This is a genomic window from Streptomyces sp. Root1304 (assembly GCF_001426405.1).
In the GTDB taxonomy this organism is placed as follows: Bacteria; Actinomycetota; Actinomycetes; order Streptomycetales; family Streptomycetaceae; genus Streptomyces.
Window position 1 is genome coordinate 1 of sequence record NZ_LMEP01000012.1, and the last position, 115343, is coordinate 115343.

Annotated in this window: 96 protein-coding genes, 1 tRNA gene, 1 rRNA gene, 1 other RNA gene and 1 pseudogene; 56 read left to right on the top strand and 44 right to left on the bottom strand. The window is 72.3% G+C overall.

The annotated features are described in order from the left end of the window. Positions 1–97: ribosomal RNA gene (gene rrf / locus ASD33_RS12965) — 5S ribosomal RNA — on the top strand; the annotation flags it as partial. 101 nt (positions 98–198) lie between these two features. Here rrf and ASD33_RS12970 read toward each other — a convergent pair. From ASD33_RS12970 to ASD33_RS13050, 18 genes are all read right to left on the bottom strand, one after another. Further along, a complete protein-coding gene (locus ASD33_RS12970) occupies positions 199–1509 on the bottom strand; it encodes a DUF58 domain-containing protein (protein WP_056558092.1) in 1311 nt (436 codons plus the stop codon). Between the two features lie 12 nt (positions 1510–1521). Further along, positions 1522–2505, bottom strand: a complete 984-nt coding sequence (locus tag ASD33_RS12975; RefSeq protein WP_056558094.1) for a MoxR family ATPase — start codon at positions 2503–2505, stop codon at positions 1522–1524. Continuing rightward, positions 2502–3695 carry a DUF4350 domain-containing protein gene (locus ASD33_RS12980; RefSeq protein WP_056558096.1) on the bottom strand — a complete coding sequence of 398 codons (1194 nt, stop codon included), beginning with the start codon at positions 3693–3695 and terminating at the stop codon, positions 2502–2504. Before ASD33_RS12980 ends, ASD33_RS12975 begins: the two co-directional genes overlap by 4 nt. Further along, the gene (locus ASD33_RS12985) at positions 3692–4384 is read right to left on the bottom strand and encodes a DUF4129 domain-containing protein (protein ID WP_056558098.1); all 693 of its coding nucleotides are present in this window, start codon (positions 4382–4384) and stop codon (positions 3692–3694) included. Before ASD33_RS12985 ends, ASD33_RS12980 begins: the two co-directional genes overlap by 4 nt. Positions 4385–4388: 4 nt before the next feature. Then, complete coding sequence (locus tag ASD33_RS12990) at positions 4389–5603, bottom strand: hypothetical protein (RefSeq protein ID WP_056558100.1); 1215 nt, start codon at positions 5601–5603, stop codon at positions 4389–4391. 402 nt (positions 5604–6005) lie between these two features. Next, complete coding sequence (locus ASD33_RS12995) at positions 6006–7139, bottom strand: tyrosine-type recombinase/integrase (protein ID WP_242426973.1); 1134 nt, start codon at positions 7137–7139, stop codon at positions 6006–6008. Between the two features lie 68 nt (positions 7140–7207). Beyond that, on the bottom strand, positions 7208–7396 hold the full coding sequence (locus tag ASD33_RS13000) for a helix-turn-helix domain-containing protein (protein ID WP_056558104.1): 189 nt from the start codon (positions 7394–7396) through the stop codon (positions 7208–7210). Continuing rightward, complete coding sequence (gene repSA / locus ASD33_RS13005; RefSeq protein ID WP_056558106.1) at positions 7393–8793, bottom strand: replication initiator protein RepSA; 1401 nt, start codon at positions 8791–8793, stop codon at positions 7393–7395. Before repSA ends, ASD33_RS13000 begins: the two co-directional genes overlap by 4 nt. Continuing rightward, positions 8790–9530 carry a DNA cytosine methyltransferase gene (locus ASD33_RS13010; protein WP_056561311.1) on the bottom strand — a complete coding sequence of 247 codons (741 nt, stop codon included), beginning with the start codon at positions 9528–9530 and terminating at the stop codon, positions 8790–8792. Before ASD33_RS13010 ends, repSA begins: the two co-directional genes overlap by 4 nt. A gap of 5 nt (positions 9531–9535) precedes the next feature. Further along, complete coding sequence (locus ASD33_RS13015) at positions 9536–9715, bottom strand: hypothetical protein (RefSeq protein WP_056558108.1); 180 nt, start codon at positions 9713–9715, stop codon at positions 9536–9538. Between the two features lie 91 nt (positions 9716–9806). After that, entirely contained in the window at positions 9807–10355 is a 549-nt protein-coding gene (locus ASD33_RS13020) for a GGDEF domain-containing protein (protein WP_056558110.1), read from the bottom strand. 4 nt (positions 10356–10359) lie between these two features. Then, a complete protein-coding gene (locus ASD33_RS13025; RefSeq protein WP_056558111.1) occupies positions 10360–10680 on the bottom strand; it encodes a hypothetical protein in 321 nt (106 codons plus the stop codon). Positions 10681–10693: 13 nt separating this feature from the next. Continuing rightward, entirely contained in the window at positions 10694–10849 is a 156-nt protein-coding gene (locus ASD33_RS34955; RefSeq protein ID WP_107103710.1) for a hypothetical protein, read from the bottom strand. A gap of 20 nt (positions 10850–10869) precedes the next feature. Then, positions 10870–11058, bottom strand: a complete 189-nt coding sequence (locus ASD33_RS13030; protein WP_056558114.1) for a mobile element transfer protein — start codon at positions 11056–11058, stop codon at positions 10870–10872. Positions 11059–11077: 19 nt separating this feature from the next. Then, positions 11078–11764, bottom strand: coding sequence for a DUF2637 domain-containing protein (locus ASD33_RS13035; RefSeq protein ID WP_056558115.1), 687 nt, complete (start codon positions 11762–11764; stop codon positions 11078–11080). A gap of 20 nt (positions 11765–11784) precedes the next feature. After that, entirely contained in the window at positions 11785–11976 is a 192-nt protein-coding gene (locus ASD33_RS13040) for a hypothetical protein (RefSeq protein WP_056558117.1), read from the bottom strand. An 80-nt stretch (positions 11977–12056) separates the two neighbouring features. Continuing rightward, positions 12057–13409 (bottom strand): FtsK/SpoIIIE domain-containing protein, encoded by a 1353-nt coding sequence (locus ASD33_RS13045; RefSeq protein ID WP_056558119.1) that lies wholly within the window; start codon positions 13407–13409, stop codon positions 12057–12059. 2 nt (positions 13410–13411) lie between these two features. After that, positions 13412–13744, bottom strand: a complete 333-nt coding sequence (locus tag ASD33_RS13050; RefSeq protein ID WP_056558122.1) for a hypothetical protein — start codon at positions 13742–13744, stop codon at positions 13412–13414. 153 nt (positions 13745–13897) lie between these two features. Here ASD33_RS13050 and ASD33_RS13055 point away from each other — a divergent pair, with 153 nt between their 5' ends. From ASD33_RS13055 to ASD33_RS13095, 9 genes are all read left to right on the top strand, one after another. After that, entirely contained in the window at positions 13898–14764 is an 867-nt protein-coding gene (locus ASD33_RS13055) for a winged helix-turn-helix domain-containing protein (protein ID WP_056558124.1), read from the top strand. Further along, positions 14751–15443 (top strand): HAD family hydrolase, encoded by a 693-nt coding sequence (locus tag ASD33_RS13060; RefSeq protein WP_056558126.1) that lies wholly within the window; start codon positions 14751–14753, stop codon positions 15441–15443. Before ASD33_RS13055 ends, ASD33_RS13060 begins: the two co-directional genes overlap by 14 nt. A 673-nt stretch (positions 15444–16116) precedes the next feature. Continuing rightward, the gene (locus ASD33_RS35455; protein WP_056558128.1) at positions 16117–16857 is read left to right on the top strand and encodes an AbiV family abortive infection protein; all 741 of its coding nucleotides are present in this window, start codon (positions 16117–16119) and stop codon (positions 16855–16857) included. Between the two features lie 199 nt (positions 16858–17056). Then, positions 17057–17734 (top strand): two-component system response regulator MtrA, encoded by a 678-nt coding sequence (gene mtrA / locus ASD33_RS13070; RefSeq protein WP_010356958.1) that lies wholly within the window; start codon positions 17057–17059, stop codon positions 17732–17734. Between the two features lies 1 nt (position 17735). After that, positions 17736–19805: an MtrAB system histidine kinase MtrB gene (gene mtrB / locus ASD33_RS13075; RefSeq protein WP_079044745.1), complete on the top strand. Its 2070-nt coding sequence runs from the start codon at positions 17736–17738 to the stop codon at positions 19803–19805. Between the two features lie 91 nt (positions 19806–19896). After that, positions 19897–21657 (top strand): LpqB family beta-propeller domain-containing protein, encoded by a 1761-nt coding sequence (locus ASD33_RS13080; protein ID WP_107103737.1) that lies wholly within the window; start codon positions 19897–19899, stop codon positions 21655–21657. A gap of 210 nt (positions 21658–21867) precedes the next feature. Then, the gene (locus tag ASD33_RS13085; RefSeq protein WP_056558131.1) at positions 21868–22677 is read left to right on the top strand and encodes a ComF family protein; all 810 of its coding nucleotides are present in this window, start codon (positions 21868–21870) and stop codon (positions 22675–22677) included. Between the two features lie 293 nt (positions 22678–22970). After that, positions 22971–23651, top strand: coding sequence for a ribosome-associated translation inhibitor RaiA (gene raiA, locus ASD33_RS13090; RefSeq protein ID WP_056558133.1), 681 nt, complete (start codon positions 22971–22973; stop codon positions 23649–23651). 216 nt (positions 23652–23867) lie between these two features. After that, entirely contained in the window at positions 23868–24620 is a 753-nt protein-coding gene (locus tag ASD33_RS13095) for a response regulator transcription factor (protein WP_056558135.1), read from the top strand. 94 nt (positions 24621–24714) lie between these two features. Here the strand turns inward: ASD33_RS13095 and ASD33_RS13100 are convergent, their stop codons facing one another. Both ASD33_RS13100 and ASD33_RS13105 read right to left on the bottom strand, forming a co-directional pair. Continuing rightward, positions 24715–25911, bottom strand: a complete 1197-nt coding sequence (locus ASD33_RS13100) for a crosslink repair DNA glycosylase YcaQ family protein (RefSeq protein ID WP_199863522.1) — start codon at positions 25909–25911, stop codon at positions 24715–24717. Between the two features lie 110 nt (positions 25912–26021). Further along, positions 26022–26609 carry a GNAT family N-acetyltransferase gene (locus tag ASD33_RS13105; protein ID WP_056558139.1) on the bottom strand — a complete coding sequence of 196 codons (588 nt, stop codon included), beginning with the start codon at positions 26607–26609 and terminating at the stop codon, positions 26022–26024. Positions 26610–26848: 239 nt separating this feature from the next. On the opposite strand from ASD33_RS13105, the gene secA reads away from it, so the two are divergent. Beyond that, on the top strand, positions 26849–29656 hold the full coding sequence (gene secA / locus ASD33_RS13110; RefSeq protein ID WP_056558140.1) for a preprotein translocase subunit SecA: 2808 nt from the start codon (positions 26849–26851) through the stop codon (positions 29654–29656). Between the two features lie 110 nt (positions 29657–29766). Here secA and ASD33_RS13115 read toward each other — a convergent pair whose 3' ends face one another. After that, positions 29767–30255 (bottom strand): Rv3235 family protein, encoded by a 489-nt coding sequence (locus ASD33_RS13115; protein WP_347232281.1) that lies wholly within the window; start codon positions 30253–30255, stop codon positions 29767–29769. A 288-nt stretch (positions 30256–30543) separates the two neighbouring features. Here ASD33_RS13115 and ASD33_RS13120 point away from each other — a divergent pair, with 288 nt between their 5' ends. Beyond that, positions 30544–31050 (top strand): hypothetical protein, encoded by a 507-nt coding sequence (locus ASD33_RS13120; protein ID WP_056558142.1) that lies wholly within the window; start codon positions 30544–30546, stop codon positions 31048–31050. Between the two features lie 49 nt (positions 31051–31099). Beyond that, the gene (locus ASD33_RS13125) at positions 31100–31756 is read left to right on the top strand and encodes an HAD family hydrolase (RefSeq protein WP_056558144.1); all 657 of its coding nucleotides are present in this window, start codon (positions 31100–31102) and stop codon (positions 31754–31756) included. Positions 31757–31833: 77 nt separating this feature from the next. Here the strand turns inward: ASD33_RS13125 and ASD33_RS13130 are convergent, their stop codons facing one another. Next, a complete protein-coding gene (locus ASD33_RS13130; protein WP_056558146.1) occupies positions 31834–32388 on the bottom strand; it encodes a DJ-1/PfpI family protein in 555 nt (184 codons plus the stop codon). Positions 32389–32819: 431 nt separating this feature from the next. Between ASD33_RS13130 and ASD33_RS13135 the strand changes: the two genes are divergently transcribed. Beyond that, positions 32820–37790, top strand: coding sequence for an NAD-glutamate dehydrogenase (locus ASD33_RS13135; RefSeq protein WP_056558148.1), 4971 nt, complete (start codon positions 32820–32822; stop codon positions 37788–37790). 64 nt (positions 37791–37854) lie between these two features. Here ASD33_RS13135 and ASD33_RS13140 read toward each other — a convergent pair whose 3' ends face one another. The 3 genes from ASD33_RS13140 to ASD33_RS13150 are packed head-to-tail and all read right to left on the bottom strand — an operon-like array spanning position 37855 to position 40941. Continuing rightward, a complete protein-coding gene (locus ASD33_RS13140; protein ID WP_056558150.1) occupies positions 37855–39189 on the bottom strand; it encodes a glycosyltransferase family 87 protein in 1335 nt (444 codons plus the stop codon). A 26-nt stretch (positions 39190–39215) separates the two neighbouring features. After that, complete coding sequence (locus ASD33_RS13145; RefSeq protein WP_056558152.1) at positions 39216–40040, bottom strand: ABC transporter ATP-binding protein; 825 nt, start codon at positions 40038–40040, stop codon at positions 39216–39218. Then, a complete protein-coding gene (locus ASD33_RS13150; RefSeq protein ID WP_056558154.1) occupies positions 40033–40941 on the bottom strand; it encodes an ABC transporter permease in 909 nt (302 codons plus the stop codon). The genes ASD33_RS13145 and ASD33_RS13150 overlap by 8 nt, the downstream gene beginning before the upstream one ends. Before the next feature lie 240 nt (positions 40942–41181). Between ASD33_RS13150 and ASD33_RS13155 the strand changes: the two genes are divergently transcribed. Continuing rightward, complete coding sequence (locus ASD33_RS13155) at positions 41182–41781, top strand: TetR/AcrR family transcriptional regulator (RefSeq protein ID WP_056558156.1); 600 nt, start codon at positions 41182–41184, stop codon at positions 41779–41781. A gap of 14 nt (positions 41782–41795) precedes the next feature. Here the strand turns inward: ASD33_RS13155 and ASD33_RS13160 are convergent, their stop codons facing one another. The 4 genes from ASD33_RS13160 to ASD33_RS13175 form a co-directional block, all read right to left on the bottom strand. Further along, positions 41796–42650 (bottom strand): carbohydrate ABC transporter permease, encoded by an 855-nt coding sequence (locus ASD33_RS13160; RefSeq protein WP_056558159.1) that lies wholly within the window; start codon positions 42648–42650, stop codon positions 41796–41798. Next, a complete protein-coding gene (locus ASD33_RS13165; RefSeq protein ID WP_079044746.1) occupies positions 42647–44023 on the bottom strand; it encodes a sugar ABC transporter permease in 1377 nt (458 codons plus the stop codon). The genes ASD33_RS13160 and ASD33_RS13165 overlap by 4 nt, the downstream gene beginning before the upstream one ends. A 9-nt stretch (positions 44024–44032) precedes the next feature. Next, positions 44033–45391, bottom strand: a complete 1359-nt coding sequence (locus ASD33_RS13170) for an ABC transporter substrate-binding protein (protein WP_056558161.1) — start codon at positions 45389–45391, stop codon at positions 44033–44035. A 180-nt stretch (positions 45392–45571) separates the two neighbouring features. Beyond that, the gene (locus ASD33_RS13175; RefSeq protein ID WP_056558163.1) at positions 45572–49699 is read right to left on the bottom strand and encodes an FtsK/SpoIIIE domain-containing protein; all 4128 of its coding nucleotides are present in this window, start codon (positions 49697–49699) and stop codon (positions 45572–45574) included. Between the two features lie 570 nt (positions 49700–50269). On the opposite strand from ASD33_RS13175, the gene ASD33_RS13180 reads away from it, so the two are divergent. The 4 genes from ASD33_RS13180 (at position 50270) to ASD33_RS35460 (ending at position 55638) form a co-directional block, all read left to right on the top strand. After that, positions 50270–52015: a serine/threonine-protein kinase gene (locus ASD33_RS13180; RefSeq protein ID WP_056558165.1), complete on the top strand. Its 1746-nt coding sequence runs from the start codon at positions 50270–50272 to the stop codon at positions 52013–52015. 108 nt (positions 52016–52123) lie between these two features. Then, positions 52124–53362 (top strand): serine/threonine-protein kinase, encoded by a 1239-nt coding sequence (locus tag ASD33_RS13185; protein WP_056558167.1) that lies wholly within the window; start codon positions 52124–52126, stop codon positions 53360–53362. A gap of 77 nt (positions 53363–53439) precedes the next feature. Further along, on the top strand, positions 53440–54543 hold the full coding sequence (prfB, locus tag ASD33_RS13190; RefSeq protein ID WP_056558169.1) for a peptide chain release factor 2: 1104 nt from the start codon (positions 53440–53442) through the stop codon (positions 54541–54543). A 381-nt stretch (positions 54544–54924) separates the two neighbouring features. Further along, positions 54925–55638 carry an LPXTG cell wall anchor domain-containing protein gene (locus tag ASD33_RS35460; RefSeq protein WP_056558170.1) on the top strand — a complete coding sequence of 238 codons (714 nt, stop codon included), beginning with the start codon at positions 54925–54927 and terminating at the stop codon, positions 55636–55638. A 153-nt stretch (positions 55639–55791) separates the two neighbouring features. Here the strand turns inward: ASD33_RS35460 and ASD33_RS13200 are convergent, their stop codons facing one another. Continuing rightward, positions 55792–55974, bottom strand: coding sequence for a hypothetical protein (locus ASD33_RS13200; protein WP_056558172.1), 183 nt, complete (start codon positions 55972–55974; stop codon positions 55792–55794). A gap of 236 nt (positions 55975–56210) precedes the next feature. Here ASD33_RS13200 and ftsE point away from each other — a divergent pair, with 236 nt between their 5' ends. The 5 genes from ftsE (at position 56211) to ssrA (ending at position 60175) form a co-directional block, all read left to right on the top strand. Beyond that, positions 56211–56900, top strand: coding sequence for a cell division ATP-binding protein FtsE (gene ftsE / locus ASD33_RS13205; RefSeq protein ID WP_030692056.1), 690 nt, complete (start codon positions 56211–56213; stop codon positions 56898–56900). 23 nt (positions 56901–56923) lie between these two features. Further along, positions 56924–57841, top strand: a complete 918-nt coding sequence (gene ftsX / locus ASD33_RS13210) for a permease-like cell division protein FtsX (RefSeq protein ID WP_056558174.1) — start codon at positions 56924–56926, stop codon at positions 57839–57841. A gap of 78 nt (positions 57842–57919) precedes the next feature. Further along, positions 57920–59104, top strand: a complete 1185-nt coding sequence (locus ASD33_RS13215; RefSeq protein ID WP_056558176.1) for a S41 family peptidase — start codon at positions 57920–57922, stop codon at positions 59102–59104. An 18-nt stretch (positions 59105–59122) separates the two neighbouring features. After that, positions 59123–59662, top strand: a complete 540-nt coding sequence (smpB, locus tag ASD33_RS13220; protein WP_056558178.1) for an SsrA-binding protein SmpB — start codon at positions 59123–59125, stop codon at positions 59660–59662. Positions 59663–59782: 120 nt separating this feature from the next. Further along, positions 59783–60175: a transfer-messenger RNA gene (gene ssrA / locus ASD33_RS33660) on the top strand. Positions 60176–60238: 63 nt separating this feature from the next. Here ssrA and ASD33_RS13225 read toward each other — a convergent pair. Continuing rightward, positions 60239–61582: an MFS transporter gene (locus tag ASD33_RS13225; protein ID WP_079044747.1), complete on the bottom strand. Its 1344-nt coding sequence runs from the start codon at positions 61580–61582 to the stop codon at positions 60239–60241. An 83-nt stretch (positions 61583–61665) separates the two neighbouring features. Between ASD33_RS13225 and ASD33_RS13230 the strand changes: the two genes are divergently transcribed. From ASD33_RS13230 to ASD33_RS13255, 6 genes and pseudogenes are all read left to right on the top strand, one after another. Then, positions 61666–62643, top strand: coding sequence for a LysR family transcriptional regulator (locus ASD33_RS13230; RefSeq protein WP_056558180.1), 978 nt, complete (start codon positions 61666–61668; stop codon positions 62641–62643). A 182-nt stretch (positions 62644–62825) separates the two neighbouring features. Next, entirely contained in the window at positions 62826–64205 is a 1380-nt protein-coding gene (locus ASD33_RS13235) for a nitrate/nitrite transporter (protein ID WP_056558182.1), read from the top strand. An 84-nt stretch (positions 64206–64289) separates the two neighbouring features. After that, positions 64290–65426: a uroporphyrinogen-III synthase gene (locus ASD33_RS13240; RefSeq protein WP_056558184.1), complete on the top strand. Its 1137-nt coding sequence runs from the start codon at positions 64290–64292 to the stop codon at positions 65424–65426. 256 nt (positions 65427–65682) lie between these two features. Further along, a pseudogene (locus tag ASD33_RS13245) lies at positions 65683–67999 on the top strand (UvrD-helicase domain-containing protein). A 420-nt stretch (positions 68000–68419) separates the two neighbouring features. Beyond that, the gene (locus ASD33_RS13250; protein ID WP_056558186.1) at positions 68420–69850 is read left to right on the top strand and encodes an NAD-dependent malic enzyme; all 1431 of its coding nucleotides are present in this window, start codon (positions 68420–68422) and stop codon (positions 69848–69850) included. A 350-nt stretch (positions 69851–70200) separates the two neighbouring features. After that, positions 70201–70482: an HU family DNA-binding protein gene (locus tag ASD33_RS13255; RefSeq protein WP_015033921.1), complete on the top strand. Its 282-nt coding sequence runs from the start codon at positions 70201–70203 to the stop codon at positions 70480–70482. Between the two features lie 225 nt (positions 70483–70707). Here the strand turns inward: ASD33_RS13255 and murA are convergent, their stop codons facing one another. Further along, entirely contained in the window at positions 70708–72048 is a 1341-nt protein-coding gene (murA, locus tag ASD33_RS13260) for a UDP-N-acetylglucosamine 1-carboxyvinyltransferase (RefSeq protein WP_056558188.1), read from the bottom strand. Positions 72049–72334: 286 nt separating this feature from the next. On the opposite strand from murA, the gene ASD33_RS13265 reads away from it, so the two are divergent. The 15 genes from ASD33_RS13265 (at position 72335) to ASD33_RS13335 (ending at position 90204) form a co-directional block, all read left to right on the top strand. Beyond that, positions 72335–72895 carry a YqgE/AlgH family protein gene (locus ASD33_RS13265; protein WP_056558191.1) on the top strand — a complete coding sequence of 187 codons (561 nt, stop codon included), beginning with the start codon at positions 72335–72337 and terminating at the stop codon, positions 72893–72895. A 76-nt stretch (positions 72896–72971) separates the two neighbouring features. Beyond that, on the top strand, positions 72972–73256 hold the full coding sequence (locus tag ASD33_RS13270; protein ID WP_056558193.1) for a DUF3039 domain-containing protein: 285 nt from the start codon (positions 72972–72974) through the stop codon (positions 73254–73256). A 271-nt stretch (positions 73257–73527) separates the two neighbouring features. Continuing rightward, positions 73528–74826, top strand: a complete 1299-nt coding sequence (locus ASD33_RS13275) for an extracellular solute-binding protein (RefSeq protein WP_056558196.1) — start codon at positions 73528–73530, stop codon at positions 74824–74826. Between the two features lie 5 nt (positions 74827–74831). Then, positions 74832–75794: a sugar ABC transporter permease gene (locus tag ASD33_RS13280; RefSeq protein ID WP_056558198.1), complete on the top strand. Its 963-nt coding sequence runs from the start codon at positions 74832–74834 to the stop codon at positions 75792–75794. Beyond that, positions 75791–76639: a carbohydrate ABC transporter permease gene (locus tag ASD33_RS13285; RefSeq protein ID WP_056558200.1), complete on the top strand. Its 849-nt coding sequence runs from the start codon at positions 75791–75793 to the stop codon at positions 76637–76639. Before ASD33_RS13280 ends, ASD33_RS13285 begins: the two co-directional genes overlap by 4 nt. Before the next feature lie 4 nt (positions 76640–76643). Further along, positions 76644–78278 carry a beta-N-acetylhexosaminidase gene (locus tag ASD33_RS13290; protein WP_056558202.1) on the top strand — a complete coding sequence of 545 codons (1635 nt, stop codon included), beginning with the start codon at positions 76644–76646 and terminating at the stop codon, positions 78276–78278. A 225-nt stretch (positions 78279–78503) separates the two neighbouring features. After that, positions 78504–79379: an FAD binding domain-containing protein gene (locus ASD33_RS13295; protein WP_056558204.1), complete on the top strand. Its 876-nt coding sequence runs from the start codon at positions 78504–78506 to the stop codon at positions 79377–79379. Further along, on the top strand, positions 79376–80896 hold the full coding sequence (locus tag ASD33_RS13300) for a (2Fe-2S)-binding protein (RefSeq protein WP_056558207.1): 1521 nt from the start codon (positions 79376–79378) through the stop codon (positions 80894–80896). Before ASD33_RS13295 ends, ASD33_RS13300 begins: the two co-directional genes overlap by 4 nt. After that, entirely contained in the window at positions 80893–83232 is a 2340-nt protein-coding gene (locus tag ASD33_RS13305; protein ID WP_056558208.1) for a molybdopterin cofactor-binding domain-containing protein, read from the top strand. Before ASD33_RS13300 ends, ASD33_RS13305 begins: the two co-directional genes overlap by 4 nt. Before the next feature lie 120 nt (positions 83233–83352). Then, positions 83353–83844 carry a hypothetical protein gene (locus tag ASD33_RS13310; RefSeq protein ID WP_242426974.1) on the top strand — a complete coding sequence of 164 codons (492 nt, stop codon included), beginning with the start codon at positions 83353–83355 and terminating at the stop codon, positions 83842–83844. 40 nt (positions 83845–83884) lie between these two features. Next, the gene (locus ASD33_RS13315; protein WP_056558211.1) at positions 83885–85399 is read left to right on the top strand and encodes a hypothetical protein; all 1515 of its coding nucleotides are present in this window, start codon (positions 83885–83887) and stop codon (positions 85397–85399) included. A gap of 77 nt (positions 85400–85476) precedes the next feature. Continuing rightward, positions 85477–86670: a type VII secretion-associated serine protease mycosin gene (gene mycP, locus ASD33_RS13320; protein ID WP_347232289.1), complete on the top strand. Its 1194-nt coding sequence runs from the start codon at positions 85477–85479 to the stop codon at positions 86668–86670. 131 nt (positions 86671–86801) lie between these two features. After that, positions 86802–87158 carry a hypothetical protein gene (locus ASD33_RS13325; protein WP_242426975.1) on the top strand — a complete coding sequence of 119 codons (357 nt, stop codon included), beginning with the start codon at positions 86802–86804 and terminating at the stop codon, positions 87156–87158. 36 nt (positions 87159–87194) lie between these two features. After that, positions 87195–89513 (top strand): DUF6571 family protein, encoded by a 2319-nt coding sequence (locus ASD33_RS13330; protein WP_056558217.1) that lies wholly within the window; start codon positions 87195–87197, stop codon positions 89511–89513. Between the two features lies 1 nt (position 89514). After that, complete coding sequence (locus ASD33_RS13335; RefSeq protein ID WP_056558220.1) at positions 89515–90204, top strand: hypothetical protein; 690 nt, start codon at positions 89515–89517, stop codon at positions 90202–90204. Positions 90205–90255: 51 nt separating this feature from the next. Here the strand turns inward: ASD33_RS13335 and ASD33_RS13340 are convergent, their stop codons facing one another. The 5 genes from ASD33_RS13340 to ASD33_RS13360 form a co-directional block, all read right to left on the bottom strand. Then, positions 90256–92358 carry a serine/threonine-protein kinase gene (locus ASD33_RS13340; RefSeq protein WP_056558223.1) on the bottom strand — a complete coding sequence of 701 codons (2103 nt, stop codon included), beginning with the start codon at positions 92356–92358 and terminating at the stop codon, positions 90256–90258. Positions 92359–92431: 73 nt separating this feature from the next. Further along, complete coding sequence (locus ASD33_RS13345) at positions 92432–94624, bottom strand: serine/threonine-protein kinase (protein WP_056558227.1); 2193 nt, start codon at positions 94622–94624, stop codon at positions 92432–92434. Positions 94625–94726: 102 nt separating this feature from the next. Then, complete coding sequence (locus ASD33_RS13350) at positions 94727–95632, bottom strand: serine/threonine protein kinase (protein WP_056558230.1); 906 nt, start codon at positions 95630–95632, stop codon at positions 94727–94729. A 114-nt stretch (positions 95633–95746) separates the two neighbouring features. Next, positions 95747–96130 carry a phage holin family protein gene (locus ASD33_RS13355; RefSeq protein ID WP_107103712.1) on the bottom strand — a complete coding sequence of 128 codons (384 nt, stop codon included), beginning with the start codon at positions 96128–96130 and terminating at the stop codon, positions 95747–95749. Between the two features lie 86 nt (positions 96131–96216). Next, positions 96217–96288 (bottom strand) — tRNA-Cys (locus ASD33_RS13360). A 180-nt stretch (positions 96289–96468) separates the two neighbouring features. Here ASD33_RS13360 and ASD33_RS13365 point away from each other — a divergent pair. The 5 genes from ASD33_RS13365 to ASD33_RS13385 all read left to right on the top strand — a co-directional run bounded on the left by ASD33_RS13365 (position 96469) and on the right by ASD33_RS13385 (position 101783). Next, positions 96469–97983: an MFS transporter gene (locus tag ASD33_RS13365; protein ID WP_056558236.1), complete on the top strand. Its 1515-nt coding sequence runs from the start codon at positions 96469–96471 to the stop codon at positions 97981–97983. A gap of 207 nt (positions 97984–98190) precedes the next feature. After that, positions 98191–98379, top strand: coding sequence for a hypothetical protein (locus tag ASD33_RS13370; protein ID WP_056558239.1), 189 nt, complete (start codon positions 98191–98193; stop codon positions 98377–98379). After that, entirely contained in the window at positions 98376–98768 is a 393-nt protein-coding gene (locus ASD33_RS13375; RefSeq protein ID WP_056558242.1) for a type II toxin-antitoxin system death-on-curing family toxin, read from the top strand. The genes ASD33_RS13370 and ASD33_RS13375 overlap by 4 nt, the downstream gene beginning before the upstream one ends. Positions 98769–98874: 106 nt before the next feature. Then, positions 98875–100671 carry a DEAD/DEAH box helicase gene (locus ASD33_RS13380; protein ID WP_079044749.1) on the top strand — a complete coding sequence of 599 codons (1797 nt, stop codon included), beginning with the start codon at positions 98875–98877 and terminating at the stop codon, positions 100669–100671. A gap of 470 nt (positions 100672–101141) precedes the next feature. After that, a complete protein-coding gene (locus ASD33_RS13385; RefSeq protein ID WP_015033894.1) occupies positions 101142–101783 on the top strand; it encodes a helix-turn-helix domain-containing protein in 642 nt (213 codons plus the stop codon). Positions 101784–101816: 33 nt separating this feature from the next. Here ASD33_RS13385 and ASD33_RS13390 read toward each other — a convergent pair whose 3' ends face one another. Next, the gene (locus ASD33_RS13390) at positions 101817–102773 is read right to left on the bottom strand and encodes a helix-turn-helix domain-containing protein (protein WP_056558247.1); all 957 of its coding nucleotides are present in this window, start codon (positions 102771–102773) and stop codon (positions 101817–101819) included. 92 nt (positions 102774–102865) lie between these two features. Between ASD33_RS13390 and ASD33_RS13395 the strand changes: the two genes are divergently transcribed. Beyond that, complete coding sequence (locus ASD33_RS13395) at positions 102866–104068, top strand: acetylhydrolase (RefSeq protein WP_107103713.1); 1203 nt, start codon at positions 102866–102868, stop codon at positions 104066–104068. A 9-nt stretch (positions 104069–104077) separates the two neighbouring features. After that, positions 104078–104881 (top strand): S16 family serine protease, encoded by an 804-nt coding sequence (locus tag ASD33_RS13400; protein ID WP_056558250.1) that lies wholly within the window; start codon positions 104078–104080, stop codon positions 104879–104881. Here ASD33_RS13400 and ASD33_RS13405 read toward each other — a convergent pair. The 4 genes from ASD33_RS13405 to ASD33_RS13420 form a co-directional block, all read right to left on the bottom strand. After that, positions 104814–106202 (bottom strand): MFS transporter, encoded by a 1389-nt coding sequence (locus ASD33_RS13405; protein ID WP_079044750.1) that lies wholly within the window; start codon positions 106200–106202, stop codon positions 104814–104816. The two genes, ASD33_RS13400 and ASD33_RS13405, sit on opposite strands and share 68 nt — an antisense overlap. A gap of 29 nt (positions 106203–106231) precedes the next feature. Then, positions 106232–106420, bottom strand: coding sequence for a hypothetical protein (locus ASD33_RS13410; protein ID WP_056558257.1), 189 nt, complete (start codon positions 106418–106420; stop codon positions 106232–106234). A gap of 19 nt (positions 106421–106439) precedes the next feature. After that, complete coding sequence (locus tag ASD33_RS13415; protein ID WP_056558260.1) at positions 106440–107021, bottom strand: helix-turn-helix domain-containing protein; 582 nt, start codon at positions 107019–107021, stop codon at positions 106440–106442. A 181-nt stretch (positions 107022–107202) separates the two neighbouring features. Further along, positions 107203–107679, bottom strand: coding sequence for an Lrp/AsnC family transcriptional regulator (locus ASD33_RS13420; protein ID WP_056558263.1), 477 nt, complete (start codon positions 107677–107679; stop codon positions 107203–107205). Positions 107680–107800: 121 nt separating this feature from the next. On the opposite strand from ASD33_RS13420, the gene hppD reads away from it, so the two are divergent. Continuing rightward, complete coding sequence (gene hppD, locus ASD33_RS13425; RefSeq protein ID WP_056558266.1) at positions 107801–108946, top strand: 4-hydroxyphenylpyruvate dioxygenase; 1146 nt, start codon at positions 107801–107803, stop codon at positions 108944–108946. 130 nt (positions 108947–109076) lie between these two features. Here hppD and ASD33_RS13430 read toward each other — a convergent pair whose 3' ends face one another. Continuing rightward, a complete protein-coding gene (locus ASD33_RS13430) occupies positions 109077–110579 on the bottom strand; it encodes a hypothetical protein (RefSeq protein WP_242426976.1) in 1503 nt (500 codons plus the stop codon). Between the two features lie 98 nt (positions 110580–110677). Here ASD33_RS13430 and ASD33_RS13435 point away from each other — a divergent pair, with 98 nt between their 5' ends. Then, positions 110678–112045: an FAD-linked oxidase C-terminal domain-containing protein gene (locus ASD33_RS13435; RefSeq protein ID WP_056558269.1), complete on the top strand. Its 1368-nt coding sequence runs from the start codon at positions 110678–110680 to the stop codon at positions 112043–112045. Between the two features lie 29 nt (positions 112046–112074). Here the strand turns inward: ASD33_RS13435 and ASD33_RS13440 are convergent, their stop codons facing one another. Further along, positions 112075–112566 (bottom strand): SsgA family sporulation/cell division regulator, encoded by a 492-nt coding sequence (locus tag ASD33_RS13440; protein ID WP_056558272.1) that lies wholly within the window; start codon positions 112564–112566, stop codon positions 112075–112077. 354 nt (positions 112567–112920) lie between these two features. Here ASD33_RS13440 and ASD33_RS13445 point away from each other — a divergent pair, with 354 nt between their 5' ends. Together ASD33_RS13445 and ASD33_RS13450 are read left to right on the top strand one after the other, a co-directional pair. Continuing rightward, positions 112921–114456, top strand: a complete 1536-nt coding sequence (locus tag ASD33_RS13445) for an RDD family protein (RefSeq protein WP_063991951.1) — start codon at positions 112921–112923, stop codon at positions 114454–114456. 101 nt (positions 114457–114557) lie between these two features. Continuing rightward, positions 114558–115337 carry an RDD family protein gene (locus ASD33_RS13450; RefSeq protein WP_056558276.1) on the top strand — a complete coding sequence of 260 codons (780 nt, stop codon included), beginning with the start codon at positions 114558–114560 and terminating at the stop codon, positions 115335–115337. Positions 115338–115343 lie beyond the last annotated feature (6 nt).

A 115343-nucleotide genomic window follows, 5' to 3' on the forward strand; every position in this document is an offset into this window, starting at 1 on the left:
GGAAACGCCCGGTTACATTCCGAACCCGGAAGCTAAGCCTTTCAGCGCCGATGGTACTGCAGGGGGGACCCTGTGGGAGAGTAGGACACCGCCGAACAATCATTGTGGGAAAGCCCCGCACCTCATGGTGCGGGGCTTTTCTGCGTTCACGGGCCGGAACCCTTTCGCCGTTCGGAGGAATGGGGCGGTCGATGGCGGTCAGAGACGGCCGGCGGCCTTGAGGGCGAGGTAGGCGTCCGCCAGGGCCGGGGCCAGGGTGTCGGGCGTCGCGTCGACGACCGTGACGCCGTGCCGCTGCAGCTGTTCCGCCGTACGGGAGCGCTGGGTCTGGGTCTGGGTGGCCGCGGCGGCCTCGTACACGCCCTCGATCGTGCCGCGGGTCGCGGCCATGCGGGCGACGTGGGGATCGGCGACAGAAGCCACCACGACGGTGTGGCGCTGGGTCAGCTGCGGCAGGACCGGGAGCAGGCCTTCCTCGATCGGTGCGGCGTCGAGGCTCGTCAGGAGCACGATCAGCGAGCGGCGGGGAGCGCGGGCGAGAGCGGTCGCGGCCAGGCCGCGGGCGTCGGTCTCCACCAGCTCGGGTTCGAGCGTGGCGAGCGCGTTGACCACGGCCGGCAGGACATCGCCGGCGGAGCGGCCCTGGACCTGGGCGCGGAGACGCCGGTCGTAGGCCAGGAGATCCACACGGTCGCCGGCGCGGGAGGCGAGCGCGGTGAGGAGGAGCGCCGCATCCATGGAGGCGTCCAGGCGGGGGACGTTGCCGACCCGGCCGGCCGAAGTACGGCCGGTGTCGAGGACGACGAGGATGTGACGGTCGCGTTCCGGGCGCCAGGTGCGGACGGCGACCGTGGTCTGGCGGGCCGTGGCACGCCAGTCGATCGAGCGGGTGTCGTCGCCGGGGACGTACTCGCGGAGGCTGTCGAACTCCGTGCCCTCGCCCCGCGTCAACACGCTGGTGCGGCCGTCGAGCTCACGGAGCCGGGCCAGACGGGACGGCAGGTGCTTACGGCTCGTGAAGGGGGGCAGCACACGGACCGTCCAGGGGACCTCGTGATTGCCCTGACGGGCCGCGAGGCCGAGGGGGCCGAACGAACGGACCGTGATCCGCTCCGCGTGGCGGTCGCCACGACGGGTCGGGCGGAGGGCGGTGGTGAAGCGGCGGCGTTCGCCCGCGGGGACGGTCAGACGTCGGCGGGAGGCGGCCTGCTCAGTGCCGGGCAGCCAGCTGCTGGGCGGCCAGGCGTCCCGGAGCTGGGCGCGGAGGCGCCGGTTGGACGGGTTGGTGACCGTGAGCTGCACGTTCGCGGCGTCACCGAGTCGAACGGATGTATCACTACTTCGGGTGAATTGGAGCGTTCGTACTGGCGCGGCCAAGGCGTAGTCGCACAGAATTGCGAGGGAGAGGGGCGCGTTCACCGCCAGCATCCCCGCCCAGCTGGGGGCGAGGAAGCCGACGGGGAGCGATCCGAGAGCAGCGAGCAGCGCCGTTCGTCCGGTGAGGGCCATGGGGCGCCGTTCTCAGCGGGGTACGGGGACGTGGGCGAGGATCGACTGGATGACGGAGTCGGGGGTGACTCCTTCCATCTCGGCCTCGGGCCGCAGGTGGATGCGATGACGCAGGGTGGGGAGAGCGAGGGCCTTCACGTCGTCCGGGGTGACGTAGTCCCGGCCGGTGAGCCAGGCCCAGGCGCGGGCGGTGGAGAGCAGGGCGGTGGCACCTCGGGGAGAGACCCCGAGCGTGAGTGAGGGGGATTCACGCGTGGCACGACAGATATCGACGACATAGCCGGCGATCTCGGCGGAGACCGAGACCTTGGCGACGGCGGTCCGGGCGGCTTCGAGCTCGGCGGGACCCGCGACGGGGCGGACGCCGGCGGCCTTCAGGTCGCGGGGGTCGAAGCCCTCGGCGTGACGGGTGAGGACCTGGATCTCGTCCGCGCGGGAGGGCAGAGGGACCGTCAGCTTGAGCAGGAAGCGGTCCAGTTGGGCTTCCGGCAGGGGGTAGGTGCCCTCGTACTCGACCGGGTTCTGGGTCGCCGCGACCAGGAAGGGCTCGGGCAGGAGACGCGGGGTGCCGTCGACCGTGACCTGACGTTCCTCCATCGCCTCCAGGAGGGAGGACTGGGTCTTCGGGGGCGTGCGGTTGATCTCGTCGGCGAGCAGGAGGTTGGTGAAGACCGGGCCGGGCTGGAAGGAGAACTCGGAGGTCCGGGTGTCGTAGACGAGGGAACCGGTGACGTCGCTCGGCATCAGGTCGGGGGTGAACTGGACGCGCTTGGTGTCGAGTTCGAGGGCGGCGGCGAGCGAGCGGACCAGCAGGGTCTTGGCGACCCCGGGGACGCCTTCGAGGAGGACGTGCCCCCGGCAGAGCAGGGCGACGACGAGACCGGTGACGGCGGGGTCCTGGCCGACCACGGCCTTCGCGATCTCGGTGCGCAGGGCCTCCAGGGAGGCGCGGGCGCTGTCCGAGGTCGTAGCGGTCTCGGGGGTCGGGGCGCTCATGAGGTGCGTACCTCTCTTTCGAGGGCGTCGAGTTGGTCCGCGAGGCGGATGAGAGCGGCGTCGTCGGCGGGAGCCGGGCCGAAGAGGAGGTCCCGCGGGTTCGCCGTGGTCTCGGGGAGACGGGCGGAGAGCGCGGGGAGGAGGCGCTCGGAGGAGTGGGCGTCCTGGGCGGGGACGCCGAGGAGCGGCGCGATCCGGGTGCGGGTCGCGGTGCGCAGGACGGTGGCGGCGCGGTCGCGGGCGTTCGTCTTGCGGTAGAGGCGGGCGCGGCCCTCGGTGGCCTCGGAGGCGCGGAGGGCGACGGGGAGGCGTTCGGTCACCAGGGGGCCGAGGCGGCGGCCGCGCCAGAAGGCGGCGAGCACGGCCGCGAGGGCGAGTTGGAGGGTGGCCCACAGCCAGCCGGAGGGGATGAGGGACAGGAAATCGCCCGTGGAGTCGGCGTCGGACGCGTCGGCGGTGGCATCGGAGAGGGAGGGGAGGTACCAGACGAGATGGGGCCGGGAACCGAGGAGCTGCAGAGCGAGCGAGGCGTTGCCCTGCTGGTCGAGACGGGCGTTGTGCAGGATGTCGGGCGAGCCGAGGAGGACCGTGTCGGTGGTGCCGGTGCCGGGGAGGCGGACCAGGGTCGGCAGGCCGTCGGAGGGGTAGCAGGAGTCGGCGGTGGCGCCGGAGTCCACGTGGTAGCGCTCGCCGCCGAGGTCGACACTGCCGGCACGGGTGGCGGCCGTCAGGGTGCAGGAGGGGGCGAGATCGTCCACGGGGGTGCTGGTGGCGCTGGAGACGTCCGGGGCCAGCGTGGGGAGGGAGGGGGCGCCGGCGCCGATGAGGACGGTGCGGCCGGCGGAGTTCGTGATGACCCTGCGCAGGGTGGACTGCTGAGTCTCCGTCAGCAGGTCGGGCGTGGTGACCAGGAGCGTCGATCCGGTGCCGGTCGCGGCGGTGGCCTCGTCGAGCGTGGTGGCCACGGTGATCGTGACGCCCTGGGCCTTGAGGAGTTCGGCGACGGCCCGGCTGCCGTGGGGGTCGGCGGAGCGGGGGTCGAGGGCGCCGTGCGAGCCGGTGGACCGTACCGTCGCGAGCGCGAGGCCCCCGACGAGGACCAGGACGACGACGAGGACCGCACCGCGCGCCCGGGTCCAGAGCTGACGGGGGGAGGCGGCGGTGGAGGTGGCGGCGGCCGGGCGGCTCATGCGGGCGCCCCCGTGGCGGCGGTGTCCAGGGTGGGGCGGGTGCGCTCCAGGGCGGTGTCCAGGGCCTCGACGCGGCGGTACGCAGGCTCGTCGGCGGTGCGGCCGCCGTATGTGACGTCGTCGAAGGCGCGGACCGCGAGGCGCAGTTCGTCGGCGTGGGAGGGCAGCGAGCGGCTCGCCTCGGCGGCGGCTTCGTCGGCGGTGCGGCCGGGGCGGGGGTCGAGCAGGGCGCGTTCTTCGAGGGAGCGGACGATGGCCCGCATCCGTTCCTGTACGGCCTGGTTCCAGCGGCCGGCGGCGGCGTGCCGGGCGGCGGCCTCGCGGTGCTCGCGGGCGGTGCGGGGGCCGTCCTCGAAGAGGGAGTCGGCGGTGGTGCCGGGTGCCCGGCGCGGGGTGCCGAGCCGCCACCAGAGGGCGGCGGCGACGGCGGCCACGAGCAGGACGACCACGACGAGGCCGAGGACGCCGCCGGGGGACGCCCCGGAGGCGGAGCCGAAGAGGTCGCCGAGCCACTCCCAGAAGCGGTCGAGGCCGCGCTGGAGCAGGTTCGGGTCGTTCTCGTGGTACATCGGCTTGGACAGCTCCCGCTCCGCCGCCTCGCGGGCGGGGAGCCGGGAGATGTCCACCGGTACGTCGCCGTCGGCGCGGAGCCACGCCAGTGCCGTGGTCGTTCCCCCCGTGACCGTCACGGCATCAGCCTCCGACGGTCTCGGTGCCCGGTGTGGGGCCGTAGCCGGGGAGACCCGCGGCCCGTGCCAGTTCGAGGTCCAGGGCTTCGCGGCGGATGCGCTGGTCGACGTAGAGGAGGACCGTCACACCGGCCGAGATCGGGTAGGTGATCGCGCTGGTGATCACTCCGCCGATGCCCGTGATGATCAGGAACGGCCAGCCGAAGCCGGTGGAGGAGCCGTCGATCAGGCCGGAGAGGCCGTCGCCGTCGACCGCGAAGCCGATGATCATGAACGGGATCGCGACGATCATCGCGAAGACGAAGATCAGCAGCTGGGTGAGGACGGTGATGCCGAAGATCCGCCACCACGAACCCGTCACCAGCTTCGCGGAACGCTTCAGGGACGCGAACACGCCCTGGCGCTCCAGCATCAGGGCGGGAGAGGCGAGGCTGTAGCGGATCATCAGCCAGACCGTGGCCGCGATGCCGCCGAGACCGCCCAGGAGGGCCAGGGCGACACCCGGGGCGCCGCCGATGAGGACCCCGGGAAGCAGGGCCACGGTGACGACGGCCGAGCTCAGCGCCGCCAGCAGCAGGGTCAGCCCGATGAGCTGGAGGAGACGGGGGCGCGCCTCCCGCCAGGCGGAGCCCAGCGAGACCGGACGGCCGAGTACGGCACGGCTGATGACCACGGTCAGCAGGGCGGCGCTCACCAGCGATGCCATCAGCGTGACGAGGAGGGAGGGGCCCAGGCCGATCAGGGACGACTGCGCGGCGTCGAGGGACTCTTCGAGTGCCTCGGCGGGAGTGGCGTCCGGGTTCGGCGACGGGGTCTGGGGGACGAGATAGCGCTGGGCCAGGGTGTTCGCGGTCTGGGAGATCAGCGCGACCGTGACGGTGATGGACAGGACCGTCCGCCAGTAGCTGCGGAGGGTCTTCGCCGCGCCGTCGAGGATCTCGCCCATGCCCAGCGGGCGCAGCGGGATCACACCGGGCTTGGCGGCCGGAGGCCTGCCCCAGTGGGCGTTCGGGGGCTGGGCGCCCCAGCCGGGACCCGGCGCCGGGGGCGGCGTCTGGCCGGTCGGCGGGGACCACTGGCCGGCGGGCGGCTGGTCCTTCGACCACTGAGGGGCGGAGCCGTTCGCGTCGGCCGGAGCGGTGGGCCGGGGGATCCCCGAGCCGTCCTGGCCGTCGGAGGGGGCGGATCCGGGCGAGGTCCAGCCCGGAGTGTCGTTCACGGTCGTCCACCTCGGAGGAATGGTCGCGGTGCCGGATCGGCGAACCGGCTCGGTCACGGCGGCCGACACCTGGCACGGCGGCGGGCCGGGTGCCATCGTGCCACGCGGGGCCCGCCCGTGGGCGGGACCGGCCCCTTCGTTCGTACCTTTGTCCGGACCTTCGGTGTACGAGCGGCAGGCGGCATATTGTGCGGATGCCCGATCAGGACGCACGAACCGTGCGGTGGCGGGCCGAGCGGGCTCCGGTCTACAAGATCGCGACCCGGGCTGGGGGAGGCGCTGTGGGGCAGGTCACGGCAGGTAACGATTGGCTAATGGGATGTTGTCGTAGCGCCTCATGAGAGAGGCCCCCTCACCAGCGGGGTTCCGCCGACGAGAGGGCCGTGACATCCATCACTGACATCAGTCTCGGGTTTCGGGCCCAGACCGATCGGTGTCGAGACTCCGCAGCGTGGTCGGCTGACGGAGCAGTCCATCCAGCTGACCGATCGCGGCGATCACGTCGGGGTCGAGGGCTTCGGCGTAGATGTCGAGGCTGGTCGCGATCCGGCTGTGACGCAGGATCGCCTTGATGATCCTCGGGTGCACCTTCAGATGGACCAGGAGCGTGCCGCAGGACTTCCGGAAGCCCTTGGGGTTCATCTTCCCGAGTCCGGCACTGCTCGCGACACGTTGGATCGTTTGGTACAGGCACTCTGCCTGCAACGGCTGACCGGTGCGGGTCACGAAGACATGCCGGTCGGGGTCGTCCCACCACGGCCGCCCCGTTGCCAAGGCGCGCTCGCGCAGGGCTGCCGTACGCATCCGGGTCCATCGCAGAGGAGCCACACACTGCGCCGGCAACGGAAGTGGCGCCTTGGACGTGTTCGTCTTCAGCTCCACGTCGATGGTTCCGGGGCCGGAGCGCTGGCGCTGTTGCTCCACCCAGATGACCCGGCTTTCGAGATCGACGTTCTCCCAGCGGAGCCCACAGACCTCAGCCCGCCGAAGACCGAGCAGGCTCAGCAGGAGGAGCGCGGGGTAGTACACGGTCCGACGCCGAGCCTCAGCAAGAAAGCGGAGGACCTGAACGGGGCCCCAGCTCTTCCCGCTGTCCGTCGAGGCCCGCACGGTGACCAGCTTGGCCACGTTGCGGGTCAGTCCGATGTCTTCCGCCATCGCGGCCGTCAGAGAGGCTGAGAGGACCCTCAGAGCGTGCCGGGCGGTCTTGGCGCTCTTCTCCTCGGCCAGGAGCTTGATGGCGGCGCGTAGATCCTTCACGCCGAGCTTGAGCATGACGGCCGAGCCGAGCCGGGGGCGGAGGTGCAGGCGTACGGCGTCGGAGTAGACCTTGTGGGTGCCGGCCGAGAGGTGCGGTTTCACCACGCAGGCCAACCAGTAGTCGAACCACTGCCCCAAGGTCATGTCGCGAGTGGGCGTCGGAATGCCGCTCTGGGCCCGGTCAAGCAGTTCGCGACGCCTGCGATCGGCTTCGTCGTAGTCCTTGCCGTAGGCGAACTTGCGCTTCACTGTGCCGTCCGGCTGCGGGACGTACACAGCGGCCTGGTAGCGGCCGTCCGACCGTTTCGTGATCGTGCCACCCCCGTTGGGGCGTCTGCGGGCCACTACGCCGCCTCTTCGATCGACCGGAGCACGAAGTCCCGTACGGCATCGTCGGGGATGCGACGGGCACGCCCGATGGTGATGGACGTCAGCCGACGCGAGCGGATCAGGTCGTAGACCGTGGAACGCCCGAGCTTCAGTCGAGACATGACCTGCGGAACGGTCAGCAGTTCAGTGGGTGCGGTGGTCATAGGTCCCCCTCCAGGTCGGCCAGCTCCGTACGGATCTCGCGGGCGTGTTCGCGGTTGTGCTGGATGTCGCGGCGGATGTTGGCGGCGAGCCAGGACTCACCGGGGGTGGCCCCGTGGCCGGCGTAGGCCCAGTGGGCGACGGTGAGGACGGTGGCTTCGGTGTGTTCGTCGGGGTCGGGGAGGCCGAGGGCGGTGCGTTGCTGGTGGGCGCGGTAGTCGGCGCGGACCTGGCGGAGGGCGCCGAGGGTGGTGGAGTAGCGGCGGGATTTGGTGGAGAAGTGGCCGCGGAAGCCGAGCATGTGGGCCCAGGCCCTCAGGCGTCGGTCCGGGTAGGCGGCGTCGAGGTCCATGCAGGCTTCCATCAGGCGCCGGGGGTGGTCGGGGACGTCGAGGAGGATCAGGGCTTCCTTGTTGCCGACCGGGTGGTCGACGGTGCCGGTGGTCTCGGCGGCCTTGGTGGCGTACTTGGCGACGTAGGCGGCGACGGCCTGTTCGGTGAGGTCCTCGCCGTTACCGAAGGCGCCGATGGGCTGGACGTCGAGCTGCTCGCCCCACTGGAGCACCCAGTCGTTGACGAAGCCGTAGTCCTCGTTGGCGGGGACGACGACGCGGACACGGGCGGCGGCGGCGCGGATAGCGTCGGTGAGGAGATCGAGGGTGGCCCAGTGTGGGGGCGGGGTGTGGGGTCCGTCGGGGCCGTCGAAGCGGATGACGGCGTGGAAGTGGACGGCGCCGCGCTTTTGGTACTCGGCGACCTTGCCGAAGGAGACGCGGGCCTGTTCGCGGGCGGCTTTCTGGGTGAGGCCAGCGCGGGTGGCGATCTCGCGGCGGAGGTAGATCGTGAAGTAGCGCCACAGCTCGGAGGCGTGGTTGTTCCACAGGACCGCCTCGGCGTAGTCGTACGAGGACGGGTTGAGCGGGGTGCCGAGTTCGGGCGCATCCTCGGCGTGACGGGTGCCGCAGCGGCAGGGACGGTCGCCGGGCCGGTTGTGCACGGGGCCGAAGGACGGGGCCGTGAGGGTGGCGAAGACCCGGGGGTGATCCCGGATGGTCTCCGGGGTGCCCTTGTCGGGTGCGCCGACGAGCCCGGCGCGGATCAGGTGGTAGGTGTCGCCCGCGTACGTCCAGGCGCAGGAGGGGCAACGGGAGGCCCGTCGGTTGCCGCATGCCATACGCAGGACGCCGCCGGGTTCGGCGTCGGTGTTGTAGGCGTGGAGCACGGTCTTGGTGGCGGGGTCGAGGAGTTTGGTACCGCCGGTGAGGCGGATGGGGGCGGTGCAGCCGCCGGTACGGCGGATCTGTTCGGTGAGGCGGTCGAAGCCGGGGGACCCGGCCATCCGGAGCAGGTCGCTCAGGGTGGCCGGGTCCAGGCCCGCCATAGTGGCGGCGTGGGTCACACCAGGACCTCCTGTCGGGCGGTGTTGAAGGCGGTGCCGATCCAGCGGGTGTAGGCGGGCGGGATGGCCTCGGTCAGCTCGGCGTGGACATCGGTCCAGGTGATGCCCATGGCGTGCTGCATCTCGGGGACAGTGGCCTTGCCGCCGCCCTTGCCGTACGCGGCGACGTAGGGGCCCTCGCGACGGACGCCGTGACGGTGGCCGCGTACGTAGCCCTGGTGACGCGGGTGGGCCGGCCTGGCGGTGGCCCAGTTGCCGAGTTCGAAGTTGCGGTGCCGTAGGACGCCCAGGCCGAACATCTCGCCGCACAGGGTGAGGTCCTTGCGGATGGCGGCCCGGCCGTTGGGCTGCTCGATCACGTACGGCAGGCCGGTCGCGTCGAGGAGTTCGCGGGTCGGGGCGACGAGGTCGGCATGCGTACCGCCCCAGCCTCGGGAGGCGTTGGTGCCGACGGTCACCGTGCAGCCGGCCTGGCAGGGCGGGGAAGCGTGCACGAGGGTGTAGCGGTCGATGTCCCCGGTGGCGATCAGGTCCGCGAGGTATTCGAGGGCGTCGCCCTGGTGGTAGGCGAAGGGGTAGTTCGGGCGGGCGGCGGTGTCGCAGCCGTCGACCGCGAACCCGGCGAGGTGGTAGCCCATTCCCGCCCCGCCAGCGCATGAGTACAGGTCCAGGACCCTGCACGCGTAGTCACCGCTGTGGTCGTAGTGCTGGCTGGAGCTCCAGTTCAGGAGGTCCATCGTCTTCACCTCCCGGCCCGGACGAGGACGGCGGGCACGGTGCGGCCGCTGCCCTTGCAGATGGGGCAGGCGGCGGCGAGGGTGCGGCGCTGCCCGTCGGGGGTGACGCTGCCGGTGGTGATGTGGACGACGGGGAAGCCGTCGCAGTGGGAGCAGACGCGCGGGGTCGGGGTCTGGGGCATCATGAGGTTTCCCTTTCGGGTCCGGTGGATCTGGGAGGGGTTCAGGCGCCCGGGGCGGCGGAAGTTTGGCGACAGAGGCCGTCCCGGGGGCCGCTCAGCGTGTGTTGCGCCTGCCGTGGCCCTTGGCCGCGTACATCGAGGCGTCAGCGGCCGAGAGGGCGTCGGTGAGGAGCGGGACCGGCAGGTGGTCGCGGTGGCAGTGGCCGACCGAGGCCGAGACCCGCAGGACGTGCCCGAGGTGGGTGACCGGCTGCTCCAGGGCGGCCCGGAGGGCGAGAAGCCCGGGGGTGTGTGCGGGGTCGGTGACGATGGCGGCGAACTCGTCTCCGCCGAGGCGGGCGGCGATCCCGTGACGGCCGCACCAGGTGGTGAGCCGGTCGGCGGTGGCGGTGAGAACCGCGTCCCCGGCGGCGTGGCCGTGGGTGTCGTTGATGGCCTTGAAGTCGTCCAGGTCGACCAGGAGCACGAGCGCGCCGGGGTGCTTGCTCATGAGGTGGTCGGCACGGGCGGTCCATCCGGCGCGGGTGTGCAGGCCGGTCAGGGGGTCGCGGCGGGCGGTGGCCAGGCGGCGCAGGAGGAGTCCGCCGTGCAGGGCCCAGCCGAGGGCCGGTATTCCGGCAGCGGCGAGGGTCTGGGGGTCCACGGGGTCACCGGCCCTTCTGCATGTCGCGGACGACCATCCGCAGCACGACCGCCACGACCGCGATGGACACGCCGGTGAGGGCGACCGCGAGGAGCATCGAGACAAGGACAGCGCCGACGACCAGGACGACCGCGCCACCGCCGGCGGCGAGGACGACCGCGCTGCTGGGGGTGAGCTGGATGGAGGTGCGGGCCGGGACGACCGCCACCGGGGTGGGGGCCGGGGCGGGGTTGGTCGGCTCGATGTCGGCCATGGGGGTGGGCTTGAGGAGGGGGATGGGGTGGCCGGTCGGGAGCGGGTTGACCGGGATGCGCGGCTGGAGCATGACAGGGGTCTCCCTACTTGGTGATCGGGTCGATGAGCGGGGCGAACAGGCTGTCGGCGAGGAGGTAGCCGCCGAGGAGGAGGACGGCGACGAGCCACCAGGGCGGGCGGATGAGCTTGATGCCGAGGCCGCCGACGACGATCAGGGCGAGCCAGAGCGGGACGTCCATGATGAGGAACTCCTCAGTGGTCAGCGGGGGTTGCAGCGGTGAGTGCGGGCGGCGAGTTCGGCGGAGGGGCGGGTGTTGTAGTCGGCGGAGAAGTCGCAGCGCGGGGCCGTGCACACGGCGGTGTGCTTGGTCCGGCCCCGGCCGTCGTGGTGGGTGCCGACCTGCACCGGGCCGATACGGATCACGTTGTGGAAGCGGTTCGGGCGCATCTTTCAACTTCCTTTCACATCAGGCGAGTTGTGTTGCGATGGAGTCTGCGAGGGTGGCGGGCATGCCGTGCCGGGTGTGGAGGGTTTCCGCGTCGATCGGCGTACCGGTCTGGGCTCGATGGGCGTCCGCGATCTTCTGGGCGTGAGCGAGGAGCGCGGGCGGCACCGCCACGGCAGGCGCCGAAGGGGCAGGGAGCGGCAGCTCTTCCAGAGGGGCGGGATCCAACTGGAGTTCCACGGCGGCGGGTTCGGCCGGCGGAAGCTCGGGGGCCGGGTCCGGAGTCCGTTCGATGACGAGGTCCACCGCAGGTTCGGGCTCCGGCATAGGGGCGGGTTCGGGTGTGGGGTGGGGTGTGTGGGCGAGGAGGGTGCCGCCGAGGAAGGCGAGGGCGGGCCATCCGGCGACGAGGATGCGGAGCCAGTCCGGGACGCTGCTCATGTCGAGGAGTCCGGCGGTGGCGACGTTCGCGCCGAGCGATGCGATCAGGGCGATGGCGAACCAGAGCCAGGCGTCACGGTTGCCGCCGTCTTTGCGCATTCGGCGCCACGCGGCGACAAGGAGCAAGTCGACGCTCACCGGGTAGGCCCACGCCTTCCATCCGTCCTGTCCGGCCGCAGCGGCCAGGTCGTGCAGGTGGGCGAAGGACAGGGCACCGGCGATGACGGCCTGGATGAGCACGGCGTCGAGGCGGAGGGTGCGGAACACTCGGGCACCTCCTTTCTGGGTCAGGTGGTGCCGGTGCCGAAGCAGTCCAGGCACAGCGCGGTCTGGGTGGCTTCGATCTCTCGACTCTTGCGCCCGACCCGAACGGTGGTCGCGGTCTCGCCGGTCCCGGCGCAGGTGTCGCAGGGCGGCGGGACGGACGCGGACTTGGGCGAACGGCGACGGGTGGCCGGTGTCTTCTTCACGGTGCTCATGGCGGTTCCCTTCGGTTTCGGGCATGGGGCGGGTAGGGACCTGGCGTGAGACGGTCACGCCGACCGAGGGGGAAGGTGCGCTAGGCGGTGGCCGGTGCGGGCTTGACCAGCGGCACGGACTCCGGGGTGGCACCGATGCCGTCCGGGATGACCGGGCGGTAGGCGGCGAGGGCGGGGAGGTCCGGGGTGAGGTGCGCGTGCGCGGCGCAGATCGCGGCGGCTTCGGTCGCGGTGAGGGCGGGGGTGCGGATGCGGGACCAGCCGCCGGAGGTGTCACCGGCTACCGCGATGCCGGGCCGGTCCGGCGGAATGACCAGCACCGTGACCACGGCGTCCGGGGCGATGTCGCCGACGCCCATTTCGGCGGTCTGCTTGTCGTTGACGCGGTGCACGACGCGGCCGGTGAGCTGGGCGCGAAGCGCGGTGGCGCCCTTGCCGAGGTCGGAACCGAACCGCTGCCCGCAGACCTCCAGGAAGATGCCGGCGGCGCGGGCCAGCTGTCCGAGGCGGATCAGCTGGGTGACCATCCGATCCCGGCGTTCCTCATCCTTCTTGGTCGCGACGAGGAAGAGTTCCGCCACCTCGTCCACCAGGACCACCACCGGCACCGGGCGGACGCGCTGGGGCAAGGCCCAGATGTCGGCTACGCCGTGGTCACTGAGCTGGTCGAAGCGGGATTCCATCTCCCCGACCAGCGCGTCCAGGAGACCATCCGCCTCCGTGGGGGTCGTCGCGAGGGCGGACAAGCGGGTTGCGTAGCCGCGCTGTTCGACGCCGCGCTTGCAGTCGATCCCGACCAGAGCCACCGGAAGCCGGGCCAGCCCAGCGATCAGATTCCGCTGATACATCGACTTGCCGGACTGGTTCGCACCGAGGGTCAGCGCGTGCGGGACCTTCAGGTAGTCCCGTACGAACGCGGTGCCATCCTCCCGCAGCGCGACCGGCACCGACATCGCCCCGGAAGGCACCCGGAGCGGCATCCGCACCCGGTTGAGAACGTCGTAACCAGTCATCCGCAGCTCCACGAACCCGGGCTTGGTCTCCACGACATTGACCGAGTGGACGCCCCAGGCGTGCCGCAGCCGCTCGGAGGCCGCCATCACGTCGGCGGGCTCCAGACCGGCCGGAAGCCGCAGCGTGACCCGCAGGCCGGTCGAAGTGCCCCGGACCCGGCGGACCTTCGGCGGGACGGGCTGCACGTCGGGGCGGCGGGCGATGCTGCGGACCATGAACGCCCGCAGGCGGGACGGCTGCACCGTCAGCCCGCACACGTCCATCGTCGAGTGGTACGTCGTCGCGAACCGCACCCGCGTCACCGGCAGACCCACCAACGACCAGAACACACGCGGCGCACGGACCTTCGCGAATCCAAGGCCCCCGGCGGCTCCGGCGAGCGGGAGGCCGACCTCCCATAAGGTCGCCATGTCCGTCATGGTCAGGCCGCCATCGGGGTGACCGCGACGGCGCGGAACGAGATGCCGTGCCGGGTCTGGCCGTTGAACGTGTTCTCCCAGTCCCGCGCCTTCAGCCCGATCACCGACACCGGCATACCCGGCGCCAGCCCCTCGGGGAGGCCGGTCTCCGGCACGGTCACCTGGTAGAGGTTGCCCTCACCCTCGTCCGAGATCAGCAGCCCCACCGTGGACAGCCCGGCACCGGTCTCCCGGTCCACGGCGCGCTCTCCGGTCTGCTTGCTGACGAGCTTCGGCGCGGGAGCCGTGGCCACGAACACCACGGCGGTCGACGTGTCGATCTTGAAGGACGGCATGGATTTCTCCTTCGAAAGGGCAGGAAGGGCCTAGATGACCAACTTGGCTAACCCGGTTGGTCACATCTCGAAGTTAGAAGAGATGGCTAGCCATGTCAACAACATGACTGCCATGACTGTCCTGCTTGGGGTGCGTCGCCTACCATCGGCTTCATGACCTTTGTCCCCGAGCCTCTCGACCCCGACGACGACCGAGCCCCGTACGAGCAGGTGGCCAGCAGCCTTGGAGCGGCCATCCGCACCAGGCGCCTCGCCCCGGGCGAGAAGCTGCCGTCACACAAGGAGCTGACGGAGCGCTACGGATTCGCGCGGGCGACGATCCAGCGCGCGCTGCGGGACCTCGAAGACGAAGGGCTCGTGGTCTCCCGGAAGGGCAGCGGGGTCTACGTCCGCAACCGGACGGAGCGGCCGGCGGGTCTCCGCCCGTACGTCGAGCAGGCATTCGCGAAGGATCACGTCACGATCGACTTCGCGGGGTTCTCCAGCGAGACCCTGCATGGCGCGCTTCAAGAGCCACTCGACAAGATCCGCGTCGGCAGGCTGACCCCGTCGAGCATCACCATGCGGATACTCGTCCCGGACATGGACGTGCCGCAGGCCGCACCCGTGCGGATGTCGGATGGTGCCGACGACAAGCGGCTCCGCGACCGCATGCACGACATCATGGTCGGCTACACCCGCAGCATCCGGGACGCGATCACCGAGCTGGAGCACCTCGGACTTGTCACTGAGACCCGTATCAGCGTCCGCGTCCACAGCGGCACGCAGTTCTTCAAGCTGTACGTGATCAACAACGAGGACGCGTTCTTCGGGTACTACCCGATCCGTCCCAACAAGGTCGTCGCCCAGGGCGAGGCGATCGAGATCTACGACCTGGTAGGCAAGGACACGACGCTCTTCCACTACTCGGTCAACGAAGGCGAATCGTCCAGCGGAACCCAGCAGGTCCAGCAGGCCCGCATGTGGTTCGACAGTGTCTGGGAGACGATCGGAAGGGACTTCGACCTTGACGCACGCTGATCCGCTCACCGAGACCCTGGCGAACGCCCGGGTCATCCTCTTCGACTTCGACGGACCCGTATGCGACGTGTTCGCGGGACTGCCGGCACCCGAGGTTGCGGGGGAACTGACCGCGCTCCTCGCCGCCGAGAACGAAGCCGCGGGCGCGAAGGCCTCTCAGACGGACGACCCGATCGAGGTACTGCGCATCGCGCACGAGGCCGACACCGAGCTTGGGCAGAAGATCGAGCAGGCATTGACCACCGCCGAGGTCCGAGCTGTCGCGGTGGCCGGGCCGCCGACACCTGGTGCGGCGGAAGCACTCCGGGCGGCAGGTTCCACTGGTCGAGGCGTCGCCGTGGTGAGCAACAACTCAGCCGAATGTGTGCGGGTCTTCCTTGGGCTGCACGGGCTGCACGAGTACGTCGCCGAGGTCGTGGGTCGGCCCTCCGAGCAGCCGCACCTGATGAAGCCGAACCCGTTCCCGCTCATCACGGCAGCCGAGTTGATGCACGTCGACGTCACGAGCTGCACGCTGATCGGGGACTCGCTTACGGACATCCAGGCCGCCCACGCAGCCGGGGCCACGGTCATCGGCTACGCGAACAAGCCCCACAAGTCCGAGGCGTTCGCCGAAGCGCGGGCCGATGTCGTCACCCAGGACATGCAGTCCATCGCCGACGCGCTCACCACGTCGTAGCCGAGGGCCAGCGGGGACCTGTTACAGATTTCTCTACCTCATCAAGGCACCCGCCGCGCACGGCGCGGCGCGCGCGGCCCGTCGCCCGGGCCTGCGCTCCTGTCTGCGCCCCGCTCCAGATTTCTCTACCTCATCAAGGCACCCGCCGCGCACGGCGCGGCGCGCGCGGCCCGTCGCCCGGGCCTGCGCTCCTGTCTGCGCCCCGCTCCAGCCCGGCCGCCGTCCGCACGCCTGACAGCTTGGGTTGATGGGTGACGAACCACGATGTGGCCGAGGCGGTACGCGGGTACGACCTCAAGATGATGCCTCCGGCGGGGGCGCTCAGGCTCCAGGATGGCGGGGGCTCCGTGCGCGGGTGCCGGCCGTGGGGTGTGACGGTGGGGAACTCCCATCCCGTCTGCCATCGACCCAGGCAGAGCCGAGCAGACACGGCACCGGGCGTCCAGGTCGTTCGTACAGTGGCGCGCTCCACCTGGACGCCCGGCACCGCGCCTGCTCCACGGNCCGGGCGTCCAGGTCGTTCGTACAGTGGCGCGCTCCACCTGGACGCCCGGCACCGCGCCTGCTCCACGGTGTGTGGGTCGACGGCAGACGGGATGGGAGTTGGGGTGGATGGCGGGCGAAGCCTGCATATGCACGTGCAGCCTGGGTCCGGGCTGGCACAGTTCTCGCTGTGGCCAAGAAGAAGCAACCCGTCCCGGATGACCTCGGGCTCATAGAGATCATGCACGAAGCGGCCGAGCACGCCGCAAGGCATCTCAGGTCAGCCCAGATCCTGCTTACTGCAGGAGAGTGGCCCGACAGCTTCGTCCTAGCGACGTTGGCATTTGAGGAGCTCGGCAAAGCTCACTTGTGCCTGGGGCCTCTCATCATGCGGCCAGAGCATCGGCCGGCGAGTGAAGAGATTTTTCAGAAGGGCTTCGCAGGGCACACCGAGAAGCTCAAGATGGCTCATTTTGCCCTGATAGCGGCAGCTTCGGAGGATCCGCCTCCTGCTGCGGCCCAGCTCTTTCGGGAGATCGACCAGCTTGCCAAGAGTTCCAACGAGACGAAGTTCAGAGGGCTGTATGTCGACTACGCGAGCGACGGCCCGCTCTTGCCCACGGTGGTCAGCGAGGAGGACGCGCGATGGATGGTCGGCAACGTCCAGCTCCTCCTGGACACGATGCGGCAGTACCTCCTGAAGGAACCGCAGGTTTTCGCCGCCTTCCTGGAACAGTGGCGCGCTCACGTGGACTTCGATGTGCTTGTAGCGATGGAACCGGATGAGAGCATCGCTGTCGGCCGGTCAATGTTGCGGCGAGCGCCAGACGCGGGCATCCCAGACCTCTTGGCGACGTTCTGGGAAGCCGCTCAGGCGACCGAGCGCCACAACGCGAGTGCTGATGGCGGCGAGGCCCCGAGGAGCAGCTGAGGCTTGACCATGGGCCGTAGGCGGCCGCGCGGGGTACGGTTCTGGGCGACCACGGGGGCCACGGGGGTGACATCCATGACTGACATCAACACCCACGGACACGGACGGTCATCAGTAGCCGCTCCGGGACGATGCCGCAGGTCAGTGAGGTATCTCACCAGCCGCCTTACGACTGATACGGAAATGGGATGATGTCGATATGAAGGGACGCGTTCTTGTCGTCGACGACGACACCGCACTGGCCGAGATGCTCGGCATCGTGCTGCGGGGTGAAGGGTTCGAGCCGTCGTTCGTCGCGGACGGTGACAAGGCGCTTGCGGCGTTCCGGGAGGCCAAGCCTGACCTGGTGCTGCTCGACCTGATGCTGCCGGGGAGGGACGGCATCGAGGTGTGCCGGCTCATCCGGGCGGAGTCGGGTGTGCCGATCGTCATGCTCACGGCCAAGAGCGACACGGTCGACGTGGTCGTGGGGCTGGAGTCCGGGGCCGACGACTACATCGTCAAGCCGTTCAAGCCGAAGGAGCTCGTCGCCCGTATCCGGGCACGGCTGCGGAGGTCCGAGGAGCCGGCGCCGGAGCAGCTCACCATCGGTGACCTGGTCATCGACGTGGCAGGGCACTCCGTGAAGCGGGACGGGCAGTCCATCGCCCTGACCCCGCTGGAGTTCGACCTGCTGGTCGCGCTGGCGCGCAAGCCGTGGCAGGTCTTCACCCGTGAGGTCCTGCTGGAGCAGGTCTGGGGTTACCGGCACGCGGCCGACACCCGGCTGGTGAACGTGCACGTCCAGCGGCTGCGCTCGAAGGTCGAGAAGGACCCCGAGCGCCCGGAGATCGTGGTGACCGTCCGTGGCGTCGGTTACAAGGCGGGACCGAGCTGACATGAGTACAGGCAGTACTGCTCCGAAGCCCGGGGACCCGGGAGTCCGTACGGGGCGGGCTGCCGGACCGGGGCGGGGGGGCTCGCGTTCCGGCCGCCTGCCGCGTGGCGGACGGCTGCTCCAGGACGGGGCGCCCGGCGGGCCGGTCCTCCGGCTCTTCGCCCGGTGGGTGCGCCGGCCGTTGCTGCCCGCTGTGCGGCTGTGGCGGCGGAACATCCAGCTGAGGATCGTCGCGGGCACCCTGCTGATGTCCCTCGGGGTGGTGCTGCTGCTCGGCCTCGTCGTCATCGGCCAGGTCCGCAACGGTCTGCTCGAGGCCAAGGAGAGGGCGGCCCAGAGCCAGGCGGCCGGCGGGTTCTCGGCTGCCCAGGACCGGGCGGCCACCACCTCCTCGTCCCCCGGGCAGCAGGACGGGGGGCGGGCCGGTGCCTCGGTGAACTGGCGCTCCACGCTCGTCGAGCAGCTGGCGAGTGGCGGGCAGAGCGCGTTCAACGTGGTCGCGCTCTCCCTCGACACCGGTGACGCCGCGAGCCGTGGCGCCCGCGCGTCCGGCGAGGTCGACCCGACCGCGAGCATCCCCGCCGAACTGCGGCACTCCGTCGCCCAGGGCACGGACACCGTCCAGCAGTTCAGCCGCATCCACTACACCAGCGGCAAGGCGTCCGAGGCCGGGCTCGTGATCGGCAAGCGGCTGAACGACGCCGACGGCGACCAGTACGAGCTGTACTACCTCTTCCCGCTGACCCAGGAGGAGGACTCCCTCACCCTGGTCAAGACCACGCTGGCGACCGCCGGGCTCTTCGTCGTCGTCCTGCTCGGCGCCATCGCCTGGCTCATGGTGCGCCAGGTCGTCACCCCCGTACGGATGGCCGCCGGGATCGCCGAGCGGCTCTCCGCCGGGCGCCTCCAGGAACGGATGAAGGTCACCGGCGAGGACGACATCGCGCGGCTCGGCGAGGCCTTCAACAAGATGGCCACCAACCTCCAGCTGAAGATCCAGCAGCTGGAGGAGCTGTCGCGGATGCAGCGGCGCTTCGTCTCCGACGTCTCGCACGAGCTGCGCACCCCGCTGACCACGGTCCGGATGGCCGCCGACGTCATCCACGACGCCCGCGTCGACTTCGACCCCGTCACCGCCCGATCCGCCGAACTCCTCGGCGACCAGCTCGACCGCTTCGAGTCGCTGCTCTCCGATCTCCTGGAGATCAGCCGCTTCGACGCGGGCGCGGCCGCCCTGGAGGCCGAGCCGATCGACCTGCGGCAGGTCGTGCGCCGGGTCATCGGCGGCGCCGAGCCCCTCGCCGAACGCAAGGGCACCCGGATCGTCGTCGTCGGCGACAAGCAGCCGGTGGTGGCGGAGGCCGACGCCCGCCGCGTCGAGCGGGTGCTGCGCAATCTCGTCGTCAACGCCGTCGAGCACGGTGAGGGCCGGGACGTGGTGGTGAAGCTGGCGGCCGCGGGCGGCGCCGTCGCCGTCGCGGTGCGCGACTACGGCGTGGGACTCAAGCCGGGCGAGGCGACGCGGGTGTTCAACCGCTTCTGGCGCGCCGACCCGGCCCGTGCGCGCACCACCGGAGGGACCGGGCTCGGGCTGTCGATCGCCGTCGAGGACGCGCGGCTTCACGGCGGCTGGCTGCAGGCCTGGGGCGAGGCCGGTGGCGGTTCGCAGTTCCGGCTCACCCTGCCGCGTACCGCGGACGAGCCGCTGCGGGGCTCCCCGATACCGCTGGAGCCCGAGGACTCGCGGCGTAACCGTGAGCAGGCGGCCGTCGCCGGGCGGGCGCACGAGAACGCGCGCCTGGCGGCCGTACCGGCGCAGCCCGCCGGGGACCGGCCGCAGCTCCCGGTACCGCCGAGGCTGCCCGCCCCGCCGCGGGCGACCGTCGATCCGACGGCGCTGCCCGGCAGCGGAGCGCGGGTCGTGGCACGGACGACGGCGGACGCCGACGGGGCCGGGAGCACGACGGGAGCCGGAGCGGCGGCCGGGAGCACGGCGAGCGCGGGGGCCGGTCCGGGGGCGGCCGGCGGGAACGGAAACGTGGAGCGGGAGGACGGAACACGTGGGCGCTGACTCCCGGGAGGGGTTCGTGGGACGTGGGGGGCGGGCGCGTGTGGCGGTGCTCGCCGCGTGTGGCGGGCTCCTGGTGAGCGGGTGCGCGACCATGCCCGACAGCGGCGAGGTACAGCCGGTGCGGGGCACCAACCAGGGGGACTCGCAGGTACGGGTCTACGCCGTCGCGCCCCGGGAGAACGCGGACGCGGACGAGATCGTCGACGGCTTCCTCGAAGCCATGACCAGCGACGACCCCGGTTTCTCCACCGCCCGCAAGTACCTGACGAAGAAGGCCGCGGGGAGCTGGAAGCCGGAGCAGAGCATCACCGTGCTCACCACCGCCCCCAACCGTGAGCAGGCCGACCGCAACGCCGACCCCGACAACCAGGGCCGGGCCTATCCGCTCTCCGGGCGCAAGATCGCGACCGTCGACGCCCGCCACGCCTACCAGCCGATCAGCCCCGCCGAGTACGTGCAGGCGATCCACGTGGTGCAGCAGCCCACCGGCAACGGCAAGGGCAAGGAATGGCGGATCGACAGCCTCCCGCCCGGCTTGGTGCTCGGCGAGGCCGACTTCCTGCGCAACTACCGGTCGGTCAACAAGTACTACTTCGCCTCCAGGGAGGACTGGGTCGTCGCCGACCCGGTCTACATCCGGCAGCGGCAGGACCCCGTCACCCGGATGGACCCGGTGACGCAGACGGTCAAGGCACTCCTGGAGGGTCCGACGAACTGGCTGAAGCCGGCCGTCGACTCCAGCTTCCCCTCCGGTACGGAGCTGCGGGAGGGCGTCACCACGCTGACCACCGACGACCAGTCCACGCTGAAGGTGCCGCTCAACGCCAGGGCGGACAGGGTGAGCGGCGACGTGTGCCGGCGGATGGCGGCGCAGCTGCTGTTCACGCTGCGCGACCTGACCTCCGTACGCGTCGAGCAGGTGGAGCTCCAGGGGACGAAGGGCTCGCTGTGCCGCCTCGGCAAGGACCAGGCCAGGGAGTTCGCCGCCGTCCGGAACACGGACCAGGAGGAGAACCCGTACTTCGTCGACGAGCACGGCAAGCTGATGATGCTGGACGTCAGCAGCAAGCAGGCGGACGTGCCCGCCGAGGTGCCGGGCCCGCTGGGCAAGGACACCGCGCAGCTCGGGTCGGTCGCCGTCGACCGGGGTGAGACCCGGGCCGCCGGGGTCGGGATGGCCGGACGCGAACTGTTCGTCTCCTCCATCACCACCGAGCAGGAGCCCGCGCCCTCGGTCCTCAGCAGCAGGGCCGCCAAGCCCACCGACCGGCTGTCCGCGCCCAGCTGGGACGGCCGGGGCGATCTGTGGGTCGCCGACCGCAACCCCGCCGCGCCCCAGCTGTGGATGGTGCCCGACGGCACCGGCGATCCCGTCAAGGTGAGTACGCCGTGGCTGGCGGACGACGCCCGGATCGAGTCGCTGCGGGTCTCCGCCGACGGGGTCCGGATCGCGCTCGTGGTCACCAGGGGCGAGCGCACCACCCTGCAGATCGGCCGGATCCAGCGGGAGACCACGGAGGCGGCACCGGTCGTCTCGGTGCTCGACCTCCAGCCCGCCGCGCCCCGGATGGAGTCGGTCACCGCCGTCTCCTGGGCCGGTCCGAGCCGGCTCGTCGTCGTCGGCAGGGAGGCGGGCGGCGTCCAGCAGATCCGCTACCTCCAGACCGACGGCTCGACCTCCGCGACCTCGGTGCTCCCGGGGCTGAACGGGGCCAACTCGGTGGCCGCCCCGCACACGGACACCGCGCCGCTGGTCGCCTACTCCGGCAACGACGGCATCGTCCGGCTCGCGCCCGGCGCGAACTGGCAGCCGCTGGTCAAGACGGGGCACGCGCCGGTCTACCCCGGGTAGCCCTGGGCGGGCCCGGGTGCTTCCGGCGGAGACGTCTCGCGTACGCGGGTGGGGCGCGTGGGGCGTACGCGGGTGGCAACCGGCGTACGCCGGTGCCTTCTCGGCGCACGCCGGCGTCCTACCTGACGTACTTCGGGGGTGGCCGGGTTCGCCGGCCGGGGGTTTTCCACAGGGGTGGCAGGGGAGCCCGCGGAGGCGCAGAGTGGAGCCATGCGGGGGTGGTGGCGCGAGATCGCCGGGCTGGTGCTGCCGGTCGCCTGCGGAGGCTGCGGCGTACCGCGGACGGAGCTGTGCCCGTCGTGCGCGGAGGTCCTGACCGGGGCGGGGGAGGGGCCGCGCGGGGTGCGCCCCTCGCCCGAGCCCGCCGGGCTGCCGGAGGTGCACGCCGTCGCGCCGTACGAGGGCGCCGTGCGGGAGCTGCTGCTCGCCCACAAGGAACGCGGGGCGCTCGGGCTCGCCGGACCGCTGGGCGGCGCGCTGGCCGGGGCCGTGGAGGCAGCGGCCGGGGCCGCCGAGGGGCCCGTGGCCCGCCCGCTGCTCCTCGTACCGGTGCCGTCCTCACGGCGCTCCGTGCGGGCGCGTGGCCACGATCCGACGCGGCGGGTCGCCCGGGCCGCGGCGGCCCGGCTGCGGAGCGCGGGGCGGCCGGCGCGGGTCGTGCCCGTGCTGAGGCAGCGGCGACACGTGGCGGACCAGGCGGGGCTCGGGGCGCGCGGGCGGCTCGCCAACCTCGCCGGGGCGCTGGAGGTCGTGCCGGGCGGAGGGCGGCTGCTGCAGGCCGGAAAGGTGGTTCTCGTGGACGACCTGATGACCACGGGGGCCTCGCTGGCGGAGGCTGCGCGCGCCATCGGAGCCGTACACCTTCCGTTCATTCCTGGAATACCGCACGGCTTACCGGTCGGTTCGGCGCAGCGCGGATTCGAACAGCTGGTGGCGGCTGTGATCGCATCCTCTCCCGCCTCGTTCGAAATAAACCGGAACTCGCCAGGAACTTGGATCGTTGCAGGTGGTGAGAGGTGAAAGCACCCGAACGGAGGTATGTCGCGGTAGCGGGTGCCGACACCCGTCCGAAGGGGCTATGTTCGGTTGTGAGGAATGGTGAATGCCATCGCTCGCCGAATACATGGTTGCGCCTACAGGACAGGAGTTCAGGGCGAATTAACCTCTTGTCGATGGGGTGGGGATCTTGTCGACTGGGGAGGAGGAGGTGAAAGTCGCCAAGTCCGAGCTCCGGTAACCACCGGAGTCTGGTGCAAAGGGAGCAGCCCGGCGGCCAAGGAGCCGATCCGGGCGATCCGGGAACGGAGTTCTGCGTGGACATCGTCGTCAAGGGCCGCAAGACCGAGGTGCCCGAGCGGTTCCGCAAGCACGTGGCCGAGAAGCTGAAGCTGGAGAAGATCCAGAAGCTCGACGGCAAGGTGATCAGCCTCGACGTCGAGGTGTCCAAGGAGCTGAATCCGCGGCAGGCCGACAGGTCGGACCGCGTGGAGATCACCCTCCACTCCCGAGGCCCGGTGATCCGGGCGGAAGCCGCGGCAGGCGACCCGTACGCAGCGCTCGACCTCGCCAGCGACAAGCTCGAGGCACGACTGCGCAAGCAGCACGACAAGAAGTACACCCGCCGTGGGAACGGCAGGCTTTCGGCGGCGGAGGTCGGGGACGTCGTTCCCGGTGCCGCCCAGCTCAACGGCGACGGACAGCTCGTCGCCGACGAGTCCGACAAGGTGCCCACCACGATGATGGGCTCGATCGAGGTCCAGGGCGAAGGCCCGCTCGTGGTCCGCGAGAAGACCCACCGGGCCGCACCGATGACGCTCGACCAGGCGCTCTACGAGATGGAGCTGGTCGGGCACGACTTCTACCTCTTCGTGGACTCCGACACGAAGCAGCCGAGTGTCGTCTACCGGCGACACGCGTACGACTACGGCGTCATCCATCTGGAGAGCGACCCGCTCGCCGAGGGCGGCGGCGCCGGTGGTGCGCTCGGCGGCTGACAGGCCGTCCGCCCGCACCACCCACACACACTCAGGTGTCCCTCACGGTGCCCCTGGAGCGCTTCCGGCGCCCCCAGGGGCACCACCGTGCGCGCACGGGAACACTCCGTCGCCGCCGCGGCATGAAATCATGGCGTGCACGCCAACCGGTGCTCTTAGGGCAGCGGTTGGAGGACCGGAAACGAATTCAGGCCACGGCCTTCAGGGGGAGGAACGATGGCGGACAGCTTCGGGCCGGTGCTCAGCGGGCGCGAGCACGGTGGCGCGGTCCCGGAGGGATCGGATTCGGACAGCGGTGCATTCCGCAAGGAACCGATCCGGGTCCTCGTCGTGGACGATCATGCCCTCTTCCGCCGGGGGCTCGAGATCGTCCTCGCCCAGGAAGAGGACATCCAGGTCGTCGGAGAGGCCGGTGACGGGGCCGAGGCCGTCGACAAGGCGGCCGATCTGCTGCCGGACATCGTCCTGATGGACGTACGGATGCCCCGGCGCGGCGGCATCGAGGCGTGCACCTCCATCAAGGAGGTGGCTCCCAGCGCGAAGATCATCATGCTGACGATCAGCGACGAGGAGGCGGACCTCTACGAGGCGATCAAGGCGGGAGCCACGGGCTACCTCCTCAAGGAGATCTCCACCGACGAGGTCGCGACGGCCATCCGCGCGGTCGCGGACGGGCAGTCCCAGATCAGCCCCTCGATGGCGTCGAAACTCCTCACCGAGTTCAAGTCGATGATCCAGCGCACCGACGAGCGCAGGCTGGTGCCCGCGCCCCGGCTCACCGACCGTGAGCTGGAGGTGCTGAAGCTCGTCGCGACGGGGATGAACAACCGGGACATCGCCAAGGAACTCTTCATCTCCGAGAACACCGTGAAGAACCACGTCCGGAACATCCTGGAGAAGCTCCAGCTGCACTCCCGGATGGAGGCCGTGGTCTACGCGATGCGGGAGAAGATCCTCGAGATCCGCTGAGCCGGAGCCGGAGCCGGAGCCGGAGCCGAAGCCCGGCCCTGGCCCGGACCCCCGCTCCCGCCCACGCGCTCGGCCCTTCGGGCATCCCGTGCGCTCAGCCCAGCGCGCGTACCAGCTCCGGGGCCAGTGCCGGCGGGTTCACCCGGTCCGGGACCACCGAGACCGCGTCGCAGCCGACCCACTCGGCCGCCTCGCGCAGCGCCCGCGCCACCGCCGGAACGGCCTTCGGGCCGTCCAGACCGACCTGCCGGGCGACGAGCGTCCTGCCCTCCCGCGCCGGGTCCACCCGGCCGACGAGCCGGCCGCCGGAGAGGACCGGCATCGCGAAGTAGCCGTGCACCCGCTTCTGCTTCGGCACGTACGCCTCCAGGCGATGGGTGAAGCCGAAGATCCGCTCCGTGCGGGCCCGCTCCCAGATCAGCGAGTCGAACGGCGACAGCAGGGTCGTACGGTGCCGGCCGCGCGGCTCCGAGGCCAGCGCCGCCGGGTCCGCCCAGGCCGGCTTCCCCCAGCCCGCCACCGTGACCGGCACGAGCCCCGCCGCCTCGACGACCGCGTCGAACTGCTCGCCCCTGAGCCGGTGGTAGTCGGAGATGTCCGCGCGCGTGCCCACGCCCAGCGCCTCGCCCGCCTGCCGCACCAGACGCCGCACGCACTCGGTGTCGTCCAGGTCGTCGTGGAGCAGGGGCTGCGGGATCGCCCGCTCCGCCAGGTCGTACACCCGCTTCCAGCTGCGCCGCTCGACCACGACCACCTCGCCGTACATCAGCGCCCGCTCCACGGCGATCTTGGAGTCCGACCAGTCCCACCACTCGCCCTTGTTCTTCGCGCCGCCCAGCTCGGTCGCCGTCAGCGGGCCCTCGGCCCGCAGCTGGTCGATCACCTTGTCGTACGCCCCCGGCGCCAGCTCGTGGCCCCAGTGCGGGCGGTCGCGGTAGGCCCGCCTGCGGAAGGCGAAGTGCGGCCACTCCTCGACGGGCAGGACGCAGGCCGCGTGCGACCAGTACTCGAAGGCGTTGCGCCGGGCCGGGGGCGCGCCCTCGGGGCCCGTGGGCCAGTAGGCGTCCTCGACCGCCGTACGGCCGACGGCGCCCAGGCGCGCGTACGGGATGAGCTCGTGCGAGCGGGCCAGGACGGAGATCGTGTCGAGCTGGACCTGACCGAGACCGCGCAGCACCCCGCGCACCCCGGCGCGGCGGTCCGGCGCACCCAGGAAGCCCTGGGCGCGCAGCGCGATGCGGCGGGCGTCGTCGGCGGACAGTTCGGCGGCGGGGCGCGGCACAGTCGTCATGGACCGCACCCTAGGCCCCGGCACTGACAGCCCGGGCGGGGGCCGGGCGGGGCCGGAGAAGCCCCTGACCCCGGCCCCCGGCCTCGCCCCGGGCCCTCAGGCCCCGGCCCTCAGGCCCGGGCCGGCAGGTCGCGGGGCGGGAGGTGGGGCAGGGGGCTGGGGAGGCCGAAGTCGGACGGGAGGAGGGCGGCGACCCAGCTGTCGCGGAGCGTGCCCTTGTTGGTGAGGCCGGCGCGCTGGGTGCCCTCCATGACGAAGCCGACCCGCTCGGCCACCGCGCGGGAGCCGGCGTTGCCGACCTCGGCGCGCCACACCAGGCGGGTGCAGCCGAGCCCGGTGAAGGCCCAGTGGGCGAGGGCGCGGACGGTCTCCGTCATGTAGCCGCTGCCGCGGTGTTCCTCGGCCAGCCAGTAGCCGACCTCCCAGACGCCCATGCCGCGGCTGCTCAGGGTGACGGCGGCGAGCAGGGGGCCGCCGGCCAGCGGTTCGACGGCGAAGGTGTACTCGGTGTCCTCGCGCCAGCCGTCGGGCACGAGACGGTTCAGGAACAGCTCGGCGTCCTGCCGGGTGTAGGGGTCGGGGACGACGGTCCAGCGCCGGATGCCCGGGTCCTGACAGATGGCGTACACCGCGTCGGTGTCCTCCGGGACGAAGTTCCGCAGCCGCAGTCGGTCGGTGGTGAGGGTGATGGGATCCATGCCGGGATTGTGGTGACCGCGGGGACGGGAAGCGAACACTTTTCGGGTGGGGCGGCACCTTCCGCCCACCTCGTGCGTTCTCTTTCCGGGCGGACGTACGGCTCCGGCACTGCGGGCCTCCCTCTGCGAGGGCGGTCTCGCTTACGATGGCCGTTGCGGTGGGGACCACCTGCCGTGCCCGCGCTCGCGTCCATCACAAGACCCAGTGCCAGGCCCGACCGGCAAGGAGACCAGCCTCAGTGTCCGTCTTCAACAAGCTCATGCGTGCAGGCGAAGGCAAGATCCTGCGCAAACTGCACCGCATCGCGGACCAGGTCAACTCCATCGAAGAGGACTTCGTCAACCTCTCCGACGCCGACCTGCGGGCGCTCACCGAGGAGTACAAGCAGCGGTACGCCGACGGCGAGAGCCTCGACGACCTGATGCCCGAGGCCTTCGCGACCGTGCGCGAGGCCGCCAAGCGCGTCCTCGGCCAGCGCCACTACGACGTCCAGATCATGGGCGGCGCCGCGCTGCACCTCGGCTACGTCGCCGAGATGAAGACCGGTGAGGGCAAGACCCTCGTCGGCACCCTCCCGGCGTACCTCAACGCGCTCTCCGGCAAGGGCGTCCACCTGATCACGGTCAACGACTACCTGGCCGAGCGCGACTCCGAGCTGATGGGCCGGGTGCACCGCTTCCTCGGCCTGTCGATCGGCTGCATCCTCGCCAACATGACGCCGGCGCAGCGCCGTGAGCAGTACAACTGCGACATCACGTACGGCACGAACAACGAGTTCGGCTTCGACTACCTGCGCGACAACATGGCGTGGTCCCAGGACGAGCTCGTCCAGCGCGGCCACAACTTCGCCTGTGTCGACGAGGTCGACTCCATCCTCGTCGACGAGGCCCGTACGCCGCTGATCATCTCCGGCCCGGCCGACCAGGCGACGAAGTGGTACGGCGACTTCGCCAAGCTCGTCACCCGCCTCTCCAAGGGCGAGCCCGGCAACCCGCTCAAGGGCATCGAGGAGACCGGCGACTACGAGGTCGACGAGAAGAAGCGGACCGTCGCCATCCACGAGGCCGGTGTGGCCAAGGTGGAGGACTGGCTGGGCATCGACAACCTCTACGAGTCGGTGAACACCCCGCTGGTCGGCTACCTGAACAACGCCATCAAGGCCAAGGAGCTGTTCAAGAAGGACAAGGACTACGTCGTCATGGACGGCGAAGTCATGATCGTCGACGAGCACACCGGCCGTATCCTCGCCGGCCGCCGCTACAACGAGGGCATGCACCAGGCGATCGAGGCGAAGGAAGGGGTGGCGATCAAGGACGAGAACCAGACCCTCGCCACCATCACCCTGCAGAACTTCTTCCGGCTGTACTCGAAGCTCTCCGGCATGACCGGTACGGCGATGACCGAGGCCGCCGAGTTCCACCAGATCTACAAGCTCGGCGTCGTCCCGATCCCCACGAACAAGCCGATGATCCGCAAGGACCAGTCGGACCTGATCTACCGGACCGAGGTCGCCAAGTTCGCCGCCGTCGTCGACGACATCGCGGAGAAGCACGAGAAGGGCCAGCCGATCCTGGTCGGCACGACCTCCGTCGAGAAGTCCGAGTACCTCTCGCAGCAGCTCTCCAAGCGCGGTGTCCAGCACGAGGTCCTGAACGCCAAGCACCACGAGCGGGAGGCCAGCATCGTCGCGCAGGCCGGCCGCCGCGGCGCCGTCACCGTCGCCACGAACATGGCCGGTCGCGGTACGGACATCAAGCTCGGCGGCAACCCGGACGACCTCGCCGAGGCCGAACTGCGCCAGGCGGGCCTCGACCCGGTCGAGCACGTCGAGGAGTGGGCCGCGGCCCTCCCGGCCGCTCTCGAGCGGGCCGAGAAGGCCGTCAAGGCGGAGTTCGAGGAGGTCAAGGAACTCGGCGGGCTCTACGTGCTGGGTACCGAGCGCCACGAGTCCCGTCGTATCGACAACCAGCTGCGCGGTCGTTCCGGCCGTCAGGGCGACCCGGGCGAGTCCCGCTTCTACCTCTCGCTCGGTGACGACCTGATGCGCCTCTTCAAGGCGCAGATGGTCGAGCGCGTGATGGCCATGGCCAACGTGCCGGACGACGTGCCGATCGAGAACAAGATGGTCACCCGTGCCATCGCCTCCGCGCAGTCGCAGGTCGAGACCCAGAACTTCGAGACGCGCAAGAACGTCCTGAAGTACGACGAGGTCCTCAACCGCCAGCGCGAGGTCATCTACGGCGAGCGCCGCCGCGTCCTGGAGGGCGAGGACCTGCACGAGCAGATCCGCCACTTCATGGACGACACGATCGACGACTACATCCGCCAGGAGACCGCCGAGGGCTTCGCGGAGGAGTGGGACCTCGACCGTCTGTGGAACGCGTTCAAGCAGCTCTACCCGGTGAAGGTCACCGTGGAGGAGCTGGAGGACGCGGCCGGGGACCGGGCGGGCATCACCGCCGAGTTCATCGCCGAGTCCATCAAGGACGACGGCCGCGAGCAGTACGAGGCCCGCGAGAAGCAGCTCGGCTCGGAGATCATGCGCGAGCTGGAGCGGCGCGTGGTCCTCTCCGTCCTGGACCGCAAGTGGCGCGAGCACCTCTACGAGATGGACTACCTCCAGGAGGGCATCGGCCTGCGCGCCATGGCGCAGAAGGACCCGCTGGTCGAGTACCAGCGCGAGGGCTTCGACATGTTCACCGCCATGATGGAGGGCATCAAGGAGGAGTCGGTCGGCTACCTGTTCAACCTGGAGGTCCAGGTCGAGCAGCAGGTCGAGGAGGTCCCGGTGCAGGCGAGCGCTCCGTCGCTCGACAAGGGCGACGCGGTGCCGGCGGCGGCCGGGCGTCCGGAGATCCGCGCGAAGGGCCTCGAAGCCCCGCAGCGGCCGGACCGGCTGCACTTCTCCGCTCCGACCGTGGACGGCGACGGCGGTGTCGTCGAGGGCGACTTCGCCTCCGACGACGCGGACGGCGACGGGATGACGCGTGCGGAGCGCCGCAAGGCGCAGAAGAACGCGGGCGGCGGGCGTCGCCGCAAGAAGTGACCTCGGGCTGATGCCGTGAGGTGAGGGGGTCGGTCGCCCGGTGGGCGGCCGGCCCTTCGTCATGCGGGGCTTTCCTTCGGCTGCTTCATGCGGGGCTTCTTCCGGGTGCCTCACGCCGGGAGGGTCGCCGTGCCGAGGCCGTCGAGCTCCACGGCGGCGCAGCGCCAGCGCTGGTCCTCGCCGCGCTCCAGGCGGAAGGCCATCGCCCGCACGCGGGCGCCGGTCGCGATCGTCGCGAAGGCCTCCAGGGCCGTACGGTCCTCGCCCAGCTGGACCGAGCAGCGGCGCAGCACCGGGCGGGGGCCGTGGGAGCGCAGAGGCGTCTCCGGGGCGATCCGGACGAGCTGCTCGTACGCCTCGCCGACGGTGTGGCCGAGCATCCAGTGCACCGGGCGCTCCCCGCTGAGCACCGCGAGCAGGCGCTCGGCGAAGACGGTGTGCGGGGGCAGGGCGCGGGGGCGGCCGAGGGGGGCGGTGCGGGGCGCGGGTGTGCGGGGGTGGGTGCCCGCCGAGCCGCGGGGGCGGGTGCCGGCCGGGCCGCCGGGGGTCCGGCGGGGGCGGGGGGTGCTGCCCGTGGGGGTGAGGGTGGTGGTCGTCATGGCGGCGGGCCCCTGTCGTTGCGTAACCGGTCGGTACCAGTCAGTAACTTTCCTTGGGGATCTTGTACGGGTGGGCTCGGAGCGCCCGCAAGGAGCCCGTGGCGGCGGGGCGGCCCGAAAACGGAATCACCTATCCGGGTGACGGGCGGGAAAATCGGGTCTCCGGGGCCTCGGAGAGGGCCGTCCCGGGGTGGACGTACGCCGACTTCGGCCGGAATCCCCGAAGGGGGACTCCGCACGTATCCTGAGGGCCTCCGTCTGCCTCTCCGTCTACGAAAGCGGCCAGCGATGCGCGTCTACGTCCCCCTGACCCTCCCCGGTCTCGCACAGGCGCACAAGGCGGGCGAGCTGGGCACCGGTCCGCTCACCGCCTACGCCGTCACCCCCGCCCTGCGTGAGTGGTACGTCTCCGACGACATCGAGGAGCTGGAGTACGCGGCGCTCAACCGGGCCGCCTCCGCCTCGCTGCGCCTGCTGGCCGGCGACCCCGAGGCGCCCCGGCGCCGGATCGTCGTCGCGGTGGACGTCGCCGACAAGGACGCGGTCACGGACCCCGACCGGGGGCTCGACGCCGGCTCCATCGGCGAGGTCCGGATCGCCGGGCCCGTACCGCTGGCCAAGGCGGCGGCCGTCCACGCCGACGCGGACGACGCCGAGGCCGATGTGACGGCCGCGGCGGCGGCGCTCGGGGCGGCGGACCAGGGCGACGACGACGCGCAGTTCGTCGTGGACGGGGCCGAGGACCACGAGCTGCTGTGGTTCGGGGTGCAGGAGATTCCGGGGCTGCTGGGCTGAGGGCCCGCGCCCGGTCTTGGCTGTCGGAGGCGGCGGGTACCGTCTTTCCATGGGGAAGCACGGGAAGCACCTGGTCTGGGACTGGAACGGCACACTGCTCGACGACACCGGGGCGGTCATCGGGGCGACCAACGCCGCCTTCGCCGAGCTGGGGCTCGAATCGATCACTCTGGAGCGGTACCGCGAGCTCTACACGGTGCCGGTGCCCAAGTTCTACGAGCGGCTCATGGGGCGGCTGCCCACCGACGCCGAGTGGACCGTGATGGACGGCATTTTTCACCGGCACTACTGGGAGCGGGCCGAGGCCTGCGTGCTGACCTCCGGCGCCGCTGAGCTGCTCGCGGCGCGGCAGGAGTCCGGGTTCACCCAGTCGCTGCTGTCGCTCGCGCCGCACGCGGAGCTGATACCGCTGGTGCGGCGGTACGGGATCGCTGAGCGGTTCGTACGGATGGACGGGCGGGCCGACACGTCCACGGACGGGAAGTCCGGGCACATGGTGCGGCACCTCGCCGCGCTCGCCGTCCCCGCGGAACGGGTGGTCGTCATCGGTGACGCGGCGGACGACGCGGTGGCTGCGGCGCACGTGGGGGCGAAGGCGGTGCTGTACACCGGGGGGTCGCACAGTCGGGCTTCGCTGGCGCGCGTCGGGGTGCCGGTGGTGGATTCCCTCGCGGAGGCGGTCGCCGTGGCGGAGGAGCTGGTCTAGCCGGGCCGAGGCCGCCTCCGGCGGGGTGCGGGGGCGGCCCGGTGGCCGGAACCGCCCCCTGCGGGCCTCGGCCCCGTTCAGCCCTTCGCTCGGAGGACCTTCAGGAATTCGCGCATCCAGGTCGGGTGGTCCGGCCAGGCGCGGGAGGAGACCAGGAGGCCGTCCACCACGGCCGCGCTGTCCTGGAAGGTCGCCCCGGCCGCCTGCATGTCGAGTTCGAGCGCCGGGTACGCCGTGACCCGGCGGCCCTCCAGGCTGCCGACGGCGGCCGTCAGGAGCGGGCCGTGACAGATCTGGGCCACCGGCTTGTCGGCGTCGAAGAAGGACTTGAGGATCTTGCGCAGCTCCGGGTCGTTGCGCAGGTACTCCGGCGCGCGTCCGCCCGGGATCACCACCGCCACGTACGCGCCCGGGTCGACCTCCGAGAAGGCCAGGTCGGCGGGCCAGGTGTAGCCGGGCTTCTCCGTGTACGTGTCGAAGCCGGGCTCGAAGTCGTGGACGACGAAGCGGAGCGTCTTGCGGGCCGGGGCCGCGATGTCGACCTCGTACCCCTCTTCGAGAAGCCGCTGGTACGGGTACATCACCTCCAGCGACTCCGCAGCGTCCCCGGTCACGATCAGGATCTTCGCCATGGCTCTCCCAGATCACAGATGGTCGGTCTGCCGTACAGCGCCCATGCTCGCGTACGCACCGCCCCCGGCGGGGCGCTTTGCCAAGAGGACATGTGTCGCTGTCCATAACGTCAAACTTCCACCCCCTCTTTTGTACACATACGGCTCATGACGGTTCGGGGGTCGGGGGCGATAGGCTTTTGCCGTGATCAGCGCGATACGCCGAGGGGGCAGTGAAGCCCCCGGCTGCCGCCCGACTCGCTACGGCGGTCGGGCCGCCCGTGCGTTCGCCGATCCGTTCCGTCCGGGCGCGCCGCGCTCTGTGGCCGATAACGACCCGGACATCTCTCATCCGGGCATAACGTCGACTTCGACCGGAATCACCGCGTCGTGGCGTTGTGCCCTTTCTTCCACCGACGTCACGCAACGGCGCGCGACAGGAGTCAGAGGACATGCAGACCAAGCTGGACGAAGCCAAGGCCGAGCTGCTCGAGAGGGCCGCTCGGGTAGCTGAGCACAGCCCGGTCGGGGGGCGACTTCCGACGGGCCCGGAGGGTGCCGGGGAGCGCCCGGACCGGGACACCGTGCTCGAATACCTCCAGCGCTACTACCTGCACACCGCGCCGGAGGACCTCGGCGACCGGGACCCGGTCGACGTGTTCGGGGCCGCGCTCTCTCACTACCGGCTCGCGGAGAACCGCCCGCAGGGCACCGCGAACGTACGCGTCCACACCCCGACGGTGGAGGAGAACGGCTGGACCAGCAGCCACTCCGTCGTCGAGGTCGTCACGGACGACATGCCGTTCCTCGTCGACTCCGTCACCAACGAGCTGTCCCGCCAGGGCCGCGGCATCCACGTCGTGATCCACCCGCAGGTCCTCGTCCGCCGTGACGTCACCGGCAAGCTCATCGAGGTCCTGTCGGCGCAGATCCACGGCGAGCTGCCGCACGACGCGCTCACCGAGTCCTGGATCCACGTCGAGATCGACCGCGAGACCGACCGCGCCGACCTCAAGCAGATCACCGCCGACCTGCTGCGCGTCCTGTCCGACGTCCGCGAGACGGTCGAGGACTGGGACAAGATGCGCGAGGCCGCCCTGCGGATCGCCGAGGGCCTCCCGGACGAGCCCACCGCCTCCGACCTGCGCCCCACCGAGGTGGAGGAGGCCCGCGAGCTGCTGCGCTGGCTCGCCGACGACCACTTCACCTTCCTCGGCTACCGCGAGTACCAGCTGGTCAACGGCGACGCGCTGTCCGCCGTCCCCGGCACGGGTCTCGGCATCCTGCGCTCCGACCCGCAGCACTCCGGCGACGACAAGGGCCACCACGCCCACCCCGTCTCGCCGTCGTTCAGCCGCCTGCCCGAGGACGTCCGCGCCAAGGCCCGCGAGCACAAGCTGCTGATCCTGACGAAGGCCAACAGCCGCTCGACCGTCCACCGCCCCTCGTACCTCGACTACGTCGGCGTGAAGAAGTTCGACGCCGACGGCAACGTCATCGGCGAGCGCCGCTTCCTCGGCCTGTTCTCCTCGGCCGCCTACACCGAGTCCGTCCGCCGGGTCCCCGTCGTCAAGCGCAAGGTCCAGGAGGTCCTGGAGGGCGCCGGCTTCTCGCCGAACAGCCACGACGGCCGCGACCTGCTCCAGATCCTGGAGACCTACCCGCGCGACGAGCTGTTCCAGACCCCGGCCGACCAGCTCCGGTCCGTCGTCACCAGCGTCCTGTACCTCCAGGAACGGCGCCGGCTGCGCCTCTACCTGCGCCAGGACGAGTACGGCCGCTACTACTCGGCCCTCGTCTACCTGCCGCGCGACCGCTACACGACCCGCGTCCGGCTGCGGATCATCGACATCCTGAAGGAGGAGCTCGGCGGCACCAGCGTCGACTTCACCGCCTGGAACACCGAGTCGATCCTGTCCCGGCTGCACTTCGTCGTCCGCGTCCAGCCCGGCACCGAGCTGGCGAAGCTCACCGACGCCGACGTCGACCGCATCGAGGCCCGGCTCGTCGAGGCCGCCCGCTCCTGGGCCGACGGCTTCGGCGAGGCGCTGAACGCCGAGTGCGGCGAGGAGCGCGCCGCCGAGCTGCTCCGCCAGTACGGCAACGCCTTCCCCGAGGGCTACAAGGCCGACCACTCGCCGCGCGCGGCCGTCGCCGACCTGGTCCACCTGGAGGCCCTGGCCCGCACCGAGGGCAAGGACTTCGCGCTCTCCCTGTACGAGCCCGTCGTCGCGGGCCCCGGCGAGCGCCGCTTCAAGATCTACAAGACCGGCGACCCGATCTCCCTCTCCGCCGTGCTCCCGGTGCTCAACCGGCTCGGCGTCGAGGTCACCGACGAGCGCCCGTACGAGCTGCGCTGTGCCGACCGCACCCACGCCTGGGTCTACGACTTCGGCCTGCGGATGCCGCTCCCGACCGGCAACGGCGGCGACTACCTCGGCGACGACGCCCGTGAGCGCTTCCAGGAGGCCTTCGCCGCCACCTGGACCGGCGAGGCCGAGAACGACAACTTCAACTCCCTCGTCCTCTCCGCCGGGCTCACCTGGCGCGAGGCGATGGTGCTGCGCGCGTACGCCAAGTACCTGCGCCAGGCCGGTGCGACGTTCAGCCAGGACTACATGGAGGACACCCTCCGCAACAACGTCCACACCACCCGGCTGCTCGTCAACCTCTTCGAGGCCCGGATGGCGCCGGAGCGCCAGCGCGCCGGCGTCGAGCTGACCGACGCGCTCCTGGAGGAGCTGGACGCCGCCCTCGACCAGGTCGCGAGCCTGGACGAGGACCGCATCCTGCGTTCCTTCCTCACCGTCATCAAGGCGACGCTGCGGACCAACTTCTTCCAGCTGACGGCGGACGGGAAGCCGCACTCCTACGTGTCGATGAAGTTCGACCCGCAGGCCATCCCGGACCTCCCGGCGCCCCGCCCGGCCTTCGAGATCTGGGTGTACTCCCCGCGCGTCGAGGGCGTCCACCTGCGCTTCGGCAAGGTCGCCCGAGGCGGTCTGCGCTGGTCCGACCGCCGCGAGGACTTCCGTACGGAGATCCTCGGCCTGGTCAAGGCGCAGATGGTGAAGAACACCGTCATCGTGCCCGTCGGCGCCAAGGGCGGCTTCGTCGCCAAGCAGCTCCCGGACCCGACCGTGGACCGCGACGCCTGGCTGGCCGAGGGCATCGCCTCGTACAAGACCTTCATCTCGGCGCTGCTCGACATCACCGACAACCTGGTCGCGGGCGAGGTCGTGCCGCCGCTCGACGTGGTCCGCCACGACGAGGACGACACCTACCTGGTGGTCGCCGCCGACAAGGGCACCGCGACCTTCTCCGACATCGCCAACGGCGTCGCGGAGTCGTACGGCTTCTGGCTCGGCGACGCCTTCGCCTCCGGCGGCTCCGCCGGCTACGACCACAAGGGCATGGGCATCACCGCCCGCGGCGCCTGGGAGTCCGTCAAGCGGCACTTCCGCGAGCTGGGCCACGACACCCAGACCGAGGACTTCACGGTCGTCGGCGTCGGCGACATGTCCGGTGACGTCTTCGGCAACGGCATGCTGCTCTCCGAGCACATCAGGCTCGTCGCCGCCTTCGACCACCGGCACATCTTCCTCGACCCGACCCCGGACGCGGCCGTCTCGTACGCCGAGCGCCGCAGGCTCTTCGACCTGCCCCGCTCGTCCTGGGCGGACTACGACCTGTCGCTGCTCTCCGCGGGCGGTGGCATCCACCCCCGCAGCGCCAAGTCGATCCCGATCAACGCGCAGGTCAGGGCCGCCCTCGGCATCGAGGCCGGAGTCACCAAGATGACCCCGGCCGAGCTGATGAAGACGATCCTCCAGTCGCCCGTCGACCTGCTGTGGAACGGCGGCATCGGCACGTACGTCAAGTCCTCGGTCGAGTCCAACGCCGACGTCGGCGACAAGGCCAACGACGCCATCCGCGTCGACGGCCAGGACGTCCGCGCCCAGGTCGTCGGCGAGGGCGGCAACCTCGGCGCGACCCAGCTGGGCCGCATCGAGTTCGCCCGCACCGGCGGCCCCGAGGGCCAGGGCGGCAAGATCAACACCGACGCCATCGACAACAGCGCCGGCGTCGACACCTCCGACCACGAGGTCAACATCAAGATCCTGCTCAACCGGCTCGTCGCCGAGGGCGACATGACCGTCAAGCAGCGCAACAAGATCCTCGCGGAGATGACCGACGAGGTCGGCACGCTCGTCCTGCGCAACAACTACGCGCAGAACACGGCCCTGGCCAACGCCGTCGCCCAGTCGCCGTCCCTGCTCCACGCCCACCAGCGCTTCATGCGCCGTCTGGGCCGTGACGGGGCCCTCGACCGGTCCCTGGAGTTCCTGCCCAACGACCGGCAGATCCGCGAGCTGCTCAACAACAGCCGCGGCCTCAGCCAGCCGGAGCTCGCGGTCCTCCTCGCGTACACCAAGATCACGGTGGCCGACGAGCTGATCGGTACGGAGCTGCCGGACGACCCGTACCTGCGCGGGCTGCTCCACGCGTACTTCCCGACGCTGCTGCGCGAGAAGTTCGGCGAGGCCGTCGACAACCACGCGCTGCGCCGCGAGATCATCACCACCGTCCTGGTCAACGACACCGTCAACACCGGTGGCTCGACCTTCCTGCACCGCCTCCGCGAGGAGACCGGCGCGTCGATCGAGGAGATCGTCAGGGCGCAGACCGCCGCCCGCATGGTCTTCCGGCTCGGCCAGGTCTGGGACGCCGTCGAGGCCCTCGACAACAAGGTGCCGGCCGACGTCCAGACCCGGATGCGGCTGCACTCGCGCCGTCTCGTCGAGCGCGGCACCCGCTGGATGCTCAACAACCGGCCCCAGCCGCTCCAGCTCACCGAGACCATCGAGTTCTTCTCCGAGCGCGTCGAGGAGGTCTGGACGCAGCTGCCGAGCCTGCTGCGCGGCTCGGACCTGGAGTGGTACCGGTCGATCCTGGACGAGCTGACCGAGGTCGGCGTGCCGGAGGAGCTGGCGCTGCGGGTGGCCGGCTTCTCGTCCGCCTTCCCGATCCTCGACGTCGTCGCCATCGCGGACCGGATGGGCAAGGAGCCGCTGGCGGTGGCCGAGGTCTACTACGACCTCGCCGACCGGCTGCGGATCACCGACCTGATGGACCGGATCATCGAGCTCCCGCGCAGCGACCGGTGGCAGTCGATGGCCCGTGCCTCGATCCGCGAGGACCTGTTCGCGGCGCACTCGGCGCTGACCGCGGACGTCCTGACGGTGGGCAACGGCACCACGAGCCCGGAGGAGCGGTTCAAGGCCTGGGAGGAGAAGAACGCGGCGATCCTGGGCCGCGCGCGGACGACCCTGGAGGAGATCCAGGGCTCGGACACCTTCGACCTGGCGAACCTGTCGGTGGCGATGCGGACCATGCGCACGCTGCTCCGTACCCACAGCTAGTCGTGTGAAAGGGGAGGGCCCCGCCGGTTCGCCGGCGGGGCCCTTCCCTGTGTGCGCGTGGGCGTTACGCGGTCTCCTCCGGGGGGCCCGTGACCGTCGACGTCCACAGCCGGCGGGCGGCGAGCAGGGCCGCCGCGAGCAGCAGGCCGTTGCGGAGGACCATGACGGTCAGCCCCCGGGTGGTGCCGGTGATGACCTCGTCGTACAGGACGGGGTACGCGAGCGAGCTGAGCGCCGCCGCCGGGAGGATCAGCAGGGCCACCGGGCGCATCACGGTGGCGCGGGAGGTCAGGCAGACCGCGGCGAGACCGAGCAGCCAGATCATGTACTGGGGGCTGATCACCCGGCTGGTGGCGGTGAAGAGCAGGACGGCGGCGAAGGCCGCGTCGAACGGGGTCGCGGCGGTCCAGCGGTGGGCCCTGACCCGCCACAGGAGCAGCCAGCCGAAGGCGATGACGGTGAGCAGCAGGGCGAGGTGGCCGAGGCTGGAGACGTACGGGCCGACGTATTCGAAGGCCCCGTAGCGGAACTCGACCGTGCCCGGCCAGACGCCGGCGGCCCGGGCGAGTGCCAGGGCCGTCCCGCCGAGGGACTCGATCTGGATGCCCCGGCTGCCCTGCTGGCGCAGGAAGCCGAGCGACTCGGAGAAGAACAGCGCGAGGGTGGCGAGGAGGGCCAGGGCGGCCACGACGGCGGCGGTCCAGGCCTCGCGGGTGGTACGGCCCCGGGGGGTGCCGATCAGGGTGAGCACCGGCCAGACCTTGACCATCGCGCCGATGCCCGCGAGCGCCCCGCCGAGCTGGTGGGCGGCGGTGGGGCGGGCGCTCAGGGCGAGCAGGGCGAGGACGGCCAGCGCGGTGGTCTGGACGTCGTACCGGGCGAGCGGCAGGTGCAGGAGGAGCGGCAGGCCGCAGACCCAGTACCAGGAGCCGTGGGTGAGCCGGGCGCTGTCGGCGCGGGCGAGGGCGAGGGTGACGACCGCGTCGGCGAGGAGGGTGAGGGCGACGAACGCCTGGAAGTAGGTCAGCCAGGGCAGCAGGCCCGGGGACATGATCACGAGCCCGGCGCCCGGCGGGTACTGCCAGGTGACGTCGCCGGGCGGGAAGGTGCCCTGGGTGAACTGCCCGTACCAGTGCTGGTAGAGGGCCACCTCGCGGCCGACCCCGCCGATGCCGAGGTTGTCGCGGAGCAGCAGCAGGACCATGCCGACGCGGGTCAGCAGCCAGACGGCTGCGAGGGCGAGGCGTGGGCCGCTGCCGACCGTGACGAAGGTGGCGGAGGTGAAGGTGTCCGAGTCGAAGGGGGACCCGGTGAGGGAGGGGGGTTCCGTCCCGGTCCGGGGCGGAGCGGGGGGTTCACTCCCGGACCGGGGCGGCGACTGAGGGTGATCGTTCGTCATCCCTCCGCACTTTAGCCCGCAATGCCCTATTTGTTAGTTGTCTGCGGGTTCGGCCCGGCGGTTGTCTTCGGGTTCGGTCCGGCCGTGAACTCCTCGTACGCCGCCACGACCTCCTTCGCCGGGCCGTCCATCCGCAGCGTGCCGGCCTCCAGCCACAGCGCCCGCTCGCAGGTCTCCGTGATGGTGGAGTTCGAGTGGCTGACCAGGAAGACCGTCCCCGCCTCCGCCCGCAGCTCGTCGATCCGCGCCTGGCTGCGGCGGCGGAATCGCGCGTCGCCGGTCGACAGGGCCTCGTCGATGAGCAGCACGTCGTGGCTCTTCGCGGCGGCGATGGAGAACCGCAGCCGGGCGCCCATCCCGGAGGAGTACGTCCGCATCGGCCGCGAGATCGCGTCGTCCTTCTCGTTGATCCCGGAGAAGTCGACGATCCCGTCGTAGCGCTCCCGGACCTCCGTGCGGCTCATACCCATCGCGAGGCCGCCCAGGATCACGTTCCGCTCGCCCGTCAGATCGTTCATCAGGGCCGCGTTGACGCCGAGCAGCGAAGGCTGCCCCTGGGTGTAGACCCGGCCCCGTTCGACGGGCTGGAGGCCCGCGACGGCCTTCAGGAGGGTGGATTTCCCAGATCCGTTCGAACCGATCAGGCCAATTGCCTCGCCCCGGTACGCGACGAAGCCGACCCCCTTCACGGCGTGGACCCGCCGCATCGCCGGAGCGGCGCCACCGCGCCGCAGGATGCGGCTCAGTGCGGCCGTCGCGGCGCCCCGGCCGCCGGAGTGGCCGCCGTTGACGGTGTACGTGATGTGGACGTCGTCGACGACCACGGTCGGAGTTCCTCGGGTGTCAGCCACGGCCGTACGTCTCCTCCGCCTTCCAGAACCAGATGAAGCCGCCCACGAAGGCCAGCAGGGCCCAGCCGGCGGCGAGTGCCCAGACGTGCGGCGGGAGCTGCGCCGCCGTGTAGCTCCTGATCAGCGCGAAGCGCATCAGGTCGATGTAGACGGCCGCCGGGTTGCACTGCAGGGCCAGCACCACGCCCTCCGGGAAGCGCCCGCCGACCGCCAGGTTCTGGATCGACCACATGGCCCCGGACGCGTACATCCAGGTGCGGAGCACGAACGGCATCAGCTGGCTGATGTCCGGGGTGCGGGCCGCGAGACGGGCGAGCACGAGCGCCACGCCCGTGTTGAACAGCGCCTGGCAGAGGAGCGCGGGGACGGCGAGCAGCCAGCTCCAGGTCGGGAACTCGCCGAAGCAGAACAGGATCACGGCCAGCGCGGACAGCGAGAGCAGCAGCTGCTGGAGCTGCTGGAGCGCGAGCGAGATCGGCAGGCTCGCGCGCGGGAAGTGCAGGGCGCGGACCAGGCCGAGGTTGCCGCTGATCGCGCGGGTGCCGCTCATGACCGTGTCGGCGGTGAACGTCCACACGAAGATGCCGGTGATCAGGAAGGGCACGTAGTCGGGGACGCCGTGCTTGGCGTCCATCAGGACGCCGAAGATCGCGTAGTAGACGGCCGCGTTGAGGAGGGGGGTCATCACCTGCCAGACCTGGCCGAGGCGCGCCTGGCTGTACTGGGCGGTCAGGCGGGCGGTCGCGAAGGCGGCGATGAAGTCGCGGCGGGACCAGAGCTGCCGGACGTAGGCGGGGAGCGAGGGGCGGGCCCCGCTGACCGTGAGGCCGTGGCGCAGGGCGAGCGCGCGCAGGTCCTCGGCGGGGGCCTGTTGCGGGGGTGGCGCGAGGGTGGTGGTCACGGGCGGGCGCTTTCGGAGAGGGGTGGGGCGCTTCCGGTGAGTGGGGTGCGCTGCGTGGTGCGTGTGGTGCGCTGCATGGGGCGTGTCTGTGCGGCGCGTGTGACGCATGTGGTGCGTGACGCGTGCGGTGCGACCGCGACGACGGGACGGGTCCGTATCGTCGCTACGGGGAGAGTAGAGCGGGCTCACGTCGGAACGCAACCGTATCGTCGTAACGTGGCCGTTGGTTAGGATGCCGTCATGACCGATCCGACCCCCCGCCGCGCCCCCGCCGGAGCCGCCGTACTCCGCGAGGACGTGACCGAGGCCATCCGCGCCGCCGTCTTCGAGGAACTCGCGGCCGTGGGCTTCGCCCGGATGTCCATCGAGGGCATCGCGCGCCGCGCCGGGGTCGGCAAGACCGCCGTCTACCGGCGCTGGAAGTCCAAGCTCTCCCTGGTCCTCGACCTCGTCGGCGCCTTCGCCGCCCAGGGCCTGCCCGCGCCCGCCACCGGCTCCCTGTACGGGGACGTGCGCGCCCTCCTCGAAGTGGCCTCGCACGCCCTGCGCCACCCGGTCGCCTCGCAGGTCATCCCCGACCTGCTCGTCGAGGCCGCCCGGCACCCCGAGATCTCCGAGACCGTGAGGTCCACGCTGCTCGACGGCCAGCAGGGCGTGGTCACCCGCATCGTCCGCGAGGCCGTCGCCCGCGGCGAACTCCCCGAGGACGCCGACCCCGCCCGCGCCCTCGACCTGGTCGTCGGCCCCCTCTACTGGCGGCTCGTCGTCGTCCGTACGCCCCTGCCCCCGGGGTACGTGGACGACCTGGCGCGCGCGGCGGTGGCGGCGCTGCGCGCGTAGGCGCGCGGGCCGTCCTACTTCACCGCGCCCGCCATCACCCCCGTCGTGAACTGGCGCTGGAACGCGAAGAAGACCACCAGCGGCACCACCATCGACACGAACGCCCCCGGCGCCAGCACGTCCACGTTGTTGCCGAACTGCCGTACCTGCTGCTGGAGCGCCACCGTGATCGGCGGCGACTGCGAGTCCGCGAAGATCAGCGCGATCAGCATGTCGTTCCACACCCACAGGAACTGGAAGATCCCCAGCGAGGCGATGGCCGGACCGCCCAGCGGCAGCACCACCCGGGTGAACAGCCGCACCTCGCCCGCCCCGTCGAGCCGCGCCGCCTCAAGGAGTTCGCGGGGGATCTCCGCGAAGAAGTTCCGCAGCAGGAAGATCGCGAACGGCAGCCCGAACGCCGTGTGGAAGAGCACCACCCCGAGCGTCGTCTCGAACAGCCCCACCGCGCCGAAGAGCTTCGACACCGGGACCAGCGCCACCTGCACCGGGACCACGAGCAGGGCCACCACGCCCAGGAACCACCAGTCCCGCCCCGGGAACTCCAGCCACGCGAACGCGTACCCGGCGAACGAGCCGAGGACGAGCACCAGCAGCGTCGCCGGGACCGTGATCAGGACGGTCGAGAGGAGGGAGCCGGTGATCGTCTCGTTCGCGAGCAGCCGCCCGTAGTTCTCGGTGGTCAGCTCGGCGGGGGCGGTGAACACCCGCCACCAGCCGCTCGCCGCGATGTCCGAGGGCGAGCGGAGCGAGGAGAGCAGCAGCCCCACCGTCGGCAGCAGCCAGAACAGCCCGGCCAGGAGGAGGAACACGCGGACCGCGCCGCCGGCCGTGCGGGCGGCGATCCGGGCGACGAGCGACGGCCTCACCGGCGGTTCTCCCTTCGGATGCGGCGGATGTTGACCGCCATGACCGGCAGGACGAGGAGGAGCAGGACGACGGCGATGGCCGAGCCGACCCCGAGGTCGGCGTCCGTGCCGAAGGACGAGCGGTACAGCTGGAGCGCGAGCACGTTCGCGTCGTCCTGGGCCGAGCCCGGCGCGATGACGAAGACCAGGTCGAAGACCTTCAACACGTTGATCATCAGCGTGACCAGCACGACCACGAGGACCGGCGCGAGCAGCGGCACCGTGATCCGGCGGAACACCTGCCACTCGTTCGCCCCGTCCACCCGCGCCGCTTCCAGCAGTTCGCGCGGCACCGCGGCCAGCCCCGCGCCGATCAGTACCATCGCGAACCCGGCCCACATCCACACGTACGCCCCGATGACCGCCGGGGTGACGAGCGTGGGGCCCAGCCACTCCACCCCGTCGTACTGCTCCCGGAAGTTGCTCGCCGGCAGCCGGAGTACGGCCCCGTCCGCGCGGTCGGCGGGCAGGCTGAAGGTGCCGTCGGCCGCCGCCGTGGTCCGGGCGACCACCTCGCCGTCCCGTACGGCCTCGATCCGCAGCCCCGCGAGCCCCAGCTCGGCCGGGTCGACGGCGTTCGGCCGCCCGCCGCCGCCCCGGGTGAAGTCCAGCCAGGCCGTCCCCGCGACGGTGCCCGGGGCCGGCGGCCGCTCCAGGGCCGGGCGCGCGCCCTTCGGCATCTGCCCCGGCGCCACCCCGATCAGCGGAAGCCGTACGGGCTCCCCGGCGCGCACCGGCACCTTGGTGACGAAGGCGCCGTCCCCGGTGGCCTTCAGCGGATGCACCGGCAGCGGCCGGGCGCGCGGGAAGCCGGACGACTCGGCGAAGGTGTCGTGCACCCCGACCCATACGGCGTTGGCGACCCCCCGGTCCGGGTCCTGCTCGTACACCAGCCGGAAGATGATCCCGGCGGCCAGCATCGAGATCGCCATCGGCATGAAGACGACCAGCTTGAACGCCGTGCCCCAGCGCACCCGTTCGGTGAGCACGGCGAATATCAGACCGAGTGCCGTCGCCACCGCCGGGGCGACGACCAGCCAGATCAGGTTGTTACGGACGGCGGTGCGCAGCGAGTCGTCGGTGACGAGGGAGAGGTAGTTGTCCAGGCCGACGAAGCCGTCGCCCGAGCGGTCGAAGAGCGAGCGCTGGACGGAGTACCCGATCGGGTAGACGACCAGCGCGCCGAGCAGGAGCAGGGCGGGCAGCAGGAACCCCGCGGCGACCGTGCGGCTCCTGCCGTTGCCGCGGACGCGGGTCCGGCCGTGGCCGCGGGTGCGGTTCCTGCCGTTGCCGCTCTTCCTGCCGTCGTCACGGGTGCGGGCCGTTTTCGGCATCCCGGGACCTCAGCCCTTCGCCGCGGCCCGGTACGCCTTCTCCGCGTCCTGCTCCAGGCGCGCCTGCGTCCCGGCGACGTCCTTCGGGTTCTTCAGGAAGTCCTGGAGCGCCTTCCACTCGCCCTTGCCCGGCGTCCCGCCGAAGGACTGCGGCATCTGGTCCGACATGTCGAAGCGGAAGGTGTCGCCGGAGTCGATGAGCGCCTTCGCGATCTCGCGCTGGACGTCGTTCGGGTACGCCGCCGGGTCCAGGTTCTTGTTGGGGGAGAGGAACCCGCCCTCGGCGGCCCAGATCTTCGCCGCCTCCGGGGAGGCGAGGAAGGCGAGCAGCGCCTGTGCGCCCTTGGTGTCCTTCAGGGCCACGGCCGCGTCGCCGGCCGTCACGACGGGGGAGGTGCCGGCGTCACCGACCTTCGGGAAGGGGAAGACCTTCGCGTCCGTACCGATCTTCGCCTTCGTCTGGGCGATGTTGACGGCGGCGAAGTCGCCCTCGAAGACCATCGCCCCCTTGGGCTGGTCGCCGCCCGTGAACGTCTGGGTGACCGAGACCGGGTACTCGGTCTGCAGGGCGCCGTTCGTGCCGCCCGCGAGCAGCGCCGGCTTGCCGAAGAGTTCGGCGAGCGTCGTCAGGGCCGCCGTGACGGACGGGTCCGTCCACTTGATCGTGTGCTTCGCCAGCTGGTCGTACTTCTCCGGGCCGGCCTGCGAGAGGTAGACGTTCTCGAACCAGTCGGTGAGGGTCCAGCCGTCCGCGCCGCCCACCGAGACGGGGGTGACACCGGAGGCGGAGATCGTCTCGGCGGTGCCGAGGAACTCCTTCCAGGTCTTCGGCTCGGCGGCGCCCGCGTTGTCGAAGACGGCGGAGTTGTACCAGACCAGGGATTTGTTGGCGGCCTTGAAGTAGACCCCGTACTGGGTGCCGTCGACCGCGCCGAGCTCCTGCCAGCCGCGCGAGTAGTTCGCGGCCAGCGCCGCCTCGGCCTCCGGGCCGACCGGCTTCAGCCACTTCTGCGCGGCGGCCTGCTGGATCGCGCCCACCTGCGGGAGCATCGCCACGTCCGGCGGTGCGCCGCCCGCGATCTTCGTCCCGAGGAAGTTCACGATCGGGTCCTGGGCGGGCACGAACGTGACGGTCGCGCCTGTCCGCTTCTCGAACTCCTTCAGGACCTTGGTGAAGTTCTCCTGCTCGGGGCCCGTCCAGACGGCGGCGACCTCGATCTTCTCGCCCTTGAGGGGGAGGGTGCGGTCGGGTCCGGATTCCGGGTCCTTCGAGGTGTCGCCGCCGCAGCCCGCCAGGGCGAGTGCGGCCAGCGCCGTGAACGCCGTGAGCGTCACCGCGGCCTTGCGTGGACGAAGAGTTGTACGCATCGCTGCCCCGTCTCTCCCGTGCGCGTCGCTGTCCCGTGCCGACAGGTCTACGCCGGGGTGGCGGGCCCCGCAATACCGCCTTCCGTGTCAAGTGGGCGATCGTGACGCCCTCGTGACGTTGCGTCAGGTGGGGGCGGCGGGGCGGGTGGGGCCGGCGTGGCGTGCGGGGGCGACGTTCCGTCAGGCGTGGGTGGCGGGGGTGAGGGGCGGCACCGGGGTCGCCTCCACCGAGCGGGCGGCCCGGTCGAGCGCGCTCGCGAGGAGGGCCAGGTCCGTCGGTCCGTTGCCCAGCTCACGGACCGGGCGACGGGTCGGCGGATCGCCCATCCGCTCCCACTCCAGCGGGACGACCGTCGGCCGGAGCGTCGCCGTCCGGGGGATCCGGCCGGTGACGCGACCGCCCTGGAAGGGGGTCACCCGGCCGTCCGGGTGCCCGAGGCGCCCGCGCCCGGGAGCGGGGACGTCCGGCCCGGCGGTCGCCGGGGGCGCGTCGAGCACGATGCGCAGCCGGGCCCCGTGGGCGAGTTCGGTGTCGGAGGTGCGGTCCGGGCGGGCCGAGGTCGCGACCAGGTGCACCCCGAGCCGCTCGCCGTTGCGCGCGACGGCCTCCAGCGCCCGTACGACCGAACCGGCGGCGGGCCGGCCGGGGGCGCCGAGCGCGGGGGCGACGAGCGCGTCGAAGTCGTCGACGAGCACGATGAGACGGGGCAGGTGGCCGGGTGCGGCGGCGGCCCTGGCGGGAGCCGAATCGCCGTGGGCGGGCGCGGGAATCCGCGCCCCGGTGTCGTCACCCGCGGACCGGGCGCCGCGAGCGCCGTCCCCGAACCGGAGGGTCCGGGTGCTGGGGCGGTCGCCGAGGTCGGCGTCTACGGTCCGGAAGGTGCGGCTGCTCGGGCGGTCGCCGAGGTCGCTGTCTCCGGGGCGGGGGACGCGGCTGCTGGGGCGGTCGCCGAGGTCGCCGTCGCCGGTCCGGAGGGTGCGGCTGCTCGGGCGGTCGTCCAGCGGGCCGCCGTCGCGGCGCGGCAGCCGTCCGCTGGGTGTGTCCGCGAGGTAGGCGTCGCCGCCTCCCTGCCGGGACCGGGCGCCGGACCGCTCGTCGGCCGCGCCGTCCACGGCCCGGGGCACACGGCCGCTGGGATGGTCGGTGAGGTCCCCGGCGCCGGGGTGGGCGCTCCGGGCGCTCGGTGGGCCCGCGAGGTCGTCCGCGCCGGTCCGGGAGACCCGGCCGCCGGGCCGGCCGCCGACATCGCCCGCGCCCGGGTAGGCGCTCCGGGCGCTGGGCGGGCCCGCGAGGTCGTCCGCGCCGGTCCGGGGCACGCGCCCGCTGGGCCGGCCGCCGAGGTCGTCCTCGTTCGTGCGGAGGGTGCGGCCGCTCGTACGGCTCCGGACGTCGTCGGAGGACGAGTACGTGATCCGGCCGCTCGGGCGTCCGCCCAGGTCGTCCGCGCCGGGGTACGGCGTACGCCCGCTCGCCCGTCCTTCGACGTCCCCGGGGTACGGCGTCCGGCCGCTCCTCGCACTGGGCAGGGAGCCGATCGTGCCGTCGCCGGTGCGGAGCGTCCGGCTGCTCGGGCGGTCGGTGAGATCACCCGGGTACGGGGTCCGGCCGCTGCCCCTGCCGTCGATGTCGGTGGGGTACGGCGTCCGGCCGCTGCCCCTGCCGTCGATGTCCGTCGGGTACGGCGTCCGGCCGCTCGGGTCCTCCGGGTCCGGGACGCGGACCGTCGCCCGCGCGCCCCTCGGTACCGACTCCGCCGCGCTCGGGGTCCGCTGGCCGATCATCCGGTCCGCGGCGGCGGGCGCCGCGCGCGAACCCCGGCGGTCGGCGAAGTGGGCGTCGCCCAGCAGCTCCGCCCGGCGCTTCAGCTCCGCGCCGAGCGCCTGCGCGAACTCCCGCATCCGCACCGGGTCCGAGGCGACCAGGTGCTCGGTGACGTGCGGCAGCTCCGTACAGGCCGCGAGGCCTTCGCCGCGCTCGCCGCCCGCCCCGTCCACCAGGAGCAGGCCGAGCCGGTCGGGCCGGCCGCCGGCCGCGAGGGACGCGGCGATCGACCGGAGCAGTTCGGTGCGCCCGCTGCCCGCGGGGCCCTCGATCAGCAGGTGCGGCCCCTCCTGGGTGAGGTCCACGGCGAGCGGCCCCCGGGGACCCGCGCCCAGGACGACCGTGCCGTCCCCGGCGGAGGCCCAGCGGGCCATCAGGGAGGCGGGGGTGGCGCGGGCGAGCCCGAGCTCGTCGAGGAGCCGGGCCTTGGGCGGCAGCGCGGAGGCGCGGGCGCCGGGCGCCGCCGCCGTGTCCGTGCGCAGCGGGGCCAGCGCGCGCCCGAAGCGGTCGGCCCAGGCGACGGACACCGCGTCGACCACGCCGACGGTGCCGTGGCCCGCGACGCGCCCGCCGGATGTCCTGAGCAGCCGCAGCGCCGTCGCCACGTCACCGCTGAGCAGCGCGGCGGCCCCGCACTCGCGGAACGCGAGTGAGCCGGCGCACGCCGTCTCGTACGTGGCCGCCACCGGGGACACCGGGGAGGCGGAGGGCGCCTCGGCGAGGCACAGCAGGTGGATCCCGGCGGCGGCGCCGGCGCCGGCCAGCCGCGCCACCGTCTCGCGGAGCGCCGCCGAACCGGGGTCGCCGTCCACGACCACGACCGTGGCCGGACCCTCGTGACGGGCGGCGGCCTCGGCGACGGCCGCACGGTCGGCACTGGGCCAGCCGGGGCCGAGGGGGCCGTCGTCGAGCCGCCGGGTCAGCTCCGCCGTACGGGCCTGGGCCTGCTCGCGGTCGTACGCCAGGAGCAGCCGGGCGTCCTGGCCGTGCGCGGGCCGGACGTGCGGGAGCCAGCCGAGCCAGCCCCAGGCCCGGCGCCGCTCGTCCAGCGAGCGGTTCCGGTCGGCGCTGATCAGCACGATCTCCAGCTCGGCGGGGGAGTGCAGGGCGGCGAGCTGGGCGACGACGGACCGGGCGAGCCCGGCGAGCCGGTCGGCGGGACCGGCGAGGCCCAGCGAGCCCGCCTCGCGCAGCCCCACGGTGACCGGTACGCCCGACAGCTCGGCGCGGTCCGTGGTGCCGAGCCGGACCACCAGGGCCTCGGGGTGGTCGGGGCCGCGCTCCCAGAGCCGGGGGCCGGGGCCGAGGGCGGTCAGCAGGACGGTGGCCGGGTCGGGCCAGGTGTCCGCCGCCGCTACGGACGCCGGGGCGTCGGAACGCGCGCCCGCGCCCGTACGCGTGCCCGCGCCGTGCCGGGCTCCGGCGTGGGTGTCCGGGACGGCCCGGGTGTCGGCGGCGGGGGCCGGGAACTCCTCGCGCCCGCCCGCCAGTCGGCGGGCCCACGCGCCGAGACCGCGCTTGCCGCTGCCGCGGGCGGAGGCCGCGTCCTGGTTCCGGTCCGTCGGCGCGCCGCCTCTGGACCGGCCGCTCCGGTCGTGGTGCGTGCCGTCCTCGTGGCCGGCGCGGCCGTCGTGGGCGTCTCCCGCGTGCGCGTGGCCGGGGGAGCCGCCGTAGGGGGTCTCGTACCGATCCTCGTCGCGCGCGTACGCGCCGTCGGCCGGGCCGCCGAGAGCGACGCCCCGCGCGCCGCCGTGCGTGCTGTCGTCCGCGCTTCGTCCGCGAGCACGGCCGGACGCGCCCGCGTGGCCGGTCCGCTCCGGTCCGTCCGCGCCGCGTGCGACCCGCAGATGGCCCTCGCCGTCCGGGGCCGTCGCCCTCGCGTCCGTACCGTCGAGGCCGTCGCCGGGGCCGGTCAGACGGAGGGCGGATTCGCCGAGGCGGAGCAGCGCGCCGGGGCGGAAGCGCACCGGGCGCTCGCCGACGGGCACGCCGTCGAGGGTGGTGCCGTTGGTCGAGCCCCGGTCGGCGACGGTGACCCGGCCGTCCTCGCCGACGGTCACCGTGCAGTGGGCGCGGGAGACGTCCGGGTCGTCGAGCGGCACGTCGGCGTCGACGGAACGGCCGATTCTGATCGGTCCGCCGTGCAGCAGATGCACCCCGCCCGCGTCCGGGCCCGCCACCACGTGCAGTCGGGCGGAGGCCGTCTCGCGGACGCGCTCGTCGGGGCCGGGGACCTGGAGGGAGAGGACCGCGCCGTCGACGAGCGGGGGCTCGCCGAGCACGCAGCGCCGGTTGTCGAGCCGCTCCGCGCCCGCGTAGAGCACGGTCGTGCCCGAGGCCGAGGTGTCGGGGCCCGTGACGGCGGCCGCCAGGTTCGAGGCCACGGCGGAGAGCGCCGTCCCGGCGGGGGCCGTGACGAGCACGTCGCAGGCGCGCCCGGCGCCGTGGCCGGCGTACGGCGCGAGGACGGTCAGCCGGATCTGCATCGCCGTCAGCGGTCCCTTCTGCGCGAGATGCCGGCAGGGGAACCGCCCTGTGTCTCCCCCCACCCGGCACGGACGCGTCGTCCGGTACAGGTCGGCACGGCGCGGGGCTCCCGACCCCATCGATGCGACGTGCTGTGTGCATCCTCGCACCTGCCACCGACAACCCGCCCCCGGGTCGGCCGGAAGTGATCTTGAATGGTCGGCTGTGGACGCAAAAGTGCCTGCTTGAGCATGCCTTCGGAACATGCCCGGCAACCATCGCCGCCCCGGAAGCGTCTTCTTCCGGACAGAACGCCTGACGGAACCCGGACAGAACGCCCGGCGGCAGGAACACCGGCACGACCGGCGGAGGGCCCGCCGCGAAGCCCGCCGGATCCCCGACGGGACCCTTACGCGCTCCGGGGACACTTCCGGCACGGCCTTCGGGAAACGGCCTGTGGACGACCGGCCTGTACCCCGTTCGGCGGCACTAAAGTGGGTCGGACACCCGGACGGGTCACAACAGAGGACAGGGACCCAGGGAACACCTCCGGTACACCCCAGGACCACGATCAGCAGGGAGCGCGTGACGTGCGGCCTATCGGCAGCAAGTACCTGCTCGAGGAGCCGCTCGGCCGCGGCGCCACGGGCACCGTCTGGCGAGCCCGCCAGCGGGAGACGGCGGGCGCCGAGGCGGCCGTGGCCGGCCAGCCCGGCGAGACCGTCGCGATCAAGGTCCTCAAGGAGGAGCTGGCCAACGACGCGGACATCGTGATGCGCTTCCTGCGCGAGCGGTCCGTGCTGCTCCGGCTGACCCACCCGAACATCGTGCGCACCCGCGACCTGGTCGTCGAGGGCGATGTCCTCGCCCTCGTCATGGACCTCGTCGAGGGCCCCGACCTGCACCGGTACATCCGGGAGAGCGGACCGCTCACCCCGGTCGCCGCCGCCCTCCTGACCGCGCAGATCGCCGACGCGCTCGCCGCCAGCCACGCCGACGGCGTCGTCCACCGCGACCTGAAGCCGGCCAACGTGCTGCTCGCCGAGCAGGGCGGCCAGATGCACCCGATGCTGACGGACTTCGGCATCGCGCGCCTCGCGGACTCCCCGGGCCTGACCCGCACCCACGAGTTCGTCGGCACGCCCGCGTACGTGGCGCCCGAGTCCGCCGAGGGCCGCCCGCAGACCTCCGCCGTCGACATCTACGGCGCGGGCATCCTGCTCTACGAGCTGGTCACCGGCCGCCCCCCGTTCGCCGGCGGCACCGCCCTCGAAGTGCTGCACCGGCACCTCAGCGAGGAGCCCCGCCGCCCCTCGACCGTGCCCGGACCCCTGTGGACGGTCATAGAGCGCTGCCTCAGCAAGGACCCCGACCGGCGGCCGAGCGCGGAGAACCTCGCGCGCGGGCTGCGCACGGTCGCCGCGGGCATCGGCGTGCACGCGACTCCCGCCCAGATCGAGGCGGCGGAGGGCGTCGGAGCCCTCCTCGCCCCCGACCCGGCGCCCGCGCCGGTCCCCGGGACCCCGGAGCAGGCCCCGGGCGCGGCCGACCCCACCCAGGTGCTGCCCACCGGCGCCGCCGCCGCGGGGATGCCGCCGCAGTACGACCCCGCCGGCGCGACCAGCGTCCTGCCGGCCGGCGGCCCCATGGCCGGCGCCGACCCGACGGCCGTCATGCCCCCCGTACCGCCGGGCCCCCCGCAGGGCGCGGCGTCCGAGGAACCGCACCCCTGGCAGAGCCAGCTGCGCGCGGCCCGCGACCGCAACGAGCAGACGCAGGTCCAGTACCTGGACCCGAGCGAGGACCCGCTGCGCAGGCGCCCGCAGCGCCAGCCGCAGCAGCCGCCGCAGAACCACCAGCAGCCCGGCGCGTACGGGCAGCAGCAGCACGGTCAGCAGCAGCCGCAGCAGTACCAGCAGCAGCGCCCGGCCCAGCAGCGACCCGCGCCCCAGCCGTACCCGCCGCAGCACCAGCCGCAGCAGTACGCCCCGCCGCCCCCGCCCCAGCAGTACGCGGCGCCCCAGCAGCAGTACACCCCGCCGCAGCCGCCGCCCCAGGCCCCGGCGCCGCGCGAGCCGCGCCCGCCGCGTCAGCGCAGCGCCAACCCCGTGCGGATCCCCGGCCTCGGCTGCCTCAAGGGCTGCCTGATCATGATCGTCCTGTTCGTGGTCGCGGGCTGGCTCGTCTGGGAACTGACCCCGCTCCAGGACTGGGTCGCCCAGGGCAAGGGCTACTGGGAGGCCATCGGCGACGGCATCACGACCGTGACCGACTGGATCTCCTCGATCGGCGAAGCGACCGGTTCCGGGGGTACTACCGGCGGTACGGGACAGTAATACTGCCGATTTATCGACTTCCGAGGGGTGAATTCCCCTCGGAAGTGACGTCCGGCGGCCGTGGACGCGTAACTTTGCACGCGAACCGCAGCCGCTGAGGGAGCAGTCTTGGCACGGAACATCGGCAGCCGCTACACCACCCACCAGATCCTCGGGCGGGGCAGCGCCGGAACGGTGTGGCTCGGCGAGGGCCCCGAGGGGCCCGTCGCCGTCAAACTGCTGCGCGAGGACCTGGCCTCCGACCAGGAACTCGTCGGCCGCTTCGTCCAGGAACGGACCGCCCTGCTCGGCCTCGACCACCCCCGGGTGGTCAAGGTCCGCGACCTCGTCGTCGACGGCAACGACCTGGCCCTCGTCATGGACCTGGTCCGCGGCACGGACCTGCGCACCCGGCTCGACCGGGAGCGGCGCCTCGCCCCCGAGGCGGCCGTCGCGATCGTCGCGGACGTCGCCGACGCCCTCGCCGCGGCGCACGCCGCCGGGGTCGTCCACCGGGACGTCAAGCCGGAGAACATCCTGCTCGACATGGAGGGCCCGCTCGGACCCGGCGGCGCCCACCCCGCGCTCCTCACCGACTTCGGCGTCGCCAAGCTGATCGACACCCCCGGCCGCACCAAGGCCACCCGGATCATCGGCACCCCCGACTACCTCGCCCCCGAGATCGTCGAGGGCCTCCCGCCGCGCGCCGCCGTCGACATCTACGCGCTCGCGACCGTCCTCTACGAGCTCCTCGCCGGCTTCACCCCGTTCGGCGGCGGCCACCCCGGCGCCGTCCTGCGCCGCCACGTCACCGAGACCGTCGTCCCGCTGCCCGGCATCCCCGAGGAGCTGTGGCAGCTGATCGTGCAGTGCCTCGCGAAGGCCCCGGCCTCCCGGCTGCGCGCCTCCGAACTGGCCGCCCGCCTCAAGGACGTGCTGCCGCTGCTCAAGGGCATCCCGCCGCTCGACGTGGACGAGCCGGACGCGGAACCGGCGCCGGAGCCGTACGAGGAGGACACCTACGCCACCGGCACGGGGAGCGGCGAGCCCGGCCCGCGCCGGGCCGCCGTCCCGCTGGTCCCCGGCGCCTCCGCCGACTCCAACCGCGACACCCACACCTCGATGCGGGTGCCCGCGCCCGACGAACTGTCCGGCGGACCCCTCGGCACCGCCCGCGCCCCGCGCCCCGCGGGGGCCCGGCGCCCCGGCTCGGCCCGCCACAAGGCGGGCGCGGTCCGCAAGAGACGGATCACCCTCGGCGTCGCGGCGGTCGTCGTGGCCGGCGCGCTCGGCGTGGGCGGTTACCTCGCGGTCTCCGGGGACGCGGACGCGCCGCCGCAGGACCCGAAGCAGTCCTCCCGGCCGTAGCACGCGTCACGGGCCCCTCACGGCCCCCCTCATGGCCAAAGGTTCGGCTCCAGGCCCGGAGCCGTTACGCTGGACGCGTGGCAGTCGTCGATGTATCCGAAGAGCTGAAGTCCCTCTCCTCGACCATGGGGTCGATCGAGGCCGTCCTGGACCTCGAGAAGCTGAGGGCCGACATCGCCGTGCTCGAAGAGCAGGCCGCGGCCCCGTCCCTGTGGGACGACCCGGAGGCGGCGCAGAAGATCACGAGCAAGCTTTCGCACCTCCAGGCCGAGGTCCGCAAGGCCGAGACCCTGCGCGGCCGCATCGACGACCTCGCGGTGCTCTTCGAGCTCGCGGAGGAGATGGACGACCCGGACACCCTCGCCGAGGCCGAGACGGAGCTCGTCTCCGTCCGCAAGGCCCTCGACGAGATGGAGGTCCGTACCCTCCTCTCCGGCGAGTACGACGAGCGCGAGGCCCTGGTCAACATCCGGGCCGAGGCCGGCGGCGTCGACGCCTCCGACTTCGCCGAGCGGCTCCAGCGCATGTACCTGCGCTGGGCGGAGCGCCACGGCTACTCGACCGAGATCTACGAGACCTCGTACGCGGAGGAGGCGGGCATCAAGTCCACCACCTTCGTCGTGAAGGCCCCGTACGCCTACGGCACGCTCTCCGTCGAGCAGGGCACCCACCGCCTGGTCCGCATCTCGCCCTTCGACAACCAGGGGCGTCGCCAGACCTCCTTCGCCGGCGTCGAGATCCTGCCGGTCGTCGAGTCCTCCGACCACGTCGAGATCGACGAGTCCGAGCTGCGCGTCGACGTCTACCGCGCGTCGGGCCCCGGCGGTCAGGGCGTCAACACCACCGACTCGGCCGTGCGCATCACGCACCTCCCGACCGGCATCGTCGTCTCCTGCCAGAACGAGCGCTCGCAGATCCAGAACAAGGCGAGCGCCATGAACGTCCTCCAGGCCAAGCTCCTGGAGCGCCAGCGCCAGGAGGAGCGGGCCAGGATGGACGCCCTCAAGGACAGCGGCAGCTCCTGGGGCAACCAGATGCGCTCGTACGTCCTCCACCCGTACCAGATGGTCAAGGACCTCCGTACGGAGTTCGAGGTCGGCAACCCGCAGGCCGTCCTGGACGGCGAGATCGACGGCTTCCTGGAGGCCGGCATCCGCTGGCGCAAGCAGCAGGACAAGTAGTCCCACGGTCGTTCCGTCCGGGCCCCGCACCTCTCGGTGCGGGGCCCGGCGGCGTTCGGCCGGGTCGCGCGGATTCGCTGACGCAAGCGGATTCGGGGTGGTCGGGGCGCTTTGTCGACAAGGGAACTGCTGTGGTGGGGCCCGGAGTTCTGGGTTTACGTCACAGTTGCATCGTCGTATGTGGGGTACTCCGTGATCTTTCGGGCATCGCACGCGCAACGACCTTGACGCTGCATCGGAAACTCGGAAGGGTGGCGTACTGGCATGCGCATTTCTGGGGCGCGTGCGAACGGGGGCCGGCCCAGTACCGCGGGTGCCGCTCCTGTCGCGTGCCCCGAGCGCTGCCCCATGACGAGATGAGCTACTGGGGGTAGCAGCCAGATGACCAAGCAGATGCGAGTCCGGATCGCGCGCATCGCCGCCGGTGCGGTGATCGCCGCCGGTGCGTCGCTCACCGCGGCGGGTGCGGCGCAGGCCGTGGGCGCCTTCGGCGACGAGCTTCCCAGCCCGAGTGACACCTGCATGCCCGGTGGCACCGGCTGCGAGACGACGCCGCCGCCCACCACCGAGCCTCCGACCACGGAGCCCACGACGGAGCCGCCCACCACGGAGCCGACGACGGAGCCCCCGACCACGGAGCCCACCACCGAGCCTCCGACCACGGAGCCCACGACGGAGCCGCCCACCACGGAGCCGACGACGGAGCCTCCCACCACGGAGCCCACCACCGAGCCGACCACGGAGCCGACGAAGGAGCCCACCAAGGGCCCCAAGCCGACCGCGACGACCGGCCCCGGCCAGACGGACTCGCCCGTCACCCCGGACGAGGACGGCGGCAACACCGACGCCGGTGACCCCGGCACCTGCACCGTCGACCTCGACGGCGCCGAGTGCGTCGACACCGGCAACAGCAACACCGACACCGACAACGCCGGCTCCCAGCCGGTGCAGCAGGGCACGGCCAAGGAGGAGCTCGCCGAGACCGGCGCCGCCGAGACCTCGTTCCTGCTCATCGGCGCCGCGACCATGATCGCCGGCGGCATCGGCTTCCGCATGCTCCCGCGTCTCGTCGCCGGTGGCCGTACCGCCGCCTGAACGAACCGCGTGAGCGCATGACGTACGGCACCTGACGTACGGGCGCACGACGAAGGGCCGGGGACTCCTCCCCGGCCCTTCGTCATGTCTCTCCGGCTCGTGCGGGCCCGCGCGCCGGGCCGCACTGTCCCGCCGGACCGCACCGCGGTCCCGCTAGACCGTGCGGACCGCCGCGAGCAGGGCGAGGGCGGCCAGCAGGGCGATCGCGAGCGTCAGCAGCATCGCGGGCGACGGACCCTGGGGGGTCAGACGCTCCCGGTTCGCGCGGCAGACGGGGCAGCGGCCCTCGGCGACCGGGGCCGCGCAGTTGGCGCACACCAGTCGGTCGTAGGTCATGCGCTCTCCTCCTCACCGCACTGGACTACACACCGGGACAACGCCCGGAGCGGCCCGGACGTTCCCCCTACCACTCTGCCAGCTCGGGGGCGTTTCGGCGCGCCTCGCCGGAACGCCCCGGTTCCACCCCCGAGGGCGAAAAGGATAAACGGCGCAAGCCAGGACCGCGACTGCGCAGGCCTTCCCCGTTCGCGTAAGGTCACGCACACCTACTCCCGGCCGACCGTGGTGCATCCGTGATCCGATTCGACAACGTCTCCAAGTCCTATCCGAAGCAGAGCCGCCCCGCCCTCCGGGATGTCTCCCTGGAGATCGAGAAGGGGGAGTTCGTCTTCCTCGTCGGTTCCTCCGGCTCCGGAAAGTCGACTTTCCTGCGACTGCTCCTGCGTGAGGAGCGTGCCAGCCAGGGCCAGGTGCACGTCCTCGGCAAGGACCTGGCCCGGCTCTCCAACTGGAAGGTGCCGCAGATGCGGCGTCAGCTGGGCACCGTCTTCCAGGACTTCCGCCTGCTGCCCAACAAGACCGTCGCGGAGAACGTGGCCTTCGCCCAGGAAGTCATCGGCAAGCCGCGCGGCGAGATCCGCAAGGCCGTTCCGCAGGTGCTCGACCTGGTGGGCCTCGGCGGCAAGGAGGACCGGATGCCCGGCGAGCTGTCCGGCGGTGAGCAGCAGCGCGTGGCCATCGCCCGCGCCTTCGTCAACCGCCCGATGCTGCTGATCGCCGACGAGCCCACCGGCAACCTCGACCCGCAGACCTCCGTCGGCATCATGAAGCTGCTCGACCGCATCAACAGGACAGGGACCACCGTCGTCATGGCGACCCACGACCAGAACATCGTCGACCAGATGCGCAAGCGCGTCATCGAGCTGGAGAAGGGCCGCCTCGTCCGAGACCAGGCGCGCGGCGTCTACGGATACCAGCACTGAGCAGCTAGGGGACAGAACACACCATGCGCGCTCAGTTCGTGCTCTCCGAGATCGGTGTCGGTCTCCGGCGCAATCTCACGATGACCTTCGCCGTCATCGTCTCCGTGGCCCTTTCGCTCGCCCTCTTCGGCGGCGCGCTGCTCATGCGCGAGCAGGTCAGCACGATGAAGGACTACTGGTACGACAAGGTCAACGTCTCGATCTTCCTCTGCAACAAGACCGACGCCGCCACCGCGCCCAAGTGCGCCAAGGGCGCGGTCACGGCGCAGCAGAAGGAGCAGATCGAGGCCGACCTCAAGAAGATGGACATCGTGGAGGACGTCCACCACGAGTCCGCCGACGAGGCCTTCAAGCACTACAAGGAGCAGTACAGCGACACCGCCATCGCCTCCGTCATCACGCCGGACCAGATGCAGGAGTCGTTCCGGGTCAAGCTCACCGACCCGGAGAAGTACAAGGTGGTCGCCACGGCCTTCGCGGGCCGGGACGGCGTCGAGTCGGTCCAGGACCAGCGGAACATCCTGCAGAACCTCTTCGACCTGATGAACGGCATGAACATCGCCGCCCTCTGCGTCATGGGTCTGATGCTGGTCATCGCGCTGATGCTGATCGTCAACACCGTCCGCGTCTCGGCCTTCAGCCGCCGCCGCGAGACGGGCATCATGCGGCTCGTCGGCGCCTCCAGCTTCTACATCCAGATGCCGTTCATCATGGAGGCCGCCTTCGCCGGACTCCTCGGTGGCGGTGTCGCCTGCGTGATGCTGCTCGTCGGCCGGTACTTCCTGATCGACCACGGCATCGCCCTCGCGGAGAAGATGCAGCTGGTCAACTTCATCGGCTGGGACGCGGTCCTCGCCAAGCTGCCGCTGGTGATCGCCATCGGCCTGCTGATGCCCGCCGTGGCGGCGTTCATCGCGCTGCGCAAGTATTTGAAGGTGTGAGAAGACACCACTGACGGCGGAGGGCGTCGTACGGCCAAAGTCCGTGCGGCGCCTTTCGTTTGTCCTAGAGTGGGCGCCATGCCGACCGGCACCGACCTTCTCTGTCTCCGGCCCCGCGGAGTGCTCCGTGGGGCCGTTCTGACGTTGCTCTTCACCGGTGTCCTCGCCACCGCAGCCGCCACCGGGTCGCTGCCCCGGCAGGAGGCCGCGGCGAAGCAGGCCGGGGCGTCCGGGAACGCCACGGGCGGGGCGGACGGCGCGACCGTCGACGGCGCCGCGCTCAGCCGGGCCGCCGCCGCGGCCATGGCCGACGGGAAGTCGGGCAAGAAGGCCGCCGAGGAGTTCGTCAGCCGCAGCGGCGACCGCTGGGGCGCGGTGTACGACAAGAAGGAGTACGCCGAGTTCGAGCAGGCCCTCGACGGCGCCTACACGGGCGTCGGGCTCTCCGCCGGCCGGGCCGACGCGGGCCGGGTCCGGGTGACCCGGGTACGGGCCGGGAGCCCCGCCGAGCGGGCCGGGCTCCGGACCGGCGACCGGCTCGTCTCCGTCGACGGACGCCCGGTCGACGGGCTCTCCGTCTCCGAGGTCGTCTCCCTGCTCCGCGGCGGGGGCGTGGAGGGCTCGGCCGTGACCCTCCGGGTGGAGCGCGGCCGCGCCACCTGGACGCAGACGCTGCACCGGGCCCGGGTCGCGACGGAACCGGTGACCGTGAGCCGGCTCGACGACGGGACCCTGATGATCCGGGTCGCCGCCTTCACCAAGGGCGCGGGCACGCGCGTGCGTGACGCGGTACGGGCCGCCCCGGCCGGCGCCGGCGTCCTGCTCGACCTGCGCGGCAACGCGGGCGGCCTGGTCTCGGAGGCCGCCGTGGCCGCCTCCGCCTTCCTCGACGGCGGCCTGGTGGCCACGTACGACGTGGAGGGCGAGCAGCGGGCGGTGTACGCGGAGGGCGGCGGCGACACCGCCAGGCCCCTGGTGGCGCTGATCGACGGGGGCACGATGAGCGCGGCCGAGCTGCTCACCGGGGCCCTCCAGGACCGGGGCCGGGCGGTCACGGTCGGTTCGCGCACCTTCGGCAAGGGCTCGGTGCAGATGCCGAGCGCGCTGCCGGACGGCTCGGTGGCCGAGCTGACCGTCGGCCACTACCGGACTCCGGCCGGTCATGCCGTGGACGGGCGGGGGATCATGCCGGACCTGGCGGCGGGGGAACGGGCCGAGGATCGGGCGAGAACGGTATTGAGTGGCCTCGGAGGGGGCTCGTAGTGCGAAAATGAGCGCACTATGGCAAAGGGACTCGTGAACGTGCAGGGCAAGCCTGCGAAGAAGAACCAGGACAAGGCGCCCGAGCGCAAGCTGATCGCGCAGAACAAGAAGGCGCGCCACGACTATCACATCGTCGACACCTACGAGTGCGGTCTGGTGCTCATGGGCACCGAGGTGAAGTCGCTGCGGATGGGCCGTGCCTCGCTGGTCGACGGCTTCGTGCAGATCGACCGCCACGAGGCGTGGCTGCACAACATCCATGTGCCCGAGTACATGCAGGGCAGCTGGACCAACCACTCGGCGAAGCGGAAGCGCAAGCTGCTGCTGCACCGCGAGGAGATCGACAAGCTGGAGGCGAAGTCGCAGGAGACGGGTCACACGATCGTGCCCCTCGCCCTGTACTTCCTGAACGGCCGGGTCAAGGTCGAGATCGCGCTCGCCAAGGGCAAGAAGGAGTTCGACAAGCGGCAGACCCTGCGCGAGCAGCAGGACACCCGGGAGACGAACCGGGCCATCGCGGCGGCCAAGCGGAGGCAGCGGGCGGCCAAGATCGGCTAGCGGGGCGGCCCGGGCCGCCCGGCGGCGCGGCAGCGGGTAATACGCTGGCGACAGCGCCCGTCGGTCACGTACGATGGGTCTCGCACCTCACAGCGGGTGCGGCTTTTGAAAAAACAACATGGGGATGATCGGTTTCGACAGCGGATACCGATGCAGAGGAAGCGTGTCGAGGAAGCGGCAATGATCTCGTAAACCATATGTCGCAACCAATAATCGCCAACTCCAAGAGCGATAACTCCCGCTTCGCCCTCGCTGCCTAATTTTAGGTAACGACAAGAAGCCTCTGTGAGGAGCGTCAGCCCGGGGGTGGTCCCGACCCGGATCCTGGCGTCATTAAGGGATCTAAACCTCTCACCTCGGTCACGGGGGTGAGGGGGAAACCAAACAGTGACTGAGCCCGTCGGAGACTTGTCCGCGTGATCTCCGGGGCTGAGAAACTCGTAGCGGACTGCACACGGAGAAGCTCTGTTTCCGTACCGTTGGACGCGGGTTCGATTCCCGCCATCTCCACCGAGCGTCCGAGGGGGCCCGCCCTCCCGGACACCTCATCCCATGTGGGCCGAGGCCCGGCAGTCGTCACGACGACCGCCGGGCCTTTGTCATGCCGGGGCCGCGGCCACCCACCCCGGTCACCGCGCACAGCGCCAGGGCCAGCGCCGCCGCGGCGGCCGGTACGAGGAAGCCGAAGGCGGCGAAGGGCGCGTGGTCGGCGGCCCAGCCGCCGGTCGCCGAGCCGATCGCGATGCCGCCGAGGAGCGCGGTCACGGCCAGCGTCATCCCCTCGTTGAGCTGCGAGGGCGGGGTCAGCCGCTGGACCAGGCCCATGCCCGTCACCATCGTCGGCGCCGTCGCCATGCCCGCCACCAGGAGTCCGGCGGCCAGCGCGAGCAGCGAGCCCGTGGAGGCGCCGAGCAGCGGCACGGTCATCAGGACGGCCATCGCCGCCAGGCACGTGCGGAGGCGGGCGGTGCGGCGCGCGCGGCCGTAGAGCAGGCCCGCCGCGCCGGAGCCGGCGGCCTGGAGGGCGAGCACCGGGCCGGCGACGGGGCCGTCCACGAACGCGAGCGCCACCACCTCCATGGAGCCGAAGACCGCCCCGGTCGCGAGGAAGACGGTCATGAGCGGGACCATGCCGGGGACCCGCAGCGGGGAGCCGGTGGCGGCGCGCGGGGCGATCGGCGGCTCGGTGGCCCGCTGGGCGGTGAAGAGCAGGACCCCGCCGAGGAAGAGGACGGCGGCGGTGAGGGTGCCGGCCTCCGGGAAGAGCACCGAGCAGAGGAACGCGGCGATCACCGGGCCGAGCATGTAACAGAGCTCGTCGGCGGCCTGCTCGAAGGCGTTGGCGGTGTGCAGGGCGTCCGGGTCGCCGCGCAGCAGATGCGCCCAGCGGGCCCGGGACATGCCGCCGGTGTTGGGAGCGGTGGCGGTCAGCGCGGTCGTGACGAACAGCGCCCAGACCGGTGTCCGCTCGTGGACGCAGAGCAGCAGGACGAGATGGCCGAGGACCGCGTACGCGGTGGCCGGGACCGCGATCCGGGCCTGGCCGTACCGGTCGACGAGCCGGGCGATCCAGGGGGCGGTGAGCGCCCCGGCGGCCATGCCGGTGGCGGTGACCGCGCCGGCGAGGGCGTACGAGTCGTACGCCGCCGCGATCATGATCACGGCGCTGACGCCGAACATGCCCATGGGGAGCCGGGCGATCAGATTGCCGGCGGTGAAGGCGCGGGTGCCGGGGAGGGCGAAGAGGCGGAGGTAGGGGTTGCGGGGGGTGGGGACGGGGCCGGGGGCCGGGGTGACGGCGTCGGTGAGGCGCGTCTTGGGGGTGGCCGTGGTGGTGGCGGGGGACGGGCGGTCGCTCTCGCGGTAGCGGGGGGCCAGGGCCGGGCCCGCCGGGGTCAGGGTGAGATCCGGTTGCGGCATGGACCAAGATTCGGGGGAGCGGGCGCCCGGGGTCCAACACCTGTTCGGTGGTCATTCACGCGTCTGTGTTGTTAAATGCGCCGGTGGCCCTCCCGACCGTCCCACCCGCCCCGCGTGACCTCGACCCCCGCCTCCTGCGCGCGTTCACCGCCGTCGCCGAGGAGCTGCACTTCACCCGCGCCGCCGCCCGCCTCTACGTCGCCCAGCAGGCCCTCAGCCGCGACATCCGGCGCCTGGAGCGCGAGGTGGGCGCCGAACTGTTCGTACGGACCACCCGGCAGGTCACCCTCACCCCCGAGGGCGAACGCCTCCTCCCGTACGCGCGACGGGTGCTGGCAGCCCACGACGAGCTGGCCGAGGCCTTCCGGGCCGCGCCCCGGCCCCTCCTCGTCGACCTCAACAGCCCCGGCCTCGCGCAGGAGGACGTTCTGTCCCGGGCCCGTGAACTCGCCCCGGACCAGGAGCTGATGGCCCGCTACGAGAGCGGACTCACCGGCGCCGTACGGGAGATCGTCGCCGGACGCCTCGACGCCTCCTTCGGCCGCTACGGAGGGCTCGACGCGGGACTGCGGGCGCGGCTCGACGCACAGTTCGTGCGGTACGAGCGGATGGCCGTGATCCTGCCCGAGGACCACCCGCTCGCCCGGCTGCCCGAGGTGCCGCTCGCCGCCCTCGCCGGGGAACGGATCTACGCGGGCGCCGGGAACGAGCGCACGCCCGAGTGGACCGACCTCGCCGCCCGGCTCTTCGCCGGACGCGGCATCGAGGTCGCCCCGCCCGCGCCGCTCGCGGTCGGCAAGGAGGAGTTCCGCCGCATCATGGCCAAGCACCGCCACCCGGTGCTCGCAGCCGTCGACTTCCCGCCCATGCCGAACTGTGTGCTGCGCCCGCTCGTCGACCCCGTACCGCTGTCACCGGTGAGCCTGGTGTGGCGCAAGGGGCTGCGCCACCCCGGTCTGGACGCGCTGCGGGCCGCCGCCGCGGAGATCGGCGCGGCGGAGGGCTGGCTGGAACGCCCGCCGGGCTCCTGGCTCCCGGAGGGCGAGCCGGGGATCCCGTAACGGGGGAGTGGGCCCCTCGCCGCCGCCGAGCCCCGCTCACAGGCCCCCCGCGCCCCGGGTGAGAGCAAGGTTCCGCCGCCGTCACCTCGCGGCACCGGCGCGAAACGCGGCCTCCCTAGCGTCGGTGGCAGGTGGATCCGGGCTGTGGACGCCCCGGGACCCGACACCCGCGGAGGTACGACATGGGCGGCCGGTGGATCGAACGGTGGGAGCCGGAGGACGAGACCTTCTGGCGCGAGACGGGGGAGCGGACCGCGCGGCGGAACCTGCTCTTCTCCGTGTTCTCCGAGCACATCGGCTTCTCCGTCTGGAGCCTCTGGTCGGTCATGGTGCTCTTCATGGGCCCGCAGTACGGCATCGACCCGGCCGGCAAGTTCTTCCTGATCGGGACCGCGACCTTCGTCGGCGCGCTGATCCGCATCCCGTACACCTTCGCCGTCGCCCGCTTCGGCGGCCGCAACTGGACGGTCCTCAGCGCCCTGCTGCTCCTGCTGCCCACCGGCTTCGCCTTCGCGGTGACCGAGCCCGGCACCTCGTACGGCACCTTCGTCCTGGTCGCCGCCCTCACCGGCATCGGCGGCGGCAACTTCGCCTCCTCGATGACCAACATCAACGCCTTCTTCCCGCTGCGGAAGAAGGGCTGGGCGCTCGGTCTCAACGCGGGCGGCGGCAACATCGGCGTCCCCGTCGTCCAGCTCGTCGGCCTCCTCGTCATCGGTACCGCCGGGGCGATGCACCCGAGGATCGTGCTCGGCGTCTACCTCCCCCTGATCGTGGTCGCCGCCGTCTGCGCCGCGCTCTTCATGGACAACCTCGCCCCCGTCAGGAACGACACGGGGGCCGCGAAGGACGCCGTGCGGGACCGCCACACCTGGATCATGGCCTTCCTCTACATCGGCACCTTCGGCTCCTTCATCGGCTACAGCTTCGCCTTCGGGCTCGTCCTCCAGACCCAGTTCGGGCGCACCCCGCTGCAGGCCGCCTCGCTCACCTTCATCGGCCCGCTGCTCGGCTCCCTGGTCCGCCCGGTCGGCGGCTCCCTCGCCGACCGGCACGGCGGCGCCCGCATCACCCTGGGGACCTTCGCCGCGATGGCCGCCGCGACCGGCGTGGTGATCTACGCCTCCGTGATCGAATCCCTCACCGTCTTCCTCGTCGGCTTCATCGGACTCTTCGTCCTCAGCGGCCTCGGCAACGGCTCCACGTACAAGATGATCCCGGCGATCTTCCTCGCCCAGGGGCACCGCGAGGGCCTCTCGGGCGAGGCCGCGGAGGCCTACGGGCGCCGCCTCTCGGGGGCCGCCATGGGCCTCATCGGGGCGGTCGGCGCGCTCGGCGGCCTCGGCATCAACCTCGCCTTCCGCGAGTCCTTCCGGACCGCCGGCACCGGGACGGCCGCCTTCGTCGCCTTCCTGGTCTTCTACGCGGCCTGCATGGCCGTCACCTGGGCGGTATACCTTCGCCGCCCCGTCGGCGTCCCCTCCACCGTCCCCTCCACGATCCCCGAGGACGGCGGAGCCGTCGCCGGGCCGGAGCCCCGTCCCGTCTCCGCCCGGGTGTGATCACCGGTGCCCGGCGCGGACCGTAACGACCAGGAAATACGGGCGAACCGAATCCGTCACGCGTCCCCGTCAGGCTCGGTCCCCATGGACGAGCAAGAACACGGCCCCCTCGCCGGCTTCACGGTCGGCGTCACCGCGGCGCGACGCGCGGACGAACTCATCGCGCTGCTCCACCGGCGCGGCGCCGCCGTCGTCCACGGTCCCGCCCTGCGGATCGTCCCGCTGGCCGACGACACCGAACTCCTCGCGGCCACCAAGGAACTCATCGGCCACGCCCCGGACGTCGTCGTCGCCACCACGGCGATCGGCTTCCGGGGCTGGGTCGAGGCCGCCGAGGGCTGGGGACACGGGCAGGAACTCCTCGCCGTCCTGCGGGACGTGGAACTCCTCGCCCGGGGACCCAAGGTCAAGGGAGCCGTACGGGCCGCCGGACTCACCGAGTCCTGGTCGCCCGGCTCGGAGTCCATGGCCGAGGTCCTCGACCGGCTCCTCGGCGAAGGGGTCGCCGGCCGCCGGATCGCCCTCCAGCTGCACGGGGAGCCGCTGCCCGGCTTCGTGGAGGCGCTGACGGCGGCCGGGGCCGAGGTCGTCGGCGTCCCCGTCTACCGCTGGATGCCGCCCGAGGACACCGGGCCGCTCGACCGGCTCCTCGACGCGGTCCTCGCCGGGGGCGTGGACGCCGTCACCTTCACCAGTGCCCCCGCCGCCGCCTCGCTGCTCTCCCGGGCCGAGGAGAAGGGCGTACGCGCCCCGCTCGTCGACGCCCTGCGGCACGAGGTGCTCGCGGTGTGCGTGGGTCCCGTGACGGCGCTCCCGCTCCAGGCCGAGGGCATCGGCACCCACCAGCCGGAGCGCTTCCGGCTCGGCCCGCTCGTCCAGCTGCTGTGCCGGGAACTGCCCGCCCGCACCCGGGTCCTGCCGGTCGCCGGCCACCGGGTGGAGGTGCGCGGCCACGCCGTCCTCGTCGACGGCGTCCCCCGGCCCGTCCCGCCCGCCGGGATGGCCCTCCTCGGGCTGCTCGCCCGCCGACCCGGCTGGGTGGTGTCCCGGGCCGACCTGCTGCGCGCGCTGCCCGGCGCGGGCCGCGACGAGCACGCGGTGGAGACGGCGATGGCCCGCCTGAGGGCGGCGCTCGGCACGCCGAAGCTGATCCAGACGGTGGTGAAGCGGGGATACCGGCTGGCCCTGGACCCGACGGCGGACGCGACGCCGGAGGGTTAGGGCAACCGCAGCCGTGGACCGCGCCCCCCAACGGGTCCTCGCCGCACGCGGGTTCACCCCTGCCGGTACGCCGCCCCGACCCCTCCGTGCCGACCGCGGCCGACCCGGTCACCACCCCTTCCCGTGCCCTCTGCGCGACGCCCCGCCGCCCGGTGTTCCGGACGCCGTCCACCCGTACGGTGATCTCGCCTGACACGGTGCCTCCCGGTGGCGTACGCTCGACGGCTGCCCAGTGCACGTCAGAAGGGGGCCTTAGGTGGCCGCGCAGGAAGCCGTGGACACGGTCAGAGACCGTGAGATCGGTGTCGAGCAGGAACATCTGGATCACGTCTACCGCCGGCTGGAGGAGAAGATCCACGAGGCGGAGTTCCTGATGAACGACGCCGCCCAGCGGGGGCAGGTCGGCACGCCCGGCGCCCTCGCCGAGCGCGACGCCCAGGTCTTCCGGGCCGGCATCCACCTCAACCGGCTCAACAACGAGTTCGAGGACTTCCTCTTCGGCCGGATCGACCTGCTGTACGGCAAGGACGGCAAGAAGGGTCCCGACGGCGCGTACACCTCGATCGAGCCCGCCGAGGACGCCGTCCGCCCGGACAGCACCGCCGAGATCGGGGAGACCCTCCACATCGGCCGCATCGGGGTCCTCGACTCCGACTACGCGCCGCTGGTCATCGACTGGCGCGCGCCCGCCGCCGCGCCCTTTCGACCCCGGCCGGGTCGTACGCCGCCGGGTCATCCGCTCCAAGGGGCGCCAGGTCCTCGGCGTCGAGGACGACCTGATGCGCCCCGAGCTGCGGGCCACCCTCGACGGGCGCGAGCTGCCCGTCATCGGCGACGGCGCCCTGATGGCCGCCCTCGGCCAGGCCCGCAGCCACACCATGCGGGACATCGTCTCGTCCATCCAGGCCGAGCAGGACCTCGTCATCCGGGCGCCCGCCGCCTCCGTGACGTACGTGGAGGGCGGCCCCGGCACCGGCAAGACCGCCGTCGCCCTGCACCGGGCCGCCTACCTGCTCTACCAGGACCGGCGGCGGTACGCGGGCGGCATCCTGATCGTCTCCCCGACCCCGCTCCTCGTCTCGTACACCGAGGGCGTCCTGCCCTCGCTCGGCGAGGAGGGCCAGGTCGCGATCCGCGCCGTCGGCTCGCTGGTCGACGGCGCCGAGGCCACCGCGTACGACGACCCGGCCGTCGCCCGGATCAAGGGCTCCTCCCGCATGCTCCACGTGCTGCGGAAGGCGGCCAGGGGCGCCCTGGAGACCCCCGCGCCGAGGAACCAGCCCGAGCTGGGGGAGGAGGACGAGGCCCCGGCGCCCACGGGCACGCCCACCCGGCTGCGGGTCGTCGCCTTCGGCCGCCGTCTGGAGCTGGAGAACGACGAACTGCGGCGCATCCGCCACAACGTCCTCGGCGGCACCGCCCCCGTCAACCTGCTCCGCCCGCGCGCCCGCCGCCTCCTCCTCGACGCCCTGTACGCCAACTCGGGCGCGGTCGGCCGGCACAGCGACCCCGAGCTCGCCGCCGAACTGCGCTCCTCCTTCGACGAGGACGTCTCCACCGAGGACTCCTTCCTCGGCTTCCTCGACGCCTGGTGGCCCGAGCTCACCCCGCGCAAGGTCCTCGACGCGATGGCCGACGAGCGGCGGCTCGGCCGCTGGGCCCGCCGGATCCTCAACCCGGGCGAGGTGCGGCGGCTCGCCCGCTCGCTGCGCCGCAAGGAGCTGTCCGTCCACGACGTGGCCCTCCTCGACGAGCTGACCACCCTGGTCGGCGCCCCGGCCCGGCCGAAGAAGCGCCGGGAGTACGACCCGCTGGACCAGCTCACGGGCCTGGAGGAGCTGATGCCCGTACGCGAGGAGACCCAGCGCGAGCGGGCCGAGCGGCTCGCCGCCGAGCGCACCGAGTACGCGCACGTGATCGTCGACGAGGCGCAGGACCTCACGCCCATGCAGTGGCGGATGGTCGGCCGGCGCGGTCGGCACGCCACCTGGACGGTCGTCGGCGACCCGGCGCAGTCCTCCTGGTCGGACCCGGACGAGGCCGCCGAGGCCCGCGACGAGGCCCTCGGCTCCCGGCCGCGCCGCCGTTTCGAGCTGACCGTGAACTACCGGAACCCGGCGGAGATCGCCGAGCTGGCCGCGAAGGTCCTCGCCCTGGCGATGCCGGGCAAGGAATCGCCGCGCGCGGTCCGCTCGACGGGCGTCGAACCCCGCTTCGTGGCGGTCCCCGAGAAGGCGGATCTGGCCGAAACGGTACGTTTCGAGGCGCGACAGCTGCTCGAACGGGTGGAGGGCACCGTGGGCGTCGTCGTCGCCATGAACCGGCGCGCGGAGGCGGCCCGCTGGCTCGCGGAGCTGGGCGACCGCGTGGTGGCGCTCGGTTCCCTGGAGGCGAAGGGCCTGGAGTACGACGCCACGGTGGTCGTCTCCCCGGCGGAGATCGCGGACGAGTCCCCGGCCGGCCTGCGGGTGCTGTACGTGGCCCTCACCCGGGCGACGCAGCAGCTCACGGTCGTCGCGGGGGCCGGGGACCTGCCGGACGAGGCGGGGGTCCCGGACCTGCTGAGGGACTGACCCGGACCGGGCCCACGGGCCCGAGGGGATGATCGAGCGGGGCGCAAGAGGCCGATTTCCGGTCAACCTGTGGCGCTGGAATCACCAGCCAGGGTGGTTTGTTAGCCTTGTCGTGGCACCGGCTCGATCCAAGCCCCCGGGCCCAACCTTCGTCCCTTTGAGGGACCACTTGCCGCGAGGCGAGCATGGCGGGTCGGTGCCACTTAGACGTATGTACGAAGTCGAGGCCCCTGTCACCTCCGGTGACGGGGGCCTCTTCTGTTTCCCCCACGCTTCTCGTATGGTGGAAACTACTTTCCGAAAACAAAATGACCGCATTACCTGCTACCGGCAGGTAGGTGCGACCATCGGAGGGCGCCGCCGGGCAACCAGCCGGGGCGGCGTAGCAACGAAGCTCAGGGAAAGCAGAGGAAGTCGGCCATGGCAACGGCGCCCAGCGTCTCGTACTCGATGACGGTCCGGCTGGAGGTTCCCGCGAGCGGGACCGCGGTCTCCCAGCTCACCACGGCGGTGGAGTCCCACGGCGGATCCGTCACCGGCCTCGACGTGACCGCCTCCGGCCACGAGAAGCTCCGCATCGACGTCACGATCGCCGCGACCTCCACCGCGCACGCCGACGAGATCGTCGAGCAGCTGCGCACCATCGAGGGCGTCGTCCTCGGCAAGGTCTCCGACCGTACGTTCCTGATGCACCTCGGCGGCAAGATCGAGATGGCGTCCAAGCACCCCATCCGCAACCGCGACGACCTCTCCATGATCTACACCCCGGGCGTCGCCCGCGTGTGCATGGCCATCGCCGAGAACCCCGAGGACGCCCGCCGCCTCACCATCAAGCGCAACACCGTCGCCGTCGTCACCGACGGCTCCGCCGTCCTCGGCCTCGGCAACATCGGCCCGATGGCCGCGATGCCGGTCATGGAGGGCAAGGCGGCCCTCTTCAAGCGCTTCGCCGACATCGACGCCTGGCCGCTCTGCCTGGACACCCAGGACACCGACGAGATCGTCGCGATCGTCAAGGCCATCGCCCCCGGCTTCGCGGGCATCAACCTGGAGGACATCTCCGCGCCGCGCTGCTTCGAGATCGAGGCCCGGCTGCGCGAGGCCCTCGACATCCCCGTCTTCCACGACGACCAGCACGGCACCGCCATCGTGGTCCTCGCCGCCCTCACCAACGCCCTGCGCGTGGTGAACAAGGGCATCGGCGACGTACGGGTCGTCATGTCCGGCGCCGGCGCCGCCGGTACGGCCATCCTGAAGCTGCTGATCGCGGCGGGCGTCAAGCACGCCGTCGTCGCCGACATCCAGGGCGTCGTGCACGCCGGCCGCGAGGACCTCGTGGACGCCCCGGCCGACTCGCCACTGCGCTGGATCGCCGACAACACCAACCCCGAGGGCGTCACCGGCACCCTCAAGCAGGCCGTGGTCGGCGCGGACGTCTTCATCGGCGTCTCGGCCCCCAACCTGCTCGGCGCGGCGGACGTCGCCGCGATGGCGGAGGGCGCGATCGTGTTCGCGCTCGCGAACCCCGACCCGGAGGTCGACCCGGCCGCCGCGCGCCAGACGGCCGCCGTCGTCGCCACCGGCCGCTCGGACTTCCCGAACCAGATCAACAACGTGCTGGTCTTCCCGGGTGTCTTCCGCGGGCTCCTCGACGCCCAGTCCCGTACGGTCAACACCGAGATGATGCTGGCGGCCGCCACGGCCCTCGCCGACGTCGTCACCGAGGACGAGCTGAACCCGAACTACATCATCCCGTCGGTCTTCAACGACAAGGTCGCGGGCGCGGTCGCGGGAGCGGTCCGCAACGCGGCGAAGGCCGCGGCCGGCGGCCCGGCGGCGACCGGGCGCTGACGACGGACGCCAGGGCGGGCGCCGACAGCCCCCGCTGACGGCGCGTCGCGATTCGCGGAGCCGTAAACCCGCCTTTAGGGTGGCTTTTCGGCTCCGCATGGTTTTCGTGGAGTCGACAGAACGTCACCACCACGGGGCTCTGGCGTTTTTCGTGTGACCCGAGGGGGTGCCGGATTGGCGTTCCCGCCGCTGGTGGGGGCAGGATGCGTGTTTGGGCGCGAGGGTCTGTCATTAGACCCGGGTCCGGGGACTGTCCGAAGGCCCTGGCAGCATCGGCTTCGCTGTACCCAATCACGCGGCTTCCGCCGCGTGGCACGCCTCACAGGCAAGAAGAACACGGGAGTAACAACATGAACCGCAGTGAGCTGGTGGCCGCCCTGGCCGACCGCGCCGAGGTGACCCGCAAGGACGCCGACGCCGTGCTGGCCGCTCTCGCCGAGACCGTCGGAGAGGTCGTCGCCAAGGGCGACGAGAAGGTCACCATCCCCGGCTTCCTGACCTTCGAGCGCACCCACCGTGCCGCTCGCACCGCTCGTAACCCGCAGACCGGCGACCCGATCGACATCCCGGCCGGCTACAGCGTGAAGGTCTCCGCGGGCTCGAAGCTCAAGGAAGCCGCCAAGGGCAAGTAAGGCCACGAGGGCGCGTAAGCGGCCTGGAGGCGCAGAAAGGGCGGCCACCCTGTCAGGGGGTGGCCGCCCTTTCGTATGGGCTCGTACGGGCCTGTGCGGGGCTGTACGGGCCTGTGCGGGGCTCGTGCGGGCCCGTGCGGGGCTCGTACAGGCCCGTGCGGGCCCCTCGGCAGGGCCCGCGGGGGTCCGAGGTGCCGTGACGGGGCCCCGAGGGGCCCGCAGGCACTACACCAGCGCGCTGCCCGGGAGCTCGACCTTCGCGCCCAGCTCGACGAGCTTCTCCATGAAGTTCTCGTAGCCGCGGTTGATCAGGTCGATGCCGTGCACCCGGGAGGTGCCCTGGGCCGCGAGCGCCGCGATCAGGTACGAGAAGCCGCCGCGCAGGTCGGGGATGACCAGGTCGGCGCCCTGCAGCTTCGTCGGGCCGGACACGACCGCCGAGTGCAGGAAGTTGCGCTGGCCGAAGCGGCAGTCGGAGCCGCCCAGGCACTCGGCGTACAGCTGGATGTGCGCACCCATCTGGTTGAGCGCGGACGTGAAGCCGAGCCGGGACTCGTACACCGTCTCGTGGACGATGGAGAGGCCGGAGGCCTGCGTCAGGGCCACCACCAGCGGCTGCTGCCAGTCCGTCTGGAAGCCGGGGTGCACGTCCGTCTCCAGGGCGATGGCGTTGAGCGAGCCGCCCGGGTGCCAGAAGCGGATGCCCTCGTCGTCGATCTCGAAGGCGCCACCGACCCGGCGGAAGGTGTTGAGGAAGGTCATCATCGAGCGCTGCTGGGCGCCGCGCACGTAGATGTTGCCCTCGGTCGCCAGCGCCGCCGACGCCCAGGAGGCCGCCTCCAGGCGGTCCGGGAGCGCCCGGTGGGTGTAGCCGTCGAGGCGGTCGACACCGGTGATCCGGATGGTCCGGTCGGTGTCCATGGAGATGATCGCGCCCATCTTCTGCAGGACGCAGATGAGGTCCTCGATCTCGGGCTCCACGGCGGCGTTCGACAGCTCGGTGACGCCCTCGGCGAGCACCGCCGTGAGCAGCACCTGCTCGGTCGAGCCGACCGAGGGGTACGGCAGCCGGATCTTGCAGCCGCGAAGGCGCTGCGGGGCCTCCAGGTACTGCCCGCCCTCCCGCTTCTCGATGGTGGCGCCGAACCGGCGCAGCACGTCGAAGTGGAAGTCGATGGGCCGGCCGCCGATGTCGCAGCCGCCCAGGCCCGGGATGAACGCGTGGCCGAGGCGGTGCAGCAGCGGGCCGCAGAAGAGGATCGGGATGCGGGACGAGCCGGCGTGGGCGTCGATGTCGGCGACGTTCGCGGACTCGACGTGCGTCGGGTCGAGGACGAGCTCGCCGGGCTCCTCGCCCGGACGGACCGTCACCCCGTGCAGCTGGAGCAGTCCGCGGACCACGCGGACGTCACGGATGTCGGGCACATTGCGCAGCCGGCTTGGGCCGCTGCCGAGCAGGGCGGCGACCATCGCCTTGGGCACGAGGTTCTTCGCGCCGCGGACGCGGATCTCGCCCTCCAGCGGGGTTCCGCCGTGGACAAGCAGGACATCGTCTGTGCCGGTCATGAATCTCGCGTTCCGGTGGGGTCGGTCGGGTGGCCAGAGAAAAGGGTAAAGGTCCATGAGACCCCGATCGGATGCCTCGGGGGGTCTGTCAGATGTAATGAATTCGGCACAACACCCTCTGTTCCCGTGATCTTGCGGAGCGTCACCGTCCGCTTGGGCCGGTTCGCCCGGGCCGGACGGCCGCCCGCGCCCTCCTGATCTGCGAAGGCCGTCGACTTCCCGCCGCCGCGCTCCCGTCGTGCCCGATGACCCACGCGAACGCCGAAGATGCGAGATCATGTGTCGCATGACCGAGGTGTCCTCGCTCACAGGACGGCTGCTCGTCGCCACCCCCGCGCTGGCGGACCCGAATTTCGACCGCGCGGTGGTGCTGCTGCTCGACCACGACGACGAGGGCTCGCTCGGCGTGGTCCTCAACCGGCCGACGCCCGTGACCGTCGGTGACATCCTCGCCCCCTGGGCCGGACTCGCCGGCGAACCCGGCGTCGTCTTCCAGGGCGGACCCGTCTCCCTCGACGCCGCCCTCGGCGTCGCCGTGATCCCCGGTGACGAGGGCCCGCTCGGCTGGCGGCGGGTGTACGGGGCGATCGGTCTCGTCGATCTGGAGACCCCGCCCGAGCTGCTCGGACCCGCCCTCGGCTCGCTGCGGATCTTCGCCGGGTACGCGGGCTGGGGCCCCGGCCAGCTGGAGACCGAGCTCGGCGACGGGGCCTGGTACGTGGTCGAGTCGGAGCCCGGCGACGTCTCCTCGCCCCGCCCCGAGACGCTCTGGCGGCAGGTGCTCCGGCGGCAGCGCGGCGAACTCGCGATGATCGCGACCTACCCCGACGACCCGTCCCTCAACTGAGGCCGGCCCGCCCCTCGGCCGGGGGGCCCGGCCGTGGGTCAACCCGGGGCCCCGGCTTTCAGTACCCTTGGCGGTTATGAGCACTCTCGAGCCCGAGCGCGGGGCAGGTACGGGAACCCTCGTCGAGCCGACGCCGCAGGTGTCCCACGGTGACGGCGACCACGAGCGCTACGCCCATTACGTCCAGAAGGACAAGATCATGGCGAGCGCCCTCGACGGCACGCCCGTCGTGGCGCTGTGCGGAAAGGTCTGGGTGCCGGGGCGCGACCCCAAGAAGTACCCGGTCTGTCCGATGTGCAAGGAGATCTACGACTCCATGGGCGCCGGTGGCGACAAGGACAAGGGCGGCAAGGACAAGTAAGCGGTCCTGACGTCGGGGTAGTCGGTGACGGCCCCCGCCGTGCGTGCTTCGGCATGCGCGGCGGGGGCCGTTCCGTTTGTCCGGCCGGGCTCTCCGGGCCGCCCCGGGCTCACGGTTCCGTTGCACGGGGTGCTTCCGGCGGTCACAGAGTGGTTGAAGTGGTCGAGACCTCTTGTCGGGCCGCCGGAGGCACGCCTAACCTCACGCGTGTTGTGCAGTACGAAACGCTCATTGCGCATGTTGCAACGCATGCTCGGAGGGGAACCGTTTCATGAAGCATTCCGTGCGCCTCGCCGCCACCGCACTCCTGCTGGCCGGCCTCACCGCCACCGCCTGCGCGCCCCAGACGTCCGACGGCCGTGCCACGACGGACGAGAAGTCCGGCACCCTGCGGGTCTGGCTCTTCCAGGAGGTCGGCAACAAGCCCAAGGAACAGGTCGTCGACCGGGCCGTCGCCGCCTTCGAGAAGAGCCACGGGGGCACGGAGGTCGAGGTCGAGTACATCCCCGTCGAGACCCGCGCCCAGCGCGTCAAGGCCGCCTTCAACGACCCCGCGTCCGCCCCCGACCTCATCGAGTACGGCAACACCGACACCGCCGGATACGTCAAGGACGGCGGACTCGCCGACATCAGCGCCGAGTTCGGCGCCTGGGACGAGGCGAAGGACACCGACCCCACCGCGAAGCGGTCCGTCACCGTCGGCGGCAAGGTCTACGGCGCCCCGCTCTTCGTCGGCGTCCGCGCGCTCTACTACCGCACCGACGTGTTCGGCGAACTCGGCCTCGCCGCACCCAGGAGCCAGGCCGAGCTGGTCACCACCGCCAAGAGGATCCGCAAGGCGAAGCCCGAGCTGTACGGCATCGCCGTCGGCGGCGCCTACACCTACGGCGCCATGCCCTTCGTCTGGGCGGCCGGCGGCGAACTCGCCACCCCGGACGGCGACTCGTACAAGGCCGCCGTCAACAGCGAGGCCGCCCTCAAGGGCATCGCCACGTACACCTCGCTCTTCGGCGACGACAACTGCCCCGCCGCCAAGTGCGCCCAGATGGGCGGCAACGCCACCGTCACCGCCTTCGCCTCCGGCAAGGCCGCCATGGCCATCGGCGGCGACTTCAGCCACGCGGCCGTCGAGGCCGGCACCGTCAAGGGCAAGTACGCCGTCGTCCCGCTCCCTGGCACCACACCCGGCTCCATCGCCCCCGCCTTCGCCGGCGGCAACAACATCGGCGTCCTCAGGAGCACCTCCCACCGCACCCTCGCCGTCGACCTCCTCAAGTCCCTCACCGGCAAGGAGACCCAGGGCGCGCTCTTCGACGCCATGGGCTTCCTGCCCACGTACACCGACGTCCGGGCCGCCGCCGCGCAGCGCCGGCCCTTCGTGAAGCCCTTCATCGACACCCTCGGCGCCGGCACCAGGTTCGTCCCCGCGTCCCCCGGCTGGGGCCAGATCGACGCCGGCCTCGTCCTGCCCACGATGTTCCAGGAGGTCGTCAGCGGCCGAAAGGACGTCAAGGCGGCGGCCGACGACGCGGCGAAGAAGATGGACGCGGCCTTCGCCCCGGCGGGCTGAGCCGCATGACGACCCCGCTCGCCGCTCCCGAGAAGCGGCCGGACGCGACCGCGCCCCCGGCCCCCCCACCCGCACGGCGCGGTGGCCCCAGGGGCCACCGCCCGTGGACCCCCTGGCTGTACCTCCTGCCCGCCCTCGTCGTCCTCGGCGGGCTCCTCGTCTACCCCGTCTACCAACTCGGCCTGATCTCCTTCCTGGAGTACACCCAGGCCCAGGTCAGCGGCGGCGACCCCACCACCTTCAAGGGCTTCGGCAACTACACGGCCCTCTTCTCCGACCCCCAGTTCGGACAGGTCCTCCTCGCCACCGTCCTGTTCGCCGCCGCCTGCGTCGTCAGCACGCTCGCCGTCGGCTGCGCCCTCGCCGTCCTCCTCACCCGCGTGCGCGCCCTGCCCCGGCTGGTCCTGATGGTGGCCGCGCTCGGCGCCTGGGCGACGCCCGCGGTCACCGGCTCCACCGTCTGGGTCTTCCTCTTCGACCCCGACTTCGGCCCCGTCAACCGGCTGCTCGGACTCGGCGACCTCTCCTGGACGTACGGGCGGTACAGCGCCTTCGCCCTCGTCCTCCTCGAAGTCGTCTGGTGCTCGTTCCCGTTCGTGATGGTCACCGTCTACGCGGGCATCAGGGCGATCCCGTCCGAGGTCCTGGAGGCCGCCGCCCTCGACGGCGCCTCGCAGTGGCGGATCTGGCGCTCGGTCATGGCGCCGGTGCTCCGGCCGATCCTGGTCGTCGTCACGATCCAGTCGATCATCTGGGACTTCAAGCTCTTCACCCAGATCTACGTGATGACGAACGGCGGCGGCATCGCCGGCCAGAACCTCGTCCTCAACGTGTACGCCTACCAGAAGGCGTTCGCCTCGTCCCAGTACAGCCTGGGCTCGGCGATCGGCGTCGTCATGCTGCTGATCCTGCTGGCCGTGACGCTGGTGTACCTGCGGCTGCTGCGACGCCAGGGAGAAGAACTGTGAGCGCCCCGAACGCCTTCCGCATCCGGCGCCCCGGACGGCTCGCCGCCGAGGCCGTCACCCTGCTCGTCGCCGCCGTCGTCGCCTTCCCGCTCTACTGGATGGTCCTCTCGGCCTTCAAGCCCGCCGGCGAGATCCAGTCCACCGAACCCCGGCCGTGGACGCTCTCCCCGTCGCTCGACTCGTTCCGGCGGGTCTTCGAACAGCAGGATTTCGGCGGCTACTTCCTCAACTCGCTGATCGTGGCGGGCACGGTCGTCCTCGCCTCCGCCCTCATCGCCTTCCTGGCGGCGACGGCCGTCACCCGGTTCCGCTTCCGGTTCCGGACGACGCTCCTGATCATGTTCCTCATCGCCCAGATGGTGCCGGTCGAGGCCCTGACCATCCCGCTGTTCTTCCTCATGCGGGACTTCGGCCAACTCAACACCCTCGGCTCGCTGATCCTGCCGCACATCGCCTTCTCGCTGCCCTTCGCGATCTGGATGCTGCGCGGCTTCGTGAAGGCGGTCCCGGAGGCGCTGGAGGAACAGGCCCAGATCGACGGCGCGAGCCGTACCCGCTTCCTCTGGCAGATCCTCTTCCCGCTGGTCCTCCCCGGACTGGTCGCGACCAGCGTCTTCTCGTTCATCTCCACCTGGAACGACTTCCTCTTCGCGAAGTCCTTCCTCATCAGCGACACCTCGCAGTCGACCCTCCCGATGGCCCTGCTCGTCTTCTTCAAGCCCGACGAGAACGACTGGGGAGGAATCATGGCCGGGTCGACCGTGATGACGATCCCGGTGCTCGTCTTCTTCGTACTCGTACAGCGCCGCCTGGTCTCGGGACTGGGCGGGGCGGTGAAGGACTGACGCGATGACCCACCCCATGGACCTGATCCCGGCCCCCGCGCGCGTGGAGGGGCCGTACCGCTGCGGCTTCCTCCTGAACAAGCGGACCACCCTGAGCGCCGCCCCCGGCACCGAGAGCACCGCACGCTGGCTGCGCACCACGCTCGGCGCGGCCTTCGCGCTCCCGCTGCGGGACACGGCCGACGAGAACGCCACCAACAGCGTCCGGCTGCGCATCGACGACACCCTCGCTCCCGAGGCGTACCGGCTCGACGTCGTGATCAACGACGTCGTCGAGATCACCGGCGGCGGTCCCGCCGGAGTGTTCTGGGGCGCCCAGACGCTGCGGCAGCTCCTCGGCCCCGACGCCTTCCGCGCGGCGCCGCTGAAGGCGAAGCCGGTCGCGGGCCTGATCGCGCAGACCATCGAGGACGCCCCCCGCTTCGCCTGGCGCGGCCTCCTCCTCGACGTCTCCCGGCACTTCCTGCCCAAGGACGACGTCCTGCGCTACCTCGACCTCCTCGCCGCCCACAAGCTCAACGTCTTCCACTTCCACCTCACCGACGACCAGGGCTGGCGCATCGAGATCAAACGCCACCCCCGGCTCACCGAAGCGGGTTCCTGGCGGGCCCGCAGCAAGTGGGGCCACCGCGCCTCGCCGCTCTGGGACGACACCCCGCACGGCGGGTTCTACACCCAGGACGACATCCGCGAGATCGTCGCGTACGCCGCCGAGCGGCACATCACCGTCGTCCCCGAGATCGACCTCCCCGGCCACTCGCAGGCCGCCATCGCCGCCTACCCCGAACTCGGCAACACCGACGTCGTCGACACCACCGCCCTCACCGTCTGGGACACCTGGGGCGTCAACCCCAACGTCCTCGCCCCCACCGAGGCCGTCCTGCGCTTCTACGAGGGCGTCTTCGAGGAGGTCCTCGACCTCTTCCCCTCGACCTTCGTCCACGTCGGCGGCGACGAGTGCCCCAAGGACCAGTGGAAGGCCTCCCCGGCCGCCCAGGCCCGCATCGAGGAACTGGGAGTGGGCGACGAGGACGGCCTCCAGTCCTGGTTCATCCGCCACTTCGACCGCTGGCTGACCGCGCGCGGACGCCGCCTCATCGGCTGGGACGAGATCCTGGAGGGCGGCCTCGCGGACGGCGCCGCCGTCTCGTCCTGGCGGGGGTACGGAGGCGGCATCGCCGCCGCCGAGGCCGGCCACGACGTCGTCATGTGCCCCGAGCAGCAGGTCTACCTGGACCACCGTCAGGCGCCGGGCGAGGACGAACCGATGCCCATCGGGTACGTCCGCACCCTGGAGGACGTCTACCGCTTCGAGCCCGTCCCGCCGGGCCTCTCGCCCGAGGCCGCCGCCCACATCCTGGGAACCCAGGCCAACGTCTGGACCGAGGTCATGGAGAACCGCTCCCGCGTCGACTACCAGGTCTTCCCCCGCCTCGCCGCCTTCGCCGAGGTCGCCTGGTCCGCGCTCCCCGCGCCGGCGGCGCGCGACTACCCGGCCTTCGAGCGCCGGATGCGCACCCACTACCGCCGCCTGGACGCCCTCGGCGTCGACTACCGGCCGCCCGCCGGACCCCACCCCCGGCAGCGGCGCCCCGGGGTCCTCGGGCGCCCCCTGGAAGGGACGCCCCCGATCGTGTGAGGGACCCGACATCCCCCTTCACCCAAGAGCGGCGAAACGGAAGTTACCGTCGCTCCTCGGGGCGTCCCGGACGGAACAGTCCTTCGCGGGCCCTCGCGCCGGACCGCTCGGAAGATGTGCCAGAGTTGCCACGTCCGGCCTGTGAGCACGTACGGTACGCCCACACGCAGGCGGGACCGCCGGGCACAGTCGGGGACCACCGGGACACCGGGAAGGGGCAGCGGGTTGACCACGCACGCACCACAGACGGCGCAGTCCGTGACGCTGCCCGCCTCGCTCGACGAGGCCGTGGCGGCGCTCACGGCCATGCCGGCCGCCGTCCCCGTCGCGGGTGGCACCGACCTGATGGCCGCCGTCAACAAGGGCCAGCTCCGCCCCGCCGGACTCGTCGGCCTGAGCCGCATCAACGAGATCCGCGGCTGGCAGTACCAGGACGGCCACGCCCTCCTCGGCGCGGGCCTCACCCACGCCCGGATGGGCCGCCCCGACTTCGCGGCCCTCATCCCGGCCCTCGCCGCCGCCTCCCGCGCGGCCGGGCCGCCCCAGATCCGCAACGCCGGCACCCTCGGCGGCAACGTCGTCACCGCCGCGCCCACCGGCGACTCGCTGCCCGTCCTCGCCGCCCTGGAGGCCGACCTCGTCGTCCTCGGGCCGCTCGGCACCCGCGAGATCCCCGTCTCCCACCTGCTCGCGGGCCGCGACCTGCTGGCCCCCGGCGAGCTCGTCGCCTTCGTCCGCGTCCCGCTGCTCCACGCCCCCCAGGTCTTCGTCAAGGCCACCGGCCGCACCGGCCCGGCCCGCGCCACCGCCTCCGTCGCCGTCGTCCTCGACCCGGCCCGGCGCGGGGTGCGCTGCGCGGTCGGCGCCGTCGCCCCGATGCCGCTGCGCCCGCTGGAGGCGGAGCGCTGGATCGCCTCGCTGGTGGACTGGGACAACGACCGGGGCCTCGCCCCGGAGGCGCTGGCGGCCTTCGGCGAGTACGTCGCCGCCGCCTGCATCCCGGACCCGCCGGGCGACGAAGCGTTGCCCCCGGCCGTACTGCACCTGCGGCGCACGGTCGCCGCACTCGCCCGACGGGCACTGGGGAGGGCACTGTCGTGAGCAGCAACGAAGAGCAGCACCGGAACCCGGGCGGCTGGGAGCCGATCCCGCAGAGCGAGGGGTACGACGGCGACGCGACGGCGTTCGTCCAGCTGCCGCCGGACTTCATGCTGGACGGCGTCCCGCTGGAGGCGCCGGGCCACGGCTACGTACCGCCGATGATCACCCCGCTCCAGCCCCTCACCCCGACGGCGGCGACGGACCCGGCGGCGACGGGCTCGTGGACGGTCCATCTGCCGACGCAGGCGGAGCAGACGCAGTACTTCGACGGGAACGAGTACGTCGAGGGGACGGAGCAGGGGTTCGGGGGCGCCGAGCAGGGAACGTCGTTCCCTGGCGCGGAGCAGGAGCGGTTCAGGCCGCCCGCGTACGTGGACCGGGTCGGGCACCCCGCGGACGTCGGCCGGGCCGGGGAGGCCGGGCACGCCGAGTACCTGACGCAGGACCCGCACGCGACCGCCGAGTGGCGCTTCACGGAGGCGGCGGCGCCGGCCGTCGACCCCGGCGCGACCGGACAGTGGTCGATTCCGGTCGTACCGGATCAGGTCGTGACGGACGCGGGCGTACCGGAAGCGGTCGCACCGGACGCGGTCGTGCCGGGCGTGGGTGGCGCGGTCGAGGGGAGCGCGGAGCAGGGCGAGTTCGCCGCCGCGCCCGTCAGGCCGTACGCCGAGGCCCCGGCGACCCTGCCGGGCGGCGCTCCGGCGCCGTGGGCGCTGCCGGAGGAGCCGGTCGCGGAGACCGTCGCCGACGAGGAGCCGGCCGAGGAGCCGGCCGAGGCGGTGGAGGACGCGGACGCGGACACCGCCGCAACCGACGCCGACGCTCATGTCGTGGACGGCGGCGAGACGCCCGATGAACCGGGCGCTCCCGACCCCGACTCCGAACCCGCGCCTCCCGAGGACGTCGTCGAGCCCGCCGCGGGCGTCGCCTTCGCGTCCACCGACAGCGACGAGCACCCCCACACCTCGTACACCCTCCGGGTCAACGGCGCCGACCGGCCCGTCACCGGTTCCTGGATCGGCGAGTCGCTGCTCTACGTGCTGCGCGAGCGGCTCGGGCTCGCCGGGGCCAAGGACGGCTGCTCGCAGGGCGAGTGCGGCGCGTGCAACGTGCAGGTCGACGGCCGGCTCGTCGCCTCCTGCCTGGTCCCGGCCGCGACCGCGGCCGGGAGCGAGGTCCGGACGGTCGAGGGCCTCGCGGTCGACGGCGAACCCTCCGACGTGCAGCGGGCGATGGCGAAGTGCGGCACGGTCCAGTGCGGCTTCTGCATCCCCGGCATGTGCATGACGGTGCATGACCTCCTGGAGGGCAACCACGCCCCCACGGAGCTGGAGGCGCGTCAGGCGCTCGCCGGCAACCTGTGCCGCTGCTCCGGCTACCGGGGCGTGCTCGAAGCCGTACGGGACGTCGTCGCCGAGCGCGAGGCGAGCGCGGCGGCCACCGCGCACGAGGGCTCCGACGAGCCCCGTGTCCCGCACCAGATTCCCCACGCGCACGACGGAGGCATGGCGTGAGCAGCGACGCGACCACCGCCGTTCCCACGGTTCCGGTCCCGGTGTCCGACCCGGCGGGGGCGGGCCCCCTGGGCCAGGAGCAGCCCCCGCACGGCCTCGGCACCTCGCTCCCGCAGGCCGAGGCGCGGGCGAAGACCGAGGGCACCTTCCCGTACGCCTCCGACCTGTGGGCCGAGGGCCTGCTGTGGGCGGCGATCCTGCGTTCCCCGCACCCCCACGCGCGCGTGGTCTCGGTCGACACGAGCGCCGCGACGGCGATGCCGGGCGTGCGGGCCGTGGTGACGGCCGCGGACGTACCGGGCGCGGCGACGTACGGGCGGCAGGTCGCCGACCGGCCGGTCTTCGCCTCCGACCTGGTCCGGCACCACGGCGAGGCGCTCGCCGCCGTCGCCGCCGACCACCCCGACACGGCCCGGCTGGCCGCCGCGGCGATCACCGTCGAGTACGAGGTGCTCGACCCGGTGACCGACCCGGAGAAGGCGTTCGAGGCCGAGGCGCTGCACCCCGACGGGAACCTGATCCGGCACATCCCGCTGCGCTTCGGGGACCCGGACGCGACCGGCGAGGTCGTGGTGGAGGGCCTGTACCGCATCGGACGGCAGGACCCGGCGCCGATCGGTGCCGAGGCGGGCCTCGCCGTACCGCGCCCGGACGGCGGGGTGGAGCTCTACACCGCGTCCACGGACCCGCACACCGACCGGGACCTGGCCGCGGCCTGCTTCGGGCTGCCGGCCGACCAGGTCAAGCTGGTCGTGACCGGTGTCCCGGGCGCGACCGGAGACCGCGAGGACCCGGGCTTCCAGATCCCGCTGGGCCTGCTGGCGCTGCGGACCGGCTGCCCGGTCAAGCTCACCGCCACGCGCGAGGAGTCCTTCCTCGGCCACGCGCACCGGCACCCGACCCTGCTGCGCTACCGGCACCACGCGGACGCGGAAGGGCGTCTGGTGAAGGTGGAGGCGCAGATCCTGCTCGACGCGGGCGCGTACGCGGACTCCTCGTCGGAGTCGCTCGCGGCGGCCGTGGCCTTCGCGTGCGGCCCGTACGTCGTCCCGCACGCCTTCGTCGAGGGCTGGGCGGTCCGTACGAACAACCCGCCGTCCGGCCATGTGCGGGGCGAGGGCGCGATGCAGGTGTGCGCGGCCTACGAGGCGCAGATGGACAAGCTGGCGGCGAAACTGGGCGTGGACCCGGCGGAGCTGCGGATGCGGAACGTCATGGCGACGGGCGACATCCTGCCCACCGGGCAGACGGTGACGTGCCCGGCACCGGTGGCCGAACTCCTGGCGGCCGTACGGGACTTCCCGCTCCCGGCGCTGCCGAAGGACACCCCGGAGGGGGACTGGCTGCTGCCCGGCGGCCCGGAGGGCGCGGGCGAACCCGGCGCGGTGCGGCGGGGCGTGGGCTACGCGCTGGGCATGGTGCACATGCTGGGCGCGGAGGGCGCCGACGAGGTCTCCACGGCGACCGTGCGGGTCCTGGACGGCGTGGCCACGGTCATCTGCTCGGCGGTGGACACCGGTTCGGGCTTCTCGACGCTCGCCCGCCAGATCGTGCAGGACACGCTGGGCATCGACGAGGTGCACGTCGCACCGGTGGACACCGACCAGCCGCCGGCGGGCCCGGCGGCGCACGGCCGCCACACCTGGGTCTCGGGCGGGGCGGTGGAGCGGGCGGCGAAGATGGTCCGCACGCAGCTCCTCCAGCCGCTGGCCCACCAGTTCGGGATGTCGACGGAGCTCCTCCAGATCACCGACGGCAAGATCACGTCCTACGACGGGGTGCTCTCGACGACGGTCACCGAGGCGATGGACGGCAAGGAACTCTGGGCCACGGCCCAGTGCCGCCCGCATCCGACGGAGCCGCTGGACGAGGCGGGCCAGGGCGACGCGTTCGTGGGCCTGGCGTTCTGCGCGATCCGCGCGGTCGTGGACGTGGACATCGAGCTCGGCGCCGTGCGCGTGGTGGAGATGGCCGTCGCGCAGGACGTCGGCCGGATCCTCAACCCGGCGCAGCTCAACGCCCGCATCGAGGCGGGCGTCACGCAGGGCGTGGGCGCGGCGCTCACGGAGAACCTGCGCACGGCCCGCGGTCTGGTGCGGCACCCCGACTTCACGGGGTACGCACTCCCGACATCCCTGGATGCCCCGGACATTCGCATCGTGAAACTGGTCGAGGAACGCGACGTGGTCGCGCCCTTCGGCGCGAAGGCGGCGAGCGCGATCCCGGTCGTCACCTCACCCGCCGCAGTGGCCTCAGCGGTACGCGCGGCGACGGGCCGCCCGGTCAACCGCCTCCCGATCCGCCCCCAGGCGGCCGTCGCCGTGCCCAATTCGTAACCATGTGATGTCCGTTGCTTGTGCAACCGGGAGATGCGGACTGTCGTCGTTCCTGACTACAGTGGACTTCTGGATGTGTGCCGTGCACGGCATGGTGGTTCACGGGGGAGGGACACGGACATGCGAGCTGAGTTGGATGGGATGACGTCCGGGATGCGGACGCAGGCCGTCAAGTACAGCGCCGACTCCATGGCTGAGTTCAAGAAGGGGATCGACAAGCTCATCACCGAGCTCGACGCGACGATGACGCTGACGGCCGGTCCGAACAGCACCGTGTCGGCGATCGACCGGAGCAAGTTCGGTGGTGGCGGCGCCGCTTGGGCCGAGGCGCAGAGCGCCTACGCCTCGTACGCCAAGGTGCGCAAGAGCCTGGTGGACCTGTCCAAGCTCCTCAAGGACTGCCTGGAAGGGCTCGGCATCGCGGTCGTGGCCTCCCAGGGCGGCATCGAGGCGATGGACGAGGACATCAAGCTGAAGATGCGCGGCATCTACGAACGCACGAAGGACGCGCACGACAAGTCGCAGGCGCAGCAGCAGGGTGCCGGCCAGGGCAAGCCGGCGGACAGCGGCAGCGAGGGCACCTCGGGCGGCGACGGCGGCTCCTACCAGTAGGCGCGCACGAGACATCGGGGACACGGGGAAGAGGCGAAGGATGATTCCGGCAGACGGCGGCGACGGCGGCGGCGGGTACAGCGGGACCAATTTCCGCGCCATGGATCACCAGACGATGCTGGCGTGGCTCGACGAGGCCAGTACGTTCTACGTCGGCGACGCGGCCGACGTGCTGCGCTCGACCGGCCAGAAGCTGACGGACATGGCCGATCTGCTCGTCAGGCGCATGAAGGACATGGAGTGGGAGGGCGAGGCGGAGAAGGCGTTCTCCGAGTGGGCCCTCTCGGTGGCCAAGTCGACCTCGGATCTCGGCACGTACAGCGACAACGGTGCGTACTGGATGGACGGCAATGCCGAGGCCATCGGCGCTGCGGCCAGTGCCATCCCCAGGTACACCTCGTACGCGAGCGCCAAGGCGAACCTGGAAGCCGCGATCAAGTACCACAACGACCCGGACGCGCAGACCGTGGCCCGCGAGGCGAAGAAGGCGAGCGACGATCTCGCGGTCATCGAGGGCCAGCAGGAGAAGAACCGGCTGGCGGCCGCTGCCGAGATGGAGCGGCTCTCGTCCACGTACGGCTGGAACAGCCAGCAGATGTCGAACCAGCAGCCGCCGACGTTCCCTCCGCCGCCCGGGGCGTTCGTTCCGAAGGACCGGGACGGCCGGGGCGGTACCGAGTACATCGGCTACTCCCCGCAGAACGAAACCCGCTCCACGGGTACGGACTCGGGTACGACGACGACGCAGCAGACGCGGTCGTATCAGGACACGACGCGGGCCACGTCCGACACGCAGACCTCCGTGCCGCCGTCCCAGGACACGACCGGACCGACGCGTGTCATCCGTCCCGAGGTCCGGCCCGACGCGCCCGTCGACCTCGGCATCGACAGCGTGGACACCCTCCCGCAGCCGACCACGACCAACCCGACGACGCACACCCCGGGCGGCCCGCCGCCGCTCACCAAGCCGGACGGCGGCACGCCCCCGTTCGTGACGCCCACCGGCGTCCCTCCCTTCACCGGGAAGGGCGGCCCCGGGCCGCTGACTCCCACCGGCCCCGTCACCGGCGGCACGCGCAACCCGCTGAGCACCGGCCGCGGCCTCCCCGGTCCGCTGGGGGGCGCCCGCGAGGGCATCAGCGGCGGTCGTGCGGTGCCCAACTCGCAGGGGCGCCCGCAGACCGGCCTCCCGCGAAGCACCGTCATCGGCAACGAGCAGACCGGCGGCCGCAACGGCACGGGCATGGGCCGCGGCGGCATGGGCGGCGGTATGGGCGGCCACATGGGTGGCACGGGCGCCGGCCAGAGCGGCATCAGCGGCGGACGCCGCCTCGCCGGTGAGACCGGCGGGGTCGTCGGCGGCAAGGCGCAGCGCGCCGGCGCCACCGGTGGCGCCGGCCGCCCGTTCACGCCGGGCGGTTCCGGCCTCGTGCGCGGCGGCGCCACGAAGCCCGGCGACCGCGAGGAGCAGAACGGAGAGCGTCCCGACTACCTCGTCGAGGACGAGGAGACCTGGCAGCAGGGCCGCCGCGTGGCGCCGCCCGTCATCGACTGATCAGCGCGAGGAAGCAGATGCGTACCAGCAGTATTCGTCGGAGCCGTGCCCGAGTCACCGCCTCGGCCGCCTTGGGGATGCTGCTGGTGGGCATCGCATCCGTTCCCGCCCACGCGGAGGGCGTTCGGGCCAAGCAGTGGCATCTGGACGCCTTCGGGGCCGAGAAGATCTGGCAGCTCAGCACCGGCGAGGGCGTGACCGTCGCGGTGATCGACTCCGGTGTGGACAAGAGCATCCCGGACCTTCGTGGCCGGGTGCTGGAAGGCAAGGATTTCGCGTCGAAGGAAGAGTCGGGAGATCAGTTCACCGACTACGACGGTCACGGTACGGGCCTTGCCGCCATGATCGCCGGTACCGGCGCGAGAGACGGCGGGAACGGAGCCTTCGGCCTGGCGCCGGGTGCCAAGATCCTCCCCGTCCGCGTTCCCGGTGTCTCCGGGGGCGACACCAACATGGTCGAGGGCGAGGAGAGGTTCAACCGCATCGTCCCTCAGGCGATCAGGTATGCGACCGACTCCGGGGCCAAGGTCATCAACATCTCCCTTGGCACCACCACGGGTTCGCAGGCACTCACCGATGCGGTGAAGTACGCCCTGGGCAAGGACTCCCTGGTCTTCGCCTCCGTCGGGAACAGCGGCGACAAGAGCAACGCCGTCGAATACCCGGGGGCGACCCCCGGTGTGGTCGGTGTCGGCGCCTCCGACAACAAGGGGAAGCGCATCCCGATGTCCCAGCACGGCCCCCAGGTGGATGTCGTCGCCCCGGGTGTGGACATCGTGCACGCCTGCAGCGGAGGCACCGGCCTCTGCAAGTCCGTCGGTACCAGTGACGCCACCGCCCTCGCCTCCGCCTCCGCCGCGCTGCTCTGGTCGAAGCACCCCGACTGGACCAACAACCAGGTCCTGAAGGTCATGCTCAACACCGTCGCCGGGCCCAGCGGGGGTGAGAAGCGCAGTGATTACGTCGGCTTCGGTGCCCTTCGCCCCCTCCGCACCCTGAAGACGCCCGGCGACCCCGGCCCGGCCGACGTCCGGCCCATCGACGACCTCGCCGAGGCCGCCCCCCAGACCCCGACCGCCACGCCGACCGACCTGTCGTCGGCCGGCCCGGCCCCGTCGGAGTCCACTCCTGCCCCCGCCCCGGCCCCCCAGGCCGCCGCCACCGAAGACAGCGGCGGCAACACCGGCCTCTGGATCGGTCTCGGCATCGGCGCCGCCGTGCTCATCGGTGCCGCCGTCGCCGTTCCCGTCCTCCGTTCGCGGCGGAGCTGAGCCCGCCCGCCGTAGCCCGACCGCCCGCCTGCCGCCAGGCCGTACGTCACTCACCCATGGGGAAGCACATGTCGTTCGACGAGGAGTGGAGCCAAGTCCGCAGCGAAAGCGTTGCGATGAGGCTCAACAGCGTGCCCACCGACCCCGGCGGCGGTGGTGGTGGTGCCACCGACTACAAGGTGACCTCCGCCGAGCTGAAGGCCGTCGGCAACGAGGCCCAGGAGCTGTTCCACTGGTTCGAGCGGGACGCCTTCCACGCCGGCGCCCAGACCGACACCGCCTCCAACAGCCTGGACGGCGACGGCTTCCGCACCGGTTCGGCGATGTGGACCATGTGGGACACCTGGCGCGGCCAGGCCGAGACGCTCCTCAGCGCCTGCGCGCACATCCACAACCACCTCGAAGACACCGTCATCAGCCACGACAACCACGAAGAAGTGCTGGTGACGAACTTCTCCATGTCCACGATCGACAAGCACTTCAAGTGAGCCGACGCCGGTAACAGCGGCTGACGAGGGATACAGATGCTGAAGTTCGACCAGGTCCTCCACGCCCGGCTCGGCAGCCTCAAGGAGGCGGTCACCGTTTGGTCGGAGACGGTGACCAAGCTGGGGAAGACCAAGGAGAAGGCGGAGACCGGCCTCCAGGGGAAGGCCGAGAAGGCCGACTGGAAGGGCGAGAACGCCGGCGTGACGCAGGCGTTCGTCCGTAAGACCGCCAAGGAGTTCGGCGACGCCCTGACCGAGGCGACCAGCATCCGCAACATCCTCCGGGACGCGCAGAGCGAGTTCCAGGCGGCGAAGAGCGAGCTGGAGAAGCTGGTGGCGGAGGCCCCTGGGAAGGGCATCCGGATCGACCAGGACGGTGTCGTCAGCTATCTGATCCACCCCGACCGCCGGGCCAAGGACTACGACGGCCCCAAGCCGGAGCAGGCCGACTTCGAGGCGATGCGCGCCGCGATCAAGGCCGCGATCACCCGCGCCGACGACGCCGACGACGTGGCCTCCCGCGCCCTGCGCGGACTCGTCGGCAACGACAAGAACAACTTCTCCGACACGAGCTACGACTCCCTCAAGGCCGCCTCGAAGGCCCAGGACGCCGAGGACGCGCACGCCGCCTACGAGCTGTACAAGAAGGGCGACGACGCCACCCCCGAGGAGATCGACAAGCTCAACGCCCTCTTCAAGGCCAACCAGAAGGACCCGTACTTCGCCGAGAAGTTCGCCCTGGAGGTCGGGCCGAAGGGCAGCATGGAGTACTGGGCCGACATGGGCGACCCGAGCGACGGCTCGCGCCTGGGCGTCGACCACCGCGACAAGCTCAAGGAACTCCAGACGAACTGGAGTCTGACGCTCGCCACCGCGACCCATTCCACGAGCCCCGAGATGGAGCAGTGGAAGGCCGACGTCATCAAGGCCGGCAGCGAGCCGATCCAGACGCGCGGCACCAGCCCGTACGGCTTCCAGGTCATGAGCAACCTGATGCGGGTCGGCGACTACGACGACAAGTTCCTCAAGGACTACGGCAACGGCCTCGTCATCACCGAACGGAAGATGACGCACGACGGCCGGCTGCCCGCCGACCGCGCCTGGCAGCAGCTCAGCGGCATGCCCAACCACCTCAACTGGCAGGGCGGCGACCTCGGCACCGACCCCATGGTCGGCTTCATGGAGGGCCTCGGGCACAACCCGAAGGCGTCGACGGACTTCTTCAACAGCTCCATCGACCTCACGCCCGAGAACACCAAGGACGACAAGAAGCTCGACCCGTTCGACTACTTCAGCAAGGACCGCGAGTGGCCCGAGTCGCTGAACGACAAGGGCGACCGCACCAAGGAGCCCGGCTACGACGCGCTCGGCCACGCCCTGGAGTCCGCGACCACCGGCCACCCGTACGACGCCGACACCGAGGGCCTCAAGGACGTCCGGACCAAGGACAACGCGGAGGTCATGCAGAAGGTCGTCGAGCGCTACGGCAGCGACCCGAAGGTCATGCACACCCAGCCGGGCATCGACGACAGCCTCGGCAAGATGGGCGCCGCCTACATCGACGAGCTGAACCGCTCCCTGGAGACGGACAGCGACACGACGATGGACGAGAAGAAGAACTCGCCGTTCGGCTTCAACGACGGCAAGGGCGGGTCCAGGTTCGGCTCCGAGTTCGACACCAAGCTGCTCTGGAACCGCGGCGACGCCGTCAACTTCATGGGCATCGTGTCGCAGAGCGAGACCGGCCACTCCACCCTGTCGGCGGCCGAGTCGCTGTACACGACGAGCGTCCTCGACCAGGTGGGCCCCAAGCCCGGAACCCCCTTCGACGACCGGGACCTCACCGACGCGCGGACCACCCTCCGGGTCGGTTCCGAGGCGCAGGGAATCCTGGACGAGACCCGCATGGCGCAGATCGACAAGGACTACGAGAAGGACTCCGAGGAGCACAAGAAGGCCGTCGGCAAGACGACCGAATGGGTCAAGTTCGGGGTGGGAGCGGTCGCCGCGGGCGGTGTCGTCGCGCTGACCGGCGGTGCCGGTGGCGTACTCGTACCACTGGCCGCCGAGACGGTGGGCGGTGCCGTGGTGACCTTCATCGGCATGGAGGCCGACGACATCGGCGAGAAGTACGAGAAGGACGAGCTGCTCAAGAAGAAGTCCGACGAGCTGAGCGACGAGGCGCTGGCCATGGGCAAGGAGAACTCGCTCAGGCCGGGCATCGCCTACGCGAACGCGGACGGCTGGAGCGAGAAGGACCGCAACTACCTCGACGAGGAACTGGCCAACTACGTCCGGACCTCGCGTCTGCACGCGCGGGACAACTCGCTGCCCGACCCGTACGAGAAGGACTGACATGCGGTCTGCACTGACCAGGATCGGTGCGGCGGTCGCCGTGGCCGCCGTCCTCACTGGCTGCTCCGGCGGAAGCGGGAGCGACGGCGGCGGCGACGGCGACGGTACGGAGAAGGCGGGCGGCGTTTCGGCGGCCGCGGTCTGCGGGGGAGTCTTCGCCGGGGACGCGGCCGCGACGGCGGCGCTGGAGGGGGCGCTGGGGGCCGAGCGGTTCGAGGAGGGTTCGCCGAAGCCGGAGGAGGCGCTCGGCCTGCTGCGCGACGCGAGCCGCGCGCCGCTGGCCGACTCCTACCGGCCGCAGCCGGTGAAGTACTGCGATCTCCACGCCGCCGGAAGCGTGGAGAACGACCTCTCCGTCCGGCTGGCCCCCGCTCAGGGGGCCCCGGGCCTGAACGCGGAGCACGCGAAGAAGGTGACGTCCTACGCCTCGGGGCTGCAGGCGTTCTCCTCCTCGGCGGTCGGCTACGTCTACTTCTCCTGCGGTCTCACGGCCCCCGCCCGGAAGACCGTCGTCGAAGTGAAGGTGTGGGGCCCGCCCGGCACCCCGGAGACGGACCTGAAGCAGCGCGACCGCCTGATGACCCTGACGAACACGGCGGCCCGGAAGGTGTCGAAGGAACTGGGCTGCCAGGGGGACGGCCTCGCGACGGGCGAGCTCAAGACCGTCCCGAACCCGTCGCCGGCTTCGTAGCCGGTCCCGGACGCGATCGGCTTCGCGGTCGGTCCGGGACGCGCCGGGCTCCTACACCCCGAACACCGGCAGCGCCCCGATCCGGCCGCCCCGGGCGATGAAGACGCGGTTGCCGTCGCTCGCCAGCTGGTAGGAGCCCGTGCGCAGCATCGTCACGGTGAAGAGGCTCTCACCCGACACCTTGTGGATGACCTCGACGGACTTGCTGTCGGGGGAGTGGACCCAGACCGTCGCGCCCTCCACGACCGGCGGGTTGACGCTGCCTTCGCCGTAGCCGTCCAGCACCTTGGACCACTTCGATTCCGGGCTGTTGATGTCCGGGATGGTGCCGAGGCGGGAGACGGTGTACGTGTCGACCGCGACGACCAGTTCGCCGTCGGCGGCCGGGGTGCCGTAGCCCGGGTACGAGGCGTCGCGGAGGGTCTCGTCCTTCCACAGGAAGTCGCCGCGGTCGAGGCGGCGGGCCGTGAGGGTGTGGCCGCCGAGGTAGACGGTGTTGCCGCCGATCGCCGGGGCCTGGCCGTCGGTGCCCTGGTTCGTGACCTGCCAGTCGGTCTCGCCGTTCTCGGTGAAGAGCCCGGCGACCCGGCCGTCCCGGCCGTGCACCACGAGCCTCTGCCTGCCCACGGCCGCCTTGGCGGGACCGTTGTGGGAGCGGGGCGAGTGCATCGGCCGGGACCAGGTCGTCGCCAGGGTCCAGGCGTTGACGGCGTGGAGCTGGTTGTCCTTCGTCGCCAGGTAGACATGGGTGTCGTCGGCGGCGAGCACGTCGTCGACGTTCTCCCCGGTCTGCCAGACGGGAGCCCCGGTGGAGGCGACGAACGCGTTCAGGACGCCCTTCTTGTCGACGGCCACGACCAGCCGGTCGGCGACCGAGACGAAGCCCGCGTCGGCGTCGATGTCCCTGGCCCGCCACCGCTCCTTGCCACTGGTGACGGAGAGGGCGAGCAGACCGCCCGTCTTCGCCTGGACCACGACCACGTCCCGTACGGGAAGGGGGAGCTCCCCCTCCGGCGCCACCACGTCGAACGGCCCCCACAGGGCGTCCGGAGACGTGCCCGGCTCGGTGTCGATGGCCGAGATGAACGCGGCCTCCGGGGTCGGCACCGCGGGCGGGACATCGGCCGTCGGCGACTTCCCCTCTCCCCGGCTCAGCCACCAGGCGCCCGCCCCGCCCCCTGCCCCCAGCACCGCCGCGGTCACGGCCGCGCCGGTGAGGAATCGGCGCCGGGACGGCGAAGCGGACGTCACGGCCGTGTCGGCGGGCGCCGTCAGCCGCTTCGTGGCGGCCTCGCGCCGCTTGATGTCCTCGGCCAGCGGCCCCTTGCGCCACGCCCGGTCGGCGCCCTTCGGCGGCGCGAAGGCCTCCACGATCCGGGGCGGCTGCGGACGGTGGGCCGGGTCCTTCGCCAGGCACGGCCCGATCAGCTCCTGGAGCTCGGGGGGCACCAGGCTCAGGTCCGGGGTGCCGTGCACGACCTCGTACTGGACCGCCGCCACGTGCGCGCCGTCGAAGGTGCGCCGCCCGCTCGCCGCGTACGCGAGGACCGCGCCGAGCGAGAAGACGTCCGAGGCGGGGCCGACCCGCTGACCGAGGACCTGCTCCGGCGCACCGTACCCGGGGGTGACCGGGATCTGGCCCGTCGTCGTGAGGGTGAGGCCGTGTTCGGGGCGGGCGATGCCGAAGTCGATGATCCGGGGGCCGGTGGAGGTGAGCACGATGTTCGCGGGCTTGAGGTCGCGGTGGATCAGACCGGCCGCGTGGATGTCGTGGAGCGTGCGGGCGAGCTGGGCGGCGAGGGTGCGGACCGCCGGCACGTCCAGCGGACCGTACGCGCGGACGGCCTCGTCGAGCGTCGGACCGGCGAGGAACTCGGCGGCGATCCAGGGCCGTCCGCCCTCGGTCTGCGCGCCGAGGACCCGGGCCACGCCCTTGCTCGTGACGGCCCGCGCCATGTCGGCCTCGCGGACGAACCGCTGGGCGAGGTGCTGGTCGTGGGCGAGCTCGGGGCGGAGGACCTTGACGGCGGCGGGAACCCCGTCGGCGTCCCGGCCGATGTACACCTTGCCCATGCCGCCCTCGCCGAGGACGCCGAGCAGGCGGTACGGGCCGAGCCGGAGCGGGTCGCCGGTGGCGAGGGTCTGTGTGGTCACGGGCTGGTCTCCGGGTCGGGAGTGGAGGGGCGGGGAGGAGTACGGGCGGGAGGACACGGCGGGCGGGTGTCCGTCACGCGTACGGGATGGCCATCACGGACGTCGCTCCCGCCCCGATGATCCGGGTCCGCTCCTTGTCGACGACGTAACGGCTGGCGTCGGTGGGGAACACCCACATCGAGCGCTTCGACGTCATCCCGACCGCGCTCAGGCCGCCGTGGACGGGGGCGTACACGAACCTGTCCCCGGCCACGGGGGCGGCGAGGTAGTCGGGGGTCAGCGCGCGGTCCGAGGGGCGCTCCGTCCAGAACAACGTGCCCTTCGTACCCACGACGGCCACGAGACCGGGGGACTCCCTCCGCTCCTGCGCGTAGACGATGTCGTTCCGCCCGACGGCCGGCAGGCCGAAGGAGGTGGAACCGGAGCCGTACTCCCAGGCGGTCGTGCCGTCGGTGAGGCGCAGGGCGCGGAGCCTGTCGCCGCCGATGTACACGTGCCGTTCGTCGATCGCGAGCTGGCCGGGCTTGTAGGACTGGGAGTCCCTCAGCGCGATACGGCGCTGCCAGAGTTGGCGCCCGGTGCGCACGTCCCGGGCCTGGACGACGAAGAAATCCAGGTCACCGCTGTTCTTGCCGAGGATCAGCCGGTCGCCGACGACCTGGGAGAGCCAGGGTCGGACGCCGTCCCACTCGTACGGCCGGCGCCAGGCCTCCTTGCCCGTGCGGAGGTCGACGGCGATCAGGTTCCAGTCCCGCTCGTTCGCGTCCGGGTCGGTCTCCTTCTTGCCCCGCCGCGAGGACGCGAAGAGCATGCCGCCGGCGGCGGTGAGGAGTTCGGTGCCCGAGTTCGAGCCGTCGAAGCCCTTGAGGACGATCTGCGGGGCCGCCTCCTTGCCGGTGCGCGGCTCGAGCGTACGGATCTTCAGGGCCCCCGGGCCCTCGTAGGGGCCGTCCGACAGATAGAAGGAGGTCCCGTCGGTGGTGATCTGCTGGGGCTCCGAGACCGCGTTGTCGGACCAGAGCACGCGGCCGTCCTTCGGGTCGAGGGCCCGGAACTCGACGGTCTCCGCGAAGCCGACGACATCGCCGGCGAGGAGCTGCGTGGTCTTCTCCTCGCGGTCGAGCGAGGTGCCCTGCCACAGCGCCACCGGTGACCCGTCGGCGGCCGTCGGGGCCGGCACGGCGGTGGGACCCGTGGAAGCCGGGGCGCCGTTGGTGGACTCGGGGGTTTCCCGCGACCCCAGCCACGCCCACACCCCACCCCCCGCCCCCGCCAGCCCCAGCACCGCCGCCCCCGTCGTCGTCAGCAGGCGGCGGCGGGACAGCGGGGCGTCCGGGACGGTTTCCGCCGTGGCCGAGCCCGCGGGGGCCGGGAGGCGGTGGGGGGCGTGCAGCCAGACGTCCGTCGCGCGGCGGGCGATGTCCGTGAGGACGAGCGGCGGGAGGTGGTCCGCGAACTCGCCGTGGCCGTCGTGGAGGTGGTCCACCAGCGCGGCCGTGGTGGGCCGGGCCGCCGGGTCCTTGGCGAGGCAGGCCGTCAGGAGCGGCAGGAGCCCTTCCGGTACGCCGCCGAGGTCGGGCTCGGCGTACCGGACGCGGTAGAGGAGGTCCGCGGCGGAGCCCGTACCGAAGGGGCCGTGGCCCGTCGCGGCGAAGACGAGGACACCCGCGAGCGCGAACACGTCACCGGCCGGCGGGTGTTCCTGCCCGCTCGCCTGCTCCGGCGACATGAACGCGGGCGTGCCGGCCGCCGCCCCCGTACGCGTGAGGTGGTCGTCGCCCGCGGCCCGGGCGATGCCGAAGTCGATGATCTTCGGGCCGTACGCGGTGACGAGGACGTTCGACGGCTTGAGGTCGCGGTGGACCACGTCCGAGGAGTGCAGCTGGGCGAGCGCCCCCGCGAGTGCGGCGCCGAGGGCGCGGACGGTCGGCTCGGGGAGCGGGCCGCCGAGCGCGACGGCGTCGTCCAGCGGCGGGCCGAGGACGTACTCGGTCGCCAGCCACGGCGTCTCGGCCAGCGGGTCCGCGTCCACGACGGCCGCGCCGTGCCGGGCGCCGATGATCCGGGCCGCGTCCGTCTCCAGCCGGAAACGGGCCCGGAACGCCGGGTCGGTGGCGAGCCGCGCGTGCACGGTCTTGAGCGCGACGGTACGGCCGCCGGGGGTGCGCGCCAGATAGACCGTGCCCATGCCGCCGGAGCCGAGGCGGGCGAGGAGACGGTACGTGGCGACGGCGACCGGGTCGTCGTGGGTGAGGGGCGACAGCATGGGATGAGATCCGTCAGGTCCGGGGGAAGGGGAGCGGGGAGGGGCGGAGGGGGAGGGAGAGGGAGAGCGGGACGGGGACGAAGCCCGTGATCCCGGTCCCCGTCACGTCCGTACCGCTTCCGGCGGCGCCGGCAGTTCCGCCGCCAGGAGTTCCGCGGACTGGCGGGCCAGTGCCGCCACCACCCGGCCCGGCAGCCAGCCCGGGGCGAGGAGGGAGCCGGCCGAGTTCAGTACCGTCCCGTGGGTCGTCGGCGGGGCGAGGGCCGTCATCAGGGCGGCCGCCGTCGGCCGGTCGGCCGGGTCGCGGGCCAGGCAGGAGGCGATCACCGGGCGCAGGGCGGGCGGGAGTTCGTCACGTTCGGGCACGGTGTGCCCGGTGGCGGCGTACGCGAGGACGGCGCCCAGCGCGAAGATGTCGCCCGGCGGTCGTGGCCGGCCGCCCGAGGCCTGCTCGGGGGCGAGCGCCCCCGGGTCGAGGCCCGGCAGGCCGGTGCGGGGCTCGCCGTCGGCGGAGGCGGCGCGTACGGCTCCGTAGCAGCTCAGGCGGGGTCCGTCCGCGGTGAGCAGGACGGCGGCGGGGGAGACCCCGGCATGGGTGACGCCCTGGCCGTGCGCCGCGGCGAGCGCCTCGGCGAGGGTGGCGCCGACGGCCCGGACGGTGGCCTCGGGCAGTGTGCCGCCGTGGACGGCGAGGGCTACGGGGAGCGGGAGGGCGGGGACGTAGGGGCTCGCGTACCAGGGGGCCTCGCCGGGGCCCGCCATGGCCGTCACCGGCGCGATCCACGGGCCGATGAGCCGGCGGCCGGCGTCGGCCTCGACGGCGAAGCGGCTCGGATCGGTGCCGGGGAGCGGGGCGTTGAGCAGCACGGTCTGCTCGCCGTCCTCGCTGCGGGCGACGAACCGGCGGCAGGGGAGCGGGGATCCGGGACGGGGCGGGTCGAGGCGGGTGATCAGCCGGTACGGGCCGATCCGCCGCGCGGACTCCTGCTGTGTACGCGCCCGTTCCACCGTTCCTGCCCCCCGTCGTCCGTGCGCCCCGTGACGACGGGGGCGGGGCCGAGCCTATCGAGACGGGGGAGGTGGGTTCGCCCGGAGGGGCGGGGAGAGGTTGACCCTCTTCCGTCAGTCCTCCGCCGTCTCCCCGGCCGGGGACAGCTGCGACAGCAGCACCACCGTCGCGCGGGTGATCAGGGCCGCGAGGAGGATCGTGCCCAGGCCCTCGACGCGGAGGTCGGACATCTTCGGGGCCAGCCAGGAGATCAGCCACCAGATGAGGGCGTCCTGGACGAAGCCCGCCAGGCCGAAGACCAGCAGCGCGGAGAGCGGGACGCGGCCGGACGGGCCGATGAGGATCAGCTGGGTGAGGACCGCCAGGACCACGGTGGCGAAGAGGACGGAGAAGGCCGCGTCGACGGTCTCCGGGCCCAGCGTGATGCCGGGCAGTACGGCCCCGGCGAGGGAGACGCCCACGAGGACGCCCAGCTTGCGTCTGCCTTGATCGCTCATGCGCGGACTGTGGCACACCCGAACGGCGGATGTGAAGGTTCCGTAAGGAAGATCATCGAGGCCGGTCGTCGGCGATGACCCTTCAGAGACCGTGGCGGGAATTGAACCCGCGTAACTCGCTTTGCAGGCGAGCCCCTCAACCACTCGGGCACACGGTCGTGCGGTGCATGAGTACGACCGTAGGGCGGCCGCCGGGAGGGGCTCAAGGGTTCCCCGGGGTGTGCCACGCGACTGCAACGGCGCTGCCACACCCCGTTCACAGTCGTACGGCCAAGGACTGAGGCCGACCGGGACTCCTGACAGGGGTCACCGGGCGATTGACCTCTTACTCTGGGGGAATGAGCGCCCTCGAACCCCGCGACGCCGCGGCGGACCCCGACACAGCCGTCACCGCCGACGTCGCCCCCCGCCCCGCCCCCAGGACCGCCGTCCCCGACGGCGACGGCGCCGAGGACTCCGTCCTCGACTCCGCCCACCGGGCGCTCAGCATCGGCATCGTCTCCGTCGTCCTGCTCATCGCCTTCGAGGCGACCGCCGTCGGCACGGCCATGCCCGTCGCCGCCCGCGAGCTGAACGGCGTGTCCGTCTACGCCTTCGCCTTCTCCGCGTACTTCACCACCAGCCTCTTCGCCATGGTCCTGGCCGGGCAGTGGTCCGACCGCAGCGGGCCGCTCGCGCCCCTCACCGTCGGCATCAGCGCCTTCGCTGCCGGACTGCTGCTCTCCGGGACCGCGGGCACCATGTGGCTGTTCATCCTCGGCCGGGCCGTGCAGGGCCTCGGCGGCGGGCTCGTGATCGTCGCGCTGTACGTGATCGTCGGCCGGGCCTACGCCGAACACCTCAGGCCCGCGATCATGGCCGCCTTCGCCGCCAGCTGGGTCGTCCCCTCCGTCGTCGGCCCCCTCGCCTCCGGCACCGTCACCGAGCACCTCGGCTGGCGCTGGGTCTTCCTCGGCATCCCCGTCCTCGTCGTCTTCCCGCTGGCCCTCGCGCTCCCCGCGATCCGCCGTACCGCCTCCGGCCCCGCCGACCCGACCGTGCCCGTAGCCCCCTGGGACCGGCGCCGCATCCGGCTCGCGCTCGCCATATCGGCGGGCGCGGCGCTCCTCCAGTACGCGGGCCAGGAGCTGCGCTGGCTCGCGCTGGTCCCCGCCGCCGCCGGCGTCGCCCTCCTCGTGCCCGCCGTCCGGGGGCTGCTCCCGCAGGGCACCTGCCGGGCCGCCCGCGGCCTGCCGTCCGTCGTCCTGCTGCGGGGCATCGCCGCCGGCGCGTTCATCGCGGCCGAGTCCTTCGTACCGCTGATGCTCGTCACCCAGCGCGGCCTGAGCCCCACCCTGGCCGGGCTCTCCCTCGCCATGGGCGGCCTCACCTGGGCGCTCGGCTCCTGGATCCAGGCCCGGCCGTGGACGGAGCCGTACCGGGAGAAGCTCGTCGTCCTCGGCATGGTCCTCGTCGCGCTCGCCATCGCCGCCGCCCCGACCGTGCTGATCGCCGCGGTGCCGGTGTGGGTGCTCGCGGTGGCCTGGGCGCTCGGCTGCCTCGGCATGGGCGCGGTGATCGCCTCCACGAGCGTGCTGCTGATGAAGCTGTCCGCGCCGGAGGAGGTCGGCGCGAACTCGGCCGCCCTCCAGATCTCGGACGGCCTCTCCAACGTGCTGCTGCTCGCGGCGGGCGGCGCGGCGTTCGCGGCGCTGGGCGGCGGGGCGGTCGGCCACGCGGTCACGACCGCGACGGGCACGGGCTCCCACCCCGGGGCCTTCGTGGCGGTCTTCCTGCCGATGGCGGGGGTGGCGGCGGTGGGAGCGTGGGTCGCGACCCGGCTGCACGGGACGGAGGGGGCGGCGCGGGGGTAGGGGTGACCTGGAGTCGCGTGGGGGTGGCTCGGGGGGCGGTCGGGGCGGCGCCAAGGCGCTGGCCGGGGTGGCGCCAGGTTGGGCGCCCGGCGCCCCGTGGGGCGTATCGGATGGGCGGAAGGGCCCGCCGCTCGCGAGGCGGGGAGCCCCCCGCCCCCGCCACATAACCCGTCGCCCCCACCCCACCCACCCCCCTACCCTCACGTCATGCGTGACATCACCCTTCCGGTCGGCGACGGGTTCGCCGATCTCGCCGACGCCCGGGGCGTCACCCCCGAGGAGCTGGCCCAGCAGGCCCTCGCCCGGTTTCTGGACGTCGAGGCCACCGTCGTACGGCACCACGCCCTGCGTCTCGCCCTGCGGCACGGCTCCCTCCTGAGGAGGCTCGGCGCATGACCGCGTCCGCGACCACACGGTTCCTGACCGTCGCCGAGGTCGAGGGGATCGCCCGGACCGCCTTCACCGGCGAGGGCCGGCCCGAGCTGCGGGCCCCGGGGCTCCTGGAGTCCGCCGTGCACCGGCCGAGGGCGCGGATGTTCGGCGAGAGCGCCTACACCGACCTCTGGGAGCAGGCCGCCGTCCTGCTCCACGCGCTCGCCGCCAACCACCCCTTCGTCGACGGGAACAAGCGCGCCGCCTGGCTCTCCGCGGCGACCTTCCTCGCCGTGAACGGAGTCGATCTCGCCGAGGCCGACGAGGACCGCGCGTATGCGCTGGTCATCGACGTCGCAGCCGGCACCGAGGCGGATATTCCGGGCATCGCGCGGCGTCTTCGGGAGCTGTGAGGACTGTCTCAAGCGACCTCGCCACACCCTCGCCGAGGGTGGGGCGAGACACCCGCACCGGTAAGGTGGCCCGGTTGTCATATCTGGACGAGCGTCGAACCCGGAGATCGTGACTACTACCACCACCTCCTCCCATCACCTCTCTCCCGCCTTCCCCGGACGGGCCCCCTGGGGTACCGCGGGCAAGCTGCGCGCCTGGCAGCAGGGCGCGATGGAGCGGTACCTCCAGGAGCAGCCCCGTGACTTCCTCGCCGTCGCCACCCCCGGCGCCGGCAAGACGACCTTCGCGCTGACCCTGGCGTCCTGGCTGCTGCACCACCACGTCGTGCAGCAGATCACCGTCGTCGCGCCCACCGAGCACCTCAAGAAGCAGTGGGCCGCCGCCGCCGCGCGCATAGGGATCAAGCTGGACCCGGACTACAGCGCCGGGCCGCTCAGCAAGGAGTACGACGGGGTCGCCATCACCTACGCCGGCGTCGGAGTCCGGCCCATGCTCCACCGCAACCGCTGCGAGCAGCGCAAGACCCTCGTCATCCTCGACGAGATCCACCACGCCGGTGACTCCAAGTCCTGGGGCGAGGCCTGCCTGGAGGCCTTCGAGCCCGCCACCCGGCGGCTCGCCCTCACCGGCACCCCCTTCCGCTCCGACACCAACCCGATCCCCTTCGTCACGTACGAGGAGGGGAACGACGGCATCCGGCGGTCGTCGGCGGACTACACGTACGGCTACGGCAACGCCCTCGGCGACGGCGTCGTCCGGCCCGTCATCTTCCTCTCCTACAGCGGCAACATGCGCTGGCGCACCAAGGCCGGCGACGAGATCGCCGCCCGCCTGGGCGAGCCGATGACGAAGGACGCCGTCTCGCAGGCCTGGCGCACCGCGCTGGACGCCAAGGGCGACTGGATGCCGAACGTGCTGCGCGCCGCCGACCAGCGGCTCACCGAGGTCCGGAAGTCGATCCCCGACGCGGGCGGCCTCGTCATCGCCTCCGACCAGGACTCGGCCCGCTCCTACGCCAAGCTGATCCGCGAGATCACCGGCACCAAGGCCACCGTCGTCCTCTCCGACGACACCGGCGCCTCGAACCGCATCGACGAGTTCAGCGAGAACAACGACCGCTGGATGGTCGCCGTCCGCATGGTGTCCGAGGGCGTCGACGTACCCCGCCTCTCCGTGGGCGTGTACGCGACGACCATCTCGACCCCGCTGTTCTTCGCGCAGGCCGTCGGACGATTCGTGCGTTCGCGCAGGCGCGGCGAGACCGCCTCCGTGTTCCTTCCGACGATCCCCAGCCTCCTCGGTTTCGCCAACGAGATGGAGGTCGAGCGCGACCACGTCCTCGACAAGCCCAAGCGGGCCGGCGAGGACGAGGACCCGTACGCCGAGTCCGAGAAGGAGCTGGCGGAGGCCGAGCGCCAGCAGGACGAGGACACCGGCGAGCAGGACATGCTGCCCTTCGAGGCGCTGGAGTCCGACGCCGTCTTCGACCGCGTCCTCTACAACAGCGCCGAGTTCGGCATGCAGGCCCACCCCGGCAGCGAGGAGGAGCAGGACTACCTCGGCATCCCGGGCCTGCTCGAACCCGACCAGGTCCAGCTGCTGCTGCAGAAGCGCCAGGCCCGGCAGATCGCGCACAGCCGCAAGAAGCCGGACGACGAGGCGGACCTGCTCGAACTTCCCGCCGAGCGACGCCCTGTCGTTTCCCACAAGGAACTCCTGGAGCTGCGCAAGCAGCTCAACACGATGGTCGGCGCGTACGTCCACCAGACCGGCAAGCCGCACGGCGTGATCCACACCGAGCTGCGCCGGGTCTGCGGCGGCCCGCCGAGCGCGGAGGCCACCGCCGGCCAGATCCGTGAGCGGATCAAGAAGGTCCAGGAGTGGGCCACCCGGATGCGGTGACCCGCGGCGGCGGGGGATGCGGCTGAGGCCGCCCGCGGAGCACATGGCTGAGGCCCGTACGACGGCGTTCGTACGGGCCTCACTCGTCCCACCGCGGCGGAACCGGCATGTGCGGGACCGGCCTGCGGGACCGGCATCGGAGACCGGCCCCCACGGTCGGCCTCCGGGCACCTTCCACGCTACGGGCACGACATAGCCGATCTTGTCCGCCAAAGTCCCGTGTGCGACCGACGAAGGTCCCGAACCGTCTCTATCCGGTCGTCGGCGCCCGGATTCTGGACGAGGTCTTCCGCTGAGCGGAGCGGGTCGCTACTGTCCCGGCTCAAAAGCAATCGCCCCGTGGCAGCGCCGCCGCGGAGCGCAGCCGGTGTACCCCTTCCTGCCGGCGGCCTCTGACGTGCGTCGCCGACGGGACCGGCGTCGCGATCCCGTGAGAGCCCGCCGCCACTCACTCCGAAGGAGAGGGCGTCGTGACCGCGGAGACCTCCCAGACGCTCGACCGGGGACTCAGAGTCCTCAAACTGCTCGCCGACACCGACCACGGCCTGACCGTCACCGAGTTGTCCAACAAACTCGGCGTCAACCGGACCGTGGTCTACCGTCTGCTCGCCACCCTCGAACAGCACGCCCTCGTCCGCCGCGACCTCGGCGGGCGCGCCCGCGTCGGCCTCGGTGTGCTGCGGCTCGGCCGCCAGGTCCACCCCCTGGTGCGGGAGGCCGCGCTGCCCGCGCTCCGCTCGCTCGCCGAGGACATCGGGGCGACGGCCCACCTGACGCTGGTCGACGGGGCGGAGGCGCTCGCGGTCGCGGTCGTCGAACCGACCTGGACCGACTACCACGTCGCCTACCGGGCCGGGTTCCGCCACCCGCTCGACCGGGGCGCGGCCGGCCGGGCCATCCTCGCCGCCCGCCAGGGCGGCCTGATCGAACCGGGCTTCACCCTCACCCACGGCGAACTGGAGGCCGGCGCGAGCGGCGCGGCCGCGCCCCTGGTCGGCGTGACCGGGGTCGAGGGCAGCGTCGGCGTCGTCATGCTCGCGGACGCGGTGCCGGAACGGGTCGGCCCGAGGGTGGTCGACGCCGCCCGAGAGGTCGCGGACGCGCTGCGGTAGGACGCGGAAACGCGACCGCTGCGGCGGCCACGCCTACGGCGCCGGTGCCGCCAGCAGCCCGCCCAGGGCCGTGCGTTCGTGCTGGACCGATCTCCCCGTGCGGGTGGTCGTGATCAGGCCCGCCGCGCGGAGCGCCGCCGCGTGGGCCGAGGCCGTCGCGTTGCTGACGCCCAGCCTGCGGGCCAGCGCCGTCGTCGTACGGCCCTCCTCCAGCGCGTACAGCAGCTCCGTGCGCGTGCGGCCGAGGACCGCCGCCAGGGCTTCGGCCGGGGCGGCGGTGCCCGGGACCGGCGGCAGGCCCCCGCCCGCCGGGTAGGTGAGGACCACCGGGCGGTCCGGCAGGTCCTGGACCAGCGGGCCGCCCCGCCAGTGGAAGGTCGGCAGCAGGACCAGGCCCCGGCCGTCGAGCCGGACCTCGCGCGGCGCACCCGGGCACTCCCACACCCCGTCCCGCAGGCGCGAGCCCGGCACCACGGCCGTCAGGGCGGCTTCGAGACCCCGCTCGGCCGCCGTCAGCGCGTGCCGGGTGAACTCCGCCCGGTGCAGGTCCTGCACCAGCGGCCACACCGGGGCGAGGACCGCCTCGTACGCCGCCCGCTGCGCCCGGTCGAACGTGCGCCAGGCCCCGGCCTCCCCGTCGTGCAGGGCCCGGATCCACGGCGGTACGCGGCCCCCGCCCGCGTACACCCGCGCCAGCTCGGAACGGACGAAATCCGGCCGCGCCTCACGGATCAGCGCGAAGCCCTCCTCGCGGGTCTCACCGAGGACGTCGAGGAAGTACGGGGCCGCCCCGCCCGGCACCAGCTCCGCCAGCGGCTCGGCCGCGCCCGGCAGCGCGCGCAGCACCCTGCCCCGCCAGCTCCCGAAGAGCAGCCCCTCGTGCGGGGCGCCGAGCATCATCAGTGCCGCGTGCAGCTCCGGGAGGGGGGACGGCCGGGGCGCGAACCGCACCCGGGTGAGGTCCTCCGCCGTGAAATGGATGCGCAACACCCGTCCGTCCCCCTCCGTCGTCGTTCCGCAAGCCTTTCGGGCCGGGCCTGAACCTTCGCGCACGTCCCCCACCCCGTTCCAGGATGCCGTCCATGACCCACCGCATCGCACCAGCCCACCGCATCGCGTCCGGCAGCGCCCCGGCCGACACCCCTTCCGGCACGCCGACCGGCTTCGCGCCCAGCCGCCGCACCGTCACCAGGGCCGCTCTCCTCGGTGCCGCCGCCACGTTCCTCGGCGCCGCCCCCGCGCGGGCGGCCGATCCGGCCGCCCTGCGGCTGCCCGCGCCGACCGGCCCCCACCGCGTCGGTCTCCGCACCCACGTCCTCACCGACACCACCCGGGCCGACCCGTGGGAGCCCGCGAGCGGCGTACGCGAGGTCAAGATCAGCGTCCTGTACCCGGCCCGCACGGTCCGCGGCTGCCCGCGCGTCCCCCAGCTCACCCCCACCGAGGCGGAGGACTTCACCGGTCTCGCGCCCATGGTGCACCCCGGGCTCCCGGCCGGCGGCGCCGACTGGGGCGCGGTCCTCACCCACGGGCACCTGAACGCCCCCGCCCTCCCCGGGCGCCGCCCCGTACTCCTCTACGTCCCCGGCGGCGGCGACTCCCGCACCCTGGGCACGAGCCTCGCCGAGGACCTGGCGAGCCACGGGCACGTCGTGGTCCTCGTCGACCACCCCGGCGACGCGAGCCAGGTGGAGCTGCCCAGCGGGATGCGGTACACCGTGCTGCGCGGGGACCCGGACCCGGCGACCTTCCGCACCATGATCGAGACCAGGGTCGCCGACCTCCGCTTCGTCCTCGGCCGGCTCGGGAGCCTGCCCCTCGCCCCGTTCATGGACCTGGGCCGGATCGGTGTCTACGGGCACTCGGCGGGCGGCACCGCCGCCGTCCACGCCCTGGCCGCCGACGACCGGATCGGCGCGGGCGTGAACCTGGAGGGCTACCTCGACCTCGACCCGGCCGCCCTGGACGGCCTCGACCGGCCGCTGCTCATGTTCCGCACCGACGGATTCGAGCACGCCGGCCGCCTCGAATCCTCCTGGGCGGGGATCCCGGCCCCGCGGATCACACTGACCGGCGCCAACCACTGGGTCTTCAGCGACTACGCCTTCCTCGTCCCGCAGCTCCAGGCCGCCGGGCTCGTCACCGCGGAGACCAGGGCCGCGCTGATCGGGCCCGCCGACCCCGCGGTGGCCTTCGCCCTCGTACGCCGCCGGGTACGGTCCTTCTTCGTCGGGCAGCTGCCGGTCCCCGCGCCCCCGGCCCGGCACCGGCCCGCGTCCCAGTAGATTGGGGGCGTGCTCTCCGGTCTCTCCCGCCTCTCCCGTCCCCGCGCGCTCGCGGTGTGCGCGCTGCCGGTCGCCGCGCTCTTCGCCGTCGTCGCGCTCGCGCCGCTGCCGTTCGCCATCGCGCAGCCCGGCACCACCGCCGACGTGCTCGGCAAGGACCAGGGGCGGGAGGTCATCACGATCACCGGCGCCCCGGTCCGCCCCACCCAGGGGCAGCTGCGGATGACGACGATCCTCGCCACCGGGCCGTCCACCGAGGTCGACCTCGCGGACGTGACCGACGCCTGGTTCCGCACCGACCGGGCCGTCCTGCCGCACGACTCCGTCTACCCCTCGGGGAAGTCCGACGCCGAGATCGAGAAGCACAACCTCGGGCAGATGCAGGAGTCGCAGGACGCGGCCGCCCTCGCCGCCCTCGGCTACCTCAAGAAGGACCCCGAGAAGGTGAAGGTGACCCTGCACCTCGCCGACATCGGCGGGCCCAGCGCCGGGCTGCTCTTCTCCCTCGGCATCGTCGACAAGCTCGACGGCGACGGGAACGGCGGTGACCTCACCGGCGGCCGGACCGTCGCCGGCACGGGCACGATCGAACCGGACGGCACGGTCGGCGCGGTCGGCGGCGTCTCCCTCAAGACGCAGGCCGCCGCCCGCGACGGGGCCACCGTCTTCCTCGTACCGAAGGCCGAGTGCTCGGACGCGCGGGCGGAGCTGCCGAAGGGGCTGCGGCTCGTCCCCGTCACCGCGCTCAGCGACGCGGTGTCGTCCCTCCGGAACCTGGAACAGGGACAGGAGTCGAAGGTTCCGTCCTGCTGAGGTCGCGCTCGGCGCTGCCCTCGCCCTTGCCGTCGCGTCTTCCCCCGTCCTTGTCGGCGGTCGGCCCGCCGTCGGTCGGCGCATCGCGCGGGGCGTCCATCCCCCGCCAGGAGGGGAAGACCAGCGGGCAGAGCGTGGCCAGGAAGTAGACCCCCGCGAGGCTGAGCAGCGTCGTCGTGATGCCCACCCGCTCCACCATGAATCCCGCCGCGAGCCCGCCGAGCGGGGTCGTGAGCAGCACACTGGCCGTACTGGCACTGCCGACCCGGCTGCGCAGCCTCTCGGGGACCGTCTCGTAGAAGACGGCGCCGAGGATCGGGTTGAGCACCCCGGCTCCGAGGCCGCCGAGCGCCATCACGACCAGCAGCGGTGGGGTGGTGTCGGTGACGGCCGCCGTCACGTACACCGGGGCGCCGCAGAGGAGGAAGCCGATGGCGAGGACGGGACGGCGGGGGAAGCGGTGGCCGACCGCCGCGTAGAGCAGGGCGCCGGCGAGGGCGCAGCCGCCGAAGACGGCGACGAGCAGGCCGAGCGCCGCCGAACCGCCCAGCTCCTCCCGGGCATGCACCGGAAGCAGCACCGAACTCCAGCTCTGCGCCAGGCCGTTGGTGATCATCACCATGATGTTGACGCCGAGGAGCAGCCGGGTGCGCAGCAGGAACGAGTAGCCCTCGCGCAGGTCCGCCCGGTACACCCTCAGGGACAACGGCGGTGCTCCGCGCACGGGTTCGGCGGAGGGTATCCCGCGCAGGCCCAGGAGGACGAGGAGCGCGGAGACGGCGAAGGTCGCGGCGTCGATGTACAGGACGGTGTCGGCGCCGAGGAGCGCCACGAGCAGACCGGCGAGCGCGGCGCCGGTCATCCGGGCGCCGCGCGAGACGGCGTCGTAGAAGCTGGTGGCGCGGGAGAGCGGGGTGCCGGCCCGTTCGGCCAGGTCGGGTGTCAGGACGTTGCGCGCGGTCTCGCCGGGGGCGTGGAAGAGGCCGGTGACGGCCATCAGCGCGCACAGCATCCAGAACCGGAGCACGCCCGCGTGGTTGAGCAGCGGGATGGCGGCGAGGGCGAGGGCGCAGACGAGGTCGGAGGCGATGGAGACCCGGCGGCGGCCGATCCGGTCGATGACGGGGCCGCCGACGATCGCGGAGAGTATGACGGGCAGGGCGGCGCAGAAGGCGACGAGGCCCGCTTTGCCGGGGCTGCCCGTGGTCTCCAGGGCGAACCAGGGGACGGCGATGAGAGTGAGTGAATTGCCGCTGATGGAGATGGCGTTGGCCGCCAGGACGGTGGCCAGTGGTGCTCGGTCGTTCTGTTTTGTCGTCACGTCGTGTCCCCCCGATCCCCCCGCCCCGGTCACGCGGCCAGTGCGACCGGTCGACCGGCGGGCGTGACCAGGTGAAGCCCCAGCTCTACGAGCTTCCAGCCGAGCTGGACACGGAGGGGCGGCGAGACCGCGGCGGGGAGCTCGACGGTGCGGTCGGCGGTGCGGTGGAGTTCGGCGGCGCTCAGGTGGTGCAGCTGGAGGTGGATGTCGGCATGCATGGTCGCGTGGTTCCTTCCGTCAGTTCTCGTGCTGCGGGAACGCGTGCAGGTGCATCCGGACGCGCTCGGCGCCGGGCGTCTCCGGGTCGGTGGTGTCGCGGTATTCGTTGATCAGCGCGTGGATCTTCATGTTGAGCTCGCGCAGCCGCTCGGGCGGCAGGGCGAGCGTGAAGTCGCTCATGTTCGAGGCGCCGTACCAGGCCTCGTCCCAGGTGTGGCGGGTGCCGAGCCAGGTCGACATCTCCTGGGCGTGTATGGACGCGATCTCGTGCACGTAGACCTCGACGGCCCCCTGGACCTCGGGGTCCGGGTTCGAGTACAGCGACTCGTCGAACGTCGTGCCCTGCTGAGCCGCCTTCCACCAGCGCTCGCGCCCCTTGCCGCGCGTCGGGTCGTCCTCGACGAAGCCGTGGGCGGCGAGCTGGCGCAGGTGGTAGCTGGTGGCGCCGCTGGATTCGCCGAGCCGGTCCGCGAGCTGGGAGGCGGTGGCGGGTCCGTGGCGGCGCAGGGCGCGCAGCAGCTGGATGCGCAGCGGGTGGGCGAGCCCGCGCAGGGAGCGCGGGTCGAGGTTGCGGCTCAGGAATTCCTCGGGCTCGGACATGACTCAACCGTAGAATTGCAAAGGAAGAGTTGCAACCCCTTTTTTGCAACTCCTTCTTTGCACTCACTCCTTTGCGTGAACCCCTCGCGTGCCTCCCTCGCGTGCCTCCCTCGCGCGCCCCCCTCGCGCTCGCCGCCCCGCGGCGCTCCCCGCGCGACGCGCCTCCGCCCGGCCGGTCGCGCTACAGCGGCTCCCCGCTCGCCGCCTGTTCCACCAGCGGGATGATCCGCAGCGGCACCGGGTTCTCCATCACGATCGCCGTCGACGCCCGCACGATCCCCTCGAAGGCGACCACCTTGTCGATCACCCGCTGGAGGTCCGCGTTGGAGCGGGCGACCAGCCGGCAGAGCATGTCGCCGTGGCCCGTCGTCGTGTGCAGCTCGAGCACCTCCGGCACCGTCGCCAGGTGCTCCCGTACGTCCGCGCCCTGCCCCTGCTTGATCTCCAGGGTCGCGAAGGCCGTCACGGGATAGCCGAGCGCCGCCGGGTCCACCTGCGGTCCGAAGCCCCGGACCACCCCGCTCGCCTGGAGCCGGTCGAGCCGCGCCTGCACCGTGCCCCGGGCCACGCCCAGACGCCGCGAGGCCTCCAGGACCCCGATGCGCGGCTCGCGCGCGAGGAGCCCGATCAGCCGGCCGTCCAAATGATCGATCGCCACAGCGGTCTCCCCATGGTCAGGATGTACAAGTCGCACGGCCATACTTGCCGGTTGCTGTGCACATTGACCAGCAGATCAACGAACTATTGCGCACCTTGCGGAGCAGCGGGACGCTTCTCCCATGACTGAGACCATCGATCACACCCCTTCCACCGCGCGCGAGGCCGATCCCTTCCCGGTCAAGGGAATGGACGCGGTCGTCTTCGCCGTCGGCAACGCCAAGCAGGCCGCGCACTACTACTCCACGGCCTTCGGCATGAAGCTGGTCGCCTACTCCGGACCGGAGAACGGCAGCCGCGAGACCGCCAATTACGTCCTCACCAACGGCTCCGCCCGTTTCGTGTTCACCTCCGTCATCAAGGTCTCCACCGACCACGGCCGCTTCCTCGCCGACCACGTCGCCGAGCACGGCGACGGCGTCGTCGACCTGGCGATCGAGGTGCCGGACGCGCGCGCCGCGTACGCCTACGCCGTCGAGCACGGCGCCACCGGCCTCGCCGAGCCGTACGAGGTCAAGGACGAGAACGGCACCGTCGTCCTCGCCGCCATCGCCACCTACGGCAAGACCCGCCACACCCTCGTCGAGCGCTCCGGCTACGACGGCCCGTACCTCCCGGGATACGTCGCCGCCGACCCGATCGTCGAGCCGCCGGCCAAGCGCACCTTCCAGGCCATCGACCACTGCGTCGGCAACGTCGAGCTCGGCAAGATGAACGAGTGGGTCGGCTTCTACAACAAGGTCATGGGCTTCACGAACATGAAGGAGTTCGTGGGCGACGACATCGCGACCGAGTACTCGGCCCTGATGTCGAAGGTCGTCGCGGACGGCACCCTCAAGGTGAAGTTCCCGATCAACGAGCCGGCCATCGCGAAGAAGAAGTCGCAGATCGACGAGTACCTGGAGTTCTACGGCGGCGCCGGCGTCCAGCACATCGCCCTCGCCACCAACGACATCGTCGCCTCGGTGCGGGCGATGCGGGCGGCGGGCGTGCGGTTCCTCGACACCCCCGACTCGTACTACGACACCCTCGGCGAGTGGGCCGGCGAGACCCGGGTGCCCGTCGAGACCCTGCGCGAGCTGAAGATCCTCGTCGACCGCGACGAGGACGGCTACCTGCTGCAGATCTTCACCAAGCCGGTCCAGGACCGCCCGACCGTCTTCTTCGAGATGATCGAGCGCCACGGCTCCATGGGCTTCGGCAAGGGCAACTTCAAGGCCCTGTTCGAGGCGATCGAGCGCGAGCAGGAGAAGCGCGGCAACCTCTAGGTCGTGTCCGGACACGACCTAGTCGCCGGACGCGTACGACGTGGGGCCCGGGGCGGTGTCGCCCCGGGCCCCACGCGCGCGTACGGCCGGGGGAAGTCCCGTCGGCCCTCCACGCGCGCGTGGAGGCGCTTTACGCCCCGGAGGGCTTCGCCGCGCCCTCCCCGTCCGTCTTCGCCCCCGGCTTCGCCGCGCCCTCCCCGTCCGGCTTCGCCCCGGGCTTCGCCGCGCCCTCCCCGTCCGGCTTCGCCCCGGGCTTCGACGCGGCCTCCCTCGGACGCAGTTCCTTCGGGAGCTCGTCCGAGGGTTCGCCGAGCGCCGCCACCGCCTCCTGCGCCTTCGGTGCCAGCAGCGGTGAGAAGGCCGGGTTGATCCGCAGCGCCTCCGCCAGATGGCGGCGGGCCGGGCCGGACTGTTCCAGCGTCCGCTCGATCTCGCCCCGGTGGTACGCGAACAGCGCGCTCCGCAGCCCCTCGTCCGTGGCCCGCTTCGCGTACTCCAGCGCCTCCTTGGACTCGCCCGACCAGTGCAGCGCCCAGCCCAGCGCGTCCGCCACCGCCACCGAGCGGTGCCCGCGCGCCCACTCCGCCCGCAGCCGCCGCACTGCCGCCGCCGGGTCGCCGTGGTCCGCGTCGAGCAGCCCGAGGGCCACCTCGCCGCGCGCCCACGTGCCCGTCCGCAGCCGCTCGTACAGCGCCCGCGCGTCCCCGTCCAGGCCGAGCGACTCGTGCAGCTCGCCCGCCTCCAGGACGTACTCGGGCAGCGGCAGCCGGGCCAGCGCCGCCCGCCAGTCGCGCAGCGCCTCCTCCGTACGGCCCAGCGCCGCCAGCGCCCGCGCCCGCCCGGCCAGCGAGGGCCCGTGGTCCCGTACGAGCCGCAGGGCCGCACCGAACCGGGACAGCGCCTCCTCCGGCTCGCCCCGCTCCCACGCCAGATCGCCCAGCCGGGCCAGCGAAGCCGCCTTCTCCGCTTCCGTCTCCGCGAGCGCCACCGCGTCCTGGGCGGCCGCGTCGGCGTCCTCGCGCCAGCCGCGGTCCCGGAAGGACTCCGCGGCCCTGGAACGCGTCAACGCGCCCGCGTGGAGCCCCTCCAGGCTCTCCACGGCCTTCTGGGCCGCCTTGTACTCCCCGAGGCCGTTGTACGCGTCGATCAGCACCGGATACACCGGCCGGCGCTTCGGGTCCGCCTTCCGCACCCGCTCGCCCCACAACTTCGCCGTCCGCCAGTCGCCGCGCGCCCCCGCGAGCGCCCCGAGCCCCAGCTGCGCGTCCAGGTTCCCGCGCGCCGCAGGGCGTTCCGCCAGGGACCGGCGCAGCGCCCGCTCGGCCCGCGGGTAGTCCCGTACGTCCCCGAGGCGGGTGCCCCGCTCCGTGTACGCCGTCCCCAGCGCCGCCCAGGAGGCGTCGTCGTCCGGGTGGGCGCGCAGCCACTTCTCCCGGTCCGCGATCAGCGCGGCCAGGTCCGGGAGCGCGGCCTGCGCGCCCGCGTGGGCCGCGATCGTCGCCCGCTCCGCCGGTCCCGGCGGGGGCGGCGGACCCTGGCCGACGAGCTCGGGGACGTACAGCAGCGCCGTCGCCGCGAGCACCGCGCCCACTCCGGCCGCCAGGACCGTCCTCGACACGTTCTGGGTCTTCATGGCGCTCACTGTGCGCCCGTCCGCACCTGTACGAAGAGCACACGATGCGCCCGCTCCGGCGGGTTCACACCGATGGCCCCGGGTGCCACGCTGGAGGCATGGACGATCTTCTGACGCGGCTGCGCGCCGGGCTCCCCGCCGAGGCGCTGCTCACCGATCCGGACGTGACGGACTCCTACTCCCGGGACATGGCGAGCTTCTGCGCGGCGGGCACCCCCGCGGTCGTCGTGCTCCCGCGCACGGTCGAACAGGTCCAGCACGTCATGCGGACCGCGACCGAACTCCGTGTCCCCGTCGTCCCCCAGGGGGCCCGTACCGGCCTCTCCGGCGGCGCCAACGCCTCCGAGGGCTGCATCGTGCTCTCCCTGGTCAAGATGGACCGCATCCTGGAGATCAACCCGGTCGACCGGATCGCCGTCGTCGAACCGGGGGTCGTCAACGCCGTGCTGTCACGGGCCGTCGCCGAACACGGCCTGTACTACCCGCCGGACCCGTCCAGCTGGGAGACCTGCACCATCGGCGGGAACATCGGCACCGCCTCGGGCGGCCTGTGCTGCGTGAAGTACGGGGTGACCGCCGAGTACGTCCTCGGCCTCGACGTCGTCCTCGCCGACGGCCGCCTCCTGCGGACCGGCCGCCGCACCGCCAAGGGCGTCGCCGGCTATGACCTGACCAGGCTCTTCGTCGGTTCCGAGGGCAGCCTCGGCGTCGTCGTCGGGGCCGTGCTCGCACTCCGGCCGCAGCCCCCGGTCCAGCTCGCGCTCGCCGCCGAGTTCCCCTCCGCGGCCGCCGCCTGCGAGGCCGTCTGCGCGATCATGGAGCGCGGCCACACCCCGTCGCTGCTCGAACTCATGGACCGCACCACCGTCCAGGCGGTCAACAAGCTGGCGCGCATGGGTCTGCCCGACACCACCGAGGCGCTGCTCCTGTGTGCCTTCGACACCCCGGACCCGGCCGCCGACCTGGCCGCCGTCGGGGAGCTGTGCACGGCGGCGGGCGCCACCGAGGTCGTCCCGGCCGCGGACGCCGCCGAGTCCGAACTGCTCCTTCAGGCGCGCCGGCTCTCCCTCACCGCCCTGGAGACGATCAAGTCCGCGACGATGATCGACGACGTGTGCGTGCCGCGGACGCGGCTGGCCGAGATGCTGGACGGCACGGCGGCCGTCGCGGAGAAGTACGGCCTGACCATCGGCGTCTGCGCGCACGCCGGTGACGGCAACACCCATCCCGTCGTCTGCTTCGACCACACCGACGAGGACGAGTCGCGGCGGGCGCGGGAGTCCTTCGACGAGATCATGGCGCTCGGCCTCGCGCTCGGCGGCACGATCACCGGCGAACACGGTGTGGGCGTCCTCAAGAAGGAGTGGCTGGCACGGGAGCTGGGGCCGGTCGGTCTGGAACTCCAGCGCGGGATCAAGGCGACCTTCGACCCGCTGGGGCTGCTCAACCCCGGAAAGCTCTTCTGAATCCACCTCCACGCGTACGCGTGCCGGGGTCACAGCTCGCCGTCCTGCGACTCGTCCGACGGCCACGGGTCGCGCAGCCACAGGTCGTCGCCGATCACGGTGGTCGCCAGGAGCTCGGCGAGCCCGTCGTCGATGCCGAGCCGCTCGGACTCGGTGCCCGGCGGCACCGCGCGCAGGGTCCGCTCCAGCCAGGCGGACACCTGCGCGGACGGGGCTTCGAGCAGGGCGTCGCCGTCGGGGGAGGAGAGCGCCATCAGGATGACGCTGCGGCCGTCGACCTTCGTCGGCCAGATCCGCACGTCACCGTGCCCGCAGGCCCGGAACACGCCCTCGACGAGCAGTTCGCGCGCGAAGGTCCAGTTGACCGGGTGCTCGGTGCCGATGTGGAAGGTGATGTGCACGGCGTACGGGTCGTCGGTGCGGTAGGCGAGCCGGGCGGGGACCGGGACGGCCCGCTCGGGGGAGAGCACCAGCTTCAGTTCCAGCTCGCGCTCGACGGTGGTGTTGTCGGTGTTCTGCATGGCCGTGCTCCCTCGCGTGGACGGGCCCCGGACGGGCCTTCACCAGGAGAGAGCGCGGTACCCGCGACTCATTACGCGACTTCGGGAAGTTTTTTCGGGAAGTTTTTTCCGGGGGCGCGGGGGTTGCCGGAGCGGGCACGTGGGGAGGACGGGAGAGCCGGACGAGCGCCCGATGTACCGGCCCGAACATCACCGGGAGTGATGGATTCCAGTACGTGTCCCCCCGAAGGCGTCCTTTCTCACGGGCTCTTTGTTCCCTCGGGGACGTTCTTCGTTACTGTCCTCCTTGGGCGCGGCACGCCCGGCACGCGGCCGCGCGGTTCAAGGGCGTTGTGACTGAACGGAGTCGGGGCAGTGGCTACTCCACCCGGAGGCGGCGGAGAGGTTCCGCAGGCGGGGTACTACCCGGACCCGTCCATTCCCGGATACATCCGGTACTGGAACGGGGGCGCCTGGGTTCCCGGTACGAGCCGGCCCGCGCCCACGGACGGTGCCGTTCCGGCCGGTCCGCCGGCCTCGGCGGCCCCGGCCGGCCCGATCCTGGCCTCGGGCCCGGCGCCCGCGCCGGTCGTGGCACCCGCGCAGTCCTCCATCACGGCCCCGACCCAGGTCCAGGCCCCCGCCCAGGTACCGGCCCAGGGACAGGCCCCTGAGCGGTCACCGCTCCAGGCGCGGACCGAGACACCGGCGCGCACCGAAGTCCCCGCACAGAGCGAGGCCCCGGCGCAGGCCCCGGCCCTGGCGACGAACCCGACCCAGGCCCCGGCTCACACAGCGCCCCCTGCCCAGGCCCGGCCCGCGCCGTCCGCCCCGGCACCCGTCGCCCCCGCCCCCGTCTCCGCCGTCGAGGAGACCGGCCCCGTCTTCTTCGACGAGGAGCCCGCCGCCCCGGAGCCCGCCTCCGCCTGGCAGGCCGACATCTCCCGGCAGACCGGGTTCGGCGGCGACCTCGACCAGAAGGTCTCCTGGGGCGCGCCGCAGACTCCCGTGAGCCCCGCGCCCGACCCCCGCACCCCCGCGGACTGGCCGGTCGCCGACGGGGGAGAGCCCGCCGCCGAGGCGGCGCCCGCCGCGCCCGCGCGGGCGGCGGACCCGCGAACGGCCGGGGGAGCCGCGCGACTCGGCGGCATGCCCGTCACGCCGATCCCGACGCCCGCGCCCGCCCCGCAGCCCCGCCCGGCCCCCGAGCCCGCGCCGGCGCCCGCCGCCCCGGCGCCGGCCCCCGTACGACAGGCGCCCGCCCCCGCCCCCGTACCGCAGGCTCAGGCGCCCGCCGCCCCGCCCGCCCAGGCGGCCCCCGCCACCCCCTCCTGGGCCCAGCAGCAGCCCCCGCAGGAGCAGCAGCCGGTCACGCCCTGGAAGCCGCCCGTCGACGACGTGTTCGTCCAGGCGGCCCGTGCGCAGTCCTCCGCGCGCCCCGCCGGGCTCGGCAGGCGGCTGCTCGCCCGGGTGATCGACACGGTCGTCCTGGGCGCGCTCTCGGGCGCCGCCGCGTTCCCGTTCGTGACGGCCGCGCTCGACCACATCGACGGCAAGATCGAGGAGGCGAAGCAGTCCGGCGTCACCGTCCAGGTCTGGCTGGTGGATTCGACCACCTCGGTCCAGTTCGGCATCGCCCTGGCCGCGCTGATCCTCCTGGGGATCCTGTACGAGGTGCTGCCCACCTCCCGCTGGGGCCGGACCCTGGGCAAGAAGCTGTGCGGGATCGAGGTGCGGGACATCGAGGCACACCAGCCGCCGACGTTCGGGGCGTCGCTGCGCCGCTGGCTCGTCCACGGCGTCCTCAACCTCCTGGCCATCGGCGTCCTCAACGTCCTGTGGTGCCTCATCGACCGCCCGTGGCGCCAGTGCTGGCACGACAAGGCCGCCCGTACCTTCGTGGCGCGCTGACGGGGCGGTGACACGCCCGCGCGGAGCACCACGCGGGCGGGCGTCCCCCGAACGGGCGGTGATTCCTTGCGGGGGCGTCGTGCCCGGGATGCACTGCCCCCATGAGCACCGACCAGCCGCCGCCCGGCCAGCCGCCCGAGGAGGACCCGTTCCTCAAGAGGCCGCAGGAGCCTCCGCCGCCCTCCGCCGGCCAGCCGCCCCCGTCCGGGCCGCCGCCGGAAGGGCCCCCGCCGGGAGGTCCACCGCCGGGAGGACCGCCGCCGGGCAACCCGTACGGCCCGGCGGGCGGTTCTCCGTACGGACCCTCCGGGGGCTCCCCGTACGACGGCGGAGGCATGCCGCCCCCGCCGCCCCCGTACGGCGGTGGTTACGGCTCCGGTTACGGCGGCGCCGATCCGCTCTCCGGGATGCCGCCGCTCGCCGAGTCCGGCAAGCGTTTCCTCGCCCGGTTCATCGACTGGCTGCTCATCGCGGTCCCGCTGGCAGTCATCGGCATCCCGTTCCACATCTACTCGCGGGCGACCGAGAAGGGCAACGACTTCGGCGACACGGTCAACAGCCTCAACGGCGGGAGCCAGCTGGTCTTCCAGCTGATCACGATCGTCGCGTACGTCGCCTACGACACGGTGATGACGGCCAAGAACGGCCAGACCCTCGGCAAGAAGTGGATGAAGCTGCGGGTCGCGATGCTCAACGACGGCTCGACGCCCCCGATGAGCCAGTCGCTGCTGCGGGCCGTCGTGCTGTGGCTGCCCGCGCTGATCTGCTGCGCCTGCCTGTGGCCGTTGCTGATCCTGATCCTGATCCTCGTGGACAAGCCCTACAAGCAGGGTCTGCACGACAAGGCGGCGAAGACGGTCGTGGTCTCCGTCCCGCACTGAGGGACG

Excerpts from the sequence above, each read along its gene's own strand:
- ASD33_RS12970 (WP_056558092.1), bottom strand. The coding sequence starts at position 1,509 with ATGGCCCTCACCGGACGAACGGCGCTGCTCGCTGCTCTCGGATCGCTC.
- ASD33_RS12975 (WP_056558094.1), bottom strand. The coding sequence starts at position 2,505 with ATGAGCGCCCCGACCCCCGAGACCGCTACGACCTCGGACAGCGCCCGC.
- ASD33_RS12980 (WP_056558096.1), bottom strand. The coding sequence starts at position 3,695 with ATGAGCCGCCCGGCCGCCGCCACCTCCACCGCCGCCTCCCCCCGTCAG.
- ASD33_RS13000 (WP_056558104.1), bottom strand. The coding sequence starts at position 7,396 with ATGACCACCGCACCCACTGAACTGCTGACCGTTCCGCAGGTCATGTCT.
- ASD33_RS13010 (WP_056561311.1), bottom strand. The coding sequence starts at position 9,530 with ATGGACCTCCTGAACTGGAGCTCCAGCCAGCACTACGACCACAGCGGT.
- ASD33_RS13015 (WP_056558108.1), bottom strand. The coding sequence starts at position 9,715 with ATGATGCCCCAGACCCCGACCCCGCGCGTCTGCTCCCACTGCGACGGC.
- ASD33_RS13025 (WP_056558111.1), bottom strand. The coding sequence starts at position 10,680 with ATGCTCCAGCCGCGCATCCCGGTCAACCCGCTCCCGACCGGCCACCCC.
- ASD33_RS34955 (WP_107103710.1), bottom strand. The coding sequence starts at position 10,849 with ATGGACGTCCCGCTCTGGCTCGCCCTGATCGTCGTCGGCGGCCTCGGC.
- ASD33_RS13030 (WP_056558114.1), bottom strand. The coding sequence starts at position 11,058 with ATGCGCCCGAACCGCTTCCACAACGTGATCCGTATCGGCCCGGTGCAG.
- ASD33_RS13040 (WP_056558117.1), bottom strand. The coding sequence starts at position 11,976 with ATGAGCACCGTGAAGAAGACACCGGCCACCCGTCGCCGTTCGCCCAAG.
- ASD33_RS13045 (WP_056558119.1), bottom strand. The coding sequence starts at position 13,409 with ATGACGGACATGGCGACCTTATGGGAGGTCGGCCTCCCGCTCGCCGGA.
- ASD33_RS13050 (WP_056558122.1), bottom strand. The coding sequence starts at position 13,744 with ATGCCGTCCTTCAAGATCGACACGTCGACCGCCGTGGTGTTCGTGGCC.
- ASD33_RS13055 (WP_056558124.1), top strand. The coding sequence starts at position 13,898 with ATGACCTTTGTCCCCGAGCCTCTCGACCCCGACGACGACCGAGCCCCG.
- mtrA (WP_010356958.1), top strand. The coding sequence starts at position 17,057 with ATGAAGGGACGCGTTCTTGTCGTCGACGACGACACCGCACTGGCCGAG.
- mtrB (WP_079044745.1), top strand. The coding sequence starts at position 17,736 with ATGAGTACAGGCAGTACTGCTCCGAAGCCCGGGGACCCGGGAGTCCGT.
- ASD33_RS13080 (WP_107103737.1), top strand. The coding sequence starts at position 19,897 with ATGCCCGACAGCGGCGAGGTACAGCCGGTGCGGGGCACCAACCAGGGG.
- ASD33_RS13085 (WP_056558131.1), top strand. The coding sequence starts at position 21,868 with ATGCGGGGGTGGTGGCGCGAGATCGCCGGGCTGGTGCTGCCGGTCGCC.
- ASD33_RS13095 (WP_056558135.1), top strand. The coding sequence starts at position 23,868 with ATGGCGGACAGCTTCGGGCCGGTGCTCAGCGGGCGCGAGCACGGTGGC.
- ASD33_RS13100 (WP_199863522.1), bottom strand. The coding sequence starts at position 25,911 with ATGACGACTGTGCCGCGCCCCGCCGCCGAACTGTCCGCCGACGACGCC.
- ASD33_RS13105 (WP_056558139.1), bottom strand. The coding sequence starts at position 26,609 with ATGGATCCCATCACCCTCACCACCGACCGACTGCGGCTGCGGAACTTC.
- ASD33_RS13115 (WP_347232281.1), bottom strand. The coding sequence starts at position 30,255 with ATGACGACCACCACCCTCACCCCCACGGGCAGCACCCCCCGCCCCCGC.
- ASD33_RS13120 (WP_056558142.1), top strand. The coding sequence starts at position 30,544 with ATGCGCGTCTACGTCCCCCTGACCCTCCCCGGTCTCGCACAGGCGCAC.
- ASD33_RS13125 (WP_056558144.1), top strand. The coding sequence starts at position 31,100 with ATGGGGAAGCACGGGAAGCACCTGGTCTGGGACTGGAACGGCACACTG.
- ASD33_RS13130 (WP_056558146.1), bottom strand. The coding sequence starts at position 32,388 with ATGGCGAAGATCCTGATCGTGACCGGGGACGCTGCGGAGTCGCTGGAG.
- ASD33_RS13135 (WP_056558148.1), top strand. The coding sequence starts at position 32,820 with ATGCAGACCAAGCTGGACGAAGCCAAGGCCGAGCTGCTCGAGAGGGCC.
- ASD33_RS13140 (WP_056558150.1), bottom strand. The coding sequence starts at position 39,189 with ATGACGAACGATCACCCTCAGTCGCCGCCCCGGTCCGGGAGTGAACCC.
- ASD33_RS13155 (WP_056558156.1), top strand. The coding sequence starts at position 41,182 with ATGACCGATCCGACCCCCCGCCGCGCCCCCGCCGGAGCCGCCGTACTC.
- ASD33_RS13165 (WP_079044746.1), bottom strand. The coding sequence starts at position 44,023 with ATGCCGAAAACGGCCCGCACCCGTGACGACGGCAGGAAGAGCGGCAAC.
- ASD33_RS13170 (WP_056558161.1), bottom strand. The coding sequence starts at position 45,391 with ATGCGTACAACTCTTCGTCCACGCAAGGCCGCGGTGACGCTCACGGCG.
- ASD33_RS13175 (WP_056558163.1), bottom strand. The coding sequence starts at position 49,699 with ATGCAGATCCGGCTGACCGTCCTCGCGCCGTACGCCGGCCACGGCGCC.
- ASD33_RS35460 (WP_056558170.1), top strand. The coding sequence starts at position 54,925 with ATGACCAAGCAGATGCGAGTCCGGATCGCGCGCATCGCCGCCGGTGCG.
- ASD33_RS13200 (WP_056558172.1), bottom strand. The coding sequence starts at position 55,974 with ATGACCTACGACCGACTGGTGTGCGCCAACTGCGCGGCCCCGGTCGCC.
- ftsX (WP_056558174.1), top strand. The coding sequence starts at position 56,924 with ATGCGCGCTCAGTTCGTGCTCTCCGAGATCGGTGTCGGTCTCCGGCGC.
- ASD33_RS13215 (WP_056558176.1), top strand. The coding sequence starts at position 57,920 with ATGCCGACCGGCACCGACCTTCTCTGTCTCCGGCCCCGCGGAGTGCTC.
- smpB (WP_056558178.1), top strand. The coding sequence starts at position 59,123 with ATGGCAAAGGGACTCGTGAACGTGCAGGGCAAGCCTGCGAAGAAGAAC.
- ASD33_RS13225 (WP_079044747.1), bottom strand. The coding sequence starts at position 61,582 with ATGCCGCAACCGGATCTCACCCTGACCCCGGCGGGCCCGGCCCTGGCC.
- ASD33_RS13235 (WP_056558182.1), top strand. The coding sequence starts at position 62,826 with ATGGGCGGCCGGTGGATCGAACGGTGGGAGCCGGAGGACGAGACCTTC.
- ASD33_RS13240 (WP_056558184.1), top strand. The coding sequence starts at position 64,290 with ATGGACGAGCAAGAACACGGCCCCCTCGCCGGCTTCACGGTCGGCGTC.
- ASD33_RS13250 (WP_056558186.1), top strand. The coding sequence starts at position 68,420 with ATGGCAACGGCGCCCAGCGTCTCGTACTCGATGACGGTCCGGCTGGAG.
- ASD33_RS13255 (WP_015033921.1), top strand. The coding sequence starts at position 70,201 with ATGAACCGCAGTGAGCTGGTGGCCGCCCTGGCCGACCGCGCCGAGGTG.
- murA (WP_056558188.1), bottom strand. The coding sequence starts at position 72,048 with ATGACCGGCACAGACGATGTCCTGCTTGTCCACGGCGGAACCCCGCTG.
- ASD33_RS13265 (WP_056558191.1), top strand. The coding sequence starts at position 72,335 with ATGACCGAGGTGTCCTCGCTCACAGGACGGCTGCTCGTCGCCACCCCC.
- ASD33_RS13270 (WP_056558193.1), top strand. The coding sequence starts at position 72,972 with ATGAGCACTCTCGAGCCCGAGCGCGGGGCAGGTACGGGAACCCTCGTC.
- ASD33_RS13275 (WP_056558196.1), top strand. The coding sequence starts at position 73,528 with ATGAAGCATTCCGTGCGCCTCGCCGCCACCGCACTCCTGCTGGCCGGC.
- ASD33_RS13280 (WP_056558198.1), top strand. The coding sequence starts at position 74,832 with ATGACGACCCCGCTCGCCGCTCCCGAGAAGCGGCCGGACGCGACCGCG.
- ASD33_RS13290 (WP_056558202.1), top strand. The coding sequence starts at position 76,644 with ATGACCCACCCCATGGACCTGATCCCGGCCCCCGCGCGCGTGGAGGGG.
- ASD33_RS13310 (WP_242426974.1), top strand. The coding sequence starts at position 83,353 with ATGCGAGCTGAGTTGGATGGGATGACGTCCGGGATGCGGACGCAGGCC.
- ASD33_RS13315 (WP_056558211.1), top strand. The coding sequence starts at position 83,885 with ATGATTCCGGCAGACGGCGGCGACGGCGGCGGCGGGTACAGCGGGACC.
- mycP (WP_347232289.1), top strand. The coding sequence starts at position 85,477 with ATGCTGCTGGTGGGCATCGCATCCGTTCCCGCCCACGCGGAGGGCGTT.
- ASD33_RS13330 (WP_056558217.1), top strand. The coding sequence starts at position 87,195 with ATGCTGAAGTTCGACCAGGTCCTCCACGCCCGGCTCGGCAGCCTCAAG.
- ASD33_RS13335 (WP_056558220.1), top strand. The coding sequence starts at position 89,515 with ATGCGGTCTGCACTGACCAGGATCGGTGCGGCGGTCGCCGTGGCCGCC.
- ASD33_RS13345 (WP_056558227.1), bottom strand. The coding sequence starts at position 94,624 with ATGCTGTCGCCCCTCACCCACGACGACCCGGTCGCCGTCGCCACGTAC.
- ASD33_RS13355 (WP_107103712.1), bottom strand. The coding sequence starts at position 96,130 with ATGAGCGATCAAGGCAGACGCAAGCTGGGCGTCCTCGTGGGCGTCTCC.
- ASD33_RS13365 (WP_056558236.1), top strand. The coding sequence starts at position 96,469 with ATGAGCGCCCTCGAACCCCGCGACGCCGCGGCGGACCCCGACACAGCC.
- ASD33_RS13370 (WP_056558239.1), top strand. The coding sequence starts at position 98,191 with ATGCGTGACATCACCCTTCCGGTCGGCGACGGGTTCGCCGATCTCGCC.
- ASD33_RS13375 (WP_056558242.1), top strand. The coding sequence starts at position 98,376 with ATGACCGCGTCCGCGACCACACGGTTCCTGACCGTCGCCGAGGTCGAG.
- ASD33_RS13395 (WP_107103713.1), top strand. The coding sequence starts at position 102,866 with ATGACCCACCGCATCGCACCAGCCCACCGCATCGCGTCCGGCAGCGCC.
- ASD33_RS13410 (WP_056558257.1), bottom strand. The coding sequence starts at position 106,420 with ATGCATGCCGACATCCACCTCCAGCTGCACCACCTGAGCGCCGCCGAA.
- ASD33_RS13415 (WP_056558260.1), bottom strand. The coding sequence starts at position 107,021 with ATGTCCGAGCCCGAGGAATTCCTGAGCCGCAACCTCGACCCGCGCTCC.
- hppD (WP_056558266.1), top strand. The coding sequence starts at position 107,801 with ATGACTGAGACCATCGATCACACCCCTTCCACCGCGCGCGAGGCCGAT.
- ASD33_RS13430 (WP_242426976.1), bottom strand. The coding sequence starts at position 110,579 with ATGAAGACCCAGAACGTGTCGAGGACGGTCCTGGCGGCCGGAGTGGGC.
- ASD33_RS13435 (WP_056558269.1), top strand. The coding sequence starts at position 110,678 with ATGGACGATCTTCTGACGCGGCTGCGCGCCGGGCTCCCCGCCGAGGCG.
- ASD33_RS13440 (WP_056558272.1), bottom strand. The coding sequence starts at position 112,566 with ATGCAGAACACCGACAACACCACCGTCGAGCGCGAGCTGGAACTGAAG.
- ASD33_RS13450 (WP_056558276.1), top strand. The coding sequence starts at position 114,558 with ATGAGCACCGACCAGCCGCCGCCCGGCCAGCCGCCCGAGGAGGACCCG.